General features: G+C 64.9%; 104 protein-coding genes, 1 tRNA gene and 4 pseudogenes (2 of these 109 only partly in view). 56 read left to right on the plus strand and 53 right to left on the minus strand.

What is annotated here, in order from left to right; genetic code table 11:
- On the minus strand, positions 1-188 hold the 5' end (the start) of the coding sequence (locus tag ACQCS0_RS06075; RefSeq protein WP_354153997.1) for a dihydrofolate reductase family protein. Its footprint begins 364 nt before the window's first position; 188 of the gene's 552 nt are visible here — the first part of the coding sequence; its start codon is at positions 186-188; the stop codon falls past the left edge of the window.
- Between the two features lie 299 nt (positions 189-487).
- Between ACQCS0_RS06075 and ACQCS0_RS06080 the strand changes: the two genes are divergently transcribed.
- Complete coding sequence (locus ACQCS0_RS06080; RefSeq protein WP_354153996.1) at positions 488-877, plus strand: hypothetical protein; 390 nt, start codon at positions 488-490, stop codon at positions 875-877.
- A gap of 6 nt (positions 878-883) precedes the next feature.
- On the opposite strand, the gene ACQCS0_RS06085 is transcribed toward ACQCS0_RS06080, so the two are convergent.
- From ACQCS0_RS06085 to ACQCS0_RS06130, 10 genes and pseudogenes are all read right to left on the minus strand, one after another.
- Entirely contained in the window at positions 884-1,792 is a 909-nt protein-coding gene (locus ACQCS0_RS06085) for a diguanylate cyclase (protein ID WP_354153995.1), read from the minus strand.
- Entirely contained in the window at positions 1,792-5,283 is a 3,492-nt protein-coding gene (locus ACQCS0_RS06090) for a response regulator (protein ID WP_354153994.1), read from the minus strand. The genes ACQCS0_RS06085 and ACQCS0_RS06090 overlap by 1 nt, the downstream gene beginning before the upstream one ends.
- A gap of 94 nt (positions 5,284-5,377) precedes the next feature.
- Positions 5,378-6,707, minus strand: a pseudogene (locus ACQCS0_RS06095) (MBL fold metallo-hydrolase).
- A 45-nt stretch (positions 6,708-6,752) separates the two neighbouring features.
- Complete coding sequence (locus ACQCS0_RS06100) at positions 6,753-8,573, minus strand: putative bifunctional diguanylate cyclase/phosphodiesterase (RefSeq protein ID WP_426940106.1); 1,821 nt, start codon at positions 8,571-8,573, stop codon at positions 6,753-6,755.
- The gene (locus tag ACQCS0_RS06105) at positions 8,491-9,945 is read right to left on the minus strand and encodes a UDP-glucose/GDP-mannose dehydrogenase family protein (RefSeq protein WP_354153993.1); all 1,455 of its coding nucleotides are present in this window, start codon (positions 9,943-9,945) and stop codon (positions 8,491-8,493) included. Before ACQCS0_RS06105 ends, ACQCS0_RS06100 begins: the two co-directional genes overlap by 83 nt.
- Entirely contained in the window at positions 9,942-11,096 is a 1,155-nt protein-coding gene (locus tag ACQCS0_RS06110) for a glycosyltransferase family 1 protein (protein ID WP_354153992.1), read from the minus strand. The genes ACQCS0_RS06105 and ACQCS0_RS06110 overlap by 4 nt, the downstream gene beginning before the upstream one ends.
- 88 nt (positions 11,097-11,184) lie before the next feature.
- Positions 11,185-11,433, minus strand: coding sequence for a hypothetical protein (locus ACQCS0_RS06115; protein ID WP_354153991.1), 249 nt, complete (start codon positions 11,431-11,433; stop codon positions 11,185-11,187).
- Positions 11,426-12,859, minus strand: a complete 1,434-nt coding sequence (locus tag ACQCS0_RS06120; protein WP_354153990.1) for an SPFH domain-containing protein — start codon at positions 12,857-12,859, stop codon at positions 11,426-11,428. The genes ACQCS0_RS06115 and ACQCS0_RS06120 overlap by 8 nt, the downstream gene beginning before the upstream one ends.
- A gap of 166 nt (positions 12,860-13,025) precedes the next feature.
- Positions 13,026-13,862 carry an HNH endonuclease gene (locus ACQCS0_RS06125; protein WP_354153989.1) on the minus strand — a complete coding sequence of 279 codons (837 nt, stop codon included), beginning with the start codon at positions 13,860-13,862 and terminating at the stop codon, positions 13,026-13,028.
- Positions 13,863-14,058: 196 nt separating this feature from the next.
- Positions 14,059-14,520, minus strand: a complete 462-nt coding sequence (locus ACQCS0_RS06130; RefSeq protein WP_426939351.1) for a DUF4383 domain-containing protein — start codon at positions 14,518-14,520, stop codon at positions 14,059-14,061.
- A 132-nt stretch (positions 14,521-14,652) separates the two neighbouring features.
- Here ACQCS0_RS06130 and ACQCS0_RS06135 point away from each other — a divergent pair, with 132 nt between their 5' ends.
- Both ACQCS0_RS06135 and ACQCS0_RS06140 read left to right on the plus strand, forming a co-directional pair.
- On the plus strand, positions 14,653-14,850 hold the full coding sequence (locus ACQCS0_RS06135; protein WP_354153987.1) for a hypothetical protein: 198 nt from the start codon (positions 14,653-14,655) through the stop codon (positions 14,848-14,850).
- Between the two features lie 101 nt (positions 14,851-14,951).
- Positions 14,952-16,268 (plus strand): DUF6350 family protein, encoded by a 1,317-nt coding sequence (locus ACQCS0_RS06140; protein WP_426940107.1) that lies wholly within the window; start codon positions 14,952-14,954, stop codon positions 16,266-16,268.
- Positions 16,269-16,295: 27 nt separating this feature from the next.
- Here ACQCS0_RS06140 and ACQCS0_RS06145 read toward each other — a convergent pair whose 3' ends face one another.
- Complete coding sequence (locus tag ACQCS0_RS06145) at positions 16,296-16,724, minus strand: hypothetical protein (protein WP_354153986.1); 429 nt, start codon at positions 16,722-16,724, stop codon at positions 16,296-16,298.
- A 39-nt stretch (positions 16,725-16,763) separates the two neighbouring features.
- Here ACQCS0_RS06145 and purN point away from each other — a divergent pair, with 39 nt between their 5' ends.
- Positions 16,764-17,327: a phosphoribosylglycinamide formyltransferase gene (gene purN, locus ACQCS0_RS06150; RefSeq protein WP_354153985.1), complete on the plus strand. Its 564-nt coding sequence runs from the start codon at positions 16,764-16,766 to the stop codon at positions 17,325-17,327.
- 20 nt (positions 17,328-17,347) lie between these two features.
- On the opposite strand, the gene ACQCS0_RS06155 is transcribed toward purN, so the two are convergent.
- Positions 17,348-18,700 carry an MFS transporter gene (locus tag ACQCS0_RS06155; protein WP_354153984.1) on the minus strand — a complete coding sequence of 451 codons (1,353 nt, stop codon included), beginning with the start codon at positions 18,698-18,700 and terminating at the stop codon, positions 17,348-17,350.
- Between the two features lie 142 nt (positions 18,701-18,842).
- On the opposite strand from ACQCS0_RS06155, the gene purH reads away from it, so the two are divergent.
- Positions 18,843-20,528, plus strand: coding sequence for a bifunctional phosphoribosylaminoimidazolecarboxamide formyltransferase/IMP cyclohydrolase (gene purH, locus ACQCS0_RS06160; protein ID WP_354153983.1), 1,686 nt, complete (start codon positions 18,843-18,845; stop codon positions 20,526-20,528).
- Between the two features lie 298 nt (positions 20,529-20,826).
- On the opposite strand, the gene ACQCS0_RS06165 is transcribed toward purH, so the two are convergent.
- Positions 20,827-21,813, minus strand: coding sequence for a hypothetical protein (locus tag ACQCS0_RS06165; RefSeq protein WP_354153982.1), 987 nt, complete (start codon positions 21,811-21,813; stop codon positions 20,827-20,829).
- Positions 21,814-22,092: 279 nt separating this feature from the next.
- On the opposite strand from ACQCS0_RS06165, the gene ACQCS0_RS06170 reads away from it, so the two are divergent.
- Positions 22,093-22,317, plus strand: a complete 225-nt coding sequence (locus ACQCS0_RS06170) for a hypothetical protein (RefSeq protein WP_354153981.1) — start codon at positions 22,093-22,095, stop codon at positions 22,315-22,317.
- 233 nt (positions 22,318-22,550) lie between these two features.
- Complete coding sequence (locus tag ACQCS0_RS06175) at positions 22,551-24,770, plus strand: NADP-dependent isocitrate dehydrogenase (RefSeq protein WP_354153980.1); 2,220 nt, start codon at positions 22,551-22,553, stop codon at positions 24,768-24,770.
- A 131-nt stretch (positions 24,771-24,901) separates the two neighbouring features.
- Here ACQCS0_RS06175 and ACQCS0_RS06180 read toward each other — a convergent pair whose 3' ends face one another.
- The 11 genes and pseudogenes from ACQCS0_RS06180 to ACQCS0_RS06230 form a co-directional block, all read right to left on the minus strand.
- Positions 24,902-25,405, minus strand: a complete 504-nt coding sequence (locus tag ACQCS0_RS06180) for a hypothetical protein (protein WP_354153979.1) — start codon at positions 25,403-25,405, stop codon at positions 24,902-24,904.
- Positions 25,402-26,616, minus strand: coding sequence for a serine/threonine-protein kinase (locus ACQCS0_RS06185; protein WP_354153978.1), 1,215 nt, complete (start codon positions 26,614-26,616; stop codon positions 25,402-25,404). The genes ACQCS0_RS06180 and ACQCS0_RS06185 overlap by 4 nt, the downstream gene beginning before the upstream one ends.
- 266 nt (positions 26,617-26,882) lie before the next feature.
- Positions 26,883-27,833 carry a hypothetical protein gene (locus ACQCS0_RS06190; protein ID WP_426940108.1) on the minus strand — a complete coding sequence of 317 codons (951 nt, stop codon included), beginning with the start codon at positions 27,831-27,833 and terminating at the stop codon, positions 26,883-26,885.
- A gap of 87 nt (positions 27,834-27,920) precedes the next feature.
- Positions 27,921-28,829: a hypothetical protein gene (locus ACQCS0_RS06195; RefSeq protein WP_354153976.1), complete on the minus strand. Its 909-nt coding sequence runs from the start codon at positions 28,827-28,829 to the stop codon at positions 27,921-27,923.
- Between the two features lie 192 nt (positions 28,830-29,021).
- On the minus strand, positions 29,022-30,092 hold the full coding sequence (locus ACQCS0_RS06200; protein ID WP_354153975.1) for a Gfo/Idh/MocA family oxidoreductase: 1,071 nt from the start codon (positions 30,090-30,092) through the stop codon (positions 29,022-29,024).
- A gap of 34 nt (positions 30,093-30,126) precedes the next feature.
- A pseudogene (locus tag ACQCS0_RS06205) lies at positions 30,127-30,788 on the minus strand (ABC transporter ATP-binding protein).
- A pseudogene (locus ACQCS0_RS06210) lies at positions 30,768-31,960 on the minus strand (ABC transporter permease); the annotation flags it as partial. The pseudogenes ACQCS0_RS06205 and ACQCS0_RS06210, both read right to left, overlap by 21 nt.
- A gap of 167 nt (positions 31,961-32,127) precedes the next feature.
- Complete coding sequence (locus ACQCS0_RS06215) at positions 32,128-33,231, minus strand: sugar-binding protein (protein ID WP_354153974.1); 1,104 nt, start codon at positions 33,229-33,231, stop codon at positions 32,128-32,130.
- 45 nt (positions 33,232-33,276) lie between these two features.
- On the minus strand, positions 33,277-34,557 hold the full coding sequence (mmsB, locus tag ACQCS0_RS06220; RefSeq protein WP_354153973.1) for a multiple monosaccharide ABC transporter permease: 1,281 nt from the start codon (positions 34,555-34,557) through the stop codon (positions 33,277-33,279).
- Between the two features lie 45 nt (positions 34,558-34,602).
- Entirely contained in the window at positions 34,603-36,159 is a 1,557-nt protein-coding gene (gene mmsA / locus ACQCS0_RS06225) for a multiple monosaccharide ABC transporter ATP-binding protein (protein ID WP_354153972.1), read from the minus strand.
- 131 nt (positions 36,160-36,290) lie between these two features.
- Positions 36,291-37,481, minus strand: a complete 1,191-nt coding sequence (locus tag ACQCS0_RS06230) for an ROK family transcriptional regulator (protein ID WP_354153971.1) — start codon at positions 37,479-37,481, stop codon at positions 36,291-36,293.
- Between the two features lie 204 nt (positions 37,482-37,685).
- Here ACQCS0_RS06230 and ACQCS0_RS06235 point away from each other — a divergent pair, with 204 nt between their 5' ends.
- On the plus strand, positions 37,686-38,480 hold the full coding sequence (locus ACQCS0_RS06235) for a nitrilase-related carbon-nitrogen hydrolase (RefSeq protein ID WP_354154214.1): 795 nt from the start codon (positions 37,686-37,688) through the stop codon (positions 38,478-38,480).
- Here ACQCS0_RS06235 and ACQCS0_RS06240 read toward each other — a convergent pair.
- Positions 38,459-40,084 (minus strand): PucR family transcriptional regulator, encoded by a 1,626-nt coding sequence (locus ACQCS0_RS06240; protein ID WP_354153970.1) that lies wholly within the window; start codon positions 40,082-40,084, stop codon positions 38,459-38,461. The two genes, ACQCS0_RS06235 and ACQCS0_RS06240, sit on opposite strands and share 22 nt — an antisense overlap.
- 158 nt (positions 40,085-40,242) lie before the next feature.
- On the opposite strand from ACQCS0_RS06240, the gene ACQCS0_RS06245 reads away from it, so the two are divergent.
- Both ACQCS0_RS06245 and ACQCS0_RS06250 read left to right on the plus strand, forming a co-directional pair.
- Positions 40,243-41,778, plus strand: a complete 1,536-nt coding sequence (locus ACQCS0_RS06245; protein WP_354153969.1) for an amino acid permease — start codon at positions 40,243-40,245, stop codon at positions 41,776-41,778.
- Positions 41,778-43,472, plus strand: coding sequence for an NAD(P)/FAD-dependent oxidoreductase (locus tag ACQCS0_RS06250; RefSeq protein WP_354153968.1), 1,695 nt, complete (start codon positions 41,778-41,780; stop codon positions 43,470-43,472). Before ACQCS0_RS06245 ends, ACQCS0_RS06250 begins: the two co-directional genes overlap by 1 nt.
- A gap of 9 nt (positions 43,473-43,481) precedes the next feature.
- Here ACQCS0_RS06250 and ACQCS0_RS06255 read toward each other — a convergent pair whose 3' ends face one another.
- From ACQCS0_RS06255 to purU, 3 genes are read right to left on the minus strand one after another with little or no spacing between them, the layout of a single operon-like run.
- Positions 43,482-44,000 (minus strand): gamma carbonic anhydrase family protein, encoded by a 519-nt coding sequence (locus tag ACQCS0_RS06255; protein ID WP_282329315.1) that lies wholly within the window; start codon positions 43,998-44,000, stop codon positions 43,482-43,484.
- A 9-nt stretch (positions 44,001-44,009) separates the two neighbouring features.
- Complete coding sequence (locus ACQCS0_RS06260; RefSeq protein ID WP_354153967.1) at positions 44,010-44,690, minus strand: class I SAM-dependent methyltransferase; 681 nt, start codon at positions 44,688-44,690, stop codon at positions 44,010-44,012.
- Positions 44,691-44,716: 26 nt separating this feature from the next.
- Positions 44,717-45,577 (minus strand): formyltetrahydrofolate deformylase, encoded by an 861-nt coding sequence (gene purU / locus ACQCS0_RS06265; protein WP_354153966.1) that lies wholly within the window; start codon positions 45,575-45,577, stop codon positions 44,717-44,719.
- A 257-nt stretch (positions 45,578-45,834) separates the two neighbouring features.
- On the opposite strand from purU, the gene glyA reads away from it, so the two are divergent.
- From glyA to ACQCS0_RS06300, 7 genes are all read left to right on the plus strand, one after another.
- Positions 45,835-47,133 carry a serine hydroxymethyltransferase gene (gene glyA, locus ACQCS0_RS06270; RefSeq protein ID WP_354153965.1) on the plus strand — a complete coding sequence of 433 codons (1,299 nt, stop codon included), beginning with the start codon at positions 45,835-45,837 and terminating at the stop codon, positions 47,131-47,133.
- Between the two features lie 3 nt (positions 47,134-47,136).
- The gene (locus tag ACQCS0_RS06275; RefSeq protein WP_426939358.1) at positions 47,137-48,036 is read left to right on the plus strand and encodes a bifunctional methylenetetrahydrofolate dehydrogenase/methenyltetrahydrofolate cyclohydrolase; all 900 of its coding nucleotides are present in this window, start codon (positions 47,137-47,139) and stop codon (positions 48,034-48,036) included.
- A 139-nt stretch (positions 48,037-48,175) separates the two neighbouring features.
- Positions 48,176-48,739: a hypothetical protein gene (locus ACQCS0_RS06280; protein WP_426939359.1), complete on the plus strand. Its 564-nt coding sequence runs from the start codon at positions 48,176-48,178 to the stop codon at positions 48,737-48,739.
- 10 nt (positions 48,740-48,749) lie between these two features.
- Positions 48,750-49,583, plus strand: coding sequence for an exodeoxyribonuclease III (locus ACQCS0_RS06285; protein WP_282329310.1), 834 nt, complete (start codon positions 48,750-48,752; stop codon positions 49,581-49,583).
- A gap of 19 nt (positions 49,584-49,602) precedes the next feature.
- On the plus strand, positions 49,603-50,646 hold the full coding sequence (gene trpS, locus ACQCS0_RS06290) for a tryptophan--tRNA ligase (protein WP_426939361.1): 1,044 nt from the start codon (positions 49,603-49,605) through the stop codon (positions 50,644-50,646).
- Between the two features lie 4 nt (positions 50,647-50,650).
- Positions 50,651-51,256 (plus strand): 2'-5' RNA ligase family protein, encoded by a 606-nt coding sequence (locus ACQCS0_RS06295; RefSeq protein WP_426939362.1) that lies wholly within the window; start codon positions 50,651-50,653, stop codon positions 51,254-51,256.
- Between the two features lie 37 nt (positions 51,257-51,293).
- Entirely contained in the window at positions 51,294-52,358 is a 1,065-nt protein-coding gene (locus tag ACQCS0_RS06300) for a YihY/virulence factor BrkB family protein (RefSeq protein WP_426940109.1), read from the plus strand.
- On the opposite strand, the gene ACQCS0_RS06305 is transcribed toward ACQCS0_RS06300, so the two are convergent.
- The 5 genes from ACQCS0_RS06305 to sdhC form a co-directional block, all read right to left on the minus strand.
- Positions 52,315-53,085 (minus strand): alpha/beta fold hydrolase, encoded by a 771-nt coding sequence (locus tag ACQCS0_RS06305; RefSeq protein ID WP_354153958.1) that lies wholly within the window; start codon positions 53,083-53,085, stop codon positions 52,315-52,317. The two genes, ACQCS0_RS06300 and ACQCS0_RS06305, sit on opposite strands and share 44 nt — an antisense overlap.
- 94 nt (positions 53,086-53,179) lie before the next feature.
- Positions 53,180-53,962: a succinate dehydrogenase iron-sulfur subunit gene (locus ACQCS0_RS06310; protein ID WP_056347269.1), complete on the minus strand. Its 783-nt coding sequence runs from the start codon at positions 53,960-53,962 to the stop codon at positions 53,180-53,182.
- Position 53,963: 1 nt separating this feature from the next.
- Positions 53,964-55,772 (minus strand): succinate dehydrogenase flavoprotein subunit, encoded by a 1,809-nt coding sequence (gene sdhA, locus ACQCS0_RS06315; RefSeq protein ID WP_354153957.1) that lies wholly within the window; start codon positions 55,770-55,772, stop codon positions 53,964-53,966.
- 104 nt (positions 55,773-55,876) lie between these two features.
- Positions 55,877-56,353, minus strand: a complete 477-nt coding sequence (locus tag ACQCS0_RS06320; protein ID WP_426939364.1) for a succinate dehydrogenase hydrophobic membrane anchor subunit — start codon at positions 56,351-56,353, stop codon at positions 55,877-55,879.
- Positions 56,354-56,356: 3 nt separating this feature from the next.
- On the minus strand, positions 56,357-56,737 hold the full coding sequence (gene sdhC / locus ACQCS0_RS06325) for a succinate dehydrogenase, cytochrome b556 subunit (RefSeq protein ID WP_426939365.1): 381 nt from the start codon (positions 56,735-56,737) through the stop codon (positions 56,357-56,359).
- A 256-nt stretch (positions 56,738-56,993) separates the two neighbouring features.
- Here sdhC and ACQCS0_RS06330 point away from each other — a divergent pair, with 256 nt between their 5' ends.
- From ACQCS0_RS06330 to ACQCS0_RS06450, 25 genes are all read left to right on the plus strand, one after another.
- Positions 56,994-58,127, plus strand: coding sequence for a mannose-1-phosphate guanylyltransferase (locus ACQCS0_RS06330; RefSeq protein WP_354153955.1), 1,134 nt, complete (start codon positions 56,994-56,996; stop codon positions 58,125-58,127).
- A gap of 87 nt (positions 58,128-58,214) precedes the next feature.
- Positions 58,215-59,414 (plus strand): amidohydrolase, encoded by a 1,200-nt coding sequence (locus ACQCS0_RS06335; protein WP_354222322.1) that lies wholly within the window; start codon positions 58,215-58,217, stop codon positions 59,412-59,414.
- A 164-nt stretch (positions 59,415-59,578) separates the two neighbouring features.
- The gene (locus ACQCS0_RS06340) at positions 59,579-60,013 is read left to right on the plus strand and encodes a MarR family transcriptional regulator (protein ID WP_354153953.1); all 435 of its coding nucleotides are present in this window, start codon (positions 59,579-59,581) and stop codon (positions 60,011-60,013) included.
- Between the two features lie 45 nt (positions 60,014-60,058).
- The gene (locus ACQCS0_RS06345) at positions 60,059-60,490 is read left to right on the plus strand and encodes an organic hydroperoxide resistance protein (protein WP_282329299.1); all 432 of its coding nucleotides are present in this window, start codon (positions 60,059-60,061) and stop codon (positions 60,488-60,490) included.
- Positions 60,487-61,509 (plus strand): NADP-dependent oxidoreductase, encoded by a 1,023-nt coding sequence (locus ACQCS0_RS06350; RefSeq protein WP_354153952.1) that lies wholly within the window; start codon positions 60,487-60,489, stop codon positions 61,507-61,509. Before ACQCS0_RS06345 ends, ACQCS0_RS06350 begins: the two co-directional genes overlap by 4 nt.
- 387 nt (positions 61,510-61,896) lie before the next feature.
- Complete coding sequence (locus ACQCS0_RS06355) at positions 61,897-62,301, plus strand: cytidine deaminase (protein ID WP_354153951.1); 405 nt, start codon at positions 61,897-61,899, stop codon at positions 62,299-62,301.
- Positions 62,298-63,611 carry a thymidine phosphorylase gene (locus tag ACQCS0_RS06360; protein ID WP_354153950.1) on the plus strand — a complete coding sequence of 438 codons (1,314 nt, stop codon included), beginning with the start codon at positions 62,298-62,300 and terminating at the stop codon, positions 63,609-63,611. The genes ACQCS0_RS06355 and ACQCS0_RS06360 overlap by 4 nt, the downstream gene beginning before the upstream one ends.
- Positions 63,612-63,616: 5 nt before the next feature.
- Complete coding sequence (locus ACQCS0_RS06365) at positions 63,617-64,246, plus strand: DedA family protein (protein WP_354153949.1); 630 nt, start codon at positions 63,617-63,619, stop codon at positions 64,244-64,246.
- A 105-nt stretch (positions 64,247-64,351) separates the two neighbouring features.
- A complete protein-coding gene (locus tag ACQCS0_RS06370) occupies positions 64,352-65,092 on the plus strand; it encodes a DedA family protein (protein WP_354222320.1) in 741 nt (246 codons plus the stop codon).
- A 27-nt stretch (positions 65,093-65,119) separates the two neighbouring features.
- Positions 65,120-66,268: an adenosine deaminase gene (locus tag ACQCS0_RS06375; protein WP_354153947.1), complete on the plus strand. Its 1,149-nt coding sequence runs from the start codon at positions 65,120-65,122 to the stop codon at positions 66,266-66,268.
- Positions 66,269-66,386: 118 nt separating this feature from the next.
- Entirely contained in the window at positions 66,387-66,977 is a 591-nt protein-coding gene (locus ACQCS0_RS06380; RefSeq protein WP_354222353.1) for a MazG nucleotide pyrophosphohydrolase domain-containing protein, read from the plus strand.
- Between the two features lie 132 nt (positions 66,978-67,109).
- A complete protein-coding gene (gene eno, locus ACQCS0_RS06385; RefSeq protein WP_354153946.1) occupies positions 67,110-68,390 on the plus strand; it encodes a phosphopyruvate hydratase in 1,281 nt (426 codons plus the stop codon).
- 135 nt (positions 68,391-68,525) lie between these two features.
- Positions 68,526-69,185, plus strand: coding sequence for a septum formation initiator family protein (locus ACQCS0_RS06390; protein WP_354153945.1), 660 nt, complete (start codon positions 68,526-68,528; stop codon positions 69,183-69,185).
- A gap of 28 nt (positions 69,186-69,213) precedes the next feature.
- Positions 69,214-69,885: a DUF501 domain-containing protein gene (locus ACQCS0_RS06395; RefSeq protein ID WP_354153944.1), complete on the plus strand. Its 672-nt coding sequence runs from the start codon at positions 69,214-69,216 to the stop codon at positions 69,883-69,885.
- Positions 69,882-70,829 (plus strand): Ppx/GppA phosphatase family protein, encoded by a 948-nt coding sequence (locus tag ACQCS0_RS06400; protein ID WP_354153943.1) that lies wholly within the window; start codon positions 69,882-69,884, stop codon positions 70,827-70,829. The genes ACQCS0_RS06395 and ACQCS0_RS06400 overlap by 4 nt, the downstream gene beginning before the upstream one ends.
- A 35-nt stretch (positions 70,830-70,864) precedes the next feature.
- Positions 70,865-72,241, plus strand: a complete 1,377-nt coding sequence (locus tag ACQCS0_RS06405) for a S8 family serine peptidase (protein WP_354153942.1) — start codon at positions 70,865-70,867, stop codon at positions 72,239-72,241.
- Positions 72,242-72,279: 38 nt separating this feature from the next.
- Positions 72,280-73,779, plus strand: a complete 1,500-nt coding sequence (locus ACQCS0_RS06410) for an FAD-dependent oxidoreductase (protein ID WP_354153941.1) — start codon at positions 72,280-72,282, stop codon at positions 73,777-73,779.
- Between the two features lie 111 nt (positions 73,780-73,890).
- The gene (locus ACQCS0_RS06415) at positions 73,891-74,835 is read left to right on the plus strand and encodes an N-acetyltransferase (protein ID WP_426940110.1); all 945 of its coding nucleotides are present in this window, start codon (positions 73,891-73,893) and stop codon (positions 74,833-74,835) included.
- Positions 74,836-74,855: 20 nt separating this feature from the next.
- A tRNA-Leu gene (locus ACQCS0_RS06420) sits at positions 74,856-74,929 on the plus strand.
- Between the two features lie 333 nt (positions 74,930-75,262).
- Positions 75,263-76,495, plus strand: a complete 1,233-nt coding sequence (locus tag ACQCS0_RS06425; RefSeq protein WP_426940111.1) for a branched-chain amino acid ABC transporter substrate-binding protein — start codon at positions 75,263-75,265, stop codon at positions 76,493-76,495.
- An 85-nt stretch (positions 76,496-76,580) separates the two neighbouring features.
- Complete coding sequence (locus ACQCS0_RS06430; RefSeq protein ID WP_354153938.1) at positions 76,581-77,585, plus strand: branched-chain amino acid ABC transporter permease; 1,005 nt, start codon at positions 76,581-76,583, stop codon at positions 77,583-77,585.
- Positions 77,582-78,835, plus strand: coding sequence for a branched-chain amino acid ABC transporter permease (locus ACQCS0_RS06435; protein ID WP_354153937.1), 1,254 nt, complete (start codon positions 77,582-77,584; stop codon positions 78,833-78,835). Before ACQCS0_RS06430 ends, ACQCS0_RS06435 begins: the two co-directional genes overlap by 4 nt.
- A 77-nt stretch (positions 78,836-78,912) precedes the next feature.
- Positions 78,913-79,761 carry an ABC transporter ATP-binding protein gene (locus tag ACQCS0_RS06440; RefSeq protein WP_354154212.1) on the plus strand — a complete coding sequence of 283 codons (849 nt, stop codon included), beginning with the start codon at positions 78,913-78,915 and terminating at the stop codon, positions 79,759-79,761.
- On the plus strand, positions 79,748-80,461 hold the full coding sequence (locus ACQCS0_RS06445) for an ABC transporter ATP-binding protein (protein ID WP_426939366.1): 714 nt from the start codon (positions 79,748-79,750) through the stop codon (positions 80,459-80,461). The genes ACQCS0_RS06440 and ACQCS0_RS06445 overlap by 14 nt, the downstream gene beginning before the upstream one ends.
- A 130-nt stretch (positions 80,462-80,591) precedes the next feature.
- Positions 80,592-81,509 carry a Bax inhibitor-1/YccA family membrane protein gene (locus ACQCS0_RS06450; protein ID WP_354153936.1) on the plus strand — a complete coding sequence of 306 codons (918 nt, stop codon included), beginning with the start codon at positions 80,592-80,594 and terminating at the stop codon, positions 81,507-81,509.
- A gap of 101 nt (positions 81,510-81,610) precedes the next feature.
- On the opposite strand, the gene galK is transcribed toward ACQCS0_RS06450, so the two are convergent.
- Both galK and galT read right to left on the minus strand, forming a co-directional pair.
- Positions 81,611-82,753 carry a galactokinase gene (gene galK, locus ACQCS0_RS06455; RefSeq protein WP_354154210.1) on the minus strand — a complete coding sequence of 381 codons (1,143 nt, stop codon included), beginning with the start codon at positions 82,751-82,753 and terminating at the stop codon, positions 81,611-81,613.
- An 83-nt stretch (positions 82,754-82,836) separates the two neighbouring features.
- Positions 82,837-84,009 (minus strand): galactose-1-phosphate uridylyltransferase, encoded by a 1,173-nt coding sequence (galT, locus tag ACQCS0_RS06460; protein WP_354153935.1) that lies wholly within the window; start codon positions 84,007-84,009, stop codon positions 82,837-82,839.
- A 150-nt stretch (positions 84,010-84,159) separates the two neighbouring features.
- On the opposite strand from galT, the gene ACQCS0_RS06465 reads away from it, so the two are divergent.
- The 4 genes from ACQCS0_RS06465 to ACQCS0_RS06480 are packed head-to-tail and all read left to right on the plus strand — an operon-like array spanning position 84,160 to position 88,385.
- Entirely contained in the window at positions 84,160-85,119 is a 960-nt protein-coding gene (locus ACQCS0_RS06465; protein ID WP_354153934.1) for an aldose 1-epimerase family protein, read from the plus strand.
- A 40-nt stretch (positions 85,120-85,159) separates the two neighbouring features.
- Positions 85,160-86,473 carry an AI-2E family transporter gene (locus ACQCS0_RS06470; protein WP_354153933.1) on the plus strand — a complete coding sequence of 438 codons (1,314 nt, stop codon included), beginning with the start codon at positions 85,160-85,162 and terminating at the stop codon, positions 86,471-86,473.
- Between the two features lie 47 nt (positions 86,474-86,520).
- Complete coding sequence (gene ilvA / locus ACQCS0_RS06475; protein ID WP_354153932.1) at positions 86,521-87,759, plus strand: threonine ammonia-lyase; 1,239 nt, start codon at positions 86,521-86,523, stop codon at positions 87,757-87,759.
- 8 nt (positions 87,760-87,767) lie between these two features.
- On the plus strand, positions 87,768-88,385 hold the full coding sequence (locus ACQCS0_RS06480) for a rhomboid family intramembrane serine protease (RefSeq protein ID WP_354153931.1): 618 nt from the start codon (positions 87,768-87,770) through the stop codon (positions 88,383-88,385).
- A 56-nt stretch (positions 88,386-88,441) separates the two neighbouring features.
- Here the strand turns inward: ACQCS0_RS06480 and greA are convergent, their stop codons facing one another.
- Positions 88,442-88,936: a transcription elongation factor GreA gene (gene greA, locus ACQCS0_RS06485; RefSeq protein WP_354153930.1), complete on the minus strand. Its 495-nt coding sequence runs from the start codon at positions 88,934-88,936 to the stop codon at positions 88,442-88,444.
- A 151-nt stretch (positions 88,937-89,087) separates the two neighbouring features.
- A complete protein-coding gene (locus ACQCS0_RS06490; protein ID WP_354153929.1) occupies positions 89,088-89,546 on the minus strand; it encodes a DUF4307 domain-containing protein in 459 nt (152 codons plus the stop codon).
- Positions 89,547-89,695: 149 nt separating this feature from the next.
- On the opposite strand from ACQCS0_RS06490, the gene mca reads away from it, so the two are divergent.
- Together mca and ACQCS0_RS06500 are read left to right on the plus strand one after the other, a co-directional pair.
- On the plus strand, positions 89,696-90,601 hold the full coding sequence (gene mca / locus ACQCS0_RS06495) for a mycothiol conjugate amidase Mca (RefSeq protein WP_354153928.1): 906 nt from the start codon (positions 89,696-89,698) through the stop codon (positions 90,599-90,601).
- Positions 90,602-90,716: 115 nt separating this feature from the next.
- Positions 90,717-91,076: a hypothetical protein gene (locus ACQCS0_RS06500; RefSeq protein ID WP_354153927.1), complete on the plus strand. Its 360-nt coding sequence runs from the start codon at positions 90,717-90,719 to the stop codon at positions 91,074-91,076.
- 57 nt (positions 91,077-91,133) lie between these two features.
- On the opposite strand, the gene trhA is transcribed toward ACQCS0_RS06500, so the two are convergent.
- Positions 91,134-91,856, minus strand: coding sequence for a PAQR family membrane homeostasis protein TrhA (gene trhA, locus ACQCS0_RS06505; protein WP_426939372.1), 723 nt, complete (start codon positions 91,854-91,856; stop codon positions 91,134-91,136).
- 154 nt (positions 91,857-92,010) lie between these two features.
- Here trhA and ACQCS0_RS06510 point away from each other — a divergent pair, with 154 nt between their 5' ends.
- A complete protein-coding gene (locus tag ACQCS0_RS06510; protein ID WP_354154208.1) occupies positions 92,011-92,772 on the plus strand; it encodes an isoprenyl transferase in 762 nt (253 codons plus the stop codon).
- Positions 92,773-93,015: 243 nt separating this feature from the next.
- Positions 93,016-94,446 carry a PhoH family protein gene (locus tag ACQCS0_RS06515; protein ID WP_354153926.1) on the plus strand — a complete coding sequence of 477 codons (1,431 nt, stop codon included), beginning with the start codon at positions 93,016-93,018 and terminating at the stop codon, positions 94,444-94,446.
- A gap of 70 nt (positions 94,447-94,516) precedes the next feature.
- On the opposite strand, the gene ACQCS0_RS06520 is transcribed toward ACQCS0_RS06515, so the two are convergent.
- Positions 94,517-95,164 (minus strand): GNAT family protein, encoded by a 648-nt coding sequence (locus ACQCS0_RS06520; protein WP_354153925.1) that lies wholly within the window; start codon positions 95,162-95,164, stop codon positions 94,517-94,519.
- 71 nt (positions 95,165-95,235) lie between these two features.
- Positions 95,236-96,030 carry a hypothetical protein gene (locus ACQCS0_RS06525; RefSeq protein ID WP_354153924.1) on the minus strand — a complete coding sequence of 265 codons (795 nt, stop codon included), beginning with the start codon at positions 96,028-96,030 and terminating at the stop codon, positions 95,236-95,238.
- Positions 96,031-96,089: 59 nt separating this feature from the next.
- Here ACQCS0_RS06525 and ACQCS0_RS06530 point away from each other — a divergent pair, with 59 nt between their 5' ends.
- Positions 96,090-96,647 (plus strand): prepilin peptidase, encoded by a 558-nt coding sequence (locus tag ACQCS0_RS06530; protein WP_354153923.1) that lies wholly within the window; start codon positions 96,090-96,092, stop codon positions 96,645-96,647.
- Positions 96,648-96,923: 276 nt separating this feature from the next.
- Here the strand turns inward: ACQCS0_RS06530 and ACQCS0_RS06535 are convergent.
- The 4 genes and pseudogenes from ACQCS0_RS06535 to ACQCS0_RS06550 form a co-directional block, all read right to left on the minus strand.
- Positions 96,924-97,353, minus strand: a pseudogene (locus ACQCS0_RS06535) (MFS transporter); the annotation flags it as partial.
- Positions 97,354-97,423: 70 nt separating this feature from the next.
- Entirely contained in the window at positions 97,424-98,845 is a 1,422-nt protein-coding gene (locus ACQCS0_RS06540) for a class II fumarate hydratase (protein WP_354153922.1), read from the minus strand.
- A 76-nt stretch (positions 98,846-98,921) separates the two neighbouring features.
- Complete coding sequence (locus tag ACQCS0_RS06545) at positions 98,922-99,536, minus strand: carbonic anhydrase (RefSeq protein WP_354153921.1); 615 nt, start codon at positions 99,534-99,536, stop codon at positions 98,922-98,924.
- 9 nt (positions 99,537-99,545) lie between these two features.
- Positions 99,546-100,226 carry a DUF4245 domain-containing protein gene (locus ACQCS0_RS06550; protein WP_354153920.1) on the minus strand — a complete coding sequence of 227 codons (681 nt, stop codon included), beginning with the start codon at positions 100,224-100,226 and terminating at the stop codon, positions 99,546-99,548.
- Between the two features lie 219 nt (positions 100,227-100,445).
- Between ACQCS0_RS06550 and glpX the strand changes: the two genes are divergently transcribed.
- Complete coding sequence (gene glpX / locus ACQCS0_RS06555) at positions 100,446-101,468, plus strand: class II fructose-bisphosphatase (protein ID WP_181037131.1); 1,023 nt, start codon at positions 100,446-100,448, stop codon at positions 101,466-101,468.
- Positions 101,469-101,531: 63 nt separating this feature from the next.
- Here the strand turns inward: glpX and ACQCS0_RS06560 are convergent, their stop codons facing one another.
- The 7 genes from ACQCS0_RS06560 to ACQCS0_RS06590 form a co-directional block, all read right to left on the minus strand.
- On the minus strand, positions 101,532-102,008 hold the full coding sequence (locus ACQCS0_RS06560) for a hypothetical protein (protein ID WP_354153919.1): 477 nt from the start codon (positions 102,006-102,008) through the stop codon (positions 101,532-101,534).
- Positions 102,009-102,045: 37 nt separating this feature from the next.
- Positions 102,046-102,510, minus strand: a complete 465-nt coding sequence (locus ACQCS0_RS06565) for a hypothetical protein (RefSeq protein ID WP_354153918.1) — start codon at positions 102,508-102,510, stop codon at positions 102,046-102,048.
- A 112-nt stretch (positions 102,511-102,622) separates the two neighbouring features.
- Positions 102,623-103,597, minus strand: a complete 975-nt coding sequence (locus ACQCS0_RS06570) for a peptidoglycan bridge formation glycyltransferase FemA/FemB family protein (protein ID WP_354153917.1) — start codon at positions 103,595-103,597, stop codon at positions 102,623-102,625.
- A gap of 3 nt (positions 103,598-103,600) precedes the next feature.
- Positions 103,601-104,851, minus strand: a complete 1,251-nt coding sequence (gene manA / locus ACQCS0_RS06575) for a mannose-6-phosphate isomerase, class I (protein ID WP_354153916.1) — start codon at positions 104,849-104,851, stop codon at positions 103,601-103,603.
- 114 nt (positions 104,852-104,965) lie between these two features.
- The gene (locus ACQCS0_RS06580) at positions 104,966-106,612 is read right to left on the minus strand and encodes an LCP family protein (protein WP_354153915.1); all 1,647 of its coding nucleotides are present in this window, start codon (positions 106,610-106,612) and stop codon (positions 104,966-104,968) included.
- Between the two features lie 10 nt (positions 106,613-106,622).
- Positions 106,623-107,201 carry a 5-(carboxyamino)imidazole ribonucleotide mutase gene (gene purE, locus ACQCS0_RS06585; RefSeq protein ID WP_354153914.1) on the minus strand — a complete coding sequence of 193 codons (579 nt, stop codon included), beginning with the start codon at positions 107,199-107,201 and terminating at the stop codon, positions 106,623-106,625.
- Positions 107,198-108,346 (minus strand): 5-(carboxyamino)imidazole ribonucleotide synthase, encoded by a 1,149-nt coding sequence (locus ACQCS0_RS06590; RefSeq protein ID WP_354154207.1) that lies wholly within the window; start codon positions 108,344-108,346, stop codon positions 107,198-107,200. The genes purE and ACQCS0_RS06590 overlap by 4 nt, the downstream gene beginning before the upstream one ends.
- A gap of 221 nt (positions 108,347-108,567) precedes the next feature.
- Between ACQCS0_RS06590 and ACQCS0_RS06595 the strand changes: the two genes are divergently transcribed.
- A complete protein-coding gene (locus tag ACQCS0_RS06595; protein WP_354153913.1) occupies positions 108,568-109,134 on the plus strand; it encodes a GtrA family protein in 567 nt (188 codons plus the stop codon).
- Positions 109,135-109,161: 27 nt separating this feature from the next.
- Here the strand turns inward: ACQCS0_RS06595 and ACQCS0_RS06600 are convergent, their stop codons facing one another.
- Positions 109,162-109,860, minus strand: coding sequence for a TIGR03089 family protein (locus ACQCS0_RS06600; RefSeq protein ID WP_354153912.1), 699 nt, complete (start codon positions 109,858-109,860; stop codon positions 109,162-109,164).
- A 413-nt stretch (positions 109,861-110,273) separates the two neighbouring features.
- On the opposite strand from ACQCS0_RS06600, the gene ACQCS0_RS06605 reads away from it, so the two are divergent.
- The 3 genes in view from ACQCS0_RS06605 to ACQCS0_RS06615 are tightly spaced (at most 29 nt apart) and all read left to right on the plus strand, a layout consistent with a single transcriptional unit that may run on beyond the window.
- The gene (locus tag ACQCS0_RS06605) at positions 110,274-110,816 is read left to right on the plus strand and encodes a WhiB family transcriptional regulator (RefSeq protein WP_354153911.1); all 543 of its coding nucleotides are present in this window, start codon (positions 110,274-110,276) and stop codon (positions 110,814-110,816) included.
- Between the two features lie 29 nt (positions 110,817-110,845).
- Positions 110,846-114,178: a glycosyltransferase family 2 protein gene (locus ACQCS0_RS06610; RefSeq protein WP_426940112.1), complete on the plus strand. Its 3,333-nt coding sequence runs from the start codon at positions 110,846-110,848 to the stop codon at positions 114,176-114,178.
- On the plus strand, positions 114,171-115,343 hold the 5' portion of the coding sequence (locus ACQCS0_RS06615) for a DUF5719 family protein (protein WP_354153910.1). 420 nt of this gene lie beyond the right edge of the window; the window shows 1,173 of its 1,593 coding nt (coding positions 1-1,173); the start codon lies at positions 114,171-114,173; the stop codon falls past the right edge of the window. Before ACQCS0_RS06610 ends, ACQCS0_RS06615 begins: the two co-directional genes overlap by 8 nt.

Consider the following 115,343-nt stretch of genomic DNA (forward strand, 5'->3'; position numbering starts at 1 on the left):
GATGCTGTTGGCCAGTAGCCGGCCCACTCCTGGTAACTCACCCGGCCCAGCACCACGGTGTCCACGCGTTCCATCATGCCGGTCAAGCCCTTGCCGAGGTCGTCGTCGAAGCTGTCGAACTGCCATCGGAAGGGGTCTGACACCACGCCGTCAACGGAGTGGAACAGGCCGGACGTGACTTTGCGCATAAGGTCCTCCAAGGTCAGGGGCAGATGGCATCCACAGTATTGGCTGGCCCGTTAGTAGGGAAGCCCCAGCCGCTGCTTGAGCCTGAGTCCGCCGGTGGTTGAGCCTGCCGTAACCTGGATCTGGACAGGCTCGATCACCGGTCTCGGCCTGGATCACGAGGGGCTGGATCACCGGCCCCAACCTGGCCGCAGTTATGTTCGTCACCACTGCCTGCGTGTTGCGCGAATCCACGGGCCTGCAGCCCCATACTGGTGAATATGCGGCCTCTCGCCGCACCCGGCCAGGCAGGAGGAAATGCATGGAAACCCTGAAGAAAATCCTACGCAACCAGTACTTCCCGGCGGCCGCGGTGCTGACAGCCGTGTTGCTGTTCTGGATGATTGCCATGTTCGGCGGGCTCTCGCTGCTGAACAACAACCAGCCGCCCATGGCCACCCTGACCTGGATGCTGTTCGTCTACGCTGCGGCTGTCCTGACGCCGCTGGCAGGCGTCCTGGCCGCCGTGGACCTGGTCCGCCGCTGGCGCCGCAACCGCATGTACGCCGCGGTTGACATGACGCAGTCCGCCGAGCCTGAAGCCCCTAAGCAATCCGCCCCTAAACAGCCGGCGCAGCACCGCCCGGTCACCCAGCAGCAGCCCGGCAAGAAGCAGCCGGCTCAAACCACGCAGCGCAAAAAAGCGGCGTAGCCGCTACTACAGCGCCAGCTCCACCCGGTTCCGGCCGGCCGCCTTGGCAGCATAAAGTGCCGCGTCCGCTTCGCCCAGGAGGGTGTCGGCGTCGGCCCGGTGCTCGGCGGTGAACGCGGAAATCCCGGCGCTGAGCGTCAGCTGCCCCAGCGGGTCCCCGGAGTGGGCAATCTCCAGTTCGCGCACGCTTTCCAGTGCCCGCTCCACAAAGGTCTTGGCGCCCAGCTGTGACTGGTTCGGCAGGACAAGCAGGAATTCCTCGCCGCCGTACCGGTACACGCCGTCGCTCTTGCGCGCCGCGCCCACCAGCGCCTCCGCCACGGCCCGCAGCGCGAGATCGCCCGCCTGGTGCCCGTAGATGTCGTTGTAGCTCTTGAAATGGTCCACATCGCACATGGCAACGCAGTATCCCTCCTCGTACCGCTGGCTGCGCGCGTGCAACTGCTTGAGGTCCTCGGAAAGCTTGAGCCGGTTGTGCAGGCCCGTCAGCGGATCGGTCCGCGCCTGCTGCGACAGCGCCTTCCGGTAGTGCGCCAGGTCCGCGTGGAGGGTGGTCACCCGCAGCGCTACCAGCAGCCGGGCATGCAGGACAAACGGGTCCAGCGGTTTGGTGACGTAGTCATCCGCCCCGGCCTCAAGCCCGGCGAGCACGTCGTCCCTGGATCCCTGCGAAGTCAGCAGCACAATATACGTGTACAGGTCAGCCTCGCGCGCCCGGATGGCCCGGCACAACGCCAGCCCGTCCATCCCCGGCATCATCCAGTCCGTGACCACGACATCGGGCTGGTGTTCCAGGTACAGGGCCCACGCCTCGTCACCGTCCGCCGCCGTCAGGCAGTCATGCCCGGAGCGTTCGACGGCGGCGCGGGCCACCAGGAGTGAGCCCGGATCGTCATCTGCCACCAGGACTTTCACTACGCCACCTCCAGCGCCAGATTGAGTTCAAAGTCCACGCGCATAAGCTCAACTTCCAGCCGGCTGACCAGTTGCGGGCCGCCGTCGAGCTTTCCGTTGCGGCCCATGTCCTCCAGCTTGCCGCACAGGCTTGCGACGGCGGTGGCGCCGATGTTGGCCGCCGCACCCTTTAGGGCATGGGCCACCTGGGCCAAAGCCGGGCCGCCGCCGTTGGTCACGGCTTCATGCAGCGCCGCAAGCCGCGCGGGAACGTCCTTCCGGAACGCCGCCGTCGTGGCGGGCAGCAAGCCCAGGCCGTCCTCCGGGCCGAGGCCGCGCAGCATGGCGAGCCGGTCCGCGTCCAGTGCCGGGGCACCTCCACCGGTGACGGCCAACAGCCCAGGTGCCTCAAGCTGGCGAGCGTCGTCCGGCCGAGTAGCCTCCACCTTTTCCGGCGAAGAGAGCGTCCCCTGTTCGGGGACCCATCGGGTGAGGGCCGCTTCAAGTGCGGCGGCGTCCACCGGCTTGGAGAGGTAGTCGTCCATGCCGGCGGCGAGGCAGCGTTCCCGGTCCCCGTCCAGGGCGCCGGCGGTCATCGCAATGATGGGAAGATGGCTGGCCCCGTCGCGACGCCTGATGACGCGTGTAGCCTCGAACCCGTCCATCACCGGCATATGGCAGTCCATCAGAACGGCGGCGTAGCGGGTGCTGGCGGTGGCGGCTACGGCCTCTGCTCCATCGGCAACCACGTCCACGGCGTAGCCGAACTTGGTCACCGTGGCCCGGGCCACCAGCTGGTTCACCTCGTTGTCCTCCACCACCAGGATGCGGCCCCGTGACGGCTCAAGGGGCCTCCCCCCAAGGGACGGCCCAGCGGAGGAGCCGGCGAACGACTCAGACGACAAGTCAGCATCGGAAGACCGGCCAACCGCGGAAAACGCCGGGGCGTGGTGTTCACTCGTGGACATCAGCCGGACCAACCGGTTGTAGAACTCGGAGCTGCGGACCGGTTTCATGAGCCATTCGCGGACTCCGGCGCCGGCGATCTCGGCGGCGTTGACCTGCATGGTGGACGTGAGCATGATCAGTTCGATGTCCGCCAGTGCGGCGTCGGCCTTGAGCTCGCGGGCCAGCTCCAGGCCATCGGTATCAGGCATGCAGAGGTCCAGCACGGCCAGGTGGAAAGGCACTCCGTCTGCTGCGGCTTCGTGGGCGCGGGCCAGTGCGGCGCGGGCATCCGGCACCGCCTCCGGCTGCAGCTTCCAGCCGCGCAGCTGGGACTCCAGCACCAGGCGGTTGGTGGCGTTGTCGTCCACCACCAGGACACGCAGCCCGGTGAGGAAACCGGCGGCCGGCACAGGATCCATGGACGGTGGGGCCACAGGCACGGGGATGCGGAACCAGAATGTGCTGCCCTCGCCCGGAGCGCTGTCCAGGCCGATCTCGCCGTCCATGGCCTCAGTGAGCCGGCTGCAGATGGCCAGGCCCAGGCCGGTGCCACCGTAGCGCCGGGTGGTGGAAGCATCCGCCTGGGAGAAAGATTCGAACAGCCGCGCGTGGTGCGCGGGGTCGATGCCGATGCCGGTATCGCGGACCTCGAAGGAGAGCATGGCGGTGGACCCGGGCTTTGCGTCCGGCGTCTCGGTGGTCACGCGGATGGAAACTTCCCCGGCCGCCGTGAACTTCACGGCGTTGGACGCGAGATTCAGCAGGATCTGGCGGATCCGGCCGGAATCACCGTGCAGCCTGGCCGGAACGTCCGGTTCGCAGTAGGCGATCAGCTCCAGGTTCTTGGCCTGCGCGGGCTCGGTCAGCAGGCCCGCCACTTCCTCCACCAGGACGCGGGGATCGAACGCGCGGATATCCAGGTCAACCTTGCCGGCTTCCAGTTTGGAGAAGTCCAGGATGTCGTTGATGAGGGACAGCAGCGCCTCACCGGCGCCCTTGACGCCCTGTGCGTACTGCTTTTGCGTCTGGTCCAGCGGCGTTTCCAGCAGCAGTGCGGTCAGCCCCACCACGCCATTCATGGGGGTGCGGATCTCGTGGCTCATGGTGGCCAGGAACTCGGACTTGAGCCTGCTGGATTCCAAGGCTGCTTCCCGCGCCGCCTTCAGCTCCTGCTCGGCGGCGCGGCGCAGGGTAATGTCCCTGGCGATGGTGGCCAACCCGCTGAGCCTGCCGGTCTCGTCCCGGATAGGGGAGACGGTCATCGATACGGAAATGGCGGCGCCGTCCTTCGTCAGGTGCTCCATCTCGAAACTCATGGCTTTGCCACTGGCGCGGAGCTCGTCGAACACCTCGGCGGCAGCGGCGATACTGCCCGGCGCCAGCAGGAACCGCGCGTCGCGGCCGATCGCTTCCTCAGCCGTGTAGCCGTACTGATGCTGTGCTCCAGGGTTCCAGCTGGTGATGACGCCGTCCGGAGTCGTGCTAAGGATAGCGTCCGAGGAGGAGTTGACGATCGCGCCTAGCCCCTCCAGCTCCGCCGTCCTGGCCGCCACTTCCTGCTCCAGGCCTGTGGTGAGGGTGAGGTTCTCGATGATGATCAGGACCTGGCGGACCAGGATGAGTGCCACTGTCAACCGGGCCACCGTCAGCAGGAAAGCGCTCATCTCGCTGACGTAAGGCTGGGCGATCATCATGACGGCTACCAGGATCGGCGCATAGGGCAGCAGTTCAAGGCCCAGCGCAAACGCCCTGCGGTCCGGCCGGGGGTTCTCCGCATAGGGGAGCAGCGGTGCCAGCGCAATCAGTTGGAAGGCGCCAATCCAGCCCAGGGCGAGGGGCGATCCCGTGACGCCCGTGACGCCGTCGAACGTCAGCTTCACATAGGTGCTGTCCGTGATGGTGAGCACCAGCAGGCCGCCGCCGAAACACAGCCACGGCAGCCGCTCGCCAGGCTGCCGTCGCATCCCCAGGACAAGCACCAGGGACGTGATGACCACATCCACCACGGGGTAGCCCATGGACGTGAGCCGGGTCAGGAGGTCGCCTTCGGCGCTGAACGCCGGGCCCAGCGCCGTGTACCAGCTGACCACCAGGACTGAACCGGCGATCACCGCGGCGTCCAGCACCGTCCGGACCAGTCCCACGCGGGTGGTGCCGCCGGGGCGCTTGAAGCTGAGGAGCGCGACGGCGGCCGGCACCGAATACGCGAGGAACAGGGCATCGGCCAGGGAGGGGAACGGGTACACATGGTCGTTGGCGAGCCCGAAGTAGGTCCAAACCGCCTGCCCGCCCGCCCAAATGTAGGCGGCCACTGACATCAGGGTCCAGGCCCGGGCGTTCACCCCGCCAAGACGTGCAGCCCGGGCGCAACTGCGCCCTGCCAGCATGGCGGCCAAAAGAATGGCGAAATCACCCGCCACCACGGCCATGGACGTGCCGCTGTTGGCGGCAAAATACAGTCCAAGAACGCCCAGCACCACAGCACCAAGCACGATCAGCCAACCCAGGCTGGCCGTGCTCCTGCTGATGGCGGAACGTTTCTCCAGGAGACCTGTCTGAGACACGCGGATACCTCCCCATAGGTGCGTCCGTCACCCGCAAAGCTTGAGACCCGGGCCCGCCCGAGACCTGGGCAGAGACGCATCCTTATGATATCCCTCACAAGTCAAGAGGACCGTACTTCGCGTCCACATGAACTACCTCCCGGCCCGCGCGCTGCAGCAGGCTTGCCGCCACTCCGGAACGGTACCCGGTGGCGCAATGCACCCACACCCTGCCCGCCGGAATCTCGGCCATCCGCCCCAGCAGCTCATGCAGCGGGATGTTCACCGCCCCGGCGAGGTGGCCGGCGTCGTACTCATCCGTCCGGCGGACGTCCAGCACCACGTCCCCGGGCCCGCGCCCGTGCAGCATTTCGGCCCAGTCCACACGCGGATAATGCACGACGGCGGTGCCCGGGGCGAGTGCCGACAGTTCCGTTCCGAGGGCGGCGTCGGGGGAGTCGATGCCGATCCTGGAGAGGTCCCGGATGGCTTTTTCGACGTCGTCTACTGATCCCACCAGAGTGAGTTGCTGGTTCCAAGGCAGGACCCAGCCCAGGTAGGCGGTGAAGCTGGAGCCGCGGCCGTACTCGAAACTCACCGAGCCCCGCAGGTGGCTGCTGGCGAAGGCCACTCGGTGGCGGAGGTCCACCACCCATTCGCCGTCGGCGAGCCGGCGGCTGAGCTCCGCCGGATCCACGGATTCCGGTACGGTAAGGTCCGCCGGCGCCGGTCCCGTCCGGTTCGCGGGGGCCATATGTGCATAGTAGGACGGGTAGGTGGTCAGGTTGCTGATGAGCTCCCGGACAAAGTGGTCCTCATCGGCGTCCGTGAATGCGTGGTTGGTTTCCTGCTGTTCGGCGAGAGTAGAGGCGTGGACGCTCGACGCCGGACCGGACGAACAGAACGAGCCGAACCCGTGTGTGGGGTACAGGGCAGCGCCCGGCTGGGCCTCGGCGGCCAGGCGGCGGACCGAGGAGTACTGGGCGTGTGTGAGCGGTTCCGTGTCCTCGTCGCTGACCAGATCCGTCCGGCCCACGGATCCATAGAGCAGGCTGCCGCCCGAGAACACGGCCTGCTGCCCGCCGTCGCTGACCACATAGCTGAGGTGGTGGTGTGTGGCCGGGTGTGGCCACGGCCTTCACGGTGAGCCGGCCAACCTGGACCGTGCCGCCGTCGGCTATTGGGGTGTGCTCAAACCCGACGTCGTCCTTTGCGCTGACGAGATACTCGGCGCCGTGCGCGCGGGCGAGGATGAGCCCGCCTGTGAGGTAGTCGTTGTGCAGGTGCGTTTCGGCAACATGGGTGATGCGGACGCCGGCTTCCGCCGCAGCGGCTTCTACCCGGTCCGTGTCCCGCTGCGGATCGATGACCAGCGCCACCTCGCCGTCGTGGACCACGTAGCTGCGGTCCCCGAGCGGCCGCGTTTCGATGGCAACAACGTCCATAGGTTCATTGTCCTCGCGCAGCCCGATGTTGGCGCGGTCAGCCGGTCAGCCGGTATTTGGCCGCCGCGCCGCCAGGGCGTCTTCCGCCTGCCGCCAGGCCAGCTCCAGCCGATGGCCGGACTCCGGCCGCGAGAAATGGTATCCCTGCAACGAGTCGCAATCCAGCGCGGTGAGGTAGTCTGCCTGCACGGCCGTTTCGACGCCTTCGGCGGTGACGGTCAGGCCCAGGCTGTGCGCCATGTTGATCATGGAGCTGAGGATTGGCAGCCGTTCCTGTCCCGTCCGCACCATGGACACAAACGTGCAGTCGATTTTCACGGTGTCCACCGGCAGGTCCTGCAGCCGGCCCAGCGACGAATAGCCCGTGCCGAAGTCATCCAGGGCCACCAGGACGCCAGCCCCGCGCAGGCTGCTGAGTTGCCGGATCAGGCCGCAGTCAGGGTCGAAAAACACGCTCTCGGTGACTTCCAGGACCAGCTGATACGCGCCCACGCCACAGGCCGCTGCCAGGCGGAGGACGCCGTCGGCAAAATTCGGGTCCTGCAGTTGCATGCCGGACACGTTCACCGCGAGGGACCGCGACGGATCTGCACGCAGCCACGGCGCCAGCTGCACCAAGCTGAGCCCCATGACTTCGTTGCCGATTTCGCCGATCAGACCGCTCCGCTCCGCTATCGGGATAAAGTCCGACGGCGGAATGCGCTCGCCGTCGTGGTCCCACCGTGCCAAGGCCTCGAACTGGACGGCGAGCCCGCTCCGCGGAGAGTCAATCGGCTGGAATGCCACCGAGATCTCACCGCGCGTAACCGCGAGCTGGAGTGCTGCTTCCATCACCGTGCGCTGCACCAGGGCAGTCATCATCTCCGGATGGAAGCGCAGGAAACGGTTCTTACCGGCTGCCTTGGCCGCGTACATGGCGATATCCGCTTCACGAAGCAATTCGGAGGCGACTATCGCTTCCTTGCCGATCGAGGCGAGCCCCAGGCTGAGGCTCGGCCGAAGCACCGTGCCGTTAATGGTTATGGGGACGTGCAGGCAGCGGACGATGCACGCCGCTATGGCGTCGGCGTCGGGGCAGGCCGTCAGCAGCACCACAAACTCGTCGCCACCGAGGCGGGCCACCACGTCCGCGCTGGGGACGCAGCCGCGGAGCCGGCGTGCCACTTCCACCAGCAACTCATCGCCTGCCTGATGGCCCAGGATGTCGTTGACTTCTTTGAAATCGTCCAGGTCGATAAGCAGGACATCCACGGTCTTGAAACGTGGTTCGGTGAGGGCCTCCGTGAGGGACTGGTTGAACACCGCCCGGTTGGCCAGCCCGGTGAGCGGATCCTGGAAAGCCAGGGCCCGCAGCTGTTCCGCCTGGGCCGCCAAATCAGTCATGGCCTGCTCGGCCTGCTCCTGCGCCAGCCTGCGCGGTGTGACATCCCTGAAGCTCCACACTCGGCCCGCGATCCTCTCGCCCACCCGTTGCGGGCGCGAATATTGTTCCAAGGTCCGGCCGTCCCTGAAGTCCAGCACATCATGGCTTTCGGCCCCCGGGTTCTCCGCAACCTCTCCGAGCCTGGCCACAAGCGCCTCCGGATTCGCAACCTGCGAGATGATCAGCCGCATGATCGGTTCATCACTGTCGCCCTCGAGTAACTCGGGCGGAATGGTCCACATTTTCAGGAACTGGTCATTGAACCCGGCAACACGGCCGTCGGCGCTGATCACTAGGATGCCGTCCGCCGTGGATTCGAGCGTGGCCGTCAGCAGCGACATGGCCTCGCGAAGGTTGGCGTCAGCTCCTTTGCGGTGTTCCGTGCTCCGGACTGAGACCAGCAAAACCTGGGATCCGCCGTTGTCCAGGAGTGCGCCTGCCATCTCGGCCAACGGGCCCGGCTACGACGGAAGCGCCGGCGTTGGTGCCGAGGCCGCGGACCACCCAGCCTTCCGCCTGCCAAGCCACAACGTCCAGTACGTTTCGCGCATCCAGGACCACCCGGCGTCGTACCAAAGCGCCCGCGGCGGCAGGGTCGAGGTGCCGGTACTCGTCCCACTCCGTGAGGAGCAGCACCAGCTCCGCACCTTCCAAGGCCCGCGTTGCGGAAGCTTCGAACCGCAGTTGCGGATACCGCAGCCACGCGTGGTTGACGGCCTTCGGATCGGTCACCGTGACGTGCGCGCCGGCGGCTGCTAGCCGGGCCGCGACGTCCAGGGCGGGGGAGTCACGGATGTCATCGGTCTCCGGTTTGAAGGAGGCGCCCAGGATGGTAACGGCGCGTCCGGAGAGCCCGCCGTCGCACAGGTCCGCGGCAAGCGACACCGTCCGGGTCCGCTGGCGGACGTTGACGGCATCCACAACGCCCATCCAGTCGTTGACCGGGTCCACGCCCAGCGCGGCGGCCTGGCTGCGGAGGCTGCGGATGTCTTTGGGCAGGCACCCGCCGCCGAAGCCCAGCCCGGCATGCATGTAGCGGTTGCCGATCCTCGGGTCCATGCCCATGGCCTCGCTGAGTTCGGCCACGTCCGCGCCGGCCGCGTCGCACAGTTCGGCGATGGCGTTGATGAAGCTGACCTTGGTGGCCAGGAAGGCGTTGGCGGCCGACTTGATCAGCTCCGCGGTGGAAAAGTTGCACACCAATCGCGGAATGCCGGCGTTCAGCAGCGGCTCATACACGGCATCCAGCGCAGCCGTCACCGCACGCGGCGCCCCCGTCCTGGGGTTGAACGCCGCGGTGCGTCCGCCCGCCACGCCGTAGACCAGCCGGTCCGGCACCAGCGAGTCCTTCACTGCGGTGCCTTGGCGCAGGAACTCCGGATTCCAGCCCAGCTGCACGTCCGGCCGCCCTGCGAGGACGCCCTGGAGCATGTCCACCGTGCCCACGGGCACCGTTGATTTACCGACGACGACGGCGCCCCTCGCCAGGTGCGGGAGCAGCGCCTCGGTGGCGGAAACGAGAAAGGTGAGGTCGGCGCCGTCGGACGTTTTGGACTGCGGTGTCCCGACGCACAGGAAGTGGACCTGGGCGCCGGCGGCAGCGGCGACGTCGGTGGAGAACGTGAGGCGGCCGGTGCTGCGTCCGTCACGGAGCAGTTCGTCCAGGCCGGGTTCGAAGAAGGGGGCCAGGCCGCGCCCCAGCTGGTCCACTTTGGCGGCGTCCACGTCGATGCCCACCACGGTGTGGCCCATGGACGCGAGCGTGGCGGCGTGCACTGCGCCGAGGTAGCCGCAGCCGATCACCGATATTTTCACAGGGACGCTCCATTTCCGGAGATAGAGGACACAGCCAGTACTTCGCGGTATTGCTCCTCAAGCTGGGCGCACAGCACCGGCCACGTCCGTGCCTGGACCGAGGCGTGCGCTGCCGTGGCGAACGCGCGGCGCTTGGCGTCGTCGCCCATCAGGTCCATCACCCGGGCTCGGAAACCGGCCAGGTCACCGGGACGGTACAGCCAGCCCGTGCGGGAGTTTTCCACCAGGTCCAGGGGCCCGCCGCGCCCGGTGGCCACCACCGGTACCCCCGATGCCATTGCCTCCTGGATGGTCTGGCAGAACGTCTCGAACTCGCCGGGATGGACAAAAAGGTCGAAGGACGCCACCGCCTTCGCCAGCTCCTCACCGCCGAGGAACCCCGTGAACACGGCGTCCGGCAGGGCTTCCTGCAGCGCGGACTTCTCGGGTCCGTCGCCCACAATCACCAGCCTGGAATTCGGGACGCTGGCGAGCGCGGCGAGGTCCTCCACCTGTTTTTCGACAGCCAGCCGGCCCACGTAGCCGATGATCCGCTCACCGCCGGGGGCAACCGTTGCCCGCCACCCGGCGTCGCGCTTTTCCGGGGAAAACCGCGCGGTATCCACACCGCGCCGCCACATGCCAACCCGCGGAATCCCGCGGCCGCGCAACTGGTTCAGCGCGAAAGTGGACGGCACCAGGGTCCGGGTTGCCAGCAGGTGAATGTTTTCCACCCGGTTCCACGCCCAGTTCTCCAGGAACGGCACACCATACCGGGCGGCGTAGCTGGGAACCTCGGTCTGGTAGATGGCTATGGTGGGGATCCCCAACTGATGCGCGGCCTGCACTGCACGCCACCCGAGGATGAACGGCGATGCGAGGTGGACAACGTCGGGTGCGTAGTCGGCAAGGATTCGCTTGACCCGGTACACACCTCCCATCGCCACTCGCACGTTGGTGTAGCCGGCCAGCGGAACGGCAGGAACCCGGTATACCGTTGCGCCGTGGACCACCTCGGCGGGTCCCGCGAACTCGGCGACCGCATGGGTGGAAGGGGCGATGACCAGGACCTCGTGGCCCTGGTCCTTTAGGTGTTCAAGCACCCTCAGGATGGAGTGGGTCACCCCGTTTATCAGCGGCAGGAATGACTCGGCAACAATTGCGATCCTCACCCCTCCACGGTGGGCGCGGCGCCTGACGGGCCGGGGTCACGCGGGTTGAGTGGAGGGAAAGGTTGGGTTAACAGATCAGCCCTCGAGGTCAGCCGCCTTCGCCGTGCCGCAGCATGTCCGGGAGTTCGTCCACGTAGACCGTCTGCGGCGGCTCGAAGTAAATGACCAGGACTTCGTCACCCACTGCGAAGACGCTCGTCTTGTCGAATGGGTGGGCATGGAACGCGTTGGTGCCGCCCAGGTAAGGCAGCATCACCTCGCCGAGCGTTCCGGGCCCAATGCGACCCGTCACGCGGCCGATCTTGCCGGTCAGGCTCCGGTCAACGTTTTTATGCATCGGGGGCTTTCTCGGGGCGCTTACCTTCCCGGTTGTTCTTCAGCGCCGAGGACAAGGCAGGAAGGTAGTCGCCCACCTGGGCCAGGATGCCGCCCAGCATCTTGTTGACGCCCTCGCCGCCGTTCAGCACGGTCATCTGGCCCACGTGGGAGAAAGGCTCGGCCGCTGCGGCGATGATGGCTGGCATGTTTTCGGCCAGCTGCTGCGAAATGACGGCATCCTGGTTGGTGCCGAGTGCTTCGGCCCGCGCCTTGATGCCGTCTGCCTCGGCCAGGGCCTTGGCTTTGATGGCGGAGGCCGCGGCGTCACCACGGGCCCTGGTGGCAGCGGCTTCGGCCTCGCCGGTGACCTTCGTGGCTCCGGCCGCGGCCGCAGCAGCGGTGGCGTTCGCCTGCGCAGTCAGTTCCGTCCGGCGGGCGTTGGCCTGGGCCTCAAGTTCCGTGCGGCGGGCCAGTGCTTCGGCGGCGCTGATGTCGGCCGCCTTCTGGCCTTCCGCGTCGGTGCGCTTGGCGTACGCCTTGGCATCGGCGGGCTTCCGGACCGTGGTCTGGAGCTTCTGCTCCTCCCGGTCCGCCTCAAGTTTGGCAACTTCCGTTTCCTGGACGACCACATGCTGCCGCGCGGTCGCATCCGCCAGCGGTCCGGCCTGGGCGGCCTCGGCTTTGGCCCGCTCGGCGTTCGCCTGCGCCACCGACTGCCGGATGGCCGAAACACTTTGTGCGTCCGCGATCATCGCAGCCGCCTCGGCCTCCTTCTCGGCGGCCTCACGGTTCCGCGTGGCCTCCGCGATCCGGGCCTCCATTTTGACCTGGGCGATGTGGGGCTTGGCGATGTTCTGGATGTACCCCGTGGGGTCCTGCAGGTCCTTGATCTGCAGCGAGTCCACCACCAGCCCCAGCTTCTCCATTTCCACCCCGCTGGCGCTGCGGACCTGGGACCCCAGCTTGTCCCGTTCGCGGATGATCTCTTCCATGGTCATGCTTCCGATGATGGACCGCAGGTGGCCCTCAAAGACGTTGTAGACCTGGCTTTCCATTTTGGGCTGCTGGCCCAGGAAACGCCTGGCCGCATTTGCGATAAACGGCGGGGTGTCACCGATTTTGTAAATTACCACGCCTTCCACAATCACCTGGATGCCCTGCGAGGTCACACAGGAAACCTTAAGCTCCGTTTCGTTCAGCGTCAGGGACAGAGCGCGCACCGTCTGCAGGCCAGGAAATACCAGGGCGCCCTTTCCGGTGACAATCTTGAAGTCCATTCCGGCCCGGGTTTCCAGGGTTCCACGGGTCAGGCCGGAGATGATCAGAGCCTCATTGGGCTCCGCCACTTTCCACATCAGTTTGATGGCTCCCCAAACAAAGCCGACCACAAGTATTGCCCCGATCATCGCGGCAAGAAGCGGGAAGAATGCTGACAGATCCGGCATGACGAGGTCCTTTCGCGGGTGCGGAAAAGGCCTCGCCGCACAGCCCCAATAAATGCACCTGACCTGGCCTGCCGGTTTGCGTGCCTGTAATTCCGGTCAGCGGGGCCAGCTGTTGTAGACAGTCTCGTTCGCGCCCGCCCAAGAGTCCAGAGCGCGGGCTGTTTGATTATTTGCCGAGGATCTCGCGGGCAACCCGCTGGGCCTCGATCTCCTCAGGGGCAACGGTGGTTCCGCGGAGGAATCCCGCGGTGGCCATGAGTTGCCGCAGCTCCGCTTCCGTGCGGGGCGTGGTCACCCCGTGGTGTGCCATGGCGTGGCAGTTGGCGCACAGCGGAACCAGGTCCGTGAGCGGGTCCAGCAGGTAGCCGATGCCAAGCTGGGACGCTGGCACCACATGGTGGACGTCGATGAAGTCTTTGCCGAGCTCCCCGTACGCCAGTTCGAAAGAGAACCCGCAGGCCGCGCAGTTGGTGCCGCGGTGCGCGATGCAGGCCCGCCGAGCCACGGGGTCGTGCTCGTAGCGGTTGGCGCTGACGCGCACGACGGCGGTCTCCGGGTACGTGCCGGGCACAGGCTGGGTGGGGTCCTGTCCTTGCGTTGGCCCGTGTGTGGCCCAAACGCTGCGAATGGCCGCCGCATCGCCAGGTCCGAGGGCCATGCTTTCGGTTTCGGCGCTGTCCCACGCGATGCCAGGCACCGCTTCGATCAGGACCGCGGCGGTCACGTGGTCTCCTAGGGGCAGGAGCGCATCGAACGCCACCTGCACGGTGCATTCAGGCTGATCCGGGGTGGGCGCTAACTCCGACAGGACAACGCCATGGCCGATCAAACCGGGACCGTGGGCTCCCATCAGGACCAGCCACACGCCGGTGCCGGCGGCCGCGCTTCGGCCCACGCTCCAGGGCTCAAGGTGCAGCCCTGTCGCGGCGGCCTGATCGATAACGGCCGCGTAGTTCCAGCGGTTCCGCCCGGCCGGGTCCCAGCCCAAGATGATGTCGCTCATGGGGCCATTGTTGCAGGCCCAATGGCCTATGGCGCCTTTGGCGCGGACAGCCACTTGCGGCCGCTAAGAAGCGCACAAAGAAGCCGGTGCAGCCGTTCGCGGAACGCGGCAACTGCACCGGCAGTAGGACGAAAATTCAGAACTTATGGATCATTTCTCATTCGCGGCTCCTGTATCCCGGCCTGTCATTTCCGGGCTATTTCCTCTCGCCGGACATGTTCCGTGAGAACAGCCAGCCAGCAGCAACCATCACTGCGCCCAGCACCAAGTGGGTCCAGTTGTCAGCCATGTTGAGCGACAGGAAATTGGCCGCCGAACCCACACCGACACTGAGACCGAAAATGGCGAGGACGATGTACAGTGCGCCTGCCCCGATGAGGAAGTTCCGTGCGCCATGTTCGGTCCGGGCCATCGCCCAGCCCGTGGCACCAATTGCCAACTGCACGATGTTGAGCAGCATGGACACCTGGAACAGGCCAAGGAACATTGCATGGGAACCAGGTCCCAGGAACATCAATTCGCTGTACTGAGTGGTGACGCCGGGGATAAATCCCAGGACACCCACCAACAACAAGACAATACCTGCTCCCATGCCGGCGTTCTGGACGTCTGCGCGCCCAAAATGAACTCCGTGTGCATGTGGGGATGCGGTAGTCATTTTTCTGCCTCCAACCGTGATTGCGGACATTCCAATTTTACGGCGGTCCTGTGAAAAAAGCGCCGGATCACGCCCGGATGAGGACTTCTGTCCAGCGACAGAATTGGCGTCTTCTGCTGGACTGGGACCCGTATGCGATCCTTGCCACTCCTCGCCCGTACCGTGCTTGCGGCTGCCGTTGTGCTCCTCGCCAGCGCCTGCAGTGTCACGGTCCCGGAGAGCCGGACGCCGGAGGTCGGCGTGCTGCTGGTGAGTGACCCGGCGGGGGTGCCCGGACAGGCTGGACTCCCGACGACGGCGCGCACCTCAGCACCGGACGCGGGTTCATGATCAGCACCGCGGACTACGAACTCTGGTGAGGCACGTCTCGCAGGGAGAATGAGCCTGTCGAAGCCCGATCAGACGGCCCTGCCATGACACCATGGGACACGATGAAACTGCGCGCTGATCAGACCGGAGACCGTGGCCTTCCCATGCCCTTGTGGCTGCAGGGAGGCCTCGAAGCGGCGCAGGCCGCCATCATCTCCGCGCTCCTGGCGGTGGTACCCATTGTGGCCGTCTGGGCCACAGCCGGGTTCCAGAACACCGCCTTTGATGCCCTGGCCCGCCTCGCCGGCCAAGGCTGGCTGCTGATTCACGGGGTGCCGCTGCAGCTCGCCGTTGTCTCCGGTGAGGCTGGCGCGGCCGTCGGTTCAGGCTCCGGCCTGCTGACCCTGGTGCCTCTCGGCCTGACTTTGATCCCGTTCCTGCTCGCCTGGCGCGCGGGGCGACGCCTGGCCCGGGCCTCCTATACGGACCAGCTGTGGCAGGCGCTGCTCGGGTCCTGGGTGGTCTACGCGGCGTTCGGCGCGGCCACCGCTTTTGTGTGCCGCACCGCAGACGTCGTCATAAATATCTGGTTCGCCATGCTCATCCCGCTGATTCCGTTCGCCCTCGGCATGGTGATCGGCGCCCGACGCGAGGCCGGCTCATGGAGCCGGCTGATCGGCGTCGACGCCGTGGACTGGATCTCGCGCACCAGTCAGCATTCCCGCTGGGCCGGCTCGTATTTGGGCTCCGCGTCCAAGGCGGGCTGTGTCGCGTTATTGGCGGCGTTTGCGCTCGCAGGTGCGCTTCTGGCGGTGGACCTCTTCATCCACTGGAACCTGGTTATTGCTGTCTATGAAGCGCTCGACGCCGGCGCGGTAGGGGGTGCGGCGCTCACCATCGCGCAGCTTGGGTACCTGCCCAACCTGGTGGTTTTTGCGCTGGCCTGGGTCTCGGGCTCGGGTTTTGCCCTGGGCGTTGGCTCGCAGGTGGGTCCGCTGGGCACCGCCACCGGGCCGCTCCCGTCCATCCCGGTCTTCGCTGCCATCCCGTCGGGTCCGCTGGAGTACGGGTTCGTGGCCCTGGCAGTGCCGGTAGTGGCGGGTATCCTGGCTGGCTGGTGGTTCCTGCGCGAAGGCGAAAACCACTTCGACGAATGGCTCTCCATCAAGATTGACGTGCGCTGGTTCACGGCCACGGTGTCCACGCTTGCCCTCGGCGCGCTGGTCGGGGTTGTGTCCGGTCTGCTGGCCGCGGGGCTGGCCTGGCTGGCCCGCGGCTCTGCCGGCCTGGGCCGCCTCACCTCCATCGGACCGGACCCGTTGTGGATGGGACTCTGGGTTGCCGCGGAGGTGGGCATCGGCGTCGCGATCGGGTACGCGGCCGGACCGTGGCTGGAACGCCAGCAGCACGTGGATGAGGAAGCGGAACTGGCCCGCTGACCGTCGTGGCTGCCGCTGGTGTGGCTGCTACCGGAGACCCGGCAGGGAGTTTTCCAGCTGGACCCGGCAATTGGAGAGCGCCTGGTCGGTGAGGGCCTCACGTGAGCAGGTCTGGAAGTCCTGGACCTGGCGGAAGAACAGTGCCGTCGTCAGGATGACCAGCAGCAGGATCAGTGACACCACCAGTCCCGAGATCGTGCCGAACAGGACAAGTTTGGACTCCTTGAGCGTGGCCGACCGGACCAGCAGGAGGATACCCAGCACAAAGCTCGCGGCGGTCAGGATGCCGGTGAGCCAGAGGTAGCTGACGTCGAGCTGGTAGACGAAGAAGGCGCCCAGTACGGTAACAATAAAGGTCCGGAACAGGTTGCGGGTTTTGGTGAGCGAGTCCTTGGCGGCCTCGCTGAGCGGCTGTTTGGTCCGTTGCTGGCCAGCCGGTTCCGGGGTGTTGTTCATGTTTTCCAGCCTACGCGAGCGTGCCCATAAGCTAGACCCATGCGAATCGTAGTCCTCGTTTCCGGTACCGGGTCCAATCTCCAGTCAGTCATCGACGCCGTTAAGGGAGGGGAGCTGGACGTGGAAATCGCGGCGGTGGGTGCCGACCGGGAGGGGACCTACGGCCTCGAACGCTCCTCGGAAGCAGGGCTGGAGACATTTGTGGTCAACTTCAACTCCTTCCCCACGCGCGACGAATGGGATGCCGCGCTGACCGCCCGGGTGGCATCCTACGCCCCGGACGTGGTGGTCTCCTCCGGCTTCATGCGAATCGTCAGCGCCGACTTCATCGCAGCTTTCGACGGCAAGTACCTCAACACACACCCGGCCCTGCTGCCCGCCTTCCCCGGCGCCCACGGCGTCCGCGATGCCATGGCCTACGGTGTCAAGGTCACCGGCTGCACGGTGCACTGGGCCGACGCCGGGGTGGATACCGGGCCCATCATCGCCCAGGAAGCCGTCGCGATTGAACCGGGGGACACCGAAGAATCCCTCCACGAACGCATCAAGATCGTGGAGCGCCGCCTCCTGGTCAATACGCTGGCTGCCCTCGCCGCCGCCTGATTTTCGGGCGACGACGGGAGCTACTCGAGGCGGCGCTGCTTCGTCTCAGGGGAGAAGAACGCCATCCACAGGACAGCCACCAGCACCAGCCCGCCGGCCAGGGCGAAGGATGTGGCCAGACCTAGCTCGGGCCAGAAGTAGTTCGCAAAAATGAGCGGCCCAAAACCTGCCCCCAGCCGCGAAAACGACGACGCCCAGCCGAAACCAGTGCCGCGGAGCTCGGTCGGATAGAGCTCTGACACGTAGGCGTAGAGCACCGGAATCGCTATCTGCACTACAAAGCCGAACACCAGCAGCCAGAACACCGCCGCCGTCGGGATGTCCACCACAACCGCAACGATCACCAGGGTCAGCGCGGACAGCGGGCCCGTGATGGCAAGGATCCATTTGCGGCCCACACGCTCCACCAGCAGCGCGGCCACAACCACGCCCAAAAGCCCAACCGCCGCCATGGACGCCGTGGTCACAAACGCCTTGTATTCGGCGAAGCCCGCACCGATCAGGATCCGCGGCATCCATGTCAGGGACAGGTAGTAGACCAGCAGGATGCTGAAGAACAAAGCCCATGCCGCGGTGGTGATCTTCCAGTTGAACTGCCACACCAGCCGCAGCTGGTGCCAGGCGCTGCCCGCGGAGAGTCGCGGGACTTCCCGGGCGTCGGGAAGGCTGTAGGCGCGGGGTTCGGCACCGGTTGCGGCCACCAGGGCGTCGATGACCTTGGCAGCCTCCTCACGGCGGCCCTTGCGGATGAGGAACAGCGGAGATTCCGGGACACTGCGCCGGACCCAGAACACGAGGAGCGCAGGCAGCACCATGACCAGCAGGGTCAGCCGCCAGTCGCCGAATACGGCCACGAGTCCGGCTGAGACAAAGCCGGCAAGGGCCGCGCCCACCGGCCACCAGCCGTCCATCGCGGTGAGGACTTTCCCGCGCTGCTTGCGTGGTGTGAACTCGCCCACCAGCGCGTAGTCCACAGGTATGCAGCCGCCCAGACCGAAGCCGGCCATAAAGCGGAACGCGCAGAACCAGATGAAATCGGGGGAGAACGCGCCCAGCACGGTGAAGAGCGAGAAGATCAGCAGCGTGGCCGTAAACGCCTTCTTCCGCCCGATCGTGTCCGCTATGGTGCCCCACACAAACGCGCCCACGGCCATGCCGATCAGGTTGGACGTACCCACCCAGGCCACTTCGCCGGGGGCCAGGGCCCAGTGCGTCGAGAGCAGCGGAATCAGGATGCCGTTGAGCGTCACGTCCCACGCATCGAACATAAAGCCGAGGCCGCCGATCACGAAGATCCTGCCCTGAACTTTCCAACGCCAGGGGAGTTCCTGGACCACCTGTTCGCCGCTGGGCACAGTGGTGTAAGTATTCATCGCAGCCTCCTGTGAAAACTCTAACCGTGCCCACTGACGTTCACACTGCCGCCGGCAAGCGGGTCAACCTGCACAACACGATAAACTGGGCCTATCCCCACCAACCGCGGTACTGTTCCGCGAGATCAGACGGAGACTTTTTGTGAGCGTCACGCAGCCTGACCGTGTATCCATCGACCGTATTCCCATCCGCCGGGCACTGATCTCGGTGTACGACAAGACCGGTCTGGAGGATCTCGCCAAGGGCCTGCATGCGGCCGGCGTGAAGATCGTCTCCACCGGTTCCACGGCCAAGAAGATCGCCGCGGCCGGAATTCCGGTCCAGGAAGTCGAAGAAGTCACCGGGTCCCCGGAAATGCTGGATGGCCGCGTCAAGACCCTGCATCCGCGCGTCCACGGCGGCATCCTGGCCGACCGCCGCGTCCCGGCCCACATGGACACGTTGACCCAAATGGAGATCGAAACCTTCGATCTGGTGGTGGTGAATCTCTACCCGTTCGTTGAGACCGTGAAGTCCGGCGCCGCGCAGGACGATGTCGTTGAGCAGATCGACATCGGCGGCCCCGCGATGGTGCGATCGGCAGCGAAGAACCACGCCGCCGTCGCCATTGTTGTTGACCCCACGTTCTACGGATCCGTGGTCATCGCCGCCGCTGAGGGCGGCTTTGACCTGAAGACCCGACGCCGGCTGGCCGCCAAGGCGTTCGCCCACACCGCCTCCTACGACAACGCCGTTGCCACCTGGACTGCCAGCCAGTTCCTGGATGAAGACGGCGACGGCATTATCGACTGGCCTGCCTACGCCGGCTTGTCGCTGGAGCGCTCCGAGGTCCTCCGCTACGGCGAAAACCCGCACCAGCAGGCTGCGCTGTACGTGGACAGGGCAGCCCCGGCCGGCATCGCGCAGGCCGACCAGCTGCACGGCAAGGCCATGAGCTACAACAACTTCGTGGACGCCGATGCCGCCCTCCGGGCCGCGTTCGACTTCGCCGAGCCCGCCGTGGCGATCATCAAGCACGCCAACCCGTGCGGTGTCGCCGTTGGTTCCGCGGGTGCTGCAGACCCGATCGCCGATGCCCATGCCAAGGCCCACGCCTGCGACCCCGTTTCGGCCTTCGGCGGTGTCATCGCTGCCAACCGGACGGTCACCGCCGCCATGGCACAGACAGTTGCCGGCATCTTCACCGAGGTTGTCATCGCCCCGGACTTCGAGCCGGAGGCCGTTGAGATCCTCGCCAAGAAGAAGAACATCCGCCTGCTGGCCCTGCCCGAAGGCTACGGCCGCTACCCGGCAGAAATGCGCCAGGTTTCCGGCGGCGTCCTGGTACAGATGAGCGACAGGGTGGACGCCGACGGCGACAACCCCGCCAACTGGACCCTCGCCGCCGGCGAAGCCGCTGACGAAAAGACCCTCGCGGACCTCGCCTTCGCCTGGACCGCCTGCCGCGCCGCCAAGTCCAACGCTATTCTGCTCGCGAACCACGGTGCCGCAGTTGGCATCGGCATGGGCCAGGTCAACCGCCTGGATTCCTGCAAGCTGGCCGTAGAGCGGGCCAACACGCTGGGCGTTTCGGTGGAGTCCGACGTCGAAGGTGCTGGCGGTGCGTCAAACGCCAACGCCAGCGGCGCACCGCAGCGCGCCCTCGGTGCCGTCGCTGCTTCCGACGCATTCTTCCCGTTCGCTGACGGCCTGCAGATCCTGATCGACGCGGGAGTCCGCGCCGTGGTGCAGCCGGGCGGTTCCGTGCGGGATGAGGAAGTCGTGGCCGCAGCCAACGCGGCCGGCATCACCATGTACTTCACGGGTGCACGCCACTTCTTCCACTAGTCCCCACCGGCTCCCTAACCTCGCAAGCTCGGTCAAGGAACCCTGCCGGCGTGGGCCCAACGTCGACGGCGGCTGTCCCCTGGGTGGGCACAGCCGCCGTCGGGCTTTAAGGGCCTCTTAGGACTCGCTTGTTGAGGATCTGCGCCCCGCTGCTTGAGGCGCGGACCCCTCCTCCGGAAGCCGAAACTCCCGGGGCTTTGCTTCCGCCAGCCGCGCCGGCGTCCAGTATTCGAGGATCTCCTCGTGCGACTGGGCCGGCTCGCTGTGGCTGACGGATTCGCCGCCTGGCGAGGATTCCTTAGGAAGCGGCCGCACTGGCGTAGGTCTGCTGGATGACGGTGCCCCAGTATGGGCCGTACATTACGGCGGAACCGCTGTTGTAGCCGTAGCTGTTGATGGAGTTCTGCAGGCCGTTAGAACCGCTGGTTTCGGGGGTGCTGCCCTGGATGAACCAGGGACCGCCGGAGGATCCGCCGGTCATATCGCAAGGTATGCCCTGCGAGTTGAACTGGGGATTGCGCCTGTCGTCCGACGCGGTGCCGTAGCAGCTCTTGAGCGTCTCGCCGTTGAAGGGCGAGGCTGCGGGGTAGCCGTAGGACTTGTATGTCAGGCCGCGGGCTGCGTTGAATTCGACGCCGGATCCGGTCACAACGTCAGAGAGGTACTGGCCGTTGAGGGTATTCATGACTGCGAAGCCGGTGTCGTACTGCATGTCGCCATAGGTGCTCCAGTCGCTGGGGGCGTAATAGGCCCTGGCGGTCCACTTGCCGTACGGGGTGGCGCCGTTGTTGTAGGCAGGAACAAAAATGAAATTGGTAGCAAAAGCTCCGGGGCCGTCGTTGAGGCAGTGCCCGGCCGTGGCCACGGTGCTCTTGTTGGCCGAAACCACGGCGTTGCCCGAGCAGACGTAGTTGGTGCCGCCGAGGGTGAAGAAGACCTTCCCGATGTGGTCCACCGGGTTTTCGCTGACCGCAATGGTGGGCTTGCCCTTGGTGGCCTGGACCTTGGTGTTTTTGCCCTTCTCCACCGTCGCGGCGCTGGACGTGTTGCCGCGCTCCAGTGCCTTGCCGGCCAAGACGTCACCGGGAATCGCGGCGCGCATGCGGTCTGATGTCCAGTAGTCTGCCGCGCCGGTGCTGTCCAATGCAGTGCTGGTGACGGAGGCTTGCCCTCTGTCCCCGGATGGGGTCGGTGCTGCCGATGCTCCGCCGGCCGTGGTCAACGCCAGGAGCGCGGCTGCGGAAAGGCTCAGAAGGCTGGTAGCCAGAGACCTCGTACGTGTCATGGTTGTCCTGTCTAAACGGGTGGGGGAGGGCTCCAGTCAAGCCCGCCGAGTGACCTACCGAATTTATCCGGATATGACAACTTTGTAAATAGTGGTGACTCTCGTGTATGGTCCGGCCCTGACCTGCACGAAAGCCGCAGCTTGACCACAAAAATCCCGCAGACCGCCTTAAGAGCGGGCGCCGGTTCTGGCGGCGACTGATGTTCAGGACTAATTTTGAAGCACAGCAATGATTGTCCGACTGGGCTCCGGACACGTAAGAGATGTGGGGCCCTCGCCATGTTTTCCTTCCGTAGACCAGTCAAGAAGTCCGCCGCCCGTGGCCGTCACTTCTCCGCCGCCGACCCGCAGGAGGCTGCCAACGACCTGGCAGCCCAGGCTGAAGCCTTACGTCTGCGCGACGTTGACCCGGTTCACACCTTCACCGCAACCTCGGAGCTTCGCCGCCGCGATCCCAAGTATGCGCAGATCTGGCCCAGTGATGTTCCCCACAGGCGGCGCTGACTGAACTGGCGCCCTGGAGGGCTACGTCCGAAACTCCTGGACACCGCGCGACGGCGCCTTGCCGCCCGGTGTGCGCCGCGCTATCGCGTGTTTTCCAACGCTGTAATCCGGCAGTGACGGAGCGGCGCCTACGGCTGCGGGTAGGGTCCAAAGCCCTGTCCTCGGGTAAGTTAAGGGAGGTGAAATAGAACAAATTTCCAAAAATCAGCCGACCTCCAGGGAGACGCCCGCGCATGTCCAAGATTATCTATACCCACACCGACGAAGCGCCGATGCTGGCTACTTATTCGTTCTTGCCGATCATCGAGGCGTTTGCTTCGACCGCAGGTGTGGAGGTGGAGACCCGTGACATTTCGCTCGCAGGCCGCATCATCTCCGTGTTCGGTGACTACCTCACCCCGGACCAGCAGATCGGCGACGCCCTTGCTGAACTCGGTGAACTGGCAAAGACGCCGGATGCCAACATCATCAAGCTGCCCAATATCAGCGCTTCCATCCCGCAGCTGAAGGCCGCCATCGCCGAGCTCCAGGGCCAGGGCTACAGCCTGCCCGACTACCCGGACAACCCCTCCTCCGACGAAGAAACGGCCGTCCGCTCCCGCTACGACAAGATCAAGGGCTCCGCTGTGAACCCGGTCCTGCGCGAGGGAAACTCGGACCGCCGTGCGCCGCTGTCCGTGAAGAACTACGCCCGCCAGAACCCGCACTCCATGGGTGCCTGGTCCGCGGATTCCAAGACCAACGTCGCCACCATGACCGCTGACGACTTCCGCGCGAACGAGAAGTCCGTGGTCATCGGGGCCGACGGAACCATCGCCATCCAGCTGGTCCGCGAAGATGGCTCGGTCAAGGTCCTGAAGAAGGACTTCCCCGTGCTGGCCGGCGAAGTCATCGACGGCACAGTCATGCGCGCCGCGGCGCTGGACGAGTTCCTGGCAGCCCAGGTAGCCCGTGCCAAGGAAGAGGGCGTCCTGTTCTCCGCGCACCTGAAGGCCACCATGATGAAGGTCTCGGACCCCATCATCTTCGGCCACGTCGTGAAGGCCTATTTCTCCGAACTGTTCGAGACCTACGGCAAGCAGCTCACCGCTGCCGGCCTGAGCGCCAACAACGGCCTGGCCGCCATCCTGAGCGGCCTCGAGGAGCTGCCGGAGGACGTCCGTGCAGGTGTGAATGCGCTCATTCAGAAGGGCCTCGACGACGGTCCCGCCCTGGCCATGGTGGACTCGGACAAGGGCATCACCAGCCTGAACGTTCCCTCCGACATCATCGTGGATGCTTCCATGCCCGCCATGATCCGCTCCTCCGGCCACATGTGGGGCCCGGAAGGCCAGGAAGCCGACACCCTGGCGGTCCTTCCGGACAGCTCCTACGCCGGCATCTACCAGGTTGTTTTGGACGACTGCCGCGCCCACGGCGCCTTTGACCCCACCACCATGGGCACCGTCCCGAACGTGGGCCTGATGGCCCAGGCCGCCGAAGAATACGGCAGCCATGACAAGACGTTCGAGATCCAGGAAGCCGGGACGGTGCAGATCGTGGACGGCTCCGGTGCTGTGCTGATCGAACACGAGGTTGCCCCTAGTGACATCTGGCGCGCCTGCCAGACCAAGGATGCCCCCATCCGCGACTGGGTCAAGCTTGCCGTCACCCGCGCCCGCGCCTCCAAGACGCCCGCAGTGTTCTGGCTGGACGAGACCCGCGCGCACGACAGCAACCTCATCGCCAAGGTTAACGAATACCTCAAGGACCATGGCACCGAGGGTTTGCAGATCGAAATCATGTCTCCGGTGAAGGCAACGGCCTTCACCCTGGAACGCATTCGCAAGGGCGAAGACACCATCTCCGTCTCCGGCAACGTACTGCGCGACTACCTCACGGACCTGTTCCCCATCCTGGAACTGGGCACCAGTGCCAAGATGCTCTCGGTTGTTCCGCTGATGAACGGTGGCGGACTCTTCGAGACCGGGGCCGGCGGATCGGCCCCCAAGCACGTCCAGCAGCTACTCAAGGAAAACCACCTGCGCTGGGACAGCCTGGGTGAATTCCTGGCTCTGGCCGTAAGCTTCGAACACCTGGCCACTACCACGGACAATGCCCGCGCGCAGGTCCTGGCAGACACCTTGGACAAGGCGACAGGAACCTTCCTGCTGGAAAACAAGTCCCCGAGCCGCCGCGCCGGCGAACTGGACAACCGTGGCAGCCACTACTTCCTCGCACGCTACTGGGCCGAGGAACTGGCCAAGCAGACCGAGGACACGGAACTGGCGGCATCGTTCGCGGCTGTGGCCAAGGAGCTTGCGTCCAGCGAGGAGACTATCGTCGGCGAACTGGCCGCGGTGCAGGGCTCAGCGGTGGACGTAGGCGGTTACTACCGTCCGGATGAGGCCAAGGCCTCAGCCGTGATGCGTCCGTCTGCGACTCTGAACAAGGTTATTGCGACTCTGGGCTAATCGGTACCGAACCCTAAGAGGCGGCGCCCCAGGGAACCTGGGCGCCGCTTTTTGGTCTTTTTGTTCGTACGGGATGAAGCATGGATGGGTTAATACATGGATGGGTTAATAACCGTCCACGCCGTATGACCTTAGTTGTCCTTGCCCTTGCCTTTATTTCCCTTGCCTTCATCGGATGACGGAGATGCCGGTGCCGTGGCCACCTTAGCGGCCTCAGCCGCAGCGGCATCCGCTTCTGCCTTCTTTTGTGCCGCGGCCGCGTCCGCGTCCGCTGCAGCCTTCGCTGCTGCTGCGGCGTCGGCTTCGGCCTTGGCCGCTGTCAGGTCTGCGCGGACAGCGGCAGCGGCCGTGGTGATGCTGCGCCGGCGTTCCTCCGTAACCCCTCCGCTCCCTACAGCGGACGCGAGATCGGCCTCGAGGCTCTCCAGGGCCGCCAGCCCACCGGAAAGGTCGTTGGCGGCGGCAGCCTGGCTGACGCGGAGGACCCGTTCCTGGAGTTGGCGGGCGGAATCACGTTCCAGGCCGGTCTCAGCCGGGCCGCACGCTGCCAACGAAACGGCCAGCAGAACGGCTGTGGCAACAGTGAGGCCCTGGGCTGCCGCAGAAGGCCAGCAGTGATTCTGGGCACTGCTCATGGTTTCACGCTCTCCTGAAGTTCCTTGAGGTGGTCGCCCAAAGTGCCGGTGACGGCGGGGTAAGGAACGACGTCGGGCGTTGGCTCAGGTGCCAGACTGAAGGTCAGCGCCGTTACGGCTGCTCCAGCGGAGAGAACGCCCAACGCGATGACTGTCCAGAACCGCCTTCCGTTGTGGCGAAGACGGGACAAATCCGGGACCCGGCTGTGCGGGTTGGAACGGCGGGTGACGTCCCTTTGTGTGCTGCTTGCCAGGACCACCGGCAGGTCGGATTCAGCGGTGATGGCGATGGACGGTGGCCTGAACGGCATTGCCGGGAGTACCCGGGTTGTCTCCGGTTCAAGCTCGCCCGGTGCTGACACGGGTGACACCAGGGCCTGACGCAGAACGGATTCAACGTCGGCCGCGACGGGACGTTCCATCGGTTCGATGGCGGTCATGGAACGGATCAGATCAGCCCACTCCGCCGGAAGGTCAGCAGGGATCTCCGGCGTCCGGTGCAACCTGGCCACTGCGGATTCAACGGCACTGCCCGGGAACTCAACGGTCTGCTTGACGCATTCCAGGAGAACCAGACCCAGCGAGTAGATGTCAGTGGCGGGCGACAACGGGGACCCCATGGCCTGCTCCGGACTGAGGTAGGCGGCCGTGCCCACCATAGTTCCCGTGGCGGTCAGCCGGGCTGAATCCGCCATCCTGGCGATGCCAAAATCCGTGAGTTTGGGCCGCAAAGGTTCGCCCGGGCGGATCTGCACCAGCAGGATGTTCCCGGGCTTGATGTCACGGTGGATGATCCCCAGGCTGTGCACGTAGGTCAGTGCGTCAGCAACGCCTGCCCCGATGACTGCAAGCTCGTCCAAGGGAACTGCACTATGCCTGATCCGGCTGCGGAGGTCCTGCCCCTCCACAAGTTCCATGGTCAGGAACGGGCGAGGTTCGTCCAGGACGCGCGTATCGATCCCTGCGTCGAACAGCGTGACCAGGCTGGGATGGTTGAGCGTTGCCAGCAGTTGGATTTCGGCTTCCTGGCGCTTGAGCTCATTGTCATCAGGCGCCTGTGGGGCAAAGAGCTTCAGGGCGACATCCCGGCCCAGGTTCTCGTCCCGGGCGCGGTAGACGGTGGACATGCCGCCGCGGCCGACAATGTCCGCCAGCCGATAGCGTCCGCCGAGCACTTCATTCTTAATGGAGCTAGGCGAATCCGCCACCATGACCAGTTCCTCCCGGTGCGCTGCGGCACTATTCTTCCCCAATAATACCGGCCGGTAGGGCATCCGTTAAGCCGTCTGTCGGCACGCCGACGGCCCGGCTGAGGAGTGATTGGGACTTTCAGCCGGGCCTTCGGGCCACAAGGACTACTGCTGGTAGTTGAGTTCTCCGGTGGCCACCTCCTATTGGAAAGCTGGCTATGCCGCGAACGGCGGAGCCGGTGTGTATACGGTCTTAGGCGTCACAGTCCGCTGAGTGCGGAGCCCGCTTAGGCCTTCCGGCGCCGCTTGCGCATCAGCAGTCCGGCAAGCAGCAGGATAAGGGCGAGCGGGATCAGGGAAGCATCCATGCCCGTCTTGGCCAGCATGGTGGCGCCGCCCTGGCCCGGGGTGCTGCCCGTGGTGTTCACCGCGGCAGATACCGAACCCGTGGTGTTGCCGGCGGGAAGAACGGTGATGCCAGTCGTGTCAGATCCCGTAGTGCCGGAGGTTCCGGTGCCCGGGTCCCTAGCGTCCGTGCCACCCGTTGTGCCGGTTCCCGGGTCCGTAATGTCCGTGCCACCTGTTATGCCGGTTCCCTGGTCTGTGGTGTCATTGCCGGGCGTTTCCGTACCGGGGGTTTCAGTACCCGGGGTTCCACAGCCGTCGGTTCCACCGCCGATGATGACGCATGCATCAAGACCAACATTCACATCATCAAGGACACCGGACGTGTCCAGGCCCAGACCTACGTCAACGGCGGTGGTTTCGCTGCCGTTGGTGCCGCCGAGGTTGGCGTCGACCACTGCAGCTACGTCGGCGGTGGTTTCGCTGCCGTTGGTGCCGCCGAGGTTGGCGTCGACCACTGCAGCTACGTCGGCGGTGGTTTCGCTGCCGTTGGTGCCGCCGAGGAGGGTGTCTCCGAGATTTACGTCGGCTGCCGCGGCTACGTCAGCGGTAGTCGTGTCGGTTCCGCTGCCGTCAGTGCTGCCAAGAAGGCCGTCGCTGAGTCCAAAATTGGCGTCGACTGCAGCAGCGACATCCGCTGTACCCGATTGCGTTGGGCCGCCCAGCAGACCCAACGACGTCGTGTCAACGGAGGCCGCCGCTGAGACCAGGGCGGATGCGGAAAGGTCCGGTCCGTTCGTTGTGTCCGCGGCGCTGGCTGCGGTGGCGCCGAAGGCCAGTAGCCCGCCGGCAAAGAGGGTGCTGAGCAGCCCCCTGCGAAGGTTGCAATTCATGATGTTCTCTCCTGAGAAGTTGATTTGGGGCGCTGGTTAGCGCCTTGAGGCCGTGTTCTGCCCATGAAGAAGGGCAGGAGGGCTCAACTAGTCAGGAGAGGAACCGGGGTCGAATGACACCGCTGACGGGGCATGGTCTGGTGATCCGCTGATGGGGAAGACCCCTAAGAGCGGCACGTTGAAACTGGACTCGTCCAGGGAGGCAGCAGAGCCTGAGGCGCCGGAGGGCGAGGCGCCGCTCCCTGCGCCCGAAACAGGTCCTGCCGGGGCCGGAGTCGCAGGCGTGGAAGGATCCGTGGTCCAAGGGCTTTCCGCTGGGACTGAGTGCATGTCTGCGCGGGCGGGAACCGGCAGCGACGACGTTCCCGTGACGGCGAGCAAGTTGTCGGCAGAGCCGGGGGAGTTCGTGACGGCATCAGGTGTGACGTGCCCTGCTGCAGCGGCGTCCGTAACCGCCAAGATCTCGCCGGCAACGGCAATCTCTTCAAGGGGCACCAGCCCGGGCAGTGTGACCGGTGCGGACAGAACGGTCACCTTTACCAGGTCCACTACGGGTTTCAGAACCGGCTCAAGAACCGGTGCCGCGTCGGTGAGGGGGAGGGCGACTGTGTCAATCAGGTCATCTGCAGCGGTATCCACCACTGCAGCAACCGGGACGGCCACGGCCGTGACGGTGCCCGCCGGAACCACGATATTGATCACAGGGACCGCGGCAATAAGCTGATCCGCTGTGCCCGCCACAATGCCCACTCCGGGTTGCAGGAGTCCGGTGGGTGAAGGAGCAGGCGGAGCGGCTTCAAGAATGGTAGGGACGGCACCGGTCAACGGCGCGGTCAGGGACGAAACCGATGAATTCACGCTGCCCTGAAGGGACCCGGAATCCCTCGAAGTGTCTGCCGTTGCGGCGGACGCGGAAAGTGTCAGCCAGGTAGCGGTTACCGCACCTGCGAGGAGCAGCGGCCGGAGCGCACGCCACGGCGATCGAACTTTAGCCATGCGTACCACCCCCAGTACCGTTGAGACCTACGATTTCATGAGCGTAAGACTCCGGCGTGGAGCAAGTCTAGGGGAACGGAAAATAAATCCAGCATACTTACTAATTGTCACTCATCCATCGATAACCGAATGGCGAGTGTCAATCCTGTTTACAAAAAAGTCACGGCCCCGAAACGGGACGATTCCGGTAATTCAGTGGGCATCATTCGGGTAGCTGACGCCCAGCTGCCTGCGCACGCTGTCAAAGAGCCGCATGGTCTTGATGGAATCCTCCAGCAGCATGACCGGGCTCTCGGCCAGACCCTGTTGGATGCAGCGGGTCACTTCGCGCAGTTCGTAGGTATAGCCGATGCCAACCACGTCGAACGTTTCCGTGCGCAGCCCTTCCCGGCCGATGCCGATCACGAGTTCCCGCGGATTGTTGATTGAACTGACGCTCTGGAGGTAGCCCAGGCTGCCCGCCACGGTGGCCGTCCGCGGACCGTAGGCCAGGAGCGAGGACGTCAGCTGGGCCTGGGCCCCATGGTTGTAGCCGAGCGTCAGAGCATTCTGGGCGTCCACGCCGTCGTCATTAATGCAGCCGGTGGCACTGACCGTCTGCGGGAAACCCAGCGTACCCAGCGCCCACAGCAGCGGGTAGACCGAGATGTCCAGGAGGGCGCCGCCACCATCCTGCCTGGCCCACAGCCTGGACGTCGAGGAATAGGGCGCGGGAAAGCCCAGGTCAGCGGTCACCCAGTGCACGTCCCCGAGCTCCCCGGACGCGGCAATCTCGAACGCCCGCTGCATGCCCGGGAGGAAGCGGGACCACACGGCCTCCATCAGGAAGAGTTTCCGCTCCCGGGCAAGCGCGACGAGCTCACTCGCTTCCCTGCCGTTGATGGTGAATGCCTTTTCGCACAGGACGTGCTTGCCCGCATTGAGCGCAGCGAGCACAATCTGGTGGTGCTGGGCGTGCGGCGTGGCGACGTAGACAACGTCCACCGAGCCATCGGCGAGCAGCCGCTGGTAACCGGGCACGCCGTCGTCGTCCCCGTAGGCCTTGGCGAAACCGTAATCGGCCGCGAAACTCTCCGCAGTTCCCTGTGAGCGGGAACTGACGGCATAGAGCTCGGCGTCTGGGAGCAGTGCCAGGTCCTGCGATACTGACCGCGCGATCCCGCCGGTGGCTACGACGCCCCACCGCAGGCGTTTTCCGGTGGCAGACCGGGGATCCGGATCGGACTGGCTGGACAGCCACGGTGTGGCAATGGGCGCACTCATGGTGCCCATCCTCTCATTCAGACCAGTCCGGGCGTCAGACCAAGGCGCGCGCCGGTTCTTCCGTCAGCCTGCCCTTCTTGAGCCTGAAGCGGCGGTCCGTCTTGTATGCCAACGCCTTGTCGTGCGTGACCCCGAGGATGGTGGTGTTGTGGTCACGGCTGAGCGAGCTGAGAAGTTCGACGATGTGGTCACCCGTCTGCTCATCGAGGTTGCCGGTGGGTTCGTCAGCCAGGATCAGCTTGGGTTCGTTCGCCAGCGCCCGCGCAATGGCCACGCGCTGCTGCTCGCCGCCGGACAGCCGATTGATGCGCCGCACCTGCTTCTCCGTATCCAGCTGCACCTGCTCCAGGAGGTCCCTGGCCCGCTGCCGCCGTTCCGCTTTGCGCACACCCGCGAACTCCATGGGCAGCATGACGTTGTCCATAGCGGAAAGATTCGGGATCAGGTTGAACTGCTGGAAGAGGAACCCGATATCCCGGCGCCGGTACTCCGTCAGCTTGCCGTCCGGCATGCCCGCCAGGCTCACGCCGTTGACCACGACGTCTCCGCTGGTGGGTTTGTCCAGCGCACCCAGGAGGGACAACAGTGTGCTCTTGCCGCTGCCGCTTTTGCCGACGATGGAGGCCGTAGTGCCCTGCTCCAGAAAAAACTGACATCCTTGACCGGCTTGATGGTGATGACGGCCACGCCGAACACCGCCGCAATGCCGGCCGCGATGACACCGGGGGAGGCGCTGGCGGTGACGGACGTCACTAGCGGGGAAGCGCAGGCGAAGGGGCCCCCGGAGGGAAGACCAGCGCCGCCCGGGAAACCCGCGCCGCCGGAAGCCAGCCGCGCCAGTACGTGCGGCGCGCCTGGTGGTGGCTGCCGCCGTCGTCGTGTTGGAGCTGATCAGCGCGGACGCGATGCCGCCGCTGGCAAGGAGGCGACGCCGGCGCCTACTGCGCTGCCCATGGCCACGAGCACCAGGGCCTCCAAGACGAACTGCAGGCCGATGGTGCGGTTGGGGGCGCCGATGGCTTTGAGGACACCAATTTCGCGCCGGCGCTCGCGGACCAGCATGACCATGATCAGGCCGGCGGTTGCCAGGGCAGCTACGAAGGCGATAAAGGAGATGTTCTTGACGCTGTCCAGCGAGCTGACAGCTGTGGTCAGGCTTTGGCCCTGGGTTACGTCGGCCTTGTCCGTACCGAGCGCATTCTGCAGGGCGGTCTTGGCGGAGTCCACGTTGTCCATGCTGTTGACCGTGACGATCATGGAGGACAGCTCATCCGGAAGCGCCGCCAGGGTCTGCGCCGTAGGGAGGGTCAGGTACAGTGCGTTATTTCCGATCGCTGTGCCCGAGTCAAAAAGTCCGGCCACCGTGAAGGTCTGGTCCTTGACAGTGAGGTTGAGCCCACGGTGAAATTGTTCTTTTCCGCCAGGCTGGTTCCCAGCAGGGCGTTGGTGGACGCGGCGGTCAGGCTGGTGGTCACGGCCGTTGTGTTCTGCCCGCCGGGTCCGCCCTGGCCTCCGCCTGGTCCGCCCTGGGTGCCAGCGGCAGCCTGCGCCGTAGCATCTGTCGCGTGAGTGAGCCGGAGCGCTTTGGTTCCGACGACGGCCGCTACGTTCGGTACCGCCGCCGCGGTTGCGGCCTGCGCTGATGTCAGTGGTTCGCCGCCGCCGTCGAACCCCTGTCCGCCAGCGGGGTTGACGGTCAGGACCGTGCCCACGGAAGCATTCAGCTCCTGGACTTTTGCGCCGACGGCCTGGTTGGCCACCAGCATGGCCAGGGCAAGCCCGATGGCGACCGCCAGAACTGCTACCACCGCAGCTGTTCGGACTTTGTTTCTGAAGGCATTGCCAACACTCCGGGCAGGGACGCTCACTGTACTCCCTAGGATCGGGGCCGGAGAGGGGCCGGCAACTGGTCCTACTCTGCCGCCGGGGCCTGTGCGGACATCCGGCCGAAGCTGTGGTTGGGCTGTGAGGCTGGAAATGCGAAAGGCGGCCACCCCCTCGTGGGGATGGCCGCCTTTCGGTGGTGCGGCAGTGCCTACTTGGTCAGCGGGCCAAGTACCGGATCGTCCACGTAGGCCGTCTTCACGTTGGCGGCGGTCACGATGACCGGCGGCAGCAGGAAGGCAGGGACGGTCTTCACCGTGTTGTTGTAGGACTTGGTGTCGTTGACCTCAGGCGTCTTGCCTGCCTGCAGGTCCTTAACCATGGTGATCGCGTGCTCAACGAGCTTGCGGGTGTCCTTGTTGATGGTGGAGTACTGCTCGCCGGCAAGGATGGACTTGACGGATTCAACTTCCGAGTCCTGGCCGGTGATGATCGGCAACGGCTTGCCGGCGGCCTTGACTGAGGTCAGGACTGCGCGGGCCAGGGTGTCGTTCGGGGACAGGACGCCGTCAAGGCTTGCGGTGGTGTAGCTGCCCGTCAGCAGGGTGTCAGCGCGGCGCTGGGCGTTCTCTGCCTTCCAGCCCTGGGTGACGGCCTGTTCGAAGGTTGTCTGGCCCGAAACCACTTTGAGGGTGCCGTCGTCGATCTTGGGCTTGAGGATGCTCATGGCGCCGTCGAAGAAGACCTTCGCGTTGGCATCATCCGGGGATCCGGCGAAGAGCTCGATGTTGTACGGGCCCGTGGGCTTTTTAGCCTTCATTCCGTCCAGCAGCGCCTGGCCCTGCAGTACACCCACCTTGAAGTTGTCGTAGGCCACGTAGTAGTCCACGTTCGCGGTGTTGAGCAAGAGCCGGTCATAGGCAATGATCGTGGCGCCGGAGTCCTTGGCCTGCTGCAGCTGGGTACCCAGCTGGGCGCCGTCGATGGCACCGACAATGATGACCTTGGCGCCCTTGGTGATCATGGCACTGATCTGGTTCTGCTGTTCAGAGACGCCACCGTTGGCGAACTGCACGTCCGCCTTGAAGCCGGCACTGGAGAGTCCGTCATTGAACAGTTTTTCCGCCAGGACCCAGTTTTCGCTGGTCTTCTGGGGAAGTGCGACGCCGATGGAGGAGCTCTGGTCGAAGCCGCCGCTGCCGCTGCCGCTGCTGCTGCTGCTGGTGCCGGTGTCGGCGCGGCCGCAGGCTGTCAGTGCCAGTGCCGCTATTGCAGCAACAGCTGCAGCCTTTCCTGCTTTACCAATCATTCGCATTGCTGATTCTCTTTCTTTTGGTGGTGTGAATCGAAAGGCTAACGCTCAGACTTCCCTGGCGATCGCTTCCTTGGTGGAGGTGGTTTCGTCGGGCTGGAGGGGGTTGGAAGGACCAGCGTTGCGAGTGAAGTTCTTGGTCATCATGCCTATAAGGGACCTCTTTCCCTGGGTCTTGTTGTAGACGTCGAACGCGACGGCGATGAGCAGGACCAGGCCCTTGATGATCTGGGTGAGGTCAGCGCCGACGCCGAGGAGCTGCAGGCCGTTGTTCAGCACAGCCATCACCAGGCCACCGATGATGGAGCCGATCACCGTGCCCACGCCGCCAGTCACGGCGGCGCCGCCGATGAAGACTGCAGCGATGGCGTCCAGTTCCCAGCCGACGCCGTCGAACGGGCCCGAAGCGGTGGACCGGCCTACGAAGATCATGCCGGCCAGGCCGGCCAGGATGGACATGTTCATCATGACCAGGAAGTTAACCTTCTTGGACTGGACGCCGGACAGCTCGGCTGCGTGGCGGTTACCGCCTACGGCGTAGACATGCCGACCCACCACCGTTTTGGCGGAGACGAACCCGTAGATCACCACCAGCACGGCGAGGATCAGTCCGGGGATGGGGAACGAGGTGCCGGGACGGCCCGTTGCGAAGAGGTATGTGGCGTACAGGATGGCGGCGCAGACCAGGACCAGCTTCAGGACAACCACCCAGGTTTCGGGCACTTCCGCGCCGAGGGCCTTGGCGGTACGGCGGCGGCGGATTTCGCTGACGATCACGAAGGCGGCGCCCGCGAGGCCGATCAGGAGTGTCAGGTTGTTGTAGCCGGTTTTTGGTCCGACTTCCGGGAGATAGCCGGAGCCGAGGAACTGGAAGTCTGTTGGTACCGGGATGGTGTTGGACTTGCCTACGAACTGGTTGAAGCCGCGGAACAGCAGCATGCCTGCCAGCGTGACGATGAACGCCGGGATGCCAACATACGCCGTCCATATCCCTTGCCAGGCACCGATGAGTGCTCCCAGCAGCAGGCCCAGCAGCACGCCGGCGTACCAGGGGATGCCCCAGTCGCGCATGGCCAAGGCCACTGAAACGCCGACGAACGCGGCGACGGATCCGACTGAGAGGTCAATGTGCCCGGCAATGATGACCAGGACCATGCCGATCGCGAGGATCAGGATGTAGGAGTTTCCATTGAAGAGGTTGATGACATTGCCCGACGTGAGCGTGCGGCCCTCTGTGGTGATCTGGAAAAAGATGATCAGTGCGACCAGGGCGAAGATCATCCCGAATTGGCGGGTGTTTCCGCCGAAGAGCTTCTTGAGCGCGTTCATTGTTTCAGTCCTTGTTTCTGGAAGGATCTGGAGGATTCCAGAGGGTCAGGCGGATTTACGGGCAGACGTCATGAGTTTCATCAGGCTTTCCTGGCTTGCGTCGTCTTTGTTCAGGACTCCGGTGATGGCACCTTCGAAGATGGTGTAGATACGGTCGGAAAGTCCCAGCAGCTCGGGCAGTTCGGAAGAGATGACGATGACGCCCTTGCCCTGGTTGGCGAGCTGCTGGATGATGCCGTAGATCTCGTATTTGGCACCCACATCGATCCCGCGTGTCGGTTCATCCAGGATCAGCAGGTCCGGGTCCGTGAACATCCATTTGGCGAGGACCACCTTCTGCTGATTGCCGCCGGAGAGCTTGGCCACCCCTTCCTCCACGGACGGAGTCTTGGTCCGCAGCGACTTGCGGTACTGCTCCGCCACCGTGAACTCCGCATTCGTGTCCACCACGGTGTGGTGGCTGATTTTCTTCAGGTTGGCCGAGACGGTAGTGGTCTTGATGTCATCGAGAAGGTTCAGCCCCAGGGACTTGCGGTCCTCAGTCACGTAGCCGAGTCCGGCGTCGATGGCCTGGCGAACGCTCTTGAGGCTGACTTCCTTGCCGTCTTTGTAGGTGTGCCCGTCGATGAACCGCCCGTAGGACCGGCCGAAAACGGAACGGGCGAGCTCGGTGCGGCCGGCACCCATCAGCCCGGCAAAGCCAACGATCTCGCCGCGGCGGACGAAGAAGTTGGAACCCTTGCAGACGAGCCTGTCCTGGATGGCGGGGTGGCCCACGGTCCAGTCCTTGACCTCGAAGAACACCTCGCCGATCTGAGGTGTGTGGTCGGGAAAGCGGGACTCCAAGGCGCGGCCCACCATGCCCTTGATGATGCGGTCCTCATCGACGCCGTCGGCCTTGACATCGAGGGTTTCGATCGCCTTGCCATCCCGGATGATGGTGATGGAATCGGCGATCTGTTCGATCTCGTTGAGCTTGTGGGAAATGATGATCGAGGTGATGCCCTTGCCCTTGAGGCCCAGCATCAGGTCCAGGAGGTGCTGGGAATCGGATTCGTTCAGTGCAGCGGTTGGCTCGTCCAGAATGAGGATCTTGACCGACTTGTTCAGCGACTTGGCGATCTCCACCAGCTGCTGCTTGCCGACGCCGATCTCCTTGATGGGGGTGTCCGGGTTTTCGCGCAGGCCTACTCGGGCCAGAAGTTCGGTGGAACGGAGGCGCGCCTCCGTCCAGTTGATCACGCCGCGCTTGGTGGGTTCGTTGCCCAGGAAGATGTTCTCCATGATGGAGAGCTCCGGGATCAGGGCCAGCTCCTGGTGGATGATCACGATGCCGGACGCCTCACTGGCCCGGATGTCCTTGAACTGCTGGACTTCGTTCTGGTACACGATGTCGCCGTCGTAGCTGCCGTACGGGTAGACGCCCGAAAGCACCTTCATCAGCGTGGATTTGCCGGCGCCATTTTCGCCGCAGATAGCGTGAATCTCGCCGGCTTTGACCCGGAGGCTCACTTCCGACAATGCCTTGACACCGGGAAATTCCTTGGTGATGGAACGCATCTCCAAGATGACCGGGTGACTGTGCGTGGTCTGGGACGTCATTTGCCCTTACGCCTCCAATGCATGACTTCTTTGTCCGCCCCGCAAAGCGCAGGGGCGTCTGATGAAAAAGTAAACTGGATCACACCCGTTATCGTCAAGTCTTTAACGCAATTATGCGGATAACGAAACGGCTACATTCGCCGGATGCCGGCGTACTGGAACACCAGCGCGGCTGCTCCCAAAGCCTCCGCGCGGTCCCCGAGTGAGGACATCGTCAGTGTGGTGGTCTCGCCGATCACCGGTACTGCATGCCGGATCAGCCCCCGTCGAATGGGGGCGAGCAGCAGCTCACCCAGGCCCGCGAGCGGGCCTCCCACCACGATGACTTCAGGGTTGATCAGGTTCGCTACGTTGCCCAGGGCGCGCCCAACTGCCAGGCCTGCATCGTCCACCACGCGCAGTGTCGCGGAGTCGCGTGCCAGGGCCTTCCGGACGATGTCCGCAGGCGTGAGGGGCGGATCTTCCCCGCGGCCGAGGAGCTCGATCATGGTGGTGGTGGAGGCGATGGTTTCCAGGCAGCCGCGGTTGCCGCAACGGCACACGAGACCGTGTTCATGGATGGTGGCATGGCCGATTTCCCCGGTGATGCCCACTGTGCCGTAGTAAGGGGCCCCGTTGAGGATCAGGCCGGCTCCGATGCCGGAACCGATCTTGAGGAACATCAGGTTGCTGACCCCCGTATGCGGCCCCCACGTGACCTCCGACCAGGCGCCGAGATTGGCGTCGTTGTCGACAAAGATGGGGATTTTGAGGGTGTCCTCCAGGTGTTGAAGGATGTTAATGCCCACCCATTCCGGGAGGATGGCGCCCTGTGCGACGGTGCCGGTCCGGCGGTCGATGGGTCCCGGGATTCCGACGCCGGCACCTACCACCAGGCTCCGGTCCACGCCGCTTTGCTCCAGCAGTTTATCCAGCAGTGCAACAGCCGCCTGGATGCCTTCCTCGGCCTGGTGGCCCAAGGGGAGCAGGACGGATTCTTCGGCGATCACGTGGTAGCTCAGGGACGCCAGGACCACTCGGAGATGCCGCCTGCCGAAGTCAATACCCACAGCGACCGCGCCGTTGCTGTTGAGTCTCACGTTGAGCGCCCGGCGCCCGGAGCTGGTGATCGGTTCGGTTGACGCCAGGCCCGCATCCTGCATGATTTTGACGATGTTGGACACAGTTGCAGTGGACAGTCCGGTCTGGCGCGCAAGCTCGGCCTGCGTGGACGGGCCGCTCATGAGGGTCTCGATGATCCGTTGCTGGTTCAGTTGCCGGAGGGCTGACTGGGATCCCGGATTCTTTGGCTTGCTCCTCGTCGAGCGCGGTGTGGCGGACATGAAGAGAAGATTGCCCTACTTCACCCTTGTAGTCAAGAAGTTAACGCAATATGCCTGCCGGATGAGACGAAATGATGGGATGATCCGTCCATTTGGAGGCTTGGCCAGTGCAGTCTGCCCCGGAACCGATCACGGCCGGTGGTTAGGCTGAACAAAGCGGCCGCATACTTCCTTCGGCCGTCCCGATCATGTGAGGTGGAAACGGTGCTGCTGGCCCTGATGCAGGCGAACGCCCGAGTGCTGGACGTGGATGCAAACTGCGCTGCCCTGGATGCGGCTGCCCAGGCTGCCGCTGCTGAAGGCGCAGCGGTGCTGGTCACCCCGGAACTGTTTGCGGTGGGCTACGCGCCGCTGCGGCTACGTGCGGAGCTAGACCCCTCCGGGATTCCCGCCATCAGGGAGACGCTGTCAGGGATCGCCCGCCGCCACGGAATCGGACTGGCCTACAGCCTGCCGTCAGTCGCGGGCGGGGGCAGCTGGCACATCACCTCTACGCTGGTGGACACCACCGGCACTGAGCTTCTCACCTACGCCAAGGTGCACCTCTTCGGTCATGGCGAACGCGCGGCGTTCAGCCCCGCCGAGGAGCCTCCCGCCGTCGTCGATTTCAATGGCTTCCGGACGTCGATGGTGATCTGCTACGACGTGGAATTTCCGGAAACGGTCAGGGCGGCGGCACTGGCTGGAGCAGAGCTGCTCCTGGTGCCCACCGCGCTGGCGCACGGATTCGAGACCGTCCCCCAGGTCCTGCTCCGGGCCCGCGCGCTGGAGAGCCAACTGACCATCGCCTATGCCAACCACTCCGGAATCGAGGAGGGCTGCGAATTCCTGGGCGGTAGCGTCATCGCTGGGCCGGACGGTTCGCTGCTGGCCGCGGCGGGACCGGGAGCCGAACTCCTGTATGCCGAGGTGGATCCGGACGCTGCCCGAAATGCCCGTGACGTGGTGCCCTATCTCCGTGAACGCCGCCCGGAGCTCTACCGGTCCTGGGGCATCTGAGGCCCGCCGTCCTCCAGGCCGTCCACGTACTGCAGGGCAATCCACAGTTCAGCTCGCACTTGGGCGGAGCCCAGGTCCATGGCCAGCAGCTCGGCCAGTGCATTGATCTGGCGCCGCACGCTGTTCCGGTGCATCCCGAGGGCTTTGGCACTGGCATCCCAATTGCCGTTTTCGCCCAGCCATGACTTCAGGACGAACAGCTGGGAGCTGATTCGGTCAGGCTCCTGCGCCAGGACCGGTTCCAGCAGCCGGGCGGCAAGCATGGTGCCGGCGCTGCGGCCCAACAGTCCCGCGACTGACCACGTGACGTCATCCACGCGCACGCTTTCTCCGCTTGCCTGGACGCGGGATCGCAGCGACGCCGCACGCTGATAGGCGGCAGGAAGGCCGGCCATTTCGGTGGGATCGCCCACCACCAGGCGCCAGCCCAGGTCCTCCACCTCGTGCAGCAGCGTGTCGTCCACTTTGAACCGCGTGACGGCGGCAAACCCGTATTCCGTCAGTTCCACCATCTTCGTGTCGAACAGCCTGCGCCACTGCAGCAGTTCCCGGACCGGACCGTCCGCCGACGCGGTCGGCGCAACATCCGCGCGGACGCCCTGAACCACCCGCAGGGCACCGGACCGGGTTCCGGAAACGCTTTGGGCCAGGAGGTCCCTAAGGACGTTCAGCCGCCGGCTTGATCCGGAGGCCAGGCTCTCGGGACGCAGCAGGAGTGCCGTTGCCAGCTGGCTGGGGGCGAGCGAGCCGCTGGTGCGTTGTCGCACCAGCAGTTCCAGCAGCCCCACCACAGAGGACACCACGCTGTTCTGCGCCGGGGTCAGCGGCTTGTCCGTGCCCAGGATAAGAGCCCCGAGGGTGGCGTCCCTGGTGCTCCGGAGGGGATGGCCGAAGACGAAGGCCGAACCGTCCGTCGGAAACGAGTCTGTCTCCACCCGCGGGCCGTTGCCTGCCAGCAGCCGCTTGAGTATCGGGTGCAGGGCAGAAGGCTCGACGGCGGCGGCAGCGCCGGTCCCGGCCGCTGCCGCACGGGCCCGCACGCGTCCGTCCGCCCCGAAAAGCTGGGCCCACACCGGAACCTGCTGTGCCAACGCGGACAGGAGCTCGTGCTCGGGCCTGGCCGACAGCACAGCCCGCATCAGTCGCCGATTGGTCTCCGCCAGCTGGCGGAAGACCCGGGCATTTCCGGATTCCAGGAGCTGGGAGAACTCCAAGCCGATGGCGGCGAAGGGGACGCTGCTGGGGATCTGCACCAGGGTGAGCTGATGGGTTTGGCAGGCTGACATCACGTGGTCCGGGACGTCGTCGAAGTAGGGCTCGAGGCCAAATCCCAAGGCGGCGACGCCTGCGCCGACCAGCCGCCGGACGTACGCTTCCGCCCGCTCCTTCGTGCCGCCTGCGTCCAGGAACGGCAGTCCCGCCGTGAGGACGAACTCCCCGTCCAGGAGGTAGGGCGTGGGATCCTCCAGTTCGCTGGGTTCCACCCAGCGCAACGGAGCGCTGGAGTTACCAGCATCGTGCAGGACCCTGAGGTCCCGGGGGAGTGCTGCCAAAAACTGGCCCAGGGTCACCGCATCCAGGTGGTCCGCGGCATCAGGCTGCACGGAAGGAGTCCTGGCCGACGTGTCCGGCGCTGGCTAAGATTGGTGCATTACGTCTCATGATTGAAAACTATAGGTCACTTTGCACATCCCTGAGATCCGGCTCACACCCCTACGCTGGATGAGGGAAACCGACAACTACTCACGAACGGACGTCAACGATGACTGTGCCAACACTCTCCGGACCTGCCACAGGCCGTCCAGCCGGCCGTCCCGGGCTGGGCGCGCAACTGCTACGCCGGAAGCCCATCGGACAGATGGTCAGCGAAGCGGAAAGCGGCCATGGCGGACCGAAGCTGGTCCGCAGCTTCGGGGTCCTGCAGCTGACCATGATCAGCGTCGGCGCCACCCTGGGGACCGGCATCCTGGTGATCCTCGGCGAATCTGTTCCGCTGGCCGGGCCCGCCATTTGGATCTCGTTCGCCATCGCCGGGTTCGCCGCGCTGCTTTCAGCCGTCTCTTATGCAGAAATGGCGGGCATGGTCCCCGTGTCCGGTTCCAGTTATTCGTACACCTACGCCACGATGGGCGAAGGCATGGCCTGGATCTGCGGCTGGTGCCTGGTCCTCGAGTACGCCGTCTCCGTCGCGGCTGTTGCCGTGGGCGCGGGCCAGTACGTGAACGAGGCTCTGGCAGTGTTCGGGCAGGTCCTGCCTGACGCCGTGTCCCAGCCCCCGGGCGGCGGCGGCCTGGTCAATGTCCCTGCCATGGTCATCGTGGTGCTGGCAACCATCCTGCTGGTCCGCGGAGCTAGGGAAAGCGCCTGGATCAACACGTCCATCGTTGTGGTGAAGGTGGGCATCCTCCTCTTCTTCTGCGTCGTGGCCTTCACCGCTTTCAATGCGGGCAACTTCGAACCGCTCCTGCCGATGGGCGCCGCCGGAGTCTCCGCGGCCGCATCCCGGGTCTTCTTCTCCTACATCGGCTTCGACGCCGCCTCCACCGCCGGCGAGGAAGCCCGCAACCCCAAGCGCGACCTGCCCCGCGCCATCATGCTCTCCATGGTCATCGTCACCACCATCTACGTCCTGGTGGCCGTCGCAGCCATTGGCGCCCGCCCCTGGGGTTGGTTCGACGGCACCGAAGCGGCCCTCGTGAAGATCCTGGAGGAAACTACCGGCCAGCCCTGGATCGCCCTTGTCTTCGCTGTCGGCGCCGTCCTGGCGATCGCGAGCATCGTCCTGACTGTCCTGTACGGCCAGACCCGCATCCTGCTCTCCATGTCCCGCGACGGGCTCATTCCGAAGGTCTTCGGCCGCGTCTCCCGCCGTACCGGCACCCCCGCGGCGGGCACGCTCCTGGTGGGCACCGCCGTCGCCCTCACCGCCGGGCTGGTCCCGCTTGGCGCCCTGGCCGACGCCACGAGCATCGGAACCCTGTTCGCCTTCGCCCTGGTCAACGTGGCCGTGATCTACCTGCGCCGCACCCGGCCCGAGCTGGAGCGTACGTTCCGCGTGCCGTTTTTCCCCCTGACCCCGATCCTCGGCGCCCTGATGTGCGCGTACCTCATGGCCAACCTCGGGGCCGAGACCTGGGTGACCTTCGGAATCTGGATGCTGGTGGGCCTGGCGGCCTACTTCGGCTATGGCCGCCGGAACTCCAGGGTGGCGGCGCTGAGCCTGGAGGAATACCGTGAGCTGAGCAGGCCGGAATCTTCAACACAGTCCACCCCCGAACGAACGAAGGCAGAGCTTTAATGACCGTCGCCACCGAACTCCCGGCTTCCGACCCGGCCAGCACCCAGGCTGGCCCCATCACTATGCTGAACCCTGATTTTCCGTTCAGCTACGACCACTACCTGGCCCACCCGGCAGGGCTCGGCGCGGTTCCGCCGGAGCTTTACGGCACCGAAGTCGCCGTTGTCGGGGCAGGCCTGTCTGGCCTCGTCACGGCGTACGAATTGATGAAGATGGGCCTGCGTCCTGTTGTCTACGAAGCGGACCAGATCGGCGGCCGCCTGCGGACTGCCAGTTTCACGTCCGCTCCCGGCGTGGTGGCCGATCTTGGCGGGATGCGGTTCCCTGTGTCCGGCAGGGCCTTCTACCACTACGTTGACCTGCTGGGACTGGACACCCAGGATTTCCCCAACCCGCTGGCACCCGTCACCTCCAGTACCGTGATCGAACTGGCCGGCCAGAAATACTACGCCGAGACCGCCCAGGACCTGCCGCCGTTCTTCCGCGAGGTGGCCGATGCCTGGAAGGCCGCGGTGAACGACGGAGCGAAGTTCGTCGAAATGCAGGAGGCCATCCGGGCCCGGGACACGGGCCGGATCAAGAAACTCTGGAACGAGCTGCTGCCGCTGATGGACGAGCAGACCTTCTATGGGTTCATCGCCGGGAGCGAGTCCTTCAAGGAAGCCGGCTTTGCGCACCGTGAGGCCTTTGGCCAGGTGGGCTTCGGCACCGGCGGCTGGGACACCGACTTCCCCAATTCCATCCTTGAAATTCTCCGCGTGGTCTATACCGACGCCGATGACCAGCACCGGCTCATCAGCGGGGGAGCCCAACGGCTCCCCGAGGCACTGTGGCAGCACGCGCCGTCGGGCATGGCCAACTGGCCGGACGGAACGTCCCTGGCGTCGCTCCACTCCGGCTCGCCCCGCGGGGCTGTGGGCAAGATCAGCCGCGATGCCGACGGCGACCTCCGGATCCGGGAGCGCTGGGGCCGCGAGGCAAGCTACCCTGCCGTGGTGACCACGTGCCAGTCGTGGCTGCTGTCCACACGAATCCACACCGAGGAGGCACTGTTCCCGGCCGAACTGTGGACCGCGATCGAGCGCTCTCACTACATGCAGTCGTCCAAGACGTTTGTGATGGTGGACCGGCCGTTCTGGAAGGACACCGATCCGGACACCGGCCGTGAGGTCCTGTCCATGACCCTGACGGACCGGCTGAACAGGGCCACGTACCTCCTGGATGACGGCCCGGACAAGCCCGCCGTGATCCTGCTGTCCTACACGTGGAATGATGACGCGCTCAAATGGCTGTCGCTGGATGCTGACGAGCGGGTTGAGCTGATGCTGCACTCGCTGGAGCAGATTTACCCGAACGTGGATATTGCCAGCCACATCGTGGGCCAGCCAATTACCGTTTCCTGGGAAGCGGACCCCAACTTCATGGGGGCCTTCAAAGCGAACCTGCCGGGGCATTACCGCTACCAGCAGCGGCTCTTCACGCACTTCAAGCAGGACAAACTGCCCGAATCCCAGCGTGGGATCTTCCTCGCCGGTGACGACGTGTCCTTCACCGCGGGCTGGGCCGAAGGCGCCGTAACCACCGGCCTGAACGCCGTGTGGGGTGTGGTGAACCATTTGGGCGGGTCCTCGGCGCCGGGCAATCCGGGCCCCGGCGAACTCCTGGACGCCATCGGGCCTATTCCGCTGGATTAAGGGTGGGGACTAGCCGTGCAGCTCCCGGTGCGCCCGCGCCAGTTCGACGTACCGGACGGCGTTCTGCCGCACGCCGTCGAACTCCTCGTCGGTGAGTTCCCGCCGTACCTTGGCGGGGACCCCGGCCACGAGTGACCGGGGCGGCACAACCGTCCCTTCCAGGACCACCGCGCCCGCTGCTACGAGTGAGCCTGTGCCAATCACCGCTCCGTTGAGGACCGTGGCCCCCATGCCGATCAGGCAGTTGTCCTCCACCGTGCAGCCATGGACCACCGCGGCGTGCCCCACGCTGACCCCGGCCCCGACTGTGCAGGGGAAGCCAGGATCTGCGTGGAGGACCACGTTGTCCTGCAGGTTACTGCCGGCGCCGACGCTGATGGCGGCCGTGTCCGCCCGGACCGAAACACCATAAAAGGCGCTCGAATCCAAAGCGAGCGTGGCCTTGCCGATGATCGACGCCGTCGGGGCGATGAAGGCGGATGCATGAACGGCCGGTGATTCGCCGGCGAAATCGTATAGGGGAGCCATGGGCCAAGCCTAGGACATCAGCGCAGGGGTGCGGAGTATCAGGAACTGGTAGTGCTGCGTCCAGTTCCCGGCGCCCGGGCCGGATTCTTCGCCCGTGCCCTCCGGCCAGGTGACAAAATCCTCGATCGTGCCGTGCCGTCCGAAAACCCGCCGCACTGTTTCGTCGCGGCGCCGGCTGAAGAAGCGCCGGGGTTCGAGGTCGTCCTCCGGGTTCAGACCTTCTTCGTCGTCACCGGACCAGAGGCCGACGGCGATGGGCGCGTTGGGTGCCGCGACGCGCACCAGTTCACGCAGGACGCCGTCGATATCGGCGGCGGGGATGTGCAGCAGCGTGCTCATTGACCAAACCGCGGGAAACGTGCCATCGGCGAACGGCAGGCTCCGGGCGCTTGCCACCGAGACGTCGAGGCCTTTGGACCGGGCCTGCCGGACGTGGCCCTCGGCGAGGTCAACGCCGGTGTAATGGATCCCGGCCTGGACAAACGTCAGCCCGTCCAGTCCCGTGCCCGTGCCTATTTCCAGGACGCCGTGGCGGGCTTCGGATTTCAGCAGGCTGATGAACAGTCCGCGCTGTTCCACCCGCCGGGGCGACAGGGGATGATCCCAGCCGGACGCGGCGCGGCGGTTGTAGAACTCGGCGAGACGCTGTTCGCTGCCGTGTTCCTTCATCGCCGCCTCAGCTGGCTCCATGGCCCAGTCCTTTGGTGAAAGTCCTCTTAATTAAAGACGACTGTCCGGTTGCCGTCCAGCAGCACACGGTGTTCGGCATGCCATTGGACGGCCTGAGTCAGAGTGCGGCCTTCAACGGCCCGGCCCATCTGCACGAACTGCTCCGGGGTGCGGGCGTGATCCACGCGGATAACTTCCTGCTCGATGATTGGTCCCTCGTCCAGGGCGGCGGTGACGTAATGGGCGGTAGCGCCGATCAGCTTGACGCCGCGGGCATGGGCCTGGTGGTAGGGTTTAGCGCCCTTGAAGGACGGCAGGAATGAGTGGTGGATGTTGATGGCCTTGCCGGTAAGGTCCGCGCACAGCTCATCCGAAATGATCTGCATGTAGCGGGCCAGGACGGTCAGTTCGATATCGTGCTCGGCCATAAGGGCGCGGAGCTTGTCCTCGGCCTGGGCCTTGGTGTGCGGAGTGACCTGGATGTGGTGGAACGGGATGCCGTAGAACTCGGCCAGCCCGGCCAGGTCACGGTGGTTGGAGACAATGGCGGGGATCTCGATGGGCAGGCTACCGGAACGCTGCTGGAACAGGATGTCGTTGAGGCAGTGCGCGGACGTGCTGGCCATCAGCAGCGTGCGCACCTTCTGGCCCACGGGGTTGAGGCTCCACTGCATGCCGAAGGAGTGGGCCACCGGCCCAAGGGCTGCCTGGACTTCGGCCCGGGAAGCCGTCGTGGTTGCTTCCACCCGCATAAAGAAGTTGCCGGTTGCGGGGCTGCCGTACTGCTGCGAGTCCAAAATATTACAGCCCGCCACCAGCAGCGCTCCGGCCACGGCGTGGACAATTCCGGGGCGGTCCGGGCAGGACAATGTCAATACGTAAGCTCGGTTCAGCTGCTCTTCAGTCACGACTACAAGCCTACCCGCGCGGCGCGTCCGCGTTTGGTAGTCTGGTGGGGTCGCAACTGGCGTTGGGTGGCTAACCACCAGGGAGTGGCAATCACGAAGACCACGGATCGTACGCCTGGGCCGAGGGTCATGTCTTACCGGAGCTGCACCCTTTAAGGATGCAGCTCACTTTCATGCCCTGTCATCAAGGGGCGGTGTGGTGCGCCAGCCGGTAGCCTGACCTTAGCAGTGCCCGTATCCCTAGCCAGGAGTTTTTCGTGACTACTACCGCCACCACATCAGCCGCCGTCAGCAACCAGTCGCTGGCCGATCTCGATCCCGAAATCGCCGCAGTACTCAACCAGGAACTTGGCCGCCAGCGCGGCACCCTGGAAATGATCGCCTCCGAAAACTTCGCCCCGCGCGCCGTGATGGAAGCCCAGGGCTCGGTCCTGACCAACAAGTATGCCGAGGGTTACCCGGGCCGCCGATACTACGGCGGCTGCGAATATGTGGACATCGCCGAGCAGCTGGCCATCGACCGCGTCAAGGCACTGTTCGGTGCCGAGTACGCCAACGTCCAGCCGCACTCCGGTGCGCAGGCCAACGCCGCAGCACTGTCCGCCATGATCACCCCCGGTGACAAAATCCTGGGCCTCTCCCTGGCTCACGGCGGCCACCTGACCCACGGCATGAAGCTCAACTTCTCCGGCAAGCTCTACAACGTCGCTGCCTACCAGGTGGAGCCGGACAATTTTCGCGTTGACATGGACAAGCTGCGCGAGCAGGCCATCGCCGAGAAGCCCCAGGTCATCATTGCCGGCTGGTCCGCTTACCCGCGCCACCTGGACTTCGCAGCCTTCCGCTCCATCGCCGATGAAGTGGGTGCGCTGCTCTGGACCGACATGGCCCACTTCGCCGGACTGGTGGCAGCCGGCCTGCACCCGAGCCCGGTGCCTTACTCCGACGTCGTCACCTCCACCGTGCACAAGACCCTCGCCGGCCCCCGCTCCGGTGTGATCCTGGCCAAGCAGGAGTGGGCAAAGAAGATCAACTCCAATGTCTTCCCGGGCCAGCAGGGCGGCCCGCTCATGCACGTCATCGCGGCCAAGGCCGTGGCCTTCAAGATCGCCGGCACCGAGGAATTCAAGGAGCGCCAGGAGCGTGTCCTCGAAGGCGCCAAGATCCTTGCCGAGCGCCTCAACCAAGCCGACGTCGCCGAAGCAGGCGTCTCCGTCCTGACCGGCGGCACGGACGTGCACCTGGTCCTGGTGGACCTGCGCAACTCCCAGCTGGACGGACAGCAGGCCGAGGACCTCCTGCACTCCGTGGGCATCACCGTGAACCGCAACGCGGTCCCGTTCGACCCGCGCCCGCCGATGGTCACCTCCGGCCTGCGCATCGGCACCCCGGCCCTGGCCACCCGCGGCTTCGGCGCCGAGGAGTTCACCGAGGTGGCCGAGATCATCGCCACCGCCCTGAAGGCTGGCTCCGCCACGGACGTGGAGGCCCTGCAGTCCCGCGTGGACAAGCTCGCCGCCGATTTCCCGCTGTACCCGCAGCACGAGCAGTGGTAATCCATGACCACTGCGACTGGAACTGCACAGATTCTTGACGGCAAGGCTGCCGCCGCTGCCATCAAGGCCGAACTGACCGAACGTGTGGCCGCGCTCAAGGCCAAGGGTGTTACCCCCGGACTGGGCACCATTTTGGTGGGCTCCGACCCCGGGAGCACTTGGTATGTGGGCGGCAAGCATAAGGATTGCGCCGAGGTGGGCATCACGTCCATCCGTCGCGACCTCCCCGAGGAAACCACGCAGGACGAACTCCTGGCCGTGGTCCGTGAGCTGAACGGGAACCCGGAGTGCACCGGCTACATCGTGCAGCTTCCCTTGCCCAAGCACATCAACCAGGACGTCATCCTGGAGGCCATGGATCCGGACAAGGACGCCGACGGCCTGCACCCGATGAATCTTGGCCGCCTGGTGGCCAACGTCGGCGGACCCATGACGTCGCCGCTGCCGTGCACGCCCAAGGGCTGCGTGGAGCTGCTCACCCGGCACGGTATCAGCCTCAAGGGCAAGCGCGTCCTGGTGGTGGGCCGCGGTGTGACCATCGGCCGGCCCGTCGGGCTGCTGCTGACCCGCAAGGATGTCAACGCCACGGTCATCCTGGCGCACACCGGGACCGTGGACCTGGCCGCCGAACTCCGCCAGGCCGACGTCGTGATCGCTGCTGCGGGCGTCCCGCACATAATCAAGGCGGCAGACCTGAAACCGGGCGCCATAGTGCTCGACGTCGGCGTGAGCCGAGTGGAGGACGGCAACGGCAAGGCGGTGGTTACCGGAGACGTGGACCCCGCGGCTGCTGACGTCGCCGCATGGATCTCCCCGAACCCGGGCGGCGTGGGGCCGATGACCCGCGCCATGCTGCTGGCCAACGTGGTGGAAACCGCGGAACGCCAGGCAGGGCTCGCCTAACCGCAAGAACAGTACGACGGCGGTCCCGCACCTTCTCGCGAAGGGCGCGGGCCGCCGTCGGGCTTTAACCGCAGGGATGTGGTGTTCGCCGGGGGTGGAAGGGGCCGTGGGGCGCTGCGGCGTTTGAGACAATGGACCCATGCGATCTCTGGGTAACCCTCAAACTCCGTCCGGCCGGTCCAAGGGCGGCTTCTCCATGCTCAGGATCAGTGGCCCGGGAATGATGGTTTTTGTCATCGCTTTCCTCGTTGCCGTGATCTTTGCGGCCAATCAGAACGATGTCGTGGGCTGGGTTGTCGCCGTCATCGCCGCTTTCTGGCTGGCCCTGGCAGCCTTTGTCGTGTTCAGCATCCAGAAGGCCGCCAAAAAAGCCGGCGCCAAGCTGACCGAGGCCCAGAACGCCTTCAACACTGCAGCCGGCCGGGCGCCGTCGTCGTCCTCGGCCGACCATGGCGGCACCCGGGTGGTGTACGAACGCACCGACGCGGACGCGGTCCGCGACCTCAAGCTGGACCACTCGTTCAAGATCGTCCAGGTGCAGATCCAGGTGGTGGAGAAGGAGCGCGCCAAAGGTGAAGCCGCGGACCAGGACACGATCCGCCGCGCGCTGGAGACCATCGAGATCACCGCCACCAACGCCCGCGACATGATCCGCGCCGGCGGCGGCACCGGCGACCCGGTCAGCGGAACCATCATCGACTAGAGTGGTGCGGGTGATCTCGGCATTGAAGAAGGACCACCTTCGCATCGCATCAGTCAACGTCAACGGCCTCCGGGCTGCCTACAAGAACGGTATGGCGGCATGGCTGGAGCCCCGCGAGGTGGACATTCTCTGCCTCCAAGAAGTCCGGGCGCCTGACGCGATCGTGCGCCAGCTGCTCGGTGATGGTTGGCACATCCTGCACGCCGAAGCCGAGGCCAAAGGCCGCGCCGGTGTCGCCATTGCGTCCCGTGAAGAGCCGCTGGAAACCCGCAACGGCATCGGCGACGACTACTTCGCAACCGCCGGCCGCTGGGTTGAGGCTGATTTCAGGGTGGCTGACGCCGCGGGGAACCCCGCGCAGCTGACCGTCGCCAGCGCCTACGTGCACTCCGGCGACGTGGGAACCCCGAAGCAGGTGGATAAGTACCGTTTCCTGGACGTCATGACCACCAGATTGCCGGAGCTGACCAAGCACAGCGACCACGCCCTCGTGGTTGGCGACCTGAACGTGGGCCACACCGAACGGGACATCAGGAACTGGAAGGGCAACGTCAAGAAGGCCGGCTTCCTGCCTGACGAGCGCGCTTACTTTGACCGCTTCTTCGGCGAGGACATCGGCTGGAAGGATGTCCACCGGGGCCTTGCTGGAGACGTCGACGGCCCCTACACTTGGTGGTCGCAGCGTGGCCAGGCGTTCGACAACGACACCGGATGGCGCATCGACTACCACATGGCAACCCCGGCACTCGCCGCCGCCGCGTTTTCGGCAGTGGTTGACCGGGCGCCCTCGTGGGACACCCGCTTCTCTGACCATGCTCCGCTGGTAGTGGACTACCGGCTCTAAGCCCCGAAGGTTCTTCCCCATGACTAGCCCGACTTCACCGGTGACCAAAAAACGCATCCTCTCAGGTGCCAAGCCCACGGCCGACTCCCTGCACCTGGGCAACTACATTGGCGCTGTCCGCAACTGGGTGGACATGCAAGCCGAATATGATGCCGTCTTCTTCATCCCGGACCTTCACGCCATCACAGTGGACTTCGATCCCGCCGAACTGGCCAAGCGCACCCGTGTGGTTGCCGCGCAGTACATCGCCGCCGGCATCGACCCGGACAAGAGCATCTTCTTTGTGCAGTCCCATGTCCCCGAGCACGCCCAGCTGGCCTGGGCCTTGAACTGCATCACCGGTTTCGGCGAGGCTTCCCGGATGACCCAGTTCAAGGACAAGACGCAGAAGTCGGGCGCGGACGCCGCGACGCTTGGCCTGTTCGCATACCCCACGCTCATGGCAGCCGACATCCTGCTGTACCAGACGGACCTCGTGCCGGTGGGCGAAGACCAGCGGCAGCATCTGGAGCTTACCCGGAACCTGGCCCAGCGCTTCAACACACGCTACGGCCCCACGTTCACTGTGCCGGAGGCCACCATCCTCAAGGCCAGCGCCAAGATCTACGACCTGCAGAACCCCAGCGCCAAGATGTCCAAGACGGGGGAGTCGCCCAACGGTTCCATCCAACTGCTGGAGGATCCCAAGCTCGCGGCCAAGCGCATCAAGTCCGCGGTCACCGACACCGGATCCGAGGTCCGGTTCGATGCCGAAGCCAAGCCCGGGATCTCCAACCTCCTCACCATCTACTCCACCCTCACCGGGAAGTCCGTGGCCGAGCTGGAGGCTGTGTACGGGGGCAAGATGTACGGCCACCTGAAAGTGGACCTCGCGGAGGTCATGGTGGACTTCATCACGCCGCTGCGGAACCGCACCAATGAACTGATGGCCGACCCCGCCGAGCTGGACCGGCTCCTGGCCCAGGGTGCTGAGCGGGCCAGGGAGATCGCCGCAGTTACCCTAGGTCAGGTCTATGAGCGTATGGGCTTCCTTCCGTCCCTGAGCCTTGCAGGAGTCCGCTAGCTCGATGTCCGCCGCCAGCAATGTCAGTGAAGGAATGAGCGTAGGCGTCATTTTGGGATTCCCCCCTGCCATCGCGGAAGAACTTCAACGGTGGCGCGCCTCGTTTGGCGATCCCATGGCCGGGGTGATCCCAGCCCACATCACCCTGGTCACCACCACCCCCGCCAAGGACTGGGAGGCAACGCGGGAGCACGTCCGTGAGGTCGCCAGGGCCCAGGCCCCGTTTATGGTCACGATCGCAGGAACGGGAACCTTCCGGCCGGTGTCCCCGGTGGTCTACATCAACGTTGAGGAGGGTTTCGACGCCTGCGTGGACCTCCACGAAAAGCTCCAGACAGGCCCGCTCCAGCGGGATCTGCCGTTCTCCTATCACCCGCACGTGACGATCGCCCACGATGTTGCGCCCGAAAGCCTCGACGAAGCCGAAACGGTGCTGAAGGACTATAGGGCGACGTTCCCTGTGGTTAGCATGGGACTTTACGAGCACGATGCTGACGGCATCTGGCAGCTACGGGAAGAGTTGGACTTTGGGACCGAAACTGACAACGACGCCGGGACCTGGGCCGCGGACGCGGCCGCCAACTCCGGGGGATCCGCCTCTTCCCACTGAACGCGCGCGGCTGAGGCTGGCCGTCATCCAAAAGCGGATGGAATGGGGCAAAACCAAGAGGTCCGACGGCGGCCCGGTGGCCGGCATGATGGCAATGTTCCAGTGGCTCCTCGCGCGGCTGAATGCCTTCCGGCCGATGCGGGCCTGGCAACACTACAACCTCCAGCACGGTCCGCTGATGAGCGCCGGTATCGGTTTCCGGATGTTCTTCTCCATCACCGGCCTGCTGGCCACTGGCTTTTCCATCGCCGGGTTGGTGCTGCGGGGCCAGCCCGCCCTCCTGGACACCATTATCTCGAGCGTGGCGCAGAGTGCTCCCGGGCTGTTGAAGCTGAATGGCGGCGAGGGCCTGGTGGATCCGCAGGACCTGCTGAACCCTGAGGGTCTAGGCTGGACGGCGGTGATCGCGGCAGTGGTCACGATCGTGACGTCGCTGGGCTGGATCGCTGCGTTGCGGGACGGCGTTCGTGGCGTGATGGAGCACCCGCCCCTGAAGATTAACCCGGTTGTCCTGAAACTGCGCGACGCCGGCACGCTGCTCCTCCTGGGCATGGCCCTGGTAGTCAGCGCCGGAGCTTCCCTCGTATTTGGAACCGCCGCAGGCTGGGTCACGGATTTCCTGCAACTAGACGACGCCGTGGCGGGTCCGCTGACCACGCTGATCAAGATAGGCGTTCCGCTGACGCTTAACTGGATCACCGCGGTGATCATGTTCCGCCTTGTCGGCGGCCTGGAGCTTTCCAGGCGGGCGCTGCTGGAAGGTACCATCCTGGCCGGCGTCGGGACGGCTGCGCTGCAGGTCTTCAGTGCCGAACTGCTTGCCGGCGCCGGCCGGAATCCCATCCTGGCGCCGTTCGCCATTATCATCGGCCTGCTGATCTGGTTCAACCTGGTCAGCCAGGTCTACCTCGTGTGCGCCAGCTGGTCCGCCATCCGGGAAGTGGACCTGCGCAGCGTTTCCGCGGAGCACGAGAAGGCCGGGTGGGGCTCACGGCACGTCCAGCCGGGCAAAGTGCCGGTGGAGGGGCGCACCGACAAAGACCGTGCCGGCGCGGCGGCTACTTCCCGGCGTCGAGGTACTGGTCGGCCCAGGCAGCGATGATCCTGGCCGCCCGCGCTGCCTGGCCCTTGCCGGTCAGGAGGTGGTCGCTTCCCTCGAGGGACACGAAGTTCCGGGGGTGGCGGGCGGTCTGGAAGATGGAGCTGGCGTTCTCGATGCCCACGGTGTTGTCCGTGGGGGAGTGGAGCACCATCAGCGGCTTGTGCAGCTGCCGGATGCAGTCCGTGAGGTCCGCGTTCTCAAGGTCTTCCACAAAGTGTTTCCGGATCTCCACGCGTTTCCCGCCGAGGTCCACCTCGGCGCTGCCTTCGCTGAGGATCTTGTCCAGGGCGGCGTCGAAGACGTGCGCCACGTGCTTGGGTGAGAAGGGGGCACCGACTGTCGCGACGGCGTCGAGCTCCGGGATCTGGCGGGCGGCGGAAAGCACGGCGGCACCGCCGAACGAGTGGCCCACCAGCAGGGAGATGGCCTTGCCCTGGGCGCGCATGAACTCGGCGGCCTTCACAGTGTCGGCCACTTTGTGGCTGAAGGAGCCCTCCGACCAATAGCCTGCGGACTCGCCCAACCCCAGGTTGTCGAACCGGAGCATCCCAATGCCGGTGTCAGCCAGGGTTTTGCACATCCGGGACGCCGCCGGGCTGTCCTTGCCAAGGGTGAAACCGTGGGAGAACACACCCCAGCCCCGCACCGGCCCCTCCGGGATATCGATGATGCCGGACAGGAGCTCGCCGGTGGATCCTTCGAAGCTGACTTTTTCGGAGCGGGACATCGCGAGCTGCTTTCGTTGGTGGCGTCAGGTGTTAAACAACGACGGCGCCCATCCCACCTAAGGTGGGTGACGCCGTCGTAAGCAAGAACCTGAATTAGATCTTACGGGAGAGAATTGCCTGCTTGACCTCGGCAATTGCCTGGGTCACCTGGATGCCACGTGGGCATGCTTCGGAGCAGTTGAAGGTGGTGCGGCAACGCCACACGCCTTCCTTGTCGTTCAGGATTTCCAGACGCATGTCGCCGGCATCATCACGGGAATCGAAGATGAAGCGGTGGGCGTTGACGATCGCGGCCGGGCCGAAGTACTGGCCATCGGTCCAGAACACCGGGCAGGAGGACGTGCACGCCGCGCAGAGGATGCACTTGGTGGTGTCGTCGAAGCGTTCACGGTCCTCGGCAGACTGCAGGCGTTCCTTGGTGGGTTCGTGGCCCTTGTTGATCAGGAACGGCATGACTTCGCGGAACGACTGGAAGAACGGCTCCATGTCCACGATCAGGTCCTTCTCCACCGGCAGGCCCTTGATGGGCTCAACGGTGATGGGCTTGGTGGTGTCCAGGTCCTTCAGGAGCGTCTTGCAGGCAAGGCGGTTGCGGCCGTTGATGCGCATGGCATCGGAACCGCAGACACCGTGGGCACAGGAACGGCGGAATGAAACGCTGCCGTCAATTTCCCACTTGACCTTGTGCAGGGCATCCAGCACGCGGTCGGTGCCGTACATGGTCACCTTGAAGTCTTCCCACGTGGCGTCCTCGGACACCTCAGGGTTGTAACGGCGTACGCGCAGGGTGACGTCGAACGTGGGGATCTCTCCGCCGCCTCCGATGTGTGCGGGCAGTTCGATCTTGGAGGCTGGCTCAGCAAGTTCAGCGGTCATCTTAGTACTTCCTCACCATCGGCTCGTAACGGGTAAAGACGACCGGTTTGGTGCCCAGACGGATGCCGGCTGTTGTTTCCGCGGTCCCCGCGGTGCCGTCGGCCGGGGCGCGGTCATCCTTGTACGCCATGGAGTGCTTCATGAATTTATCGTCGTCGCGTTCCGGGAAGTCCTCGCGGAAGTGTCCGCCGCGGGATTCCTCCCGGTGCAGGGCCGCCACGGTCATGACCTTGGCCAGTTCCAGCAGGAAGCCCAGCTCGACGGCTTCGAGCAGGTCCAGGTTGAAGCGCTTGCCCTTGTCCTGGACGCTGATCTTCTTGTATCGCGCCTCGAAGGACTCGATGTCCGTGAGGACCTGGTTCAGCGTGTCAGCCGTACGGAACACCTGCATGTTGGCGTCCATGGTGTCCTGGAGTTCCTTGCGGATCACCGCCACCTTCTCGTCGCCGGTGCCGTTGCGGGCAATGTCCAGCAGCTCGATGGTGTAGGCCTCCGGATCCTCCGGGAGGTCCACGAAGTCAGCAGTCTTGGCGTACTCCGCGGCGGCGATGCCGGCGCGCTTGCCGAACACGTTGATGTCCAGCAGTGAGTTGGTGCCGAGGCGGTTGGAGCCGTGGACCGAAACGCAGGCAACCTCACCGGCGGCGTAAAGGCCCGGGATGACGGTGTCGTTGTCCTGCAGGACCTCGGTGGTGATGTTGGTGGGGATGCCGCCCATGGCGTAGTGCGCCGTGGGGAACACCGGAACCGGCTCCGTGTACGGTTCCACACCCAGGTAAGTGCGGGCGAACTCGGTGATGTCCGGGAGTTTGGCATCGATGTGTGCCGGCTCCAGGTGGGTCAGGTCAAGGAGGACGTAGTCCTTGTTCGGGCCGCAGCCGCGGCCTTCGCGGACTTCGTTGGCCATGGAGCGGGCCACGATGTCACGCGGTGCCAGGTCCTTGATGGTGGGGGCGTAGCGTTCCATAAATCGCTCACCCTCGGAGTTACGCAGGATGGCGCCCTCGCCGCGTGCGGCTTCGGAAAGCAGGATGCCCAGGCCGGCGAGGCCTGTCGGGTGGAACTGGAAGAACTCCATGTCCTCCAGCGGAATGCCCTTGCGGAACGCGATGCCCATGCCGTCGCCGGTCAGGGTGTGGGCGTTCGAGGTGGTCTTGAAGACCTTGCCGGCGCCGCCGGTAGCGAAGATCACGGACTTGGCCTGGAACACGTGCAGCTCACCGGAGGCGAGGTCATAGGACACGACGCCAGCAACGCGCTTCTGCTTGTACGGCGTGCCGTCCTCGCGGACGGCGTCTTCCTCGACCGTCAGGAGGTCAAGGACGTAGTACTCGTTGTAGAACTCCACGTTGTGCTTGACGCAGTTTTGGTACAGCGTCTGCAGGATCATGTGGCCGGTGCGGTCAGCTGCGTAGCAGGCGCGGCGGACGGGCGCCTTGCCGTGGTCGCGGGTGTGGCCGCCGAAGCGGCGCTGGTCGATCCGGCCTTCGGGCGTGCGGTTGAACGGCAGGCCCATCTTTTCCAGGTCCAGCACGGCGTCAATGGCTTCCTTCGCCATGACCTCGGCGGCGTCCTGGTCAACCAGGTAGTCGCCGCCCTTGATGGTGTCAAAGGTGTGCCATTCCCAGTTGTCTTCTTCGACATTGGCAAGGGCCGCACACATGCCACCCTGCGCAGCACCGGTGTGCGAGCGGGTGGGGTAGAGCTTGGTCAGTACTGCTGTTCGCGCGCGCTGACCGGACTCGATCGCGGCGCGCATGCCAGCGCCACCGGCACCGACGATGACGACGTCGTACTTATGGACCTGCATACTTGGGCGCTCTTTCTCTCAAAATTCGCTATAAAACAACGGGCGGGCGCTGCCTGCACCGCAAAACACAGCCTGCGGCTCACCGCGGGCAGCGGCTGAACTGGCTACGAGGGGCAGAAGCCGCCGGGCAGCGGAACACCGTCAACCACGGGGCACGGGTTGAACGTGAAGATCACCAGCGTGCCAAGGACGATGATCACGGTGGTGGCCGCGTAGAGGACGATCTTGAGCCAGAGACGGGTGGAATCCTTCTCGGCGTAGTCGTTGATGATGGTGCGTACGCCGTTGGTGCCGTGCAGCATGGCCAGCCACAGCATGGCGAGGTCCCAGACCTGCCAGAACGGGTCAGCCCACTTGCCGGCGACGAAGCCGAAGTCGATGGCGTGGATGCCCTCACCCACCAGGAGGTTCACGAAGAGGTGCCCGAAGATGAGCACCACCAGCACTAAGCCAGACAGGCGCATGAACAGCCACGCGAACATTTCGAAGTTGCCCCGGCTGGCGCCCGTGCGGCGGTACTGGGGGGAGATTTTGCCGCTGCTGTTTTTCCCGCTGCGTGGGCTGTCGATAGTTGCAGTCATGGCTTAGTGACCTCCGAGGGCGAGGGAAAGGTGGCGGATGGAGAAGCCGACCATAACAACTACCCACAGGGCCAGGACGGTCCACAGCATCTGGCGCTGGTACTTGGCGCCCTTCTGCCAGAAATCGACGGCGATGATCCGCAGGCCGTTAAAGGCGTGGAAGACGATCGCGGCAACCAGGCCCGTTTCACCCAGGGCCATAAGGGGGTTCTTGTAGGAACCGATAACAGCCGTGTAGGCCTCCGGGGACACACGCACCAATGAGGTGTCCAGCACATGGACCAACAAGAAGAAAAAGATCACTACACCGGTAATCCGGTGTCCTACCCAGGACCACATGCCTTCACGGCCGCGGTACAAGGTGCCAGCTGGTTTTGTCGGCACTGATAAACCTCCCTGCAACACAGCGGCGCTGGCATGAGATCCACGCGGGGGGAACGCCTGCTGCGAGAGCAACTCGTAGCTCAGGCCTAAATCTAGGCTTCGCTTACAGCTTATTCAATTTAGGAACTCCTTGGTGACCCGCAATGCCTGCGTTTTGCCTGCATATGAGACGAACACCACACCATGGTGGGTCCGCGGGAGGTGGCGGAGGGTTCTGAACGGGCAGTTCACGGCTCGTCAGCTAAAGTAGGCCGTGATGAGTACAGACACAGTGACAAGCCCGGATTCACCCCTGAACCGCTTTATTGCGGTGATTCCGGCAGGCGGAGTGGGGACCCGCCTCTGGCCCCTGTCGCGAGCAGCCGCTCCCAAATTCCTGCACGACCTCACGGGGTCCGGCAGCACTTTGCTGCGCGCTACCTACGACCGGCTGGAGCCGCTCGCAGGCAGGCGCGTCCTGGTGGTGACGGGCACTGCGCACCGGGCCGCCGTTTGCCGGCAGCTGCCCGAGGTCCAGGAGTCGGACCTGGTCCTGGAGAGCGAGCCCAAGGATTCCGGCGCCGCCATCGGACTGGCTGCCGCCATCCTGTATGAGCGAGACCCGGACACCATCATGGGTTCCTTCGCCGCGGACCAGGTCATCAGTCCTGACCACCTCTTCCAGGAAGCCGTCCGCGAGGCCATCCACACGGCCGCCGCCGGCAAGATCGTGACCATCGGCATCAAGCCGACTCACCCGTCCACGGGCTTCGGCTACATCCGCGCCGGCGAGGCGCTCCACATCAATGGTGCGCCCAGCGCCCAGGCCGTAGTGGAGTTCGTGGAAAAGCCGGACGAGGAAGTTGCCCAGCAGTATGTGGACAGCGGTGAGTATGTCTGGAACGCAGGAATGTTCGTGGCTCCCGTTGCCTTAATGTTGAGGCACCTTGAGGCCAACCAGCCGGAGCTGTTCAAGGGCCTTCAGGAGATCGCCCAGGCCTGGGACACTCCCGAACGTGATGCCGTCACCGCCCGTGTTTGGCCCACACTGCCCAAGATCGCCATCGACTATGCGGTGGCCGAGCCTGCCGCCGCCGCCGGCGATGTGGCCGTTGTGCCCGGCACTTTCGGATGGGACGACGTCGGGGACTTCGCTTCGGTGGGGCGGCTCAACAGTGCGCGGGAAGTCGATGACGTCACCGTTATCGGTGAAGGCGCCCGGGTTTTCACCGAAAACGCCAGCGGTGTGGTGGTTTCGGACACGAAGCGCGTGATCGCCCTGATCGGCATCAAGGATGTGGTCATCGTTGACACGGGCGATGCCCTCCTGGTGACCACCAAGCAGCACGCGCAGCGGGTCAAGGGAGCCGTTGACGCGCTCAAGGCCAGTGGCGACACCGACGTTTTGTAACCCGGTCGGGAGTGTCCAGCCGCGGCACAATCTGTAACGCGCCCGCCCTGATGACGCTATTCCGTGGACGCTCGCTAGAGTAAATGAGTGCGTAATTACACTACTGAAGCCGAGCCCACCGCATTAGTGCGGCCATGGTTGGAACCCCTCCTGCCGGAGCTGATCGACTTCCGCAGGGATTTGCATGCGCACCCCGAGCTTTCCTTCAAGGAATTCCGCACCACGGACAAGCTGGTGGATCGGCTCGAAGCAGCCGGACTGTCCCCGCGGCGGCTTGAAGGTACCGGCCTGACTGTCGACATCGGCGAGGGCCCGATCGCCGCTGCGCTCCGCGGCGATATTGACGCCCTGCCAATCATCGAGGAAACGGGCCTCCCGTTTGCCTCCAAGAACCATGGCGTGACCCATGCCTGCGGCCACGATGTCCACACTGCCACCATGCTCGGCGTTGCCCTGGTCCTCCAGAGCATGCACCAGGAGTCGCCGCTGGGCGGCTCCGTCCGGATCATCTTCCAGCCGGCTGAGGAAACCATGCCGGGCGGCGCGCTTTCCTGCATCGACCAGGGCGTCCTTGATGGTGTGCCGCGCATCTTTGCGCTGCACTGCGACCCGAGGATCGACGTCGGACGAATCGGGACGCGCATCGGCGCAATCACGTCCGCTTCGGACACCATCAAGATCGAACTGAGAGGCCGCGGCGGCCACACGTCCCGCCCGCACCTCACCGAGGACCTGGTTTTTGCGTTGGCGCAGATCGCCGTCAACGTCCCTGCCGTGCTGTCCCGCCGGGTGGATGTCCGCAGCGGAGTGTCCGTGGTGTGGGGCCAGATCAGCGCCGGATCGGCACCCAACGCCATTCCGGGCACGGGTTACATGGCGGGCACCATGCGCTGCCTGGACCGCGACGCCTGGCATGACGCCGGCGAGCTCCTGGACGAGGTGGTGCAGCAGGTGGCCGCTCCTTATGGTGTGGATGTCCATCTGGAACACACCAGGGGAGTGCCGCCGGTGGTCAACTCGGAGCACGAGACTGCGCTCATTGAGGCCGCAGCCCGCGCCGAAATTGGTGAGGGCGCCGTTGTGTTGACACCGCAGTCCATGGGGGGCGAGGACTTCGCCTGGTTCCTGGCCGAGCGTCCCGGCGCGATGATGCGCCTGGGCACCAAAACCCCGGGCGGCGAAGAGTATGACCTGCACCGCGGTGACTACATCCTGGACGAACGTGCCCTTGGCCTGGGTATCCAGGTCCTCACGGCGGCAGCCCTCCGGACCATCCGCGACCTTTAGCCCCCGCGCCACACCTCACCCCCTCCCGCGCGAACGAACACTTAAGCCCCCACACAAGCGCGAACGTACACTTGGGGCCCACTCGGAGGGCCCCAAGTGTACGTTCGCGCTTCTTTCAACGAAATGAGTTGTGCACAATTGAATTGTAGGCTACCGTATTAGATATGACTGAAGCCCCCCGCCTCGACCGCCAGGTGTGTTTTGCCCTGTATTCCGCGTCCCGCGCGGCCACAGCGGTCTATCGCCCCGTCCTGGAAGACCTGGGCCTGACGTACCCGCAGTATCTGGTGATGCTGGTCCTATGGGAATCGGAGCCGAAGGGCGTCAAAGCGCTCGGCGAGGAGCTGGGTCTTGACTCCGGCACGCTGTCACCGCTGCTCAAGCGACTCGAGGCAATGGGGCTCGTGGAGCGCCGCCGGTCCGGGGAGGATGAGCGCCGCGTGGCAGTACACCTGACCCCGGCCGGACGCTCGCTCAGCAGCAAAGCCAACGCGATTCCACGGCACCTGGCGGACGCCGCCGGTTTGTCGGCCGATGAGCTGGAACAGCTTCGCACCACTCTGGAAAGGCTCACCGAAGCCCTTCACCGCGCGCACTGAGCCCGCAAGATTTCCGTGATCCACATCCAACAGGACGGACCGTACATGAAGACTCTCTACACTGCCGAGGCCCTGGCTTCAGGCGAAGGCCGCGAGGGCAGCGCACGCACCAACGATGGGAAGCTGGAAGTCAGTCTTGCCAGTCCCGTGGAGCTCGGCGGTGATGGCCAGGGCACCAACCCGGAGCAGCTGTTTGCCGCCGGTTACGCGGCCTGCTTCCACTCAGCACTCCGCCTCGTGGGGCGCAAGGAGCGCGCAGACCTGACCGACTCGGCCGTGGCGGCCAAGATCCACTTCGGCGCGCTCACCGATGGCGTGGGCTACGGCCTCGCCGCTGAACTGGAGATCGCGGTTCCGGCCCTGGACCTCGCCACGGCCGAGTCCCTGGTGGCCCAAGCGCATCAGATCTGCCCCTATTCCAACGCCACCCGCGGAAACATCACCGTGGACATCAAGATCCTGGAGTTCGCAGCATGAACCTGACAACGGCACTTCCAACATCCACCCGGGAAATCCGCCTGGCCTCACGTCCCGTAGGTCGTCCCGTCAGCGAAAACTTCCTACTGGCGGAGTCACTGCTGCCGGAGCTTCAGGACGGCCAGATCCTGGTCCGCAACCTCTACATCTCCGTGGACCCCTACATGCGAGGCCGCATGAACGACGTCAAGTCGTACTCGGCGCCCTTCGCGCTGGATGCAGCGCTCGACGGCGGCGCCATCGGTGAGGTCATCGCGTCCAGGGCCGAGGGGCGAAAGGTGGGGGACGCCGTCGTACATCAACTGGGCTGGCGGGAATTCGCGGTCCTGGAAGCAGGCGCAACCTCGGTTGCCCGCACGGACCTTGCGCCGGCGTCGGCGTACCTTGGCGCGCTGGGCATGACCGGGCTGACGGCCTACACGGGGCTGCTCAAAGTGGCGGAGTTCAAACCAGGCGATGCCGTGTTCGTGTCCGGAGCAGCTGGCGCCGTGGGCTCGCTTGTGGGCCAGATCGCCAAGGCGATGGGCGCTTCCAGGGTCATAGGGAGCGCCGGAACCGCGGAGAAGGCGGCCCGGCTCCTGGAACTGGGTTTCGACGCCGCGTTCAACTACAACGACGGGCCGGTGCGCGAACAGCTTGCCCAGGCGGCAGGACCCGCAGGGATTGATGTGTATTTCGATAACGTGGGCGGCGGTCACCTCGAGGCTGCCCTGGCGGTTCTGAATGTGGGCGGCCGCGTGGCCATGTGCGGTGCGATAGCCCAGTACAACTCCACCGAACCCACTCCCGCGCCGCGGAACCTCGCGCTTGCCATTGGCAAGCAGCTCACCCTGCGGGGGTTCCTGGTCAGCGAACAGCGCCAGCACAGTGCTGAATTCTTCGGGAAGATGTCAGCCTGGCTTGCGGACGGTTCAGTCCAGTATGACGAGACCGTGGTGGATGGACTGGAGAATGCCCCCCAGGCCTTCATTGACCTGCTCGACGGCGCGAACACCGGCAAGATGCTGGTGCGCCTCTAAGCTCCCCACCAGCGCGAACGGACATTTGAGGCCCCTCCCGGCGGGCCCCAAATGTCCGTTCGCGCTTAAAGTGAGGGGAACGCCAGGCCGACTTCTACTGGTTAGTAACAAATTCTCAACAATCTTCAGGATCCGGCTCCAATGTGGTACCGGATGTGTTGCAGCCCACTAGTGTGGCTTGTATCAGTGCGCTACGGCGCCGTGCTGCGAACCCCTCAGTGAAACAGAATTTCAGTGTAGAAACGGACACCCATTGAATCCGAGTCGTAGCGCCACCCCGGTGTCCAGCCAATTCATGGCCATGGTGCCCTACTTGGTGACCGTGCTGGTGGGCAGGTCCAGGCCGCCGGCGGCCAGCGGCATCCCGTACGTCAAGGGATGACGGCCATGGAACAGAACGCCGTGGACTGGCAGGCCCTGGAGGCCGCAGCCGTCGACGCCATGAAAAACGCCTATGCCCCATATTCAAAGTTCCCGGTGGGTGCCGCGGCCTTCACCGAGGACGGGCGGCTGGTCAGCGGCTGCAACGTGGAGAACGCCAGCTACGGGCTAACCCTGTGTGCTGAATGCGCCCTGGTGGGAAACCTGCAGATGACCGGCGGCGGGTTGCTGCGCGCGTTCTACTGCGTGGACTCCGCCGGCAACGTGCTGATGCCGTGCGGCCGCTGCCGGCAGCTCCTCTATGAATTCCGCGCGCCTGGCATGGAACTCATGACCACCCAAGGAATCAAAACCATGGACCAGGTGCTGCCCGACGCGTTCGGTCCCCAAAACCTGGAGGATCCACGGTGACACAGGCAACGGAGGCATTCGACGCCGTCGACATTATCCGCACCAAGCGGGACCGGGGCGTCCTGAGCCCGGAGCAGATCGACTGGACCATTGACGCCTACACCCGCGGGGTCATCGCGGACGAACAGATGGCCGCGTTGAACATGGCCATCCTGCTCAACGGAATGGACCGTGCCGAAATTTCGCGCTGGACGGCCGCCATGATCGCCTCGGGTGAACGGATGCATTTCGGCGGCCTCCGGCGGCCCGACGGCGGCGTGAAGGCTACCAGCGACAAGCATTCCACCGGGGGAGTGGGGGACAAAATCACACTGCCGCTGGCACCCCTGGTGGCAGTGTTCGGCGTGGCCGTGCCCCAGTTGTCCGGCCGGGGACTTGGCCACACCGGCGGCACCCTGGACAAGCTGGAATCGATCCCCGGCTGGCGGGCCGCCCTGAGCAACGACGAAATGATGGCGCAGCTTCAGGACGTCGGCGCCGTGATCTGCGCTGCCGGGGCGGGGCTGGCGCCGGCGGACAAGAAGCTGTACGCACTGCGTGATGTTACCGGCACGGTGGAGGCAATTCCGCTGATCGCCTCCTCGATCATGAGCAAGAAGATCGCCGAAGGCACAGGGTCCCTGGTCCTGGACGTCAAGGTGGGCAGCGGCGCGTTTATGAAGGACGAGGCCCGGGCCCGCGAACTGGCCGAAACCATGGTGGCCCTCGGCAAGGACGCGGGCGTCAACACTGTGGCGCTGCTGACCAATATGAGCACCCCGCTCGGCCTCACCGCGGGCAACGCGATCGAAGTGGCGGAATCCGTGGAGGTCCTGGCAGGCGGCGGCCCGGAGGACGTCGTCGAACTCACCGTCCGGCTGGCCGAAGAGATGCTGGCCTGCGCGGGCCTCCACGACGCAGATGTGCGCGCCGCCTTGAAGGACGGCCGGGCCATGGACGTCTGGAACCGGATGATCAAAGCCCAGGGCGGAGATCCGCGCGCCAAGCTGCCGGTCGCCAAGGAATCCGAGGTCATTTACGCCCCGGCCGACGGTGTCCTGGTAGGGCTCGATGCCTTGGCAGTGGGTGTTGCGGCGTGGCGCCTTGGGGCAGGTCGTGCCCGCAAGGAAGACGCCGTCCAGGCCGGCGCCGGGATCCGCATGCACGCTAAGCCCGGTGCCATGGTCCGCGCCGGTGAGCCGCTGATGACGCTGCTCACGGACACACCGGAAAAGTTCGCGCGCGCCAAGGAAGCCCTTGAACACGCCGTCACGGTGGCCCCCGACGGGTCGCGCCCGGCCCAGCGGCTCATCATCGACCGAATAGCATAGGGACAATGCAGGCCATCAATGAATTCATCCTCGCTGCCGCCGCGCAGCCATGGGTGCTCCTCCTTGTGCTGGCCTGCTGCCTGATCGACGGCTTTTTCCCGCCGATCCCCAGCGAATCCGTGGTGGTGGGGCTGGCCGCAGTGGCCGCCACCGCGGAAGTCCCCAATCCCTGGCTGCTGATGGCGGTCGCGGGCCTGGGCGCTTTCTCAGGCGACAACATGGCCTACTTCATTGGACGACGGGTGGGCACCCGGCGCTGGCACTGGATGCGCGGACCGCGGATGCAAAGCGCCTTCCGCTGGGCAGGGGACGAGCTGAGGAAGCGGCCGGCGTCGCTCATCCTGGTGGCGCGGTTCATTCCCATCGGCAGGGTTGCCGTCAACCTCACCGCGGGCGTGACCCACTATTCGCACGTGCGGTTCGTCGGCCTGACGGTGCTCTCCGCCACGCTCTGGGCCTCCTACTCCGTGGGTATCGGGCTGTTCTTCGGCCAGTGGTTCGAAAACAACCATCTGCTCGGCGCGGCCATCGCAATCGTCTGCGCCGTGGGCCTTGGAATCGTGGTGGATCTGATCATTAACCGCATCCGGGGAAAGGTTCCTGTGGTGGTGCGGCTGAAGGATCCAGAAGCCTAGGGTTTGCGCCGTCCGTGCGTAGCGGGCGGGGTCCCGGGCATGGGACACTGAAGAGCGACTTACGTCACTTCCGGCTGCATCATTTCGTCTAGGAGCAAGACCCGCGTGGAGTTTATTAATGAGGCCGTGCTCCATGCAGCCGGCCAATGGTGGATCTACCCGGTCCTTCTTGTGTTCTTCTTCATCGACGGCTTCGCCATGGTGGTCCCCAGCGAGACACTGATTGTGGCGCTGGCCGCGTTTTCCCGGCACAGCGGTGAACCGAATCTCTGGATCCTGGGCGCGACTGCGCTGATCGGTGCCATGGCCGGTGACAACATGGCCTTTATGCTTGGCCGCAGGATCGGCCTTGACCGCTGGAAGTGGATGCGCCGACCCAAGGTGCAGAAGGCCTTTGGCTGGGCACGGTATGAACTCGAAAAGCGCGGCGCCGTCCTGATTTTCACGGCGCGCTATATTCCCTGGGGCCGGGTGGCGGTTAACTATGTGGCCGGCAGTACCGGTTTTGCGCACCGCCGGTTCTTCCTGTTGGACGCTTTCGCCTGTTTCACCTGGGTGGGGTATTCCATCGGCATCGGGCTGCTGGCCAGTTCCTTCCCGTGGCTTCACGACAACCCGCTGCTCAGCGCAGGCATTGCCGTGGTGTTCGCTATAGTCTTCGGCGTCCTGATCGACCACCTCCTGCGTTGGTGGCACAAGCACTTGGCCCGCAACGACGCCGAAACCGTAGATGAATGGCTCGACGGCGGCCCGGAAGGTTCCGTGCCCGCGCACACCGCGGTTTCGCAACTGCATACGCCCGCCCCGGCCGAGGCGGAGCAGCCCGGAAAGAACCGGCTGGCATAAGCCTCCTGCCGACCCTAAGGTTGGAAGGTGACTGAGCCTATTGTTGACGCCGCCCCTGCCATCGATTTCGACCTGACGAGCCTGCCTAAGGTTTCGCTCCACGACCACCTGGATGGTGGTCTCCGTCCAGCCACCATCATCGAACTGGCCGAGGCCGTTGGCCACACGTTGCCCTCCACCGACCCGGTGGCCCTGGGCGAGTGGTTCCGTGAGTCCGCGGACTCCGGCTCGCTGGTCCGCTACCTGGAGACGTTCGACCACACAGTCGCCGTGATGCAGACCAAGGAAGGCCTCATCCGCGTCGCCAAGGAATTCGTCGAGGACCTCGCGGACGACGGCGTGGTGTACGGCGAAGTGCGCTGGGCGCCGGAGCAGCACCTCCAGAAGGGCCTGTCCCTGGACGACGTTGTTGAAGCGGTGCAGGAAGGCCTCGAAGCCGGCGTGGACGCCGTGACCGAGAGCGGCCGCGAAATCCAGGTGGGTCAGCTGATCACCGCCATGCGCCACGCAGACCGTGGCCAGGAGATCGCCGAACTCGCTGTCCGCCACCGCAACAAGGGCGCTGTGGGCTTTGACATCGCCGGAGCCGAGGACGGCTTCCTCCCGTCCAGGTTCAAGGACGCCTTCACCTACCTCGCCCAGCATAATTTCCCCGCGACCGTGCACGCCGGCGAAGCTGCCGGGCTCGAAAGCATCCAGTCCGCCCTCGTTGACGGCAGGGCACTGCGCCTGGGCCACGGCGTCCGCATCGCCGAGGACATCATGGTGGAGTTCGACGACGAAGACGACGACGCCGCGAGCGACGAGGACAACATCGGCCTGGTCACCCTGGGTGACCTGTCCAGCTGGATCCGCGACCGCGGCATCGCCCTGGAAATCTGCCCGTCGTCGAACCTCCAGACCGGAGCGATCGCCGGCTTCGGCGAGGGCATCGAGAGCCACCCGCTGGACATGCTGTACCAGCTGGGCTTCAACGTCACCATCAACACCGACAACCGGCTGATGAGCGGCGTCACCCTCACGGACGAGTTCGAACTCCTCGTGGAAACCTTCGACTACGACCTCGACGATCTGCTGGAGCTCACGCTTAACGCTGCCGAAGCGTCCTTCCTGCCGCTTGAAGAGAAGGAAGCGTTGGTGGAATACATCAACGACGCCTACGACAACCTTGGCTGAGCAGGCTCCCATCGATCGGCTGCTGGATGGGCCCACGGCGGCAGGGGTTCCCGGGCGAGCTTGCGAGCTGGGGGAGCTGCTGGGGATCGTAGCCCAGTTGCGCGAGCACTGCCCGTGGATGGCCGCCCTCACGCATGCCTCGCTGGTGGAGTACCTCCTCGAGGAGGCCTTCGAGGTTGCCGAGACCATCGAGACCGGCGCGGGTGACGCCGAGCTCCGCGGCGAACTGGGCGATGTGCTGCTTCAGGTGGTGCTGCACGCCCGTCTAGCCGAGGAGCGCGGCACGTTCACGTTCGACGACGTCGCACGCGGGCTGAGTGCCAAAATGGTCCGCCGCAATCCGCATGTCTTCCGGCCCGACGGCACGCTCCGGGACAGCTTCCCGGCCTCGGTGGCGGAGATCGTCCGGAAATGGGACGCCGTGAAGACCGCGGAACGTCCGGAGCGTACGGGGCCCTTTGAGGGGATCCCGGACGCACTGCCGGCCCTGGCGAAGGCGCAGAAGTTCCTTGACCGGGCCGAGCGGGCCGGATTTCGACGGGCTCAATCACCGGTGGTTGAGCCTGTCGAAACCCCGGAGCCATTCGAAACAGAGGAGGAACTCGGCGACCTGCTGCTCGCTGTCGTCGGCTCCGCACGCGCCAGCGGATTCGACGCCGAACGTGCCCTTCGTGGCGCCATCCGGCGGCAGTTCTTGGCACCATCATGACGTCCGGGTGATGGATAGAGTTCCGTAACCTGCACCACTCTCGACTAGGCTTGGTCCTGACGAGGACGTCCCAGATTTAACGCATTTTTCCAGCTGTTCGTTCCCCCAAAATCGCCCATAAGGAGCACATCCATGGCGCTTATCGATGCCATCCACGCCCGCGAAATCCTCGATTCCCGCGGAAACCCGACCGTAGAAGTTGAAGTACTGCTTTCCGACGGCCAGATCGGCCGCGCGGCAGTACCCTCCGGTGCCTCCACCGGTGAGCACGAGGCTGTTGAGCTCCGTGACGGCGATAAGGGACGTTACCTCGGCAAGGGTGTCCAGAAGGCCGTTGACGCTGTCATTGACCAGATCGCTCCGGCGCTGACCGGCTTCGACGCCACGGACCAGCGCAGCATTGACCAGGCCATGATTGACTTGGACGGCACGCCCAACAAGGCCAAGCTCGGCGCCAACGCCATCCTGGGCGTTTCGCTGGCCGTTGCCAATGCAGCAGCCGCCTCCGCAGACCTGCCGCTGTACAAGTACCTGGGCGGCCCCAACGCGCACGTCCTGCCGGTTCCGCTGATGAACATCCTCAACGGTGGCTCCCACGCCGATTCCGACGTAGACATCCAGGAATTCATGATTGTCCCGATCGGCGCAGAGACCTTCTCCGAGGGCCTCCGCTGGGGCGTTGAGGTCTACCACAACCTCAAGTCCGTCCTGCAGGCAAAGGGCCTGTCCACCGGCCTCGGTGACGAAGGCGGCTTCGCACCGAACCTGCCGTCCAACCGTGCAGCCCTGGACCTGATCCAGGAAGCCATCACCAACGCCGGCTACACCCCGGGCAAGGACATCGCCCTGGCCCTGGACGTCGCCTCCTCCGAGTTCTTCAAGGACGGCGCCTACCAGTTCGAAGGCAAGGCGCTGTCCGCCACCGAGATGAGCGCCTACTACGCCGAGCTCGTGGCAGATTACCCGCTGGTTTCCATCGAGGATCCCCTGGATGAGAACGACTGGGAGGGCTGGAAGACCCTCACCGACAGCATCGGTGACAAGGTCCAGCTCGTGGGCGATGACCTCTTCGTCACCAACCCGGCCATCCTGCAGCGCGGTATCGACACCAGGACCGCCAACTCGCTGCTGGTCAAGGTCAACCAGATCGGTTCACTGACCGAAACGCTGGACGCCGTCAGCCTGGCCCAGCGCGCCGGTTACACCACCATCACCTCGCACCGCTCCGGCGAGACCGAGGACACCACCATCGCCGACATCTCGGTGGCCACCAACGCCGGCCAGATCAAGACCGGCGCACCGGCACGCTCCGAGCGCGTTGCCAAGTACAACCAGCTGCTGCGCATCGAAGAGGAACTCGACGACGCCGCACGCTACGCCGGCCGCAGCGCCTTCCCGCGTTTCAAGGGCTAGTAGCCGCGTAAACCTCTGACCGGTGGCTATGGTTGAAAGACCATAGCCACCGGTTTTTGTTTTAGCAGGCATTGATTGAGCCGGCATCAATCGCAGAGATGCGGCCTGAGGCCGGCCGCACGTTTCAGGAGTGTCATGGTTACCCGCCGTCCCAAAGTTCCCAAGGCCGCTTCGAGGCATCAGGCCACCACGGACCCGGCCGCGGAAGCCGCCGGCGTCATCCGCGCCGATTTTGGCGTTGCAGCCGGCAGTGCAAAGGGCGGGACCAAGGGAAAAACCGGCACGGCATTGAACGCCGGAACGTCCACAACGAACACCCGGCGCCCGGCCGGCAAGGGGAACGGCCACGGCGGTAACGCCACAGGCAAGACACCGAAGCCTGACAGCACTCGGGACGACACCCAGCCCGTCCCTGCCAAGGCGTTCTCCGGGCGCATGCTGGCACTGGCCGTGGTCATGATTGCCATCACGATCATGCTGGCACCCACCGTGAAGATCTTCTTCGACAAACGCGCCGAACTCGCCGCCCTCAGCGCCGATATCGCCGCTCGCCAGGCCGAGCAGGACGGCCTGCGCCAGCAGATTTCACGTTGGCAGGATCCGAACTACGTGAAACAGCAGGCCCGCGACCGCATTAACATGGTTATGCCGGGTGAATCCGGCTACTGGGTCTTCGGCAGCGATCTGCCGGCCGGATCAAGAAGTAGCCTGACCGCCACAGCGGCACAAGACCCCGCAGATCTGCCGTGGGTGGATTCCCTGTGGGAGTCCATCAGGCGTGCGGCCACAGACTGAACAGCTAGAGGAAGGATGGCCCGCGCCAGTGGAAAAAAACACGGCGACTGCGCCGGAGCAATCCCGCCAGCCATCAGCACATGATCTTGAAGTACTCAGCAGGCAGCTGGGACGGCCCGTACGCGATGTGGTGGAAATCCCGGCGCGCTGCGTCTGCGGCAACCCCCTCGTCGCCGCCACGGCGCCGCGGCTGAGCAACGGGACCCCGTTTCCCACCACGTTTTATCTGACCCACCCCGTCATCACTTCGGCGGTTTCCCGGCTGGAAGCTGCCGGGCTGATGAACGACATGAACGAACGCCTCAGCGCCGATGAGCCGCTCGCGGCTGCCTACCGTGCAGCGCACGAAGACTACCTCGGAGCCCGCACAGCCATTGGCCAACGTTCCGGCATCGGCGCTGTCCCGGAGATTAACGGCATCTCCGCTGGCGGCATGCCCACCCGGGTCAAATGCCTCCACGTCCTGGTGGGCCACTCCCTCGCGGCAGGGCCCGGCGTAAACCCGCTGGGGGATGAGGCCATTGCCGGAATCAGCGAATGGTGGACCGCGGACCGCTGCCATTGCGACGGCGCGTGGGACACGGCAGGGGAGGCCCCGTCGAAGGACCTCAGCCGGCACGGACCCCAGGGGCTGCCGGAGATCGTGGGCCGGCCCGCTCCGGACCGCAAGCCCGCAGCCACTGACGGGGCTGGGGCATGACCCGCGTCGCCGCCATCGACTGCGGCACGAACTCGCTCCGCCTGCTCATCGCCGACATCGACCGCAGCAACGGCACAACGACGCTCACCGACGTTGTCCGGGAAATGCGGGTGGTCCGGCTGGGCCAGGGCGTGGACGCCACCGGCGAACTCGCCCCTGAAGCGCTGGAGCGCACCTTCGCGGCCACCGCGGATTACGCCGCAATGATCCGCGAACACGGCGCCGAGTCCATCCGCTTTGTGGCAACGTCAGCCAGCCGGGACGCGCGCAATCGCCAGGTCTTTGTCGACGGGATCCGGGACCTGCTGGGCGTTGAGCCTGAAGTCATCTCTGGCGATGAAGAAGCAGCCCTGTCCTTCGCCGGCGCCAGCAGCGTCCTGCCCATCCTCGACGGCGAGCACGTGCTGGTAGTTGACCTCGGCGGCGGAAGCACCGAGTTTGTCCTCGGCACCGCTGGCGGTGTCACGGCCGCGAAGTCCGTAGATGTCGGCTGCGTCCGGCTGACCGAACGGCACCTGCAGGACGATCCGCCCACGGCAGAACAGATCGCCGCCGCGGAAGCCGACGTCGACGCCGCCATCACCCTTGCTGGGCTGGACGTTCCGCTGGAACGCGCCACCGCCGTCGTCGGGGTGGCCGGCTCGATCACCACCATCACCGCCCACGCCCTGCGGCTTCCGGCGTATTCGCCGGCGGCCATCCACGGGACGGAACTGTCCATCGGCACTATTACCGAAGCCGCCACCGACCTCCTGCACATGACCAGGGGAGAACGTGCCGACCTGGCGTACATGCACCCCGGCCGGGTTGACGTTATGGGTGCCGGCGGACTGGTGTGGCGGCGCATCCTCGAGCGGCTGAATGAACTCACCGCCGGCCGGATCGTGACTGCCACGGCCAGCGAACACGATATTCTTGACGGAATTGCCCTGAGCCTCCGCTAACCAGGCCATCAGCCAACCAAGCATCGGAAACCCATATGACCAGAGCAACTGCACGGTTCCGCCGGGCCGCGTCAGCTCTCCTGGCGATAACCCTTGCCGGCGTCAGCCTGGCCGCCGGACTGACTTTTGCGCCTGCGGCCAGGGCCGACGCTGAACGGGACAGGGAGTACTGGCTTGGCGAATCCGGAATTACGAAGGCCTGGGAGGTTTCCAAGGGCGCCGGTGTGAAAATCGCGGTGATCGACAGCGGCGTGGATGCCCAGCACCCGGACCTGAAGGGCGCCGTCACCGGAGGCTTCGACGTGTCCGGGGCAGGCAGCCCTAACGGCCAGAAAAGCCTGGGCGTAAAGCCGGAACACGGGACGCTGGTCGCCACCATACTGGCCGGCCGCGGACACCAGCCGGCAGGCGCCACCTCCTCGCCCAGTCCCGGCCCGGCTGCCACCACCGGGCCGGACGGCATGATTGGGGTGGCTCCTGAAGCTGAGATCCTGTCCGTCTCAACGTGGCTCGGATCGGCCAACCCCGCGGGCAAGAGCGATCAGGACCAGATCCCGGAAGCGGTCCGTTGGGCCGTGGACAACGGGGCCAAAGTCATCAACATTTCGCTGGGCAGCACCACGCCGCAGTGGCCCCAGAGCTGGGATGCTGCCTTCCTCTATGCCGAACAGAAGGATGTTGTCATCGTGGCCGCCGCCGGAAACCGGATAGGCGGCAACCTTCAGGTGGGGGCGCCCGCCACCATCCCCGGCGTCCTCACGGTTGCCGGCCTGGACCGCAAGGGCATGGCGAGCGTCGACTCATCTTCCCAAGGGATCAGCATCGGCGTGGCGGCCCCGGCCGAGAACCTGCTGGGCGGGCTGCCCGGCGGTGGTTATGCGGAATGGGCGGGAACGTCCGGTGCTGCCCCGATCGTTGCCGGCGTGGCCGCACTCATCCGTTCCAAGTGGCCCGAGATGAGCGCCAAACAGGTCATCAATCGGATCGTCAGCACGGCCAAGGATGCCGGTCCTGCCGGAAAAGACCCGCTATACGGGTTTGGCGTGCTGAACGCCGAGGCCGCCCTAAAAGACTCCGTACCGGAAGCCGCCACCAACCCGCTCGGCTCCATCTCGGACTGGATCAGGGTACACCGGCGCGGCAACCTGGGTGCGCCGGCGCCGGTGCCCACAGGCGAAGTGGCCAGTGCCGTTCCCACACTGCCCGAGCCCACTGTGCCCGCTCCAAAGGCGCCTTCACAGCGTGACAGTGCCGTTGGCGCCGCCGTCGTGATCGGCTCAGTGGCACTATTTCTGGCGATCATCGCTGCGGCCCTCATCCAGCTGCGCCGGGCGGCCCGAAACCCAGGAACGGCGCGCGACGAACCGGATACCGGAGCCTTCCAAACCGTGGATTCAGGCGGCAAAACATAGTTAGTGAAGATTTTCACAAACTGCGGTATCCTTAAATCATGGCAACCACCCCAGAGCTCCAGGACCGTCCCAGGGTACTCGTCGTCGGCGGCGGATACGTCGGCCTGTACGTAGCACTCAAACTGCAGAAGAAGATCGCGAATGCCGGTGGCATCGTTACCCTCGTGGATCCACTGCCCTACATGACTTACCAGCCTTTCCTGCCCGAAGTGGCTGGCGGCAACATCGAGGCCCGCCACGCAGTGGTCTCGCACCGCCAGCACCTGAAGCAGACTGAACTCATCCAGGGCAGCGTCACCTCGATCGACCACGCCAACCGCACCGCCATCGTGGCGCCCGCGGACGGCGGAGAGCACATCGAGATCCCCTACTTCGACATCGTGGTGGCCGCAGGCGCCATCACCCGCACCTTCCCCATCAAGGGCCTGGCGGATAAGGGCATTGGCCTGAAGACCATCGAAGAAGCTGTGGCCCTTCGTAACAAGGTGTTGGAACGCATCGAGGCCGCGTCCACCATCGCGGATCCGGCTGCCCGCGCCAAGGCCTTGACCTTCGTGGTTGTTGGTGGCGGCTTCGCCGGCATCGAGTGCATCACCGAAATGGAAGACCTGGCCCGCGCCGCGGTTAAGAACAACCCCCGCATCCGTCAGGAAGAAGTGCGCTTCGTCCTGGTTGAAGCCATGGGCCGGATCATGCCCGAGGTCACTGCACCGCAGGCCGAATGGGTTGTGGAGCACCTCCGCAGCCGCGGCATCGAGGTCCTGCTGAACACCTCCCTGGACAGCGCTGAGGGCTCCCTGAAGCTCATCAACCTCCCGGACAAGTCCCTGGCCCAGGAATTCGAAGCCGACACACTCGTCTGGACTGCCGGCGTGCAGGCCAACCCGATGATCCGCTCCTCCGACTTCCCGCTGGAACCGCGCGGCCGCGTCCGTGTCCTGCCGGACCTCCGCATCGCTGGCGATGAAGGCATCATCGACAACGCCTGGGCCGCCGGAGACATCGCCGCAGTGCCGGACCTCACGGGTAGCGGCCTGCCGGACGGCACCTGCGTCCCGAACGCCCAGCACGCACTTCGCCAGGCCAAGCGCCTCGCCAAGAACCTGTGGGCTTCGCGCTGGGACAAGCCACTGAAAGACTACAAGCACAAGAACCTGGGTGCTGTGGCCGGCTTTGGCGAGTGGAAGGGTGTTGCCAACATCAACATCCTGGGCCGCATCGGCCTCAAGGGCCCGCTCGCCTGGCTGGCACACCGCGGCTACCACGGTATGGCCATGCCCACCATGGAGCGCAAGGTCCGCGTCATCATGGGTTGGATCCTCGCATTCTTTATGGGCCGTGACACCACCCAGCTGATCGACCTCGACAACCCGCGCGGTGCCTTCGTGGCCGCCGCCACACCGGCTCCCAAGCCGGCTGCGGCTGCTCCTGCCCCGGCGGCCAGCGCGCCGGAGGCATCCGCCGGAGCGGCCCACCCGGGCTCAGCGGCAGCCACCGGCGTGGACACCAAGCAGTCGGTCACCGCGGACGCCAAGTAGCACTGGCTTCCTGAGGAAGCATTAGCAGTATCGCCCGACGGCGGCTGTCCCCTTGATGGGGATGGCCGCCGTTTTGCGTATCCCGCTGGGTGTCCCTTCTAGACTGGCACTATGACTGGCGAAAAGAACCTCCAGACCCTGCTGGCAACACTGAAGCCGGTGCTGCGCGAGGGTGAGTACGTCTATGTCCTGTGGCCGCATGGCAGGCAGCTCGAGCCTGGCATCGAAGCTGCCGTGCGTGAGGCTGAGGGCCTCACGGTCGTCCTGCCGCGGGAAAGGGCGGACAGCCTGGGGCTGCACTACGACTTTGTGGCGGCTTGGATCACCCTGGAAGTGCACTCTGCGCTGGAGGCTGTTGGCCTGACCGCCGCCGTCGGGAAGGCCCTGACCGACGCCAGGATCAGCTGCAACGTGCTGGCCGGCTTCCACCACGACCACCTGCTGGTGCCGGTGGCCGACGCACCACGCGCCGTCGAAGCCCTAGCTGAGCTGTCAGCGGTCAGCCGGGACGTGCCGCGGCCCGAGCTGCTGCTCAGGAACGAGACGGCTGCGGACAGGGACAAGATCCTCACGTTGACGGGCGAGGCGTCCGCGGTCTCCCCGGTCACGGGCCTGCCGGTGGACGGGGAGCCCGAGGAGGTGGACGTGCTCCGCCGGCTCTTCGAGTGCGAGGACTACCTGCCCGAGTTCAGCGTGGTGGCGGTGCTCGACGACGAGATAGTCGGCCATGTGATCAGCACACGGGGCTGGGTGGGCGACTACGGGTTGCTGGGGCTCGGGCCCATCGGTGTGACACCCAGGCTGCAGCGCCATGGGATCGGCACTGCCCTCATGAACGACACCATCGCTCGGGCCAACGCAGCGGGGGAGGGCGGGATTGCGTTGCTGGGCAGCACCGACTACTACCCGCGCTTCGGCTTTGTCCCGGCTGCCTCCTTCGGCGTCCTCCCGCCGGACGCAGCCTGGGGGGACCACTTCCAACTGCTCCCGCTAGCCGTCTGGCCCGGCGGGGTCCACGGGACGTTCCGGTACGCCGGACCGCTTGCAGGCGAATGACGGGATACCATGGACCGGGCGCCCCAGTAGCCCAATTGGCAGAGGCAGCGGACTTAAAATCCGCGTGTTGTGGGTTCGAGTCCCACCTGGGGTACACATTCTCCCTAGGGAGTTCCTCCTGACGCGCCCTTCCGCGCCTCCTGCGTGACCTCAACAGACCTCTCCCGTTCATTGATTTCGCATATGCAACGACTGTTATAAGGATGTGACCTCAGTCACTTATATCCTCCGCAGATTTGCATTAGCTTGAAGTTAAATCAGGAACACCTGATCCAACGCGCACATCCCGGAATGGCCACGCCGGACCGTATGTGTTCTGCGACACACATTTAGTAGTAGTCTCAGGAAACAAATTTCGAAAAGTACGTGTAACTGCCTCGGTCATCCGCAGCAGCTGTCGAGATATTCCGGCTCGGAAGGTTAATAAATGTACCGAAAGAAAGTCATCACCTCGTGGGCGGCGGCGGCCACCCTTACCCTCGCACTCTCGGCCTGTGCCAATCAGGCGGGGCCAACCACGACTGACAGCTCTGGAGCTTCCAACAAGGTCAACATCCCTTCGATCTCCAAGGTGGACGTGCCCAGTGGTGCTGTCCTGCCCAAGGGCGACGGCAAGGCCACCTGCGCTGCAACCACCACGCTGGCTTATGCCGGTGCACAGACAGGGCCAAATGCCCAGCTGGGTATCAACATCTTCAACGGCATCCAGTTGGCCATCAACCAGCACAACACCGCGAATCCCGGCTGCCAGGTCCAGTTCAAGAAGTTCGACACGGAAGGCGACCCGAACAAGGCCACTGGTCCTGTGACCCAGATGGTCAGCGAGGCTGAAATTGTTGGCGTCATCGGCCTCCCGTTCTCGGGTGAGTCGAAGGCTACCGGCAACATTTTCGAGCAAAAGGGTCTTGTCCACATCACGCCTTCGGCGACCAACCCCACCCTGACCGGGAACGGTTGGACAACGTTCTTCCGGGGACTGGGTAACGATGCCGTTCAGGGGCCGGCCGCAGCCAAGTTCCTGACCGGCAAGCTCGGCGCGAAGAAGGTCTACCTCGTCCAGGACGATTCCGATTACGGCATCGGACTGGGTACCTCGACATCAGAGGGACTGGGCACTGCACTGGTAGGGACCGAGAAGGTAACCACCGGGCAAAAGGACTTCTCGGCCGTGATTTCCAAGATCATTAACGCCAAGGCCGATGCCGTGTTCTACTCGGGGTACTACGCTGAGGGCGCACCTTTCGACCAGCAGCTTTCGGCCAAGGGATTCACCGGGACGTTCGTGGCACCTGACGGCGTCAAGGACGATCAGTTCATCAAGCAGGCCGGCGACTCGTCCAACAACGCGTACTTCACGTGCCCGTGTATCCCAGGTGAGCTGATCCCGGACTTCGCTACCGCGTACAAGGCTCTCGCCAACGGCGCAGAGCCCGGAACATATTCAATCGAGGGTTATGACGCGGCAACCGTGCTGCTGTCCGGCATCGATGCGGGCAAGCAAGCGCGTCCGGACCTGCTGTCGTGGGTCAAGTCGTACGACAAGGACGGCCTGAGCAAGCACTACAAGTGGGATGCAAAGGGCGAACTTCAGGCGCCGACTGTTTACGGCTACAAGGTGGAGAACGGCAAGATCGTTCCGATTGGTCCGATCGGCGGTTAGCCGTTCTCTGACAGCAACAGGCTGTGGGGCCAGCTTCTGCCGGCCCCACAGCCTTTTCTGACCTACCGTTTGACAGGATGTCCCAATGCTTCCTCTGCTCGTTCATTTACCGATGGAAAATGACTGGATTTCCTTCGACATTCCATCGCTTATGGAAAACTTCTGGAGCGCAACGTTTGACGGCCTGACGTTTGGCGCAATATATGCCTTGGTGGCTCTCGGCTACACCCTGGTCTACGGTGTTCTGAACCTCATCAACTTTGCGCACTCGGAAGTGTTCATCGTTGGCTGCTACGCAGTCTTCTTCACCCTCAGCAACCTGGGCTTCGGACCATCGGCTCCGAGGCTGGAATTCTGGTCCATCGTCCTGAACCTGGTGCTGGCGCTGGTGGTGGCGATGGTTGCCTCCGCGCTGACCGCTTTCCTGCTGGAGCGCGTGGCCTACAAGCCGCTCCGAAAACGGAACGCTCCCCGGCTGGTCTTCCTGATCACGGCAATCGGCGCTTCCTTCACTATCCAGTACCTGATCTACCTTTGGCGGGGCCCGAGCCCGGAATTGGCACTGACCATGTTCCGGCCTTCCCCGATCTTTGATGTCTTCGGCACCATCGTGGATTCCCAGCAGTTGGTCATCATCATCGCCGCCGTCATCATGATGGTTGCCACCGAGCGTTTCATCAGCAAGTCCAGGACCGGGCGCGGTATCCGTGCAGTGGCCCAGGACCCGGATACGGCCACCCTCATGGGCGTCAACAAAGAGCGGATTATCATCACCACGTTCGTGATCGGCGGCATCCTGGCCGGGGCCGCCGCACTGTTCTACGTCATGAAGATTCCTTCCGGCGTTCAGTACAACGGCGGGTTCGTGCTGGGCATCAAGGCGTTCGCAGCTGCTGTGCTGGGCGGGATCGGCAACGTCCGCGGCGCGCTTCTGGGCGGACTGCTCCTCGGCCTTATCGGCAATTACGGGCAGATCCTGCTCGGCAACTCCCAGTGGACCGACGTCGTCGCGTTCGTCATCCTGGTGCTGGTGCTTCTGCTCCGGCCGCAGGGTATTCTGGGCACCTCCTTGGGAAGGAGCAAAGCATGAGCATGATCGACGGACCAACACCACTTCCGGAGGCCGCAGCTGCCCAGGCAGCGGCCGACCGCGAGGCCGTAAAATCCGGACCCGGAAGCAGCGTGACACCCGAAAGACAGGGCAGGCACGGCATTTTTGGAGCCTGGGGCGACCGCTGGAACGCCTTGTCCCGCCAGCAGCAGTGGGCCTTCCTCATTATCGTGGTGGTCCTGGCCTACCTGCTGCCGGTGATCAATCCACCGATTATCACCACGGAACCCGGAAACAACTTCGCACTCGCCTGCTTCGACATGGCGCGGTTCGCACTCATCGCCGTCGGACTGAACGTGGTAGTCGGCTATGCGGGCCTCCTGGACCTTGGCTACGTGGCCTTTTTCGCCGTGGGTTCCTACTGTGCCGCGATGCTGACCAGCCCGGACTCTCCTTTCCTGCACATCCCCTACCTGTGGACAATCCCCATTGCCATGGCAGTGACCATGTTCTTCGGAGTGGTGCTCGGCGTGCCAACCCTGCGGCTTCGGGGTGACTACCTGGCCATCGTGACGCTTGGATTCGGCGAGATCGTCCGTATTCTGGCAACCATCATCCCCGCCATGAAGGGCCAGGTGGGCTTTCAGAACGTGGGCCACCCGCCGGGAACCGAGGCGGACGGGACTCCGGTTTTCTCGAATTCCAATGGCGTGCCCTGGTATTGGCTCACGCTGACCATCATCATCATCATCACCCTGCTGGTGGGCAACCTGGAACGCAGCCGGGTGGGGCGTGCCTGGATCGCTATCCGCGAAGATGAGGACGCTGCGGAGATCATGGGCGTTCCCACGTTCAAATACAAGGTTTGGGCGTTCGCGATCGGGGCAGCCATCGGTGGCCTCTCAGGCGCTTTGTTTGCCGGGCAGGTGGGCTTCGTGAACAACCAGAAATTTGACGTCACGACGTCTATCCTGTTCCTTGCGGCCGTTGTACTCGGTGGCGCCGGCAACAAGGTCGGCGCGATTCTGGGCGGCGCGATTGTCAGCTACATCCCGCTGAGGTTCACGGCAATCGCAGAGTATAAATACCTCATATTCGGCATAGCACTTGTGTTGATCATGATTTTCCGGTCCCAAGGCCTCCTCCCTGCACGGCAGCGGCTGCTCGCCTACGGCCGGACCGCATACCAAAGGCTGGCTCAAAAGGACATCACCGGACCATCGTCGGCAGGAAAACCGCCGGCCGGGGGCCCGGAGCAGGGCCGCACCCGGAAAGGAGCCCAGGCATGAGCGAGAACAACAGGTTGCCTGGAGCGCATGAGGCAATGGATCCGGCCGACGCGCAGGCCGGTCCAGACGTCGAGGCCATGGCGGAGGCCGGGGTTGAACCCGACCTCGCCGAAAAGGTTGCGCCGGATCGCGATATTTCGGCCAAGGTTGGCGAGAACATCGTTGAGGTCAAGAACCTCACCATCAAGTTCGGTGGTCTGGTGGCACTGGACAACATCAGCTTCAACATCAGGCGCGGCGAAATCCTTGGACTGATTGGACCCAACGGGGCTGGGAAGACCACGTGCTTCAATGCCATGACCGGCGTGTACAAACCAACAAGCGGCCAGGTGGTACTTGAAGGCCAGATCATCAACGGGCTAAAGCAGCACAAGATCACCAGGCTGGGGCTGTCACGGACATTCCAGAACATCCGGCTTTTCGGCGAGATGACTGCCCTGGAAAACGTTGTGGTGGGTCTGGACGCCAGGCACCGGACCAGCGTTGGCGGGGCATTGCTGAGGCTCCCAACCCACGTCCGGGAGGAGAAATCGGCGATCGAGCGTGGAATGGCTTTGCTTGACTTTGTTGGCATCGGTGACCACGCGCACTTCCTGTCGCGCCACTTGCCCTATGGCTACCAGCGCCGTCTGGAGATAGCTCGTGCCCTGGCCACAGATCCCAAGGTTCTGTGCCTGGATGAGCCTGCGGCCGGATTTAATCCGGCTGAGAAGGAAGAACTGATGGCTCTCATCCGCACCATTCGGGACGAAGGCTACACGGTCCTTTTGATTGAGCATGACATGAAGCTGGTGATGGGCGTGACGGACCGGATCGTGGTCCTGGAGTTTGGTAAGAAGATTGCCGATGGCCTGCCACGGGCCATCCGTGAAGACCCGCGGGTTATTGCGGCCTACCTGGGGGAGCCCGAAGATGACGTTGCTTGAAGTCGAAGAGATCTCCGTTTTCTACGGACGTATCCGCGCCATCCGGAACATGTCGTTTTCGGTCAACGAAGGCGAGGTTGTGTCGCTGATCGGCGCGAACGGAGCCGGCAAGACGACCACTATGCGGACAATCTCCGGGATCCTTAATCCTGCCGCCGGCAAAATTACGTTTGCCGGTGAGGACATCACCAAGATGAAGGCCCATGTCAGGGTTGTACGCGGCATCTCGCAGGCTCCGGAGGGGCGCGGAATTTTTCCGGGCATGACCGTGATGGAAAACCTGGACATGGGAACCTTCGGCAGAAAGGACAGGGCCGGAGTGCCGCAGGATCTCGAGCGCGTATTTGACCTGTTCCCCAGACTTAAGGAACGGATCAAGCAATACGGTGGCACCATGTCCGGCGGCGAACAGCAGATGCTGGCGATCGGCCGGGCCTTGATGTCCAATCCGAAACTTCTGCTCCTTGACGAGCCTTCCATGGGGCTGGCACCGCAATTCATCCGCCAGATCTTCAAGATCATCAGGGAGATCAACCAGCAAGGCACAACGGTGCTCATGGTTGAACAGAACGCCAACCAGGCGCTGGCCGGCGCCCATCGCGCGTTTGTCCTAGAGACCGGGGAGATCACGCACAGCGGCACCGGAAAGGAACTCTTGGCCAACCCCGCCATCAAAGAGGCCTATCTGGGGGTTGGCTGAGGAATACCTTGCCGCATCACGGTTAGGTTGCGGCGGCCTGGGTGGGGAACTAATCGCTGCGTGGGTACGTGGAAATTGGTAGCGTGGTTCGTAAGTCACGACTCAACCCTTTACTTGGAGGACACCAGCAATGGCACTTGGCGGAAACCCGATCTTCAACGGAAAGAATTTCCGTGGAGCGACGCAGGCACCGCGTGTCCCGCAGGCGCCCTACGGGCAGGCCCAGTCCGGCCAGCAGCCTTATGGCCAGCGGGCTCCCGGCCAGGTCATGGATCCCCAGAACGGTTGGGGCCAGCAGCAGAACATGACCGATGAGCAGTTGCGCCAGATGTACAACCAGCCGGCAGCCGGACCTGCGGACACCGGCCGCATGACGTTCGACGACGTCATCGTTAAGACCGCATCATGCCTGGGCGTCCTGATGGTCGGCGCCGCAGTCACCCTTTTCGTCAGCATGGGGCTTGCATCAATGCTGATGATCGTCGGTGCACTGGGCGGCTTTGTCCTGGCGCTGGTGAACACCTTCAAGAAGCAGCCGTCACCGGCTTTGATTCTTGCTTATGCCGGACTCGAAGGACTGTTTCTCGGCGGGCTCACACGCATTCTCGACCTGATGTACCCGGGCGTCGGGCTGCAGGCCGTCATCGGTACGCTGTCAGTCTTCGCCGTGACCCTGCTCCTATTCAAGAGCGGCAAGGTCCGGGCCACTCCCAAGGCCATGCGCTTCTTCATGATTGCCACCATCGGCTATGCAGTTTTTGCCATCGTCAACATGGTCATGATGTGGACCGGTGCCGTGGATTCCCCGTTTGGACTGCGCACCAGCGTGCATATCTTCGGTATCCCGCTGGGCGTCTTCATCGGCATCCTGGCCATCGGCCTGGCTGCTTTCTCCCTGATCATGGACTTCACCAGCATCGAAGCCGGCGTGCAGAGCGGCGCCCCGCAGCGCTTCTCCTGGACCGCTGCCTTCGGCCTGACGGTCACGCTGGTGTGGCTCTACGTGGAAATCATCCGGCTGCTCGCCATCCTGCGAGGCGACGACTAGCACCAACGCGGCGTCCGCCGTCGTAATTCTGTCCAATAACAAGAGGGCCCCACCGATGCATTTCGCATCAGGTGGGGCCATCTTTTTTGCGCGTATCCGCGCTAGGAAATGCGCATGGCTCCTGCTGCCGGGGTCACCGTGAAGATGTCAGGGGCCGTGTAGCCGGCGTCTGCGAAGGCACGTACGACGGCGGCACGCACCTGCTGCTCCGACGTCACCGGGGTGAGGGCGATCGCTGCCCCGCCGAAGCCACCGCCGGTCATCCGGGCGCCGATTGCGCCGTTGGCGCGGGAGGTGGCCACCGCCAGATCCAGCTCCGGGCAGGAGATCTCAAAGTCGTCCCGCATGGAAACGTGGCTGGCGTCCAGCAGGGCACCGATGGAAACGGGGCCGGCACTGGCCAGCAGCTCCACGGTCTGCACCACCCGGTCGTTTTCGGTCACGATATGGCGCACGCGCCGGTAGGTGACCTCGTCCAGGAGGCCGGCGGCTTCTTCCAGGTCCTCCAACCGGACGTCACGCAGTGCCTTCACGCCCAGGACCTCGGCCCCCAGTTCGCAGGACGCACGGCGGGAGGCGTAGCCGCCGTCGGAGTGTGAGTGGGAGACCTTGGTGTCGATGACCAGCATCACCAGCCCCGCTGGTTCTGTTTCGAAGGGAACCAGCTGGACGCTTTGGTCGCGGCAATCCAGGAACACGGCATGCCCCTTGGAGCCGCGCAGCGACGCTGACTGGTCCATGATGCCGGTGGGGGCGCCGACAAAGTCGTTCTCGGCGCGCTGCGTGGTGAGGACCATCTCCTCGTGTTCAAGCCCGGCTCCCGTCAGGTCGTTCAGGGCTGAGATGACCGCGCATTCGATGGCGTGCGATGAGGACAGGCCGGCGCCCAGGGGAACGGTGGAATCAAGCAACAGGTCCACGCCCGGAACGGTGATGCCCTGCTGCTGCAACGCCCACATCACACCGAGCGGATACTTCGTCCAGCCCTTGGCGGAAGCCGGGTCCAAAGAGCCGAGGTCGGCGCTGACCATGCCGTGGTCACCATAAGTGGACAGGAGCCGGACCGTAGAGTCCACGCGGACTCCGACGGCCACCCGGGCGGTCTTGTCGATCGCGAACGGGAGCACAAACCCCTCGTTGTAGTCGGTGTGCTCTCCGATGAGGTTCACGCGTCCCGGTGCCTGCCAGACGCCGTCGGGCAGCTTGCCGAACTCCTGCTCGAAGCGGGCGGCCAGATCCGCCATACCGGGCTGTGCTGTGCTCAGGTTCGCCGTCCCGGGTTCCGGCGGGCTGGCCAGCTGGGCAATCAATGGGTCAGGGGAGGCGCTCACGCGTGTGCTCCTTCAGGCAGTGCCCCCAGAGGGGCGGCGGCGGTCGTGTCAGGGAACGGGCTGGACTCGGGGACCACCACGGCACGGAACCGCTCCGCGACACTTTCCGGGGTGGTGTCGTTGATGAAGGCGCCCATAGCGGCCTCGGAGCCAGCCAGGAACTTGAGCTTGTCCGCTGCCCGGCGGGGCGACGTCAGCTGGAGGTGCAGGTAGCTTGCCGGGCGCAGGAGGTCGTCGAGGGGGGCCTGGTGCCAGGCTGATATGTAGGGTGTCGGCGTCGGATACAGCGCATCCAGCCGTTTAAGCAGGTGAAGGTAGACATGCGCCAGTTCATCCCGTTCCTCCCCGCTCAGGGCGGCCAGGTCGGGCACCTGCCGGTGCGGCACCAGGTGGATCTCCAACGGCCAGCGGGCAGCGAACGGTACGTAGGCGCTGAAGTTCTCGCCCTCCATCACCATTCGGCTCCCGTCCTCCCGTTCTGCCCGCAGCAGCGAGCCCGTGAGCGTCTGCCGCCCGTCGGACCCATCGTAGAACTTGCGTGCTGCCGCTCCGATGACCCCTGCGCGGGGCGTGACGTAAGGGTACGCATAGATCTGTCCGTGCGGGTGGTGAAGCGTGACACCGATGTCGGCCCCGCGGTTTTCGAACGGGAACACCTGCTTGATCCCCGGCAGGTTGCTGAGGGCTTCGGTGCGGTGCGCCAACGCCTCTACAACAGTCCGGGCGCGCGCCTCACTTAGGCCGCTGAAGGATCCCGTGTGCTCGGGCGTGTACGCCACTACTTCGCAGCGTCCGTAGGCGGGCCCCGTGGTGCCCCAGGCCGGGGCGGACGGCACAGGTCCCACCGCCGGACCCAGCGACGGGAAGCGGTTTTCAAACACCACAACGTCGTAGTCGGGGGCGGGGATCTCGGAGGGGTTGTTCGGCGTGGTGGGACAGATGGGGCACTGGTCGGCCGGCGGGAGGTGCGTGCGGGACTGCCGGTGGGCTGCGACGGCCACCCACTCGTCGCTGAGGGCATCGAACCGGACCTCGCCGGGCTGACCGCGCTCCGGCAGCGGCCGGTGATCGGTGGTGGTGGACGCTGTGCGGGGCTGGTCGGTTGCGCCGTCGTCGAAGTAGATCAGCTCCCGGCCATCGGCGAGCGTGGTGGTGGTGATACCTGTCATGGCGGGGTTCCTTTGCGTGCTGGTGCCGGCAGATGGCGGGCGTCCGTAGCCTCGATCATCCCACATTTCGCTCAAAAAAGAATAGTTTCACACAAAAGATAACATTTGCGGCAACGGCAGGCCGGCCGTACCCCTGTTACGGTGGTGCTCATGACTTCGAGTGCAACCCCGGACACGGGCATTCCCGCCGGATTCCAGACCTACGCCACCGGCCGGCAGTACGAGCTCCGCCGGGGTGACGCGTTGGCCGTAGTGACGGAGCTTGCCGCCGGCCTGCGGCTGTATAGCCGCGCAGGTGTCCTGCTCACCGAGACCTACGGGGACGATGAGATTTCCCCCGGTGCGGCCGGGATCACTCTCGCGCCCTGGGCAAACAGGGTGGAGGACGGGGTCTGGTACCTCGACGGAAAGAAGCAGCAGCTGGACATCACGGAGGTTTCGCGGAACAACGCCAGCCATGGACTGCTCCGCAACTCCGCCTACAGCCTGGTTGATGAATCGCAATATTCAGTGACCCTCGAGGCGACGGTCTTCCCGCAGCATGGCTACCCGTTCCTGGTGCGGCACCGGGTCCAGTACTTCCTGACTGAGGATCTTGGCTTGGAAGTCCGCCAGACGCTGGTCAACGATTCCAACGCCCCGGCGCCGTTCGTCCTGGGCGCCCACCCATACCTGCGGCTGGGCGATGCGGACGTGGATCACTTGACCCTGACCGTTGCCGCCGATACCCGCCTGGTGGCGGACGAACGCCTGATCCCGCGCAGCTCCGAACCCGTTAGCGGGGACAGTGACTTCCGCAACGGTCAACGGTTGGGGGGCCTCGAGGTCGACGTCGCTTTGACGGACATAACTTTCGACGGCGGGGCGGCCCGCCATGTGCTAAGTGCACCTGACGGCCGCAGAGTGACCTTGTGGCAGGACGAATCCTGCGGCTACGTCCACATCTTCGTGACAACCGAACTGCCTGGGAGGCCCAAGGCGGTGGCCATCGAACCCATGACGGGTCCGGCCAATGCCTTCAACTCCGGTGACGGGCTGCGCTGGCTCCCGGCCGGGGAGGCGTTCACGATGGCCTGGGGGATCGAGGCTGCCCTGGACGGGCCCGGGTAGCCGTTTCGCATAAGGGCCGGTGCTGAGGAAGTATTAGGCTATGACGCCAGACAAGGACGCCGCCCCATCCGATTCATTGCCCACAGGCACGCTGGTTGCTACGGACCGGCCGGTGGAAACTGCCGCCCCGGGCAGCCTGCGGGCGGACCGGGATCTGGAGCAGGACATTCCGTACGGCATCCGGATCGCAGCGTCGTGGGCATGGCGGCTCGGTCTCATCCTGCTGATGGCTGGTGCCCTGGTCTGGCTGTTCAGCCGGATCAGCTTCCTGATCATTCCCGTGATGGTGGCTGCACTGCTGGCCGGGCTGCTGAGCCCCGTGGTGCGCTGGCTTAGCAGGAGGCGGCTGCCAAACGGTGCCGCGGTGGCCATCGCGGTGGTGGGTTTCATCGGAGTGATCGTTGGTGCCCTTGCCCTGGTGGGCCGCCAGCTGACTTCAGGTTTTGGCGAACTGTGGTCCCAGTCGTTGACGGGTGTGAAGCAGATCCAGGACTGGCTGGCCGATGGACCCCTGCACCTCACCGCCGACCAGATCGACCAGTACCTCAAAGAAGCCTCCACCGCACTCCAGGACAACAGCAGCAGCATCCTCAGCGGTGCGTTGTCCTTTGGCAGCACTGCGGGCCACTTCGCCGCGGGAATGGTGCTGGCGCTGTTCATCCTGATCTTCTTCCTGCTCGAAGGCGACAGGATTTGGGCCTTCCTGGTGCGCCTCCTCCCGAAGAAAGCACGTGCGGCAACCTTCGGTGCCGGTCGCAAGGGCTGGGCCTCCATGGTCAGCTACGCACGGATCCAGATGTTTGTTGCGTTTGTTGACGCGGTAGGCATCGGCGCCGGCGCGGCCATCATCGGGGTGCCGCTGGCCCTGCCGTTGAGCGTGCTAGTGTTCATCGGCTCCTTTATCCCGGTGGTCGGTGCTCTGGTGACCGGGGCCATCGCCGTCCTCCTGGCCCTGGTGGCCAACGGTCCGGTCAATGCCCTGATCATGCTGGCTATCGTGCTGTTGGTCCAGCAGCTGGAGAGCCACATCCTCCAACCACTCGTGATGGGCAAGGCCGTGTCACTGCATCCGGTGGCTGTGATCCTCTCCGTGGCCGCGGGTTCGTACCTTGCGGGTATCCCCGGCGCGCTGTTCTCGGTGCCCATCCTCGCCGTAGCAAACTCCGCGATTCGCTACATCGCGGCCAGAACGTGGGAACATGAACAGGTGCTGGCAATCCCCGGTGGGACAGTGACGCCAGGCCTGGACCATGATGACTTCATCAGGGATGTCCGGTTGCCGGGCGGCAGGCCCAAGCGTGGCAAGGACGCCGCAGCCAGCACAGAAGCAGCCAATCCGGACGCCGAGGCCTGAGATGAGCCAAGGCGCCGGAGCCGTATCCGCCCAAGGAGCATAAGTCCGTGAACACCCTTGAAACCCTTCCTGTCACGCTGGACGATGTCCTGGAGGCGCAGAAGCTGCTCGAGGGGATTATTATGCGGACCCCGGTGGAATCGTCACGGGCCCTGGGCGGGTTGGTGGGCGGCGACGTCTTCTTCAAGTGCGAAAACCTGCAGCGGGCGGGATCATTCAAGGTCCGCGGTGCGTATGTCCGCATGGCCAAGCTCTCGGCCGAGGAGAAAAAGCGGGGGGTGGTGGCGGCATCAGCCGGCAACCACGCCCAGGGTGTGGCCGTAGCAGCCAAAAGCCTGGGCATCAAAGCCCGCATCTACATGCCGCTGGGCGTAGCCCTTCCGAAACTGGCGGCCACCCGCAGCCACGGCGCAGAAGTCATCCTCCACGGCCACAACGTGGATGAGGCGCTCGCCGAGGCGCAGCGCTACGCCGACGAATCCGGCATGGTGTTTGTGCACCCCTTTGACAACGTGGATGTGGTGTCCGGCCAGGGAACCATAGGCCTGGAGATTCTTGAGCAGATCCCCAACGTGGACACCATCCTGATGGGAGTGGGCGGCGGCGGGCTGCTGGCCGGAGTCGCTGTAGCCGTCAAGGCCCGGGCCAGGGAACTTGGCCGGGAAATCCGCATCATCGGTGTCCAGGCCGAAAACGCTGCGGCTTATCCGCCGTCACTCGCCGCCGACGCGCTGGTTCCGCTGAAGAAAGTGTCCACCATGGCTGACGGTATCGCCGTGGGTCGGCCCGGACAGCTGCCCTTCAGCATCATCCGTGAGCTCGTGGATGATGTTGTCACGGTCAGCGAGGATTCCCTGGCACGGGCCCTGATCTTCTTGCTGGAACGGGCGAAGATGGTGGTGGAACCCGCCGGGGCGGTGGGGGTGGCCGCCTTGATGGATGGCAAAATCGAAAACCCCGGGACTACGGCCGTGATCCTGTCCGGCGGCAACATCGATCCGATGCTGATGCTTAAAGTCATCCAGCGGGGCCTGTCCGCCGCCGGGCGCTACATGACAGTTCGGATGATGCTGGATGACCGGCCGGGCTCGCTGGCCACCATCGCCCGCATCATCGCCGAAAACGATGCGAACGTCACGGGCCTGGACCATACCCGTGTTGGCGGCTCCATCAGCATGGGCGACGTTTCCATCACCGTGAACCTTGAAACCAAGGGCCACGAACATTGTGAGCAGGTCCTCGGCGCCCTCCGTGCCGAGGGCTTCCAGCCCATTGTGGTGCATTAGGAGCAGCCATGCTTGACGCGATGGGGGACGGAAAGCCGCGGAACCGGGAAACCAAAGCCGCGCGAGCTAGAGGAGGGCTGCTGGTGGCCGGCGGCTTTGTGGCCCTACTTTTTGTCATCGAACTGTTCAACATGCTGACCCTGCACGCCCTGAACCGGACCTTCGGGCTCCGGCCGCGGTCCGCTGACGGGTTGCTGGACATCCTGACGTTCCCGCTGCTGCACGCCAATCTGAACCATCTGCTGTCCAATGCCCTCCCCCTGATCGTCTTCGGCTTCCTGGTGTTCCTGTCCGGCGTGCGGGTGTTCCTGACGGCCCTCGGATTCAGCTGGCTCGGCTCCGGGCTGACGGTGTGGCTGATTGGCGACGGCGGCATCACAGTTGGCGCCTCCGGCCTGGTTTTCGGGTTGTTCGCCTTCCTTTTGGTGCGGGGTTTCTTCAACCACAGCTGGCGGCAGATCCTGCTCGCCGTGGTGCTGTTCATGGTTTACGGCGGTATCCTGCTGGGTGTGTTGCCGATCATGGGCAGCTACATCTCCTGGCAGGCGCACCTCGGCGGGGCGGCAGGCGGAGTTGTAGCTGCCCTGTTGCTGCGCCCCAAGCACGCAAAAACGTCGGCCTCCTGAAGGGGACCGACGTTTGGCCAGGCCTGCAAGGCCTGAGGTGCGTTCAGTGTGACGCGTTAGCCTGCATACGGCTTGGCGGAGATGATTTCCACCGCGATGTCCTTGCCGTTCGGCGCAGTGTAACTGAGCTTCGCACCCTCTTTGTGGCCGACGATTGCGGCGCCGAGGGGTGACTTCTCGCTGAACACGTCCAGATCGGAATCGCCGGCGATTTCGCGGGACCCCAGCAGGAATGTCTCTTCGTCGCCGGCGATCAGGGCAACAACGAGCATGCCGGGCTCGACGATGCCGTCGTCAGCGGGGGACTCGCCCACGTGGGCATCTCGCAGGAGTGCGGTCAGCTGGCGGATCCGGGCTTCGATCTTGCCCTGCTCTTCCTTGGCCGCATGGTAGCCGCCGTTTTCCTTCAGGTCGCCCTCTTGCCGGGCAGCTTCAATCTTCTGGACAATCTCCGCACGGCCAGGGCCGGAAAGGTGGTCCAGCTCTGCCTTCAGGCGGTCAAAAGCTTCCTGGGTGAGCCAGGCTGCAGGCGCGCTGTTGGTGGTAGACACGGACTTCTCCTAATGGTCATACATGCAAAAGACCCCGCAACGGTGGCCACTTGTGGAACTCAGCAACCAACTCAGCGGGGTAAAGGTATTGACCCATTGTAGTCAATACTCTGGACATACCCAACCGGGATATTGCGCAGATCACATGGTGCTACGTCCCGGCGCGCGTAATCCAGCAGGCGTCCACGACGCCGGAAACGGACAAGGACTCCGTCCGAAGGGCCACGCGCTGCGAGACTGTCCTTCCGCCGTCGGCCGTTCCGTTAGCTGCTCCCGGCGGGATGTCCACGACTTTCCAACCCACCACGGCGAACTTGGAGTCGAGGGCCTTCACAGCGCACTTGACGGCCGTTTCCGGGTCCCTGGTGACCTGGAAATCAACCTCTGCCGCAGTGGCGTCAATGGTGCTGAAACCGACGTCTTTGAACGTCACGTCCGAGGCAGCGTTCGACGTGGAGACCCAGGCCATAAACCCAACTCCGGCCGCCAGCGCCGCTACGGCGATGCCACGTTTGACCGCCGGCCGGAGGGACGGCTTTTTACTGCCATAACGATTGGCTAGGCTAGTGTCTGCAGGTGGGGACACGGCGGGCTGATCCTGGGTAGTCACCAGTCCAGTTTAGTTCGGTTCCGGCCCATGGCTGTCCGTGGCGGATCCGCACCCTTCTACCGCGCAGCTATTTAGCCTGTCCCGTTATGCAATCCCGTCAGTCCAGTGGCCGTCACAGCAGCCGCAGAAGAATAAGGAGCCGTCCTTCGATGACAGCGTCCACGCATACCCCGGCACCGCTGAGGCTGCTAGCCGTTCATGCGCACCCGGACGACGAGTCCAGCAAGGGCGCGGCGACCATGGCCATGTACGCCGCCTCCGGGGTGGAAGTCATGGTGGCCACCTGCACCGACGGATCCCGCGGCGATATCCAAAACCCTGCCGTGGAGGGTGAGCCGCATCCCAAGCGGGACATGGCAGGGGCGCGCCGGCTGGAGATGGACCAGGCGGCCAGGGTACTTGGCATCGAACAGCGTTGGCTCGGATTCACGGATTCCGGGCTGCCGGAGGGCGACCCCCTGCCGCCGCTGCCCGCAGGATCCTTTGCCGTCCAGCCGCTGGCGCGCGCCGCGGCGCCGCTGGTGCGGCTGGTCCGGGACTTCAAGCCGCAGGTGATCGTCAGCTATGACGAAAACGGAGGATACCCGCACCCGGACCACATCATGGCGCACCGGGTGGCAGTGGAGGCGTTTGCGGCTGCCGGTGACCCGAACAGGTATCCGGACGCCGGTGCCGCCTGGGAACCAAGCAAGCTCTACTACGACAGGGCCTTCAGCCCGGACCGGTTCCGCGCATTGCATTTTGCCCTGGAGGAAGCGGGCCTGCAGTCCCCGTACGCCCAGCGGCTTGCCGCCTGGCTGGAAACGGACGCGGAGGGCCACACGCCGCCGCAGGGTGCCCATGCCACCACCACGCAGATCGACTGCGGCGACTTTTTTGAGGCCCGCGACGACGCCCTCCGCGCCCACCGCACGCAGGTGGATCCGCTGGGGTTCTTCTTTGCCGTCTCGGCCGAGATGCAGCGCCGCGTCTGGCCGTGGGAAGACTACTCCCTGATCGAGTCCAGGGTCCCCGCAGTATTGCCCGAAAAGGACCTTTTCGCCGGGCTAAGATAGAAACGGCAATCTATTCTATGTCGTGTAGAAAAGCAGTGGGCTGGTCCGGGTCCCGCGGACCCGCCTCCGGAATCACCGGCTGGCTGCCCATCAGTTTCCACAGAAGGTTTGAACCGTGCATCACATGCTCCTCGCCCTGACCACCACGCCCTCACCGCTGCCGACGCCCGGCCTGCGTGAAGGCATCTCCGAGGATCAGATCACCCCGGGCCTGTGGGGCTTCATCATGACGGCCTTCTTTGTGCTGGCTACCACGCTGCTGATTGTGGACATGGTCCGCCGCATCCGCCGCGTCCGCTACCGCGCGCAGGTGGAAGAAGAGCGTCAGGCAGCGGCAGCGGCCGCGGACATCGAAGCCGCCGACGACCACGACGGACTCAGTGCTGCCGGGGAGCCGGATGCCGAAGGCGGCGAGGCTGGCCCCGAAAGTAGCGGGCAGGGCCAGCCGGCCGATCGGTCCCGGCCCCGCGACTAAGGCGGACCGACCTCCCGCGCACCCACCGGTTTCCGCCAGTTCACGGTTCCCGTCAGGTCAACTGAGGACTGCGATGGCGATCGCCGTAAAGTGTGCCGCGAATGCCAGGACTGTCAGTGCGTGGAAGAGTTCGTGGAAGCCGAAGTGCTCGTAGCTGAAGTTGGGCTTCTTGAGCGCATAGAACACTGCGCCGGTGATGTATAGGATTCCGCCCACACAGATCAGAATGGCCGCCGGGACGCTGGCCGCGAAGAATTCGGGCAGGTAGAACAGCGATCCGCAGCCAAGCGCAATGTAGATCGGCACGTACAGCCAGCGCGGGGCGTCCGTCCACAGCAGCCTGAACAGCACACCGAGGATGGCCCCGGCCCAGATGACCCAGAGCAGCAGGACTGCCTTGGGTTGCTCCAGGAGCGACCAGGCCAAGGGCGTGTAGCTGCCGGCGATGACCAGCATGATGTTGGTGTGGTCCAAGCGCTTGAGCACTTTCTTCACGCCGGGGGACCAGTTGCCGCGGTGGTAGATGGCACTGATGCCAAATAGCAGGACGCCTGTGAAGGCATAGATTGCCGCGGTGATCTTGCGGTCCGTAGTCGGGGCAAGGACCACCAGGACGATCCCCGCGGCCAGGGCCAGTGGCGCCGTGACGCTGTGGATCCAACCTCGCCACTTGGGCTTGATCATCAGGAGTTCGGCCAGCCGGACGGCGGCGTCATCCAGGGCGCTGTTGCCGTGGTCCGCGAAGGGCGCGCGGGAGCCGTCAGGAGTCTGGCTGTTCATAGGTTCAGAATATCCTCTCTGTACGTAAGTTACTCATGGGTAACGATCATGACGGGTCATCCGGGCACGTCCCGGCACACCCGTCCCCGTCCCGGACGGTAGCCTAGGATGTGCAATGCCGTCGAACAGCAACGGAAGTCAGGTGAGTCTCCTCGTGGAATTTCGCGGGTTCCTTTATGGCTTCTACGAAAGGCGGCTGCTCAGCGAGCTAGCCGGCGGCCGCATTCCCAAGCACATCGGCGTGATGGTGGACGGCAACCGCCGCTGGGCCAAGCAGTTCAATGCACCCACCAGCCAGGGCCACCAGGCCGGCGCGGACAAGATCCATGAATTCCTGGGCTGGTGCCAGGAACTCGGGGTCAAGGTGGTCACGCTGTACATGCTGTCCACGGACAACATGAGCCGGTCCAGCGAGGAGCTGGATCTTCTGATGGGCATCATCGCCAACACCCTGGACCGTCTGGACGAGGACGCCAACATCTCGGTCCACGCCATGGGCGCCCCCGAGCTCCTGCCCGACTACCTGGCTGAACGGCTCAACAAGCTCACGGCGCGCACGCCGGTTCGCGAAAAGATCCATGTCAACGTTGCGGTGGGCTACGGCGGACGCCGGGAGATCGTCGACGCCGTGCGGGAGCTGCTTCACGACGCCGTCGCCAAGGGCACAGACATTGCGGTGCTCGCTGACTCGCTGTCCGTCGACGATATTTCCCGCTTCCTCTATACGCGCGGCCAGCCGGATCCGGACCTGGTCATCAGGACGTCGGGGGAGCAGCGGCTGTCAGGGTTCCTGATGTGGCAAAGCGCCTACAGCGAGTTCTACTTCTGCGAGGCGTTGTGGCCCGCTTTCCGAAAAGTGGATTTCCTTCGCGCCCTCCGGGACTATGCAGGCCGGCAGCGGCGCTTCGGCACCTGATCTGTCAGCGCCGTTCACGCGGAATTCACACGGCCGCAACAGGAATCGCCGACGGATGGCACCGGAAATTACTGGGCGGGGATTTACGTTGTATCCATCAGCAGGCAAAAACGCCAGCTGATCGGGGAGGCCAGTACATGGAGCGAAATTTCGCACCGGTTGTATGGGAGGCCGGACCCGGCCTCCAGGCCGAGCCGCCTCACCAATAACAATTCCGGGCGCGTGTCCGGGGCTGGAGTCGATGTGGCTATTTCTGAACAACTGCCCGAGGCCGTTTTTGACCAGGGACAGAAAGCTACCTCTCGCACCACGCGAGCCACCTCACAAGCCGGTGCAGCAGACGAAAATTCTGCGGCCGGTTTTGCTGTCTCCGGAAGGGACGCCACTATTAGTACCTTCGTCATTGACACCTCCGTCCTGCTCTCGGATCCACGGGCGCTGCTCCGCTTCGCCGAGCACGAAGTCATTGTTCCGATCGTTGTCATCACGGAACTTGAGGGGAAACGGCACGACCCCGAGCTGGGCTACTTTGCCCGCACAGCGCTCCGGCTGCTCGATGACCTCCGGGTGAAACACGGTGGCCTGAGCCGGCCAATCCCCATCGGCGACCAGGGCGGCACCCTGCTGGTGGAGCTGAACCACATTTCCGCCGACGTGCTTCCATTGGGTTTCCGCAGTGGCGACAACGACAGCCGGATCCTCGCCGTGGCCAAGAACCTGGCCAATGAAGGCCGGAACGTCACGGTGGTTTCGAAGGATCTCCCCATGCGGGTCAAGGCCTCCGCTATGGGACTTACAGCCGACGAATACCGCAACGAGCTCGTGAAGGATTCGGGCTGGACCGGCGTTGCCGAGGTGGAAGCCAGCGAGGAAGAAATCTGCACCCTGTACGGCCACGAGCCTGTCTTCATCCCCGCAGCCGCGGAAATGCCGGTCAACACCGGGCTGGTGATCCTCTCCAACCGGGGCTCAGCCCTAGGCCGGGTGGGCGCCGACAAGCAGGTGCGGCTGGTCAAGGGGGACCGGGACGTATTCGGGCTCCACGGACGGTCCGCGGAGCAGCGGTTGGCCATCGACATGCTGATGGACCCCGCCGTCGGAATCGTTTCGGTCGGCGGGCGGGCCGGCACCGGCAAATCCGCGCTGGCCCTGTGTGCCGGCCTGGAAGCGGTGCTGGAACGCCGCGAGCACCGCAAGGTGATCGTGTTCCGCCCCCTCTACGCCGTAGGTGGCCAGGAACTCGGCTACCTGCCCGGCTCCGAGTCGGAAAAGATGAACCCCTGGGCACAGGCGGTCTTTGACACACTCGGTGCCCTGGTCAGCCAGGAAGTCGTGGAAGAAGTCATGGACCGCGGCATGCTGGAGGTTATGCCGCTGACGCACATCCGCGGACGCTCCCTGCACGACGCGTTCGTGATCGTTGATGAGGCCCAGTCACTTGAGAAGAACGTCCTCCTCACCGTGATGAGCCGAATCGGCCAGAACTCCAAGATCGTCCTCACCCACGACGTCGCCCAGCGTGACAACCTGCGCGTCGGCCGGCACGACGGTATTGCCGCCGTCGTCGAAACCCTGAAAGGACACCCGCTCTTCGGCCACATCACCCTCACCCGCTCGGAGCGCTCCCCGATCGCAGCCCTGGTAACTGAACTGCTGGAGGGCGCCGAAATCTAGCCTTACGATCCGGTAGCGAGGGCCGTGGTTCGGCTCGTCGGGCCACGGCCCTTCTCCGTCGGAAGTGCCCTCAGCGAGCCCCGAGGAACTTGGCTGCTGCTTGGTGGCCCTTCACTTGCAGGGTCCAGTCGGGGCGTTTGAAGGTTGCGGGGGTGAGGCGCACCTTTTGGACTTCCACGGCCTTGCCGCCCCAGGACTGCCTGTTGGTGCCGTTGAGTTCGTAGCCGAGGGAGTGGGACACGCCCAGGGAGGCGGCGTTCCAGGCTGCGGCTTCGGATTCGGCGACTTCGGCGCCAAGCCAGTCGAACGCGTAGAGCGCGACGGCGGCCCGCATCTCAGTTCCGAGTCCCTGGCCGTGGAGGGACTGCTTGAGCCATGAGCCGGTGCTGACGGTCTTGAGGGTGGCAAAGTCCTTGGCGCCGATGTCCTGGCAGCCGATGAATTCGTTCCGGTACCAGATGCCCAGGAGCACGGTCCAGTCCTCGGGCGTGGCCTGGCCGCGGCAGCGCCAGTACCACTGCGCCATGTTGTGCCCCAGAGTTTCCGCCGGCAGTTCTGTCCACGGCGTGCTGAAGGGGTTCCGGCCGGGTTCGTGGACCCCGCTCGCGGCCGCTGCAACCGCGGCAGGAATGTCGGCGTCGGAAATGGGTCGCAGCACTAGGCGGGGTGTGGTCAGCTCGAGGCCGAAGAGGGGCCAGATGGAAGTCAGCGCGGTCATCAGGGAAGCCTAGCCCAGGGCGGGCCACGGGGCTTGTCAACCGCCGGTGATGGCCGGAGAGGGAGCTGCGATCAGGTGCGGATGTCCCAGCTGATGTGACGGCGGACGTCCGTGAGGTTCATGGACTCGGCCACAAACAGGTCGTCCAGCATGTATTCATCCACGGCGAGGATCCGGATCCAGTGCCCATAATTCGGGGTTGCCGCGTCCAGTGACTGGCCGGCCACGCAGACGCCTGTCTCCAGGTCGATGCGCACGCGGTTGCTGCCGGGCAGGCAGAGCGAAGCGGCAGGATCCGTTGGATGGTAGGACGCGGTGGGTGTCACGGTTGCCTCCAGCGCCGGCCGGCCATCGTGATCCACAGGGCGGACGGCGTCGACCTCTACGGCGTTGGTGCCCGGGAACTCGATCGGGACCGGGGCACTCCCTGCGAGTTCCACGGGATCAAGGGCAGCCGAGAAACGGCCGTTCCCGAAGCCTGGCTCGCCGTATGCTGCCTCGGGCCGGCGCCTGACCAGGCCGCCGTCGTCGTAAACGGGCGCCACGAGGTGGGGCGGCAGCAGCCAGGACTTCCGGGTGGCGCTGACGTACAGCCCGTCCTTGGAATCGTTGATTCCGGTGGTGCTGTGGAGGACAAGCCGGTCAGCGGTTTCCAGACGAAGCGCACCGGGTCGGCGGAGCCAGGCGCGGACCAGCGGTGTGGACGGGTCTGGGACGTCGGAAAACGGTTCATCCCAGTATTCAAAGCGCAGTGACTGCCACTTCCAGGGGGAAGACCGGCAAAGGTTCCGGAACATGGTGCTCAGGTCCGCAGCGTCCGCGCTGCCCTCCGGATCCGGCCGGCGCCTGGTGTCCCATGTCGACATATCCACAGTTTACGCGTGGGTTCTGCGGTGCGGCGCACCAATCCAGTAGCATCCGAGGGGTGATCCGACGACTCGATGGACTGTGGGACGCCACCCCGCTGGCGTTCTGGCTGGTGCTGGCCGCTTGTGCCTACTTTTGTGGCATGGCAGTCCGCCTGACGGTTATTGACGTGCGCCACCACCTGCTGCCCAACCGGATTGTCTTCCCCTCGTACGGCGTGGCCGGGGTCCTGTTGCTCGCGGCTGCCTTGGTGCACGTGATTGCGGGCCCTGCCGCGATACTGGGGTCACCTGACGGTGCTGCCGAGCTCCTGGGGATCCCGGCGCTGCGCATCTTGGCCGGCGGGGTGGTTTTGTGGGCTTTCTATTTTGTCCTGCGGATGGTTTACCCGCCCGGCATGGGCTTTGGCGACGTGAAACTGGCCGGCGTCCTGGGAATGTATCTTGGCTATCTTGGCTGGGGACACGTCTTTGCTGGGACGTTCGCAGCTTTCCTGCTGGGCGGCCTCTGGTCGATGGCCCTGCTGGCGGCCCGCCGCGGCACCTTGAAATCTTCGATCCCGTTTGGCCCGTTTATGCTCGCCGGTGCCGCCGCGGCCATGCTGCTGCCGGCCTGACGCGGTCCGGGATGCCCATTTCGAGCCGTGACGGGAACAGCTCGTCGGTGACATACAACAGGGGCGCCGCGACCCCCAAGATCGCGGCGCCCCTGCCGGCTATTACTGTGGCTTCCGCCGCTGCGGCGTACAGCCGTACGGCGCCGGTCAGCGGCGTCGGGAGGCCAGCTCGCCGTCGTCGTCCGTCAGGCTGTCCGAGGCGCCCCGGACGGCGGTCTCCTTCTCCGTCCCGCCCTTCAGCAGGGCCAGGTGCTCTGCTTCCAGGCGTTCTGCTTCCGCGCCGCCCAGGGATGCGCCGATTTCGCGGAAGTAGTCGTTCGTGCTGGTCGCGGTGCCGATCTGATCGGCAGGGACAGAATTATGCACCACGAGGACGATGACCTGCATGATCGTTCCCAGTCCTGCACCGAACACAAAGAGCTGGACGCAGATCACCCAGATGGGCGTTTCGGCGGTCAGGGTGGTGAGCCACGGCATCGCCGCGATGGTCAGTGAGGCGCCAAGGATGGGGAACGTCTTGTACTTGCCGGTCTTGGAGATCCGGATCCCAGAGGAGATGGCCATGCCCATGAGGCCCACCATCATGGGCAGCATCAGAAGCCCCGGATTCAGCGGCTGAGGTCCTGGAGGACATCTGCAGGAGCGTGGGGACGAAGGCAATGGCAGCGAACATGCCCAGGCCCAGCGTAAAGCCGATGGCCGTGGCGGCCGGCACCTTCCGTGGGAAGGTGCCGGCCGCGGTGGTTCGTTGGTGCTGAGTGCCTAGAAGCCGGGGGTCAGGCCTTGTGCGGCGGGCGCGTCATGGACATAACGTCCAGCGCGGTGTCCAGCTGCTCTTCGGTAACCTCGCCGCGCTCCAGGAAGCCCATGGCGACCACGGTCTCACGGATGGTGAGGCCCTCTGCCACGGCCTTCTTGGCGATCTTCGCCGCGTTCTCGTAGCCGATGTACTTGTTTAGCGGCGTCACGATCGAGGGGGACGCCTCGGCCAGGAAGCGGGCGCGGTCCACATTGGCGGTGATGCCATCGATCATCTTGTCCGCCATGACCCGGCTGGTGTTGGCCAACAGCCGGATGGACTCGAGCAGGTTGGCGGCCATAACGGGGATGCCGACGTTGAGCTCGAAGGCGCCGTTGGTGCCGGACCATGCGATGGCGGTGTCGTTGCCGATGACCTGGGCGCAGACCATGATGGACGCCTCGCAGATGACCGGGTTAACCTTGCCCGGCATGATCGAGGAGCCCGGCTGCAGGTCCGGGATGGCGATTTCGCCAAGGCCGGTGTTGGGGCCGGAGCCCATCCAGCGGAGGTCATTGTTGATCTTCATGAAGGAGATCGCGATGTTGCGCAGCTGGCTGGAGCCTTCGATGAGGCCGTCGCGGTTGGCCTGTGCCTCGAAGTGGTCCCGGGCTTCGGTCAGAGGCAGTCCGGTGTCCGTGGCGAGCAGTTCGATGACTCGTTCCGGGAAGCCGGCCGGGGTGTTGATGCCCGTGCCCACAGCGGTGCCGCCGAGCGGGACTTCGGCGACGCGGGGGAGAGCGGCGTTGATGCGTTCGATGCCGTAGCGGACCTGGGCTGCGTAGCCGCCGAACTCCTGGCCGAGCGTCACCGGGGTGGCGTCCATGAGGTGGGTGCGGCCGGACTTGACGACGTCCTTGAACTCCACGGCCTTGCGCTCCAAGGACTCGGCCAGGTAGCCGAGCGCCGGGATGAGGTCGTTGATCAGGGCTGAGGTGGCGGCAACGTGGACAGACGTGGGGAAGACGTCGTTGGAGGACTGCGAGGCGTTGACGTGGTCATTCGGGTGGACAACTTTGTCGCTGCCGGCGGCCTTGAGGGCGCGGGTGGCCAGCTCGGCGATGACCTCGTTGGTGTTCATGTTCGAGGACGTGCCGGAGCCGGTCTGGAAAACGTCGATGGGGAAGTCGCCGTCGTACTTACCGGCAGCTACCTCATCGGCAGCCGCTGCGATCGCCTTGGCCAGCTCGCCGTCGAGCACCCCAAGTTCTGCGTTGGCCTGCGCGGCCGCCTTCTTGACCCGGGCGAGCGCCTCGATGTGCGCGCGTTCCAGGGTCTTGCCGGAGATGGGGAAGTTTTCAACTGCACGCTGCGTCTGTGCACGGTACAGGGCGTTCACGGGGACGCGGACTTCGCCCATCGTGTCGTGTTCAATACGGAATTCTTCAGTGGAAGTCATGGGGCTAGCTTAGGGCGATCTGTGGCCCGGACTAAAACCGTGAACCGCATGCTACGGGCAAGGATTCAGGCTTGGCCTAGACGTCGCCGATCCCGGAAACCACGTTCGCGCGGCCCTCGGCGAGGCTGTAGGAGAGGCCGATCACCGCGGCGCGGCCGTTCTCGATTGCGGCGGAAATCACACGGGAGCTGTCCACCAGGCGCTGGGACGTCTGCTTGACGTGCTCCACCACCATGTCGTTGATCTCGTGCTCGCCGTTTCGCATGGACGTCAGTACCGAAGGCGTGATGCGCTCCACCAGGTCCCGTATAAAGCCCACCGGCATGTTCCCGGTGTCCACCGCGGACTTGGTGGCAATGACGGCGCCGCAGCTGTCATGCCCCAGCACCACGATCAGCGGCACCCCCAGCACGCTGATGCTGTACTCGAGGGAGCCCAATACGGCGTCGTCAATCACCTGGCCGGCGGTGCGCACCACAAAGGCGTCCCCCAGCCCCAGGTCGAAGATGATCTCGGCGGCGAGCCGGGAGTCCGAGCAGCCGAAGATCACGGCAAACGGGTTCTGATTTTCCACCAGCGACGACCGGCGGGACGCGTCCTGGTTCGGGTGCGACGATTCGCCGGCAACAAAGCGTTCGTTGCCTTCGCGCATACGGCGCCAGGAAAGGGCAGGGGTCAGATAGGTAGCCACGGGCCTACTTTACGGGGCGGTACTGGCTGACGGTGAAACTGTGACAGCCGGATTGGCTTCCATGGACTGCACGACGGCGGCGGCGAGTTCGGCGAATTCGTCCAGCTGGGCGCTTCCCGTCAGGACAACGGTGGTTCCGCGGTAATTGAGCACCATGCTCTTTTCGCCTTTGCCGGTGTCATGCAGTTCCCAGTCCTGCCCGCCCGCCGCACGCTTTCCCGTCACGGGAGCGCTCTTGGTCTGCTGGACGAGCCAGGTGGGGTTGGACTGGCGGGTCTGGACCAGGCCGATGAAGGACTCCTTCGGGGTCAGGTAGCCAACCTCCCAGGTGGGCACGCCGCTGCCGCTACCGGACTCCCATCGTGCGTAGTTGGACGCGTACGACTTGCCGGTGTCCGGTGTTACGGGTGTGAATCCCGCCACATCCGTGGCATTCCGGGCCACGGCGCTGACATCGATGTCCGGGCGGAATCCGTCGCTCTTGGGGAGGGGGTTCATCAGGATAACGGGCAGGAAGGCGGCGATGCTGACCACCAGTGCAACGACCATGCCGATCACCGAGGCATTGGCGCGCTTAGCCGCTGCGGCGGGGATCACTGGGCGGACGGGGGCTGTTTCGGCAGTGCCTGCGTCGTCGCCGTTTGCTCCGGAGTCGGAGGGGTCGGGGCCGGGGCTGGTCTTTTCCTGCATTTCGCTCACCTCTCTATAGTCGCCCATGTTCAGGCACAACTCACAGTCGGGGGAGTGCGGGAGGCTTACAGCCCATGTTGCAGGACCGCGTCATGCCACGCCCCGAAGGCGCCTCCACGACTATGATCAGTACCAGAGGAATCACCGCACCGGCTGAATCCGGCCGAGCGGGTCCAATGATCGCCACTCGAAGAAGAGGTTCACGTGTCACCAGCGCCTATGACCCAGCAGTACTCCACGATTTCCCCCTCCCTGGCCGTGGGCATCGACGAGCCAGACCGCAACCTCGCCCTTGAGCTTGTCCGCGTCACCGAGGCCGCGGCCATCGCCGGCGGCCACTGGGTTGGTTTCGGTGACAAAAACAAGGCTGACGGCGCAGCGGTTGACGCCATGCGCTCCTTCCTTCACACGGTCCACTTCAACGGCGTTGTGGTCATCGGCGAAGGCGAAAAAGACGAAGCCCCCATGCTGTTCAACGGCGAACATGTTGGCGACGGCACCGGTCCTGAGTGCGACGTTGCCGTGGACCCCATCGACGGCACGCGCCTGACCGCCCTCGGCATCAACAACGCCCTGGCGGTCCTTGCCGTAGCTGAACGCGGCTCCATGTTCGATCCTTCCGCCGTGTTCTACATGGAAAAACTGGTCACCGGCCCGGAAGCCGCCGACATGGTGGACCTCCGCCTGCCGGTCAAGCAGAACCTCCACCTGATCGCCAAGGCGAAGGGCGTGAAGGTCAACCAGCTCAACGTCATGATCCTTGACCGCGATCGCCACCGCCCCCTGGTCGAAGAGATCCGTGAAGCCGGTGCGCGCACCAAGTTCATCATGGACGGCGACGTGGCCGGCGCTATTGCCGCGGCCCGCTCCGGCACCGGCGTCGACGCCCTCATGGGCATCGGCGGCACCCCGGAAGGCATCGTTGCAGCCTGCGCCATCAAGTCGCTCGGCGGCGTTATCCAAGGCCGGCTGTGGCCCACCAGCGACGACGAGAAGCAGAAGGCGATCGACGCCGGCCACGACCTCGACCGAGTGCTGTCCACCAATGACCTCGTGTCCAGCGACAACTGCTACTTCGCGGCCACCGGCATCACCGACGGCGACCTCCTCAAGGGCGTTCGCTACTCCAAGGACAAGGTCCTCACCCAGTCCATCGTGATGCGCTCCAAGTCCGGCACCATCCGCTTTGTTGACGGCGAGCACCAGGCCAGCAAGTGGGAAGGCTACGCCCGCAAGAACTAGCAGGTTCTTCACCCCGCGTACTCCTGCGCGAACGGATACTTGAGGCACCGAAACCGTGGGGCCTCAAGTGTCCGTTCGCGCATGTCCCCTGCCAATGGAGCCACTTTGGACGTCCCCGGCCCGGTGGCGGGATTGCAAGGCGGCCTTCACCAGTTCGATGACGAAGGGTTTGTCTCCCTCAAGGTCCTCCTTGAAAACCCTGACTTCCGTCCAGCCGAGCCGTTCAGTGACGGTCCGGCGTTTGTTGTCGAGCCGCACCTGGCGGGACTCCGAGTGATGGGCGCCGTCGTACTGCAGTGCCAAGCGATGCTGAACGTACGCCGCATCCGGCCACACCGCCGGCTGCCCCCAGCCATTGCGGATCACGTGGTTCAAAGCCGGTTCGCCGAGGCCTGTGCTTGCCAGTGCCAGCCGCATCTTTGTTTCCTGTGGGGAATCGGCGCCAACCCTGATCTCGTCGATTGCCAGCCGTGCCGTTTTCATCCCCCTCATCCCCGGATGTGCAGCGATCATGCGGTGGAGATCATTGATCGTGGCCATTGGCTCCTTGGGCCGGGGAAAGTCTGTGCCGTGGCAGTTAACCACGGAATCGACCGACGGCGATTAACTCATCAACGGTGAGCAGATTTGCCAAATCCAGCCAGGTCCGGGCAGGCGAGGTGACGCGGACGCCGTCGTGCATCACCACTTCGCCTGGCTTGAACGTCATCCGATGGCCAACGACGTTCTGGCGCCGGGGCCTGCTGCCGTCACGTTCCCTGGCCACGTGGATCCGCCAGTCGTCCTGTAGCCACGGCGGCAGCCCTAACTCCCATATTCTGCCGCCCGAGTTATGCGTGAGCACCGACGTTTCGTCCAGTGCCGTGTAGGCTTGGAGGTTGCCCGGGACGCCCGCGCAGCTTTCCAGAGGGATGCGTACGCCCCGGGATGGAATAACGACGTCAGGCTGCCGCTGCCGTTTGCGCGACACCCCCAACGCCGCCGCGGTGGCCGACGTAAACGATCCGGTGAGTAGCTGCTCGGGGAGTGGTGCCAGGCCCATGCTTCAGTGTGCACACGTCTGGCGGTGGCAAAGCCGTTATCCACAGGCTTTGGACCGGTCGGATGCGCGAGAGGACACTTGTGGCCCTGGGCAGAGGCTCCAAGCCCGGGGCTTAAGTGTCCGTTCGCGCCGGGGGTGAGGCGGGGGTGCGGAGGGCACGAAGCGTGTCGCGCAGCTTGCGGGCCAGCTGGTACGCGTTATACCGGAGCTTTTGCACCGGGAGGTCCCAGGTGCCGGGGTACGCCACCTCGCGGCCGCCGAAGGACTTCTTGAACGCGGTGAATCCCGCCCATTTGTGGTTGGGCTGATCCGCAGGCGCAACGCCCCACAGGTCCACGTGTTTCAGGCCCCGGTCCTTGGCGTCCGCCATCATGGTCACCAGGAGCGGTATGCCCGCGCTGAGCTTGCGGTGGGTACCATCCAAGGCGGCGTGGGCATACGTCCTGGTGTCTGCGGAATCGTACGCGAAGGCTGCCGCGATCGGCTCGCCGTTGAGCTCGGCGATGAACAGCGTGGCTGCGCTGGCGGGCATCAGGGAGGCTGCCACCTGGGTCAGGTACTCGTCGCTCTGCGGCTTGAAGCCGTTCCGCCGGGCGGTCATGTGCAGGAACTCCAGCAGGATACCGATGTCGTCCGGGTCCTTCGACGTCCGGAAGGTCACGCCCTTCTTGTGGATGTTCCGGTAGAGGTTCCGGTTCACGGGTTTCATCGCGGCCAGGACGTCCTTGAAGTCACCTTCGAGGTCCACGATCCAGCTGAGCTCAGGCTGCTGGTTCACAGGCGCCGGCTGCAGGCCGCGCCGGCGGAGCTCCGCGGCGGCCGGTAACTCAAGACCCGAGGACACCGGCTCAATCCGGACAAACACCGCCCCGCACGACCGTGCGGTGGCAACCAGGGCGGCCAGGGCGGCGTCGAACGCCTGCATCGAGGATGCCACGGGTCCATAGGGGGCGTAGAGGACCTTGCCGGCCGGGTTTTTCTCCTCCACGGCCAGGAAGCTCCAGCCCGGACCTGACTGCTGATGGACGGTGCGGCCCAGGGACGCCTGGACTTCCGCCCAAGCGGGTGTCTGCAGGAAGAATTCCACGGTTCAGGCCTTCAGGGCTGTGGTCACGGCGAAGGCAATGGCCGGTGACTCTGCTCCGGCCACGGGGTGGACATTGACCGGTGCTTCCGCAGCCGGCAGGAAGGCGCTGCCGCCGCGGGTCAGCTGCAGATCGCCCTTTGGCGAATCGAGATACACCGATCCGGCCACAACAATAACGACGACGGCGCCCGCCTGTGCCAGCGGGACCGGCTCCGCGCGGGGTGCCAGCTCGATCCGCTGAAGCTGGAACTCCCGGAAGGGCGGCTGATAGAGCTCCTGGCCAAGGCCGGAGAATTCCGGCGTCAGCCTGGGGATGGCCACCGACTGGAATTCGACGGTCCGGAGCAGCTCGGGTACGTCGACGTGCTTCGGCGTCAGCCCGCCCCGAAGCACGTTGTCCGAGGACGCCATGACCTCGACACCCATGCCGTGCAGGTAAGCATGCACTTTGCCCCCGGGGAGGTAGACGGCCTCGCCCGGGGCCAGTGAAATCCTGTTCAGCAGCAGCGAAATCAGTACGCCAGGATCGCCTGGGTACTTCTCGTTGAGGCTGATGACCGTGGAAAGTTCCGCCTGGTAGGGTGCCAGCGGAGCGCCGGAGATCAGGGCGGCCGCCACCAACGCTGTGGTGTGCGAGACGTCGTCGCCGCCCTTGATCAGCCGCTCGAAGGCACTCTTGAGACCGGCGTTCTCATCGGGGTTTTCCAGGATCTCCAGCAGTTCCACCAGCAGGGGCGGGATCCCGGATTCCACCAAGTCGAAGCAGGCGGCAAGGTGGAGCAGGATCTCCCGGGTTGCAGCCGGCGCCCGGAACCCGCACAACGCTTCGAACGGGGTCAGCGCAAAGAGCATTTCCGGCTTGTGGTTGTCATCGCGGTAGTTGCGGTGATCGGCATCGGGCGCAATGCCTTCAGCATTCTCCAGGGCGAATCCTGCTCTGGCCTGTTCAATGCTGGGGTGGACCTGGAGCGACAGAGGTTGGGCGGCGGCAAGGATCTTGGTCAGGAAGGGGAGCCGTGGGCCAAACTCTGCCACAGATTCGCTGCCCAGGAAATGTTCCGGATCCTCGGCAATCAAGGCGTCTAGCGCTGCCACGGAACCGTCCGCCCGGCGGGCCATGGAAGGGGCGCCGGGATGGGCTCCGATCCAGAGCTCGGCTTCCGGCCGTCCGGACTCGGGGCGTCCCAGCAGCGCTGCGATGGCTGTGGTGGATCCCCAGGCGTAGTCGCGGAGGGCGTTCTCAATTTCGTACACAGCCGGTGTCCATTCTTGGTCTACAGGTCTACAGGTCTACAGGTCTACAGGTCTTCGTGTTCGTGTTCGTGCAGTCAGGGTGCTGCGGCCGGGATTCCGGCGAAGGCGCTGGGCCTAGAGTGGCGCGCACTTGCCATTGGTGGCCACCAGTTCGCGCAGGGCCTGTTCGTTGCCTTCGCTCTTGAGCTGGTTCAGCATCGCCTCGGTGATCGGCTCGCCGTCGGGAGTTGTGGTGACCGGGGTGAAGTCCGACGGCGGGGCAGTCTGCGCGGGGGTTCCACCGGCTGCCGGGAAGGCAGCCATGGGCACCCGCGCCGACGCCTGCAGCCGTCCGCCCGCCGTAGCGGGCTCAACGGGGCCGTCGACGGGCGAGGCAGCCCGGGGTCCCGACGCGGAGGCCAGCAGCTCGTCCACCTTGTCGTGAATGATGTCAAAGTCTGGCACCGTGGAGAAGGACGCGTCAAAATCCGGCGGTCCGATGGTCAGCCGTTTGACCTCCTGGCCCTTGGACTTCATGGCGAGATCCACGAAACTGCCCAGCTGGGATGAGGAGATGTTTGACTCAACAACCTTGGTGCCCGCACTGGCGATGTCCTCGAACTTCGAGAGGAGGGTTGCCGGGTCCAGTTGTTTGAGCATGGCCTGCTGGACGCACTGTTGCCGCTGGATCCGGGCGTAGTCGTCAACAAACTCGCGGGAGCGTCCGTACCAGAGCGCGTGAAAGCCATCGAGCTTCTGGTCACCGGCGGGAATCCAGCCGTCCGGCATCCCGTGGATGCCGTTGGCCTCATCGATCATGGGGCCGCTGATCGGCACCCAGCCGCCAGCCTTGATCCGGATTCCACCCATGGCGTCGATCAGTTTGGCGAAGCCGTCCATGTCCACCAGCACGTAGGCCTGGACTGTGATGCCGAGGGTTCCCGACACCGCCTCAAGCGTGGCCTGCGCACCGGGGTCTGCAACGCCTGGGTACAGGTCCGCGTGCTCGTTTGTCACTTCGGTGTTGATGGCGTTGATGAGGCACTCGTTGCCGCAGTCGTAGCCGTCCGGGTAGAGCTTGCGCATGGGCGAACCTTCGCTGAACTGGGCGTCCTGCAGGTTGCGCGGCACTGAGATGATGGCAGTCTGGCCGGTCTTGGCGTCCACGCTGAGCACGGAGAGGCTGTCCGGGCGCCGGCCTGTGCGGTCGTCGCCGGCGTCACCGCCCATCATCAGGAAGTTGTAGCGGCCGTCCGCGGGATCGATCGTTGGGCCCCCAGCGAAGATGCTGCCGATGGCGTTGCGGCCCACGTTCAGGAGGTAAGCGGCATACCCAAGGGTGCCGCTGCCCAGGACCAGGGCAAGGACCAGGGCGATGCCGACGGCGGGACGCGCCGCCGGTGCCAGCAGGACGGGGCGGATCAGCCGGAGTGTGTTGATGAACAGGAATGCCCATCCGAGAGCCAGTGCGACCAGGACCAGGATGATCACCAGCGAGGCAAACTGATTGGTGAGGATGTTGATCAGGAGCGACCGGTTAACTGCCAGCAGCAGCAGGATGACCGCCAGCAAAGCCCACGCGATGAGGGTGACGCGCAGCGCAATGCGGCCAAGCTTGCGGTCGCCGGCCACAATTTGGGCGCTGCCGGGCACAAGGAGGGTCATCAGGACCAGGGCCAGGCCCCGTTTGGTCCGGACTGGCGCGGAGGCGCTGGACGGATACCGGACAGGATCAGTCATGACTGTGCCGGTTGCTGGCTGCTGCGGGTCGCTTCTGGGCATGTCGGGTTCCTTAACGGCTGCCCCGGAGAACACCATTGCCGTCGGCGAAGACTTCGCTGACTTTTTGCCTGAGGTTGGCTCCCTTGCGGGTGGCGGCGTCGTTGAGCTCCTGGGCGAAGTCCACGAGGTCGGCGCGGAGCGAGGCTGCCAGCTGGTCCGTTCCCGACGCGAGGATCCGGACCGCGAGCAGGCCTGCGTTCCGGGCACCGGCAATGGACACTGTGGCTACGGGGACGCCGGCCGGCATTTGCACGATGGAGAGGAGGGAATCCATACCGTCCAGGGTCTTCAGTGGGACCGGGACGCCGATGACGGGCAGGGGCGTCACGCTTGCCAGCATGCCGGGAAGGTGGGCGGCTCCGCCGGCGCCGGCGATGATGACCCGGAGCCCGCGCTTGTGGGCGGTCTGGCCGTACCGGATCATTTCGGTGGGCATCCGGTGAGCGGAGACCACATCGGCTTCGAACGGGATGCCGAACTCAGCCAGTGCATCGGCGGCGGCTTCCATGACCGGCCAATCCGAGTCTGAGCCCATGACCAGCCCAACGATGGGATGGGGGCCGGTGCCGGCGGTGGTTTCGGTAGTCATGCGTTCTCCTCGGAAATCCGTGCTGATTCTTCGCTGGGAACCCGGCCGTCGCGGATGATGGCCGCCACCCGGGTTGCGCGTTGCCGGACCGAGTCCACATCATCGGTGGAGGTCCCGACCAGGTTGACATGGCCAATCTTGCGTCCCGGACGCACGGACTTGCCGTAGCAGTGGACCTTGGCGGCCGGCTCGCTGGCAAGGGCGGCAGGGTAGGCGGAAAACAGGTCCTGGTTGGCGCCGCCGAGGAAGTTCTTCATGACCACTATCGGGCCCAGAATGTCGGTGGCACCCAACGGCAAGTCCAGGACCGCCCGCAGGTGCTGCTCAAACTGGCTGGTAACGGAACCGTCCTGGGTCCAGTGGCCAGTGTTATGGGGCCGCATGGCGAGTTCGTTGATCAGGAAGCCGACGCCGGAGCCCGGCGTTTCAAAGAGTTCCGCCGCCATCACTCCGGTGACGCCCAGTTCCGAGGCGACGCGCAGAGCCGCGTCTTCCGCGGCGGCGGCGACTTCGAGGGGGATGTCCAGGGCAGGGGCAATGACTTCGTCGCAGACACCATCCACCTGGATGGTGTGCACCACGGGCCAGGCCCTCGCTTCGCCGCCCGGTGTCCGGGCCACCAATGCGGACAATTCGCGGCTGAACTCAACCTTGGCTTCGGCGAGGAGCGGGCTCATGGCCTCGAACCACGGACCAGCCTCTTCGGCGGCGTCGGCGGAATCGATGATCCGCACGCCCTTGCCGTCGTAGCCGCCGCGGGGCATCTTGAGGACAACGGGCCAACCGGTTTCGTCGCCGAAGGCCACGAGCGCGGCGACGTCAGCCACGGCAGCCCACGTGGGGTTTGGGAGACCCAGGCTGTCGATGGCAGCCCGCATCACCAGTTTGTCCTGGGCATTAACGAGGGCGTCCGGGCCGGGCTGGACATTGACTCCGGCGGCCAAAAGCGCCCGGAGGTGGTCCGTGGGGACGTGTTCGTGGTCGAACGTCATGACATCCAGGCCGTCCGCGAAGTCGAGGAGTGTCTGGAGGTCCTTGTAGTCACCTATCGGTGAGGTGGACACAGCCGATACGGCTGAAACGTCCTCCGCCTCAGCCAGGACACGGAGTTCAAAGCCAAGGGCGGTAGCGGCCGGGGCCATCATGCGCGCGAGTTGGCCGCCGCCAACAACGCCGATTACTGGAAAAGTCACATGTGCCAGCCTACAGAAAAGCTCACCGGATCCGGGCTTTGGGACGCCGAGGGGCCAGCTTTTCGGGTATTTTCGTCACCACTCTGCATTCTGCGGGGGGCCGGTTCACTGTTTTCGGGTCTAAAATGGACCTCTGGCCGTGTGGCCCATTGAACGGACGGCCATGGAGGGTCATGTTTAGCGCACTTTCAGATCGTATCCGGGGGCTCGCCTCGCTATTTTGGCGTGAAGTAGCCAAGTTCGGTGCCGTAGGCGGTGTGGCGTTCGTCATTGACTCGGCAATCTTCATTTGGCTGTTCACCGGTCCGATGCACGGCAGCGAGGTCTGGGCCAAGGCCGTGGCAACCATCGTGGCCAGCATCTTCTCGTGGGTTGCCAACCGCTACTGGACGTTCCGCCACCGCAAGCAGGCCAATGTGGCCCGCGAGGCCGTGCTCTTCGCCATCATGAACCTGGTAGGACTCCTGATCGCTTCAGGCTGCGTATGGTTTGCGAAGTACATCCTGGACCTGAACGACAAACCCTCGCTCTTTATTGCAGGCAGCGTGGTGGGCCTGGTCCTGGGCACCATTTTCCGCTTCTTCGCTTACCGGTTCTGGGTCTTCAACGAAGAACTGGACCAGGAGCCGGAGTTCTCACACGACCACGAGCTCATCGAGCGGCATCACCAGGAGAAGGCCGCCGCCCTGCGTGGTGAACAGCCGGACGGGGACTCGCCGGAAAGCAGCCGGCAGCCCTGACGCAGCCGGCAGCCCTGACGTAGGCGGCTATTTGCCGTGGATGCGTTCCGCGGCCAGCAGCTTGTCCGTGAGCTCCACATCGGGGTGCGCCAGCACCACTGAGCCGCCGCTGTGCCACGCGCCGAGCGAGTTCGCGAGCGCCGGTTCCAGACCCTCGGCAGCGGGGACCAGAAGCCTGACGCCTTCCTCATGCGAGGCCGCAAAGCCAGAGATCAGTTCTTCGTGGATGTGCTGCTGGCCTGCTCCGGCCCGAATGGCGCAGGCGGCGGCCGACGGATCCGTGTGCGCCATGAAGACGTCACCGTGGGAGCGCACCTCGGCGGCGTAGTCGAGGACTCCGGCAGGCAGCTCACCCGGCCACCGCATCGCCAAAGCGGGCAGCGCGACGGCTATGACGGCGTCGTACTTTGCCTCAACGGTTCCGGGACGGTCGGTGACGAGGAGTTCCGCCGCCCCGCCGTCGAGCACTGTTTCCATGCCCAACTGCCAGGCGGCCAATGCCCAGATCATTGACTTCCAGTGGGCTGGCAAAGCAAGGTTCAGCCGCATACCGGGTTCTGCGTCGAGTTCGTCCTGCAGTAAATTACTGGTTTTTGCCACCCAGTTATCCAACACGCGGCCGGAGAGTTCCACGCGTTCGGAGTCCGGGCCGTACCAGGTCAGGCGGGGCGACGTCGCGTGGCCGGAACGCAGGGTGGTCATCAGTTCTATCGCCGGGATACTCATGGCTTTATCTTGTCACGGACGCTGTGGGGCGGCCTTGGCGGGGATGCCCCGCGCGGAGTCCCTAACAAGAGCACAAGAGGGTCCAGTCGCGCTGTGATGTTACTCACAGAGAGTTTGTCATCTTATTTGTCTTATTCGGACAGCGCCTGTATTTTGGCCGCTATTCAGCGGAACCGGGGCACTTTGCGTGCCGATGTGGACCGTCAGGCCTCCGGAGCGCCGGTCCTTCGGAAAACTCCCGGGCGTGGCGTGCCAGCTGTTGGCCCGGAAAGTTGATTATTATCCCGTCCACAGCTTGACTCCCCACTAGTTACACACGTGTAATTAGATATCGAAAGTCGCTGCATTAATTCAGGCACACAACCGAGTGTCCAAGAATCCAGGCAGGGACTGCAACTTTCAGGAGGGTCGCCGTGGGGCTAGCAGAGCGTATCCATGAAGATGCCGTCGCCGGCCAGGCAACGGCTAAATACCGCGCACGGGGGGTACCGAGCGACTGGTATGTGGATCCTGCCGATCCTGAGGCGGCGGACCGCTACAACCGCAACACCAAAGACTCGGCCCAGGACCAGGCTACGGCCCTCCTGGCGGCGCACGAAGCACTTCTTGAAGGCGGACACGACCAGGACGATGACGACCTGGATCCGCCCATGGAACTGCGCACCCCGGCACAGGGGACAATCACCCAGCCGGTATGGATCGGACTGCCATTCCGGCAGGACTTCGACGACGAAGGCGAACTCGGCTGGCAGACTGATGCATTGTGCGCGCAAACGGATCCGGAGGCCTTCTTCCCGGAGAAGGGCGGATCCACGCGCGACGCCAAGAAGGTCTGTGGTGCATGCAATGTGCGGTCGCAGTGCCTGGAATACGCGCTGGCAAACGACGAACGGTTTGGCATTTGGGGTGGCCTTTCCGAGCGTGAGCGCCGGCGGCTAAGGAAGCGAGCAATCTAATTCTTCAGGAAGTACACGTCACTGCCGTTGTGGTGTCCCACAACGGCAGTGCCTATCTGCCCAGAACCCTGGCTGCCCTCGCGGACCAGACCCGGCCCGCGGATTCCCATATCGGAGTGGACACGGGATCGAGAGACGACTCCGCTGTCCTCCTGGAGCGGGCCTTCGGCGCAACCAATGTGAGCACTTTCCCGCACGGCAAGAGCGGCATGGGCGGCGCGGTACGGGCCGGACTCGACACCCACGCGCCCTTGGAAGGCCAGTCCCAGCGAGCCGCCACAGAGTGGATCTGGCTGATTCACGACGATGCGGCCCCGGCGCCGGAGGCGCTGGCCGAACTCCTCAGCGCCGTGGAACGCGCACCGTCCGTGACAGTGGCTGGCTGCAAGCAACTGGACTGGCACACCGAACGCCGGCTGATCGACGTCGGACTCTCCACCAGCCGCTGGGCCGAGCGGCTTACCCTGATCGATGCCGACGAACTGGACCAGGGCCAGTACAACGGCCGCACTGACACCTTTGCTGTGAACTCGGCCGGCATGCTGGTCCGCAGGGACATTTGGGAGCTCCTGAAAGGGTTCGACCCCGCACTGCCCGGCACCGGCGACGACGTCGACTTCTGCTGGCGCAACCGCCTTGCCGGGCACCGCGTGGTGGTGGTTCCCACTGCGCGGATGTTCCACGTAGCCCATCGGCCCCATGCCCAGGGAAACGCCGCCGCGGCGCGGAAAGCCCAAGTCCATCTGCGCCTCAAGCATGCACCGCTCTGGAAGGTGCCTGTCCATGCGGCCGGTGCGCTGCTGGGCAGCCTTTTCAAACTCGTGCTGAGCATTGCTGTCAAGGATCCCGGGCATGGTTTCTCCCAGCTGGTGGCCACGTTCGCTGCCCTGGCCCGGCCCGGCGCCGTCGCCAAGGCACGCAGGACGGCGGCCAGCAGCCGGCGGATCCGGCGGTCGGTCATCAAAAAGCTGCAGACGCCGCGGCGTGAAGTCTGGAACCACCGCCGCTCCCTCATGGAGGCACTGGGCGCCGACAACTCCCCGGCCGACGGCCTGGTCCATGACCCCATGGCGAACCAGCCAACAGGGGACGCAGCAGATGACTTCGCTGCGCTGACCACCAGCGAACGGGGTTGGGTGGGGGCCGGCGCCCTCGCCGCCGTGCTTATCGCGTCCGTGGCTTCCCTCACGGCGCTCAGTGGGCTGTTCCGGGCCGAAGCCGTTTCAGGCGGAGGCCTCATTCCGGTGTCCTCCACCCTTGGCGAAGTCTGGCACCACGCGTCCAGCTGGTGGATCAGCCTGGGAGCAGGGCTTCCGGGCAGGGGAGACCCTTTCGGCTATGTGCTGTGGATCCTTGGCCTGCTCGGTGGGGGAGATGCCAACGCGGCCATGGCGTGGCTCCTGCTGCTCGCCGCTCCGCTGTCCGGTCTTACGGCGTGGTTTGCGGCCGGTGGACTGACCATCCGGCGCCGCTTCCGACTCGTTGCCGCACTCTTCTGGGCGGCCGCTCCAGCCTTGCAGATAGCGCTGAACCAAGGCCGCGCGGGTGCACTGGTGGCCCACATCATGATTCCGCTGCTGGTTCTGGCGCTGTTGCGAGCCACTGGGTCGGCCGTGGGCCACGGACGTTTTATTGTCCCGTCCCCGGAAGACCGGCGATTCACTGAAAAACCGCCTGCACGGCCGGGGATCAACGGCATGCCGTCCTGGACCGCCGCCGCCGCCGCGGGGTTGGTGCTGGGCGTTGTGACCGCGTCGGCTCCTTCACTGCTGATTCCCGCCACGGTGCTTATCGTGCTCTGCGGGCTGATGCTTGGCCGCCGTGGCCGCACCGTGTGGTGGGCCCTGTTGCCCAGCGCCGCGCTCTTTCTTCCCTTCGGCCTATCCGTCATCGACCGGCCGAGGGCGTTTCTGGCAGACCCGGGTGTTCCGCTGGGGTTCGAGGCAGCCCCGCTATGGCAGCAATTCCTGGGCCAGCCGCTGCTGTTCTCCGCCGAAGGTGGCCTGTCAGGCCTTCCGTTCTTCAGTAGCCAGGCCATCCCGTGGGCACTCGTGCTCGCACTGCTGCTGGCCGTTCCCGTCCTGCTGCTGGCCGTTGCCGCCCTGTTCCTCCCGGGTAAGCGCAGCAGGACCGCACGTGTTCTCTGGGTGGCGGCACTGGTGATCTTCGCCGGTGGCTGGCTGGCCGGGCACGTTGCCACCGGCGCCACTGCGGACACCCTGGTGGCACCGTTCACCGGTCCGGCCGTCTCGGCCGGCGGATTCGCCCTGATCGGAGCAGCCCTGATCGGTGCCGAGCGGTTGCTTGATGCCGCAGACCGGGCAGTCTCGCCCAGTGTTCGTCGCACGGTGGCGCTCCGCTCCGCGACGGCGCTTGCCATGGTGGTGCTGCTGGCCGGTCCGCTGGCCGGCATGGCGGTGTGGTCGGCGCAGAACCTGCTCCGTTCCACAGCCACGGCCCGCCCCGCCGACGTGGCGTCCGGTCCTGCGCTGGGAACGCCGCGCCTGGTGGAGGCAGGCAGTGCCCGGACGCTTCCCGCCACGGCCATCGACCGGGGCACCGGGCCGGAGCAGGCACGCACGCTGCTGATCAGCACCCAGGAAAACGGAATCTATGACGCGGCCCTGATGCGTGGCGCCGGGACCACGCTGGACAGCATGTCAGCCATCGCCGCAGCCCGGAACATTCTGGGTGCACCCGGCCAGGAGACGATCAGGGATGACGACGACGTCACGGCGTCCATCCGAAGCGTCGTGGCCACCCTGGTGGCCGGGCAGGGTGTGGATCCCCGGCCCGGGCTTGAGCGCCTGGGCGTCGGGTTCGTGGTGCTGCGCTCGGCAGATACGGCCGCCCAGCTTACGGCCAGCAGAATGGATGCCGTGCCGGGGCTTGTTGCCGTCGGCCAGACGGATGTCGGCTGGCTTTGGCGGATTACGCCGCTGAACCAGCCTGTGCTGCAGCCTGCCGACGTCGGCCATCGCGTCAGGATTGTGGACGGGGCCGGAGCCACGGTGGCGCTCTTGCCTTCCAAGTATGACGACGTCGACACCGCCGTCGCCGGGGGACCGGAAGGGCGGCTGGTGGTGCTCGCTGAACGGGCGGACCCGGGATGGAGCGCCTGGTTCGACGGGCAGAGGCTCACGGCAACGACGTCCGGCTGGGCCCAGGCGTTCACCTTGCCGGCCTCCGCCGGACAGCTGACCATCCGCTACGAAGCGCCCGGGGCCCTTTGGTCCGGAATCGCACAGATCACGGTGATCGGACTCACTGTAATGCTCGCCATTCCCATGCCCGCGCGCCGGCCCAACACCGGGCTGTCGCGGGACGAAGGATCTTTGCGTAAGGAACACCAGAATGCATAAGGACGCCGCCCGCAGGACCCCGCGCAAGCAGATGCTGGCAGGCCTGGTCTCGGCTGTGGCGATTGTGGCCGCGGCCGGCGCGGTGCTCGCTGCCGCGTCGGTGGCTCCGCAGCCGGCGGGCAGCCGCAGCATTCCGGCCGTGCTGGTAGCCGTTCCTGCCGGGGCCAGCACAGGGGTATGTGCCGGCCCGGCCCGCCTGCTCGAAGGGACTGAGGCGGGCACTGATCCCCAGTTCAGCCCCGAATCGGCGACGGCGAAGAGCACCGTCACGGGTGCCGTCCTGAGCGCCCCAGGCGGGGTTCTTCCCGGGAGCAGGCTCGCCGCGCTTGACGGGACGCCCGCCGTCGAGATCGCCAAGGACGGCAGCCAGCCCGGCCAGGGGACAGGTCCCCAGGACCTGACCGCTGGCGTCCTCGCCGGGCACAGCGTGGATGACGCCACCCTCCTGAGCGCCGACGCCCAGGCCAGCCAGAAACCCTCCGCCGCCGGCGTTATGAAATTCACTGCCACGGACGGTGACCTGCAGGGGTCGGCCGCTGCCAACTGCCAGCCACCCGCCAACGATCTCTGGCTCTCGGGCGCAAGCACCACTGTGGGCCGCACTTCCGTCCTCGTGCTCAGCAACGCTTCAAGCACCCCTGCCACCGTCAGCCTTGAGCTCTTCGGTAGCAAGGGCCAGATCCAGGCCCCGGGCAGCAGGGGTCTGCTGGTCGCACCGGGCGGTACCCGCTCAATAGTCCTGGCCGGCCTGGCCCCGGGTGAAGCCCAGCTCACGGTTCATGTCCGGAGCGCAGGCGGCCCCGTGGCCGCGGCCATCCAGCAGAGTGTCCTGCGGGGACTTACGCCCGGCGGCGTCGACTTCATCGTTCCTGGGGCCGCTCCCGCCGCACGGCAGGTGATGACCGCGGTAGACATCCAGGACGCCGGCGCGATCTCCGCCCTCACGGGAAACAGCGGCTACAGCGATGCCGGCCCTGCGCTGGCGATCACGGTGCCCGGACCGTCGGACGCGGTAGTGGAGGTTAAGATCTTTGGCCGGGACGGCCAGAAAGCCCTCCCCGGCGGCGGTGTGGTCACGGCAAAAGCCGGGGCCGTCACCGAGATTTCGCTGGCGGGTGTCCCTGCCGGCCACTACACGGTGTCCACCAGTTCGGACGTGTCTTTT

Source organism: Pseudarthrobacter sp. S6, assembly GCF_050156575.1.
In the GTDB taxonomy this organism is placed as follows: Bacteria; Actinomycetota; Actinomycetes; order Actinomycetales; family Micrococcaceae; genus Arthrobacter.

Coding starts and splice junctions, on each gene's coding strand:
- ACQCS0_RS06080 (WP_354153996.1), top strand. CDS start 488: ATGGAAACCCTGAAGAAAATCCTACGCAACCAGTACTTCCCGGCGGCC.
- ACQCS0_RS06100 (WP_426940106.1), bottom strand. CDS start 8,573: ATGGCAGGCGCACTCCTGGACAACGGCGGATCCCAGGTTTTGCTGGTC.
- ACQCS0_RS06115 (WP_354153991.1), bottom strand. CDS start 11,433: ATGCATAAAAACGTTGACCGGAGCCTGACCGGCAAGATCGGCCGCGTG.
- ACQCS0_RS06120 (WP_354153990.1), bottom strand. CDS start 12,859: ATGCCGGATCTGTCAGCATTCTTCCCGCTTCTTGCCGCGATGATCGGG.
- ACQCS0_RS06125 (WP_354153989.1), bottom strand. CDS start 13,862: ATGAGCGACATCATCTTGGGCTGGGACCCGGCCGGGCGGAACCGCTGG.
- ACQCS0_RS06130 (WP_426939351.1), bottom strand. CDS start 14,520: ATGACTACCGCATCCCCACATGCACACGGAGTTCATTTTGGGCGCGCA.
- ACQCS0_RS06135 (WP_354153987.1), top strand. CDS start 14,653: ATGCGATCCTTGCCACTCCTCGCCCGTACCGTGCTTGCGGCTGCCGTT.
- ACQCS0_RS06140 (WP_426940107.1), top strand. CDS start 14,952: ATGAAACTGCGCGCTGATCAGACCGGAGACCGTGGCCTTCCCATGCCC.
- ACQCS0_RS06145 (WP_354153986.1), bottom strand. CDS start 16,724: ATGAACAACACCCCGGAACCGGCTGGCCAGCAACGGACCAAACAGCCG.
- purN (WP_354153985.1), top strand. CDS start 16,764: ATGCGAATCGTAGTCCTCGTTTCCGGTACCGGGTCCAATCTCCAGTCA.
- ACQCS0_RS06155 (WP_354153984.1), bottom strand. CDS start 18,700: ATGAATACTTACACCACTGTGCCCAGCGGCGAACAGGTGGTCCAGGAA.
- ACQCS0_RS06165 (WP_354153982.1), bottom strand. CDS start 21,813: ATGACACGTACGAGGTCTCTGGCTACCAGCCTTCTGAGCCTTTCCGCA.
- ACQCS0_RS06170 (WP_354153981.1), top strand. CDS start 22,093: ATGTTTTCCTTCCGTAGACCAGTCAAGAAGTCCGCCGCCCGTGGCCGT.
- ACQCS0_RS06175 (WP_354153980.1), top strand. CDS start 22,551: ATGTCCAAGATTATCTATACCCACACCGACGAAGCGCCGATGCTGGCT.
- ACQCS0_RS06180 (WP_354153979.1), bottom strand. CDS start 25,405: ATGAGCAGTGCCCAGAATCACTGCTGGCCTTCTGCGGCAGCCCAGGGC.
- ACQCS0_RS06185 (WP_354153978.1), bottom strand. CDS start 26,616: ATGGTGGCGGATTCGCCTAGCTCCATTAAGAATGAAGTGCTCGGCGGA.
- ACQCS0_RS06190 (WP_426940108.1), bottom strand. CDS start 27,833: ATGAATTGCAACCTTCGCAGGGGGCTGCTCAGCACCCTCTTTGCCGGC.
- ACQCS0_RS06195 (WP_354153976.1), bottom strand. CDS start 28,829: ATGGCTAAAGTTCGATCGCCGTGGCGTGCGCTCCGGCCGCTGCTCCTC.
- ACQCS0_RS06200 (WP_354153975.1), bottom strand. CDS start 30,092: ATGAGTGCGCCCATTGCCACACCGTGGCTGTCCAGCCAGTCCGATCCG.
- ACQCS0_RS06215 (WP_354153974.1), bottom strand. CDS start 33,231: ATGCGAATGATTGGTAAAGCAGGAAAGGCTGCAGCTGTTGCTGCAATA.
- mmsB (WP_354153973.1), bottom strand. CDS start 34,557: ATGAACGCGCTCAAGAAGCTCTTCGGCGGAAACACCCGCCAATTCGGG.
- mmsA (WP_354153972.1), bottom strand. CDS start 36,159: ATGACGTCCCAGACCACGCACAGTCACCCGGTCATCTTGGAGATGCGT.
- ACQCS0_RS06230 (WP_354153971.1), bottom strand. CDS start 37,481: ATGTCCGCCACACCGCGCTCGACGAGGAGCAAGCCAAAGAATCCGGGA.
- ACQCS0_RS06245 (WP_354153969.1), top strand. CDS start 40,243: ATGACTGTGCCAACACTCTCCGGACCTGCCACAGGCCGTCCAGCCGGC.
- ACQCS0_RS06250 (WP_354153968.1), top strand. CDS start 41,778: ATGACCGTCGCCACCGAACTCCCGGCTTCCGACCCGGCCAGCACCCAG.
- ACQCS0_RS06255 (WP_282329315.1), bottom strand. CDS start 44,000: ATGGCTCCCCTATACGATTTCGCCGGCGAATCACCGGCCGTTCATGCA.
- ACQCS0_RS06260 (WP_354153967.1), bottom strand. CDS start 44,690: ATGGAGCCAGCTGAGGCGGCGATGAAGGAACACGGCAGCGAACAGCGT.
- ACQCS0_RS06275 (WP_426939358.1), top strand. CDS start 47,137: ATGACCACTGCGACTGGAACTGCACAGATTCTTGACGGCAAGGCTGCC.
- ACQCS0_RS06280 (WP_426939359.1), top strand. CDS start 48,176: ATGCGATCTCTGGGTAACCCTCAAACTCCGTCCGGCCGGTCCAAGGGC.
- trpS (WP_426939361.1), top strand. CDS start 49,603: ATGACTAGCCCGACTTCACCGGTGACCAAAAAACGCATCCTCTCAGGT.
- ACQCS0_RS06295 (WP_426939362.1), top strand. CDS start 50,651: ATGTCCGCCGCCAGCAATGTCAGTGAAGGAATGAGCGTAGGCGTCATT.
- ACQCS0_RS06300 (WP_426940109.1), top strand. CDS start 51,294: ATGGAATGGGGCAAAACCAAGAGGTCCGACGGCGGCCCGGTGGCCGGC.
- ACQCS0_RS06305 (WP_354153958.1), bottom strand. CDS start 53,085: ATGTCCCGCTCCGAAAAAGTCAGCTTCGAAGGATCCACCGGCGAGCTC.
- ACQCS0_RS06310 (WP_056347269.1), bottom strand. CDS start 53,962: ATGACCGCTGAACTTGCTGAGCCAGCCTCCAAGATCGAACTGCCCGCA.
- sdhA (WP_354153957.1), bottom strand. CDS start 55,772: ATGCAGGTCCATAAGTACGACGTCGTCATCGTCGGTGCCGGTGGCGCT.
- ACQCS0_RS06320 (WP_426939364.1), bottom strand. CDS start 56,353: ATGACTGCAACTATCGACAGCCCACGCAGCGGGAAAAACAGCAGCGGC.
- ACQCS0_RS06330 (WP_354153955.1), top strand. CDS start 56,994: ATGAGTACAGACACAGTGACAAGCCCGGATTCACCCCTGAACCGCTTT.
- ACQCS0_RS06340 (WP_354153953.1), top strand. CDS start 59,579: ATGACTGAAGCCCCCCGCCTCGACCGCCAGGTGTGTTTTGCCCTGTAT.
- ACQCS0_RS06345 (WP_282329299.1), top strand. CDS start 60,059: ATGAAGACTCTCTACACTGCCGAGGCCCTGGCTTCAGGCGAAGGCCGC.
- ACQCS0_RS06350 (WP_354153952.1), top strand. CDS start 60,487: ATGAACCTGACAACGGCACTTCCAACATCCACCCGGGAAATCCGCCTG.
- ACQCS0_RS06355 (WP_354153951.1), top strand. CDS start 61,897: ATGGAACAGAACGCCGTGGACTGGCAGGCCCTGGAGGCCGCAGCCGTC.
- ACQCS0_RS06365 (WP_354153949.1), top strand. CDS start 63,617: ATGCAGGCCATCAATGAATTCATCCTCGCTGCCGCCGCGCAGCCATGG.
- ACQCS0_RS06380 (WP_354222353.1), top strand. CDS start 66,387: ATGGCCGCCCTCACGCATGCCTCGCTGGTGGAGTACCTCCTCGAGGAG.
- eno (WP_354153946.1), top strand. CDS start 67,110: ATGGCGCTTATCGATGCCATCCACGCCCGCGAAATCCTCGATTCCCGC.
- ACQCS0_RS06390 (WP_354153945.1), top strand. CDS start 68,526: ATGGTTACCCGCCGTCCCAAAGTTCCCAAGGCCGCTTCGAGGCATCAG.
- ACQCS0_RS06400 (WP_354153943.1), top strand. CDS start 69,882: ATGACCCGCGTCGCCGCCATCGACTGCGGCACGAACTCGCTCCGCCTG.
- ACQCS0_RS06405 (WP_354153942.1), top strand. CDS start 70,865: ATGACCAGAGCAACTGCACGGTTCCGCCGGGCCGCGTCAGCTCTCCTG.
- ACQCS0_RS06410 (WP_354153941.1), top strand. CDS start 72,280: ATGGCAACCACCCCAGAGCTCCAGGACCGTCCCAGGGTACTCGTCGTC.
- ACQCS0_RS06415 (WP_426940110.1), top strand. CDS start 73,891: ATGACTGGCGAAAAGAACCTCCAGACCCTGCTGGCAACACTGAAGCCG.
- ACQCS0_RS06425 (WP_426940111.1), top strand. CDS start 75,263: ATGTACCGAAAGAAAGTCATCACCTCGTGGGCGGCGGCGGCCACCCTT.
- ACQCS0_RS06430 (WP_354153938.1), top strand. CDS start 76,581: ATGCTTCCTCTGCTCGTTCATTTACCGATGGAAAATGACTGGATTTCC.
- ACQCS0_RS06435 (WP_354153937.1), top strand. CDS start 77,582: ATGAGCATGATCGACGGACCAACACCACTTCCGGAGGCCGCAGCTGCC.
- ACQCS0_RS06440 (WP_354154212.1), top strand. CDS start 78,913: ATGGCGGAGGCCGGGGTTGAACCCGACCTCGCCGAAAAGGTTGCGCCG.
- ACQCS0_RS06445 (WP_426939366.1), top strand. CDS start 79,748: ATGACGTTGCTTGAAGTCGAAGAGATCTCCGTTTTCTACGGACGTATC.
- ACQCS0_RS06450 (WP_354153936.1), top strand. CDS start 80,592: ATGGCACTTGGCGGAAACCCGATCTTCAACGGAAAGAATTTCCGTGGA.
- galK (WP_354154210.1), bottom strand. CDS start 82,753: ATGGCGGATCTGGCCGCCCGCTTCGAGCAGGAGTTCGGCAAGCTGCCC.
- galT (WP_354153935.1), bottom strand. CDS start 84,009: ATGACAGGTATCACCACCACCACGCTCGCCGATGGCCGGGAGCTGATC.
- ACQCS0_RS06465 (WP_354153934.1), top strand. CDS start 84,160: ATGACTTCGAGTGCAACCCCGGACACGGGCATTCCCGCCGGATTCCAG.
- ACQCS0_RS06470 (WP_354153933.1), top strand. CDS start 85,160: ATGACGCCAGACAAGGACGCCGCCCCATCCGATTCATTGCCCACAGGC.
- ACQCS0_RS06480 (WP_354153931.1), top strand. CDS start 87,768: ATGCTTGACGCGATGGGGGACGGAAAGCCGCGGAACCGGGAAACCAAA.
- mca (WP_354153928.1), top strand. CDS start 89,696: ATGACAGCGTCCACGCATACCCCGGCACCGCTGAGGCTGCTAGCCGTT.
- trhA (WP_426939372.1), bottom strand. CDS start 91,856: ATGAACAGCCAGACTCCTGACGGCTCCCGCGCGCCCTTCGCGGACCAC.
- ACQCS0_RS06520 (WP_354153925.1), bottom strand. CDS start 95,164: ATGACCGCGCTGACTTCCATCTGGCCCCTCTTCGGCCTCGAGCTGACC.
- ACQCS0_RS06525 (WP_354153924.1), bottom strand. CDS start 96,030: ATGTCGACATGGGACACCAGGCGCCGGCCGGATCCGGAGGGCAGCGCG.
- ACQCS0_RS06540 (WP_354153922.1), bottom strand. CDS start 98,845: ATGACTTCCACTGAAGAATTCCGTATTGAACACGACACGATGGGCGAA.
- ACQCS0_RS06550 (WP_354153920.1), bottom strand. CDS start 100,226: ATGCAGGAAAAGACCAGCCCCGGCCCCGACCCCTCCGACTCCGGAGCA.
- glpX (WP_181037131.1), top strand. CDS start 100,446: ATGACCCAGCAGTACTCCACGATTTCCCCCTCCCTGGCCGTGGGCATC.
- ACQCS0_RS06560 (WP_354153919.1), bottom strand. CDS start 102,008: ATGGCCACGATCAATGATCTCCACCGCATGATCGCTGCACATCCGGGG.
- ACQCS0_RS06565 (WP_354153918.1), bottom strand. CDS start 102,510: ATGGGCCTGGCACCACTCCCCGAGCAGCTACTCACCGGATCGTTTACG.
- ACQCS0_RS06580 (WP_354153915.1), bottom strand. CDS start 106,612: ATGCCCAGAAGCGACCCGCAGCAGCCAGCAACCGGCACAGTCATGACT.
- purE (WP_354153914.1), bottom strand. CDS start 107,201: ATGACTACCGAAACCACCGCCGGCACCGGCCCCCATCCCATCGTTGGG.
- ACQCS0_RS06590 (WP_354154207.1), bottom strand. CDS start 108,346: ATGATGGCCCCGGCCGCTACCGCCCTTGGCTTTGAACTCCGTGTCCTG.
- ACQCS0_RS06595 (WP_354153913.1), top strand. CDS start 108,568: ATGTTTAGCGCACTTTCAGATCGTATCCGGGGGCTCGCCTCGCTATTT.
- ACQCS0_RS06600 (WP_354153912.1), bottom strand. CDS start 109,860: ATGAGTATCCCGGCGATAGAACTGATGACCACCCTGCGTTCCGGCCAC.